This is a genomic window from Halogranum amylolyticum, assembly GCF_900110465.1.
Taxonomy (GTDB): Archaea; Halobacteriota; Halobacteria; order Halobacteriales; family Haloferacaceae; genus Halogranum; species Halogranum amylolyticum.
In genome coordinates this window covers 1-105,822 of the sequence record NZ_FODV01000006.1, presented here as the reverse complement: position 1 = coordinate 105,822, position 105,822 = coordinate 1, and the positions used below count along the sequence as shown (strand labels likewise).

Below are 105,822 nucleotides of genomic sequence, written 5' to 3'. Positions count from 1 at the left end.
CGTCCCAGTGTACGACGTAGAGACCGCCGACGAGGCGGTTCGGATCGCCATCTCGAAGACGGGCGAGATGCTGAACCCGGATCTCAACTACGTCGAGATCGACATGGGTCACCGGCAGACCGAGTCGGGAGAGGAGCTCCCACCAGCGTTCATCGCGGCCGACGAGGCGCTGGTCGCACTCGAACTCGAGATGACCGTGTTCAACGTCGAACGCGAGGAACACGCGAGCCGTATCGCTCGAAAGGAGATCGGAGAGCGTCTCGAGAACATCCCGTTGAAGGTGCTCTCGGTGGACGTGCTACCCGACGAGGAGACCGAGAGCGAGTCAGAAACAGAGACGGAGACAGACAGCGGAGAGACCAGCGTCGAAGCGGACGGCGGCGACGAGTCGGAGTCGTAGCTCGGCGGTCTGGAAGATGTCGCAAGGAGACAGATGTCGCGTTAGTCGGCCTTGGGTGCCAGCGGTTCGACTTCGGTGTCGTCTACCGACTTCGTGATCCCTTTGGCGAGTTTGAAAACAGCAGCTTTGTGGTCGGTCTTCGATTTGTGAATAGATGTCGGTCGGACGCCGAGTTCCTTGTACTCCGTCATCGGGAATTCGTCGCCTTCCCACTTTTCGCATTGGTTCTGTACCTCTGCAAGCAGGCCGTGAAGGTGGATGAGCTCCTGCTTCTTCATGAGCAACGCCAAGTTACCACTGGAGGGTTATATTATTATCTTGAGTCTCGTTAGCACACATTCCCGTCAGAGGGCTGGCAGACGGCAGATCTCGCCGCTTAGACGTCAACGAACCATCAGGCAGAATCTCTTCGCCGGTTGAGTTTCCGCTCACTTGTCTGATACTGAGGATCGAGGTCGGCACTCTTGTCTGCTGTCTGACCTGAAGACGGTACCGGCTCGACTCCCGCTCGTCCACCGGGTCGCTCGCGACGTGCCGTCGGGGTCGTCTCCGTCCGCGCGGCACGCTCGCGAGGCACTCTGCCCACCTTCTGAACGTTTTTGGGCTCCCGCTTCCGTAGTGAGCGTATGGGCTACGAAGACCATCTCGACCGTGCGCTGGAGGAGACGCCCGACATCGAGGACGCCGGCAGCCGCTTCGAAGTCCCCGACCCGGACGTTCGACCGGAAGGCAACGTCACCGTCTACGAGAACTTCCAGTCGACGATCGATCGTCTCGGTCGCGACGACAGCCATCTGCTCCGGTTCCTGCAGTCGGAGCTCGGGACGAGCGCACAGCTCGACGACCGTGGACGCGCCCGGTTCACGGGCGAGTTCAGACAGCGACGCGTCGCCGACGCGCTCGACGCCTACGTCGAGGGGTTCGTGCGCTGCTCGGAGTGTGGACTGCCGGATACGAGACTCGTGGAAGAACAGGGGACGACGGTGCTGAAGTGTGACGCCTGTGGCGCGCTGTCGTCGGTCCCCGACGTCTGAACGACTTCGCGGTCCGTCGACTGCGACCGCTACGCGGCGGTCACTCGAACTGGCGAACGATCTCGAGGTCGCGTTCTGTCCGCATGAACTCGGTCAACCGTCTCGTCGCGTGACAGTTCTGACAGCTGAAGTTCCGACGGGTCTCCGGGAGGTCGGTGGGAGTCGACTCCCACTCCTTTCCACACTCCGGGCACAGAAGACGGACAAACGCTTCGACCATACCCACAGTGTGCCTGCCGACTCAATAAAAGTTTGCGCGCCAACGGACGTTTGTAGAGATTGGGGGAGAACACCCACGCTTCAGTCGTGGGGGCTGTCACATTCGCACGGCTCTGGCTCTCTCTTCCGTAAAAAACACGTCAAAAAACGGTCGTCGACCGCGTCACCCCCATCAGGCGAACAGTCCGAGGTCCCCGGCTTCGAGGAGTTCCTTGTACCGGTTGCGGATGGTGACTTCGCTGATGTTGGCGACGTCCGACACCTGACTCTGGGTGACCTTCTCGTTGGTCAAGAGCGAGGCGGCGTAGACGGCGGCCGCGGCGAGCCCGACCGGCGACTTCCCGCTGTGGATGCCTGCTTCCTTCGCCGTCCGGAGCAGTTCGCGCGCTCGACGCTCTGCCTCGTCGGAGAGACCGAGGTCGCTCGCGAACCGCGGGACGTACTGTTCGGGGTCGGCGGGCTGGATCTCCAGTTTCAGCTCGCGGACGATGTAGCGGTACGTCCGCGTGAGTTCCATCTTGTCGACGCGGGAGACGCTCGCGATCTCGTCGAGCGAGCGGGGCGTCCCCGCCTGTCGGGCCGACGCGTAGAGCGCCGCGGTAGCGACGCCTTCGATCGAGCGGCCGGGGAGGAGGTCCTCGCCCAGTGCGCGGCGGTAGATGACCGACGCCGTCTCGCGGACGGCTTGCGGGAGGCCGAGCGCGGAGGCCATCCGGTCGATCTCGCCGAGCGCCTGCTTGAGGTTGCGCTCCTTGGAGTCGCGGGTGCGGAACCGCTCGTTCCACGTGCGGAGCCGCTGCATCTGCTGGCGCTGGCGGCTCGAGAGGCTCTTACCGTAGGCGTCTTTGTCCTGCCAGCCGATGTTCGTCGACAGCCCTTTGTCGTGCATCATCTTGGTCGTCGGCGCACCGACGCGGGACTTCGAGTCACGCTCGGCGCTGTCGAAGGCGCGCCACTCCGGGCCGCGGTCGACGTTCGCTTCCTCGACGACGAGCCCGCAGTCGCTGCAGACCAGTTCGCCGTGCTCCTTGTCGGTGACGAGTCGGCCCTCGCACTCGGGGCAGGTCTGAACGGACTCGTCCTGCGTTCGCTCCGTCTCGGAGGTGCTGGTGCTCGTGTATCGCTTGATGTTCGTTTCGCTCATGGTGGGGTGGGCGGACGGCGACCTCTCGGGGGAGGAAAGAAGACAGAAGTCCCTCGGGGGCGGCGTCCTTACTCATAGTAAGGGCGAAGACTATATAAATCTGTCGCCGACGTACAGACGCGAAAAACGAACGACAGGCGCCTATATACGGGCGTTTCGCTCCGATATGGGAAGCAAAAAGACGGTAACGAACGATGTTAAAGGTTCCGCAGAATCGAACCATCACCTCATATAACGCTTTCTTTCGGTGACGGCCGTCTCATAGGGGGGTCGTCGTAGACGTTCGTCGCCGGTGAGAATCGAACACGCGGCGAATCGAGAATCGGTGGGTCTCCGGTCCGCTCCGAGACCCCGCTCAGGCCGGGTGGATCGCGGCCGACATCATCGACAGCACGTTCTCCTGTTCGTTCAGTTGCGTCGGGGAGACGCCGAAGCAGACGACGAAGTCCGCGCCGTCGCGAACCTTCGAGACGTGGATGTCGACGTCGATCTGCTGGCCGCTGAACGCCGCTTTCCCGATGTACTTGGTCACCGTCGTATCGGTGCCGAGCACCGCGACGGTCTGAGAGGAGTCCTCTCGGACGTCGCTGATCCCCTCGTAGTTGCTCTGGAGCATCCCCACGAGTCGGTCGTTGTCGTAGTCGCCGACCGGGTTGAACGTCTTTCCTGCGAGTTCGATCGCCGGCGTCGAGATGGCCGCGAACACGCCGAGTCTCGCCGACCCGACGAGGGGGATCGACAGCGACTTCTCGTAGGTCGCTACCTTGTTGACGACCCGGACCGTCTGGGAGGCGAACTCCCGCTCGACGGTCCTGTCTTCGACACCGTTGAACTCGTAACCGGCGTCCGAGGCGACGCTCGCTTCGGTCTCTACCGGCTTCGCCTCGAACGTCTTCGCTTCCCCGAGTAGCTCCGTACACCCGCTCGTCAGCGCCAGTACGCCCGGAACTGCCGCGAGGACACGTCTGCGTGTGGTCATACGTGCCGTACGTTTCGTCTCCGTGATAAACGGTCCGGGTGTGTGACCGTCAGACGGAGTGTTCGACAGACGGCGATTCGATGTCTTTACCGTCCGCGCCACTCGGGGTCGCGGTCCTCGAAGAAGGCGTCGATGCCCTCGTCTTTGTCTTCGGTCGCGAAGAGACCGACGAACAGTTCCTTCTCGTAGTCGAGGCCGGCGTCGAGGTCGAGCCGCGAGGCCGCCTGTACCGCCTCCTTCGCGCGCTGGAGCGCCAGCGGACTCTTCGACGCCATTTTTCCGACCAAGTCGTCGACTCGTTCGTCGAGCACGTCCGGCGCGACCGCCTCCTCGACGAGCCCGATCTCCGCGGCCTCCGTCGCGTCGACGAGTTCGCCCGAGAGCACCAGTCGCATCGCCTGTCCCGGTCCGACGAGTCTCGTCAACCGCTGGGTACCGCCCCCGCCGGGGATGAGCCCTAGACCGATCTCGGGTTGGCCGAGTTTGGCGTCCTCGCGGGCGACGCGTACGTCACAGGCCTGTGCGAGTTCACAGCCGCCGCCGAGTGCGTGGCCGTTGATCCGGGCGACGACCGGTTTGGGGCAGTCGGCGACGACCTCGTACACTCGCGGTCGTTCGCTGGCCTCGCGCTGTTCGACGACCCCGCGCTCGCGGAGTTCTCCCACGTCGGCGCCGGCGACGAACGCCTTCGCCTCGTCCGCCCCTGTGAGCACGACCACGCGTACCGAGTCGTCGTCGGCGACGGCTCCGAAGACGGCCTTCAACTCCTCGCGAACCTGCCCGTTCAACGCGTTTCTGGCGTCCGGCCGGTCGATAGTGACGGTCGCGACGTAGTCACCGCGCTCGCCCACTTCGACGCGGACGAGCTCGCAGTCGGCGGCGACGTCGCGGACGCTCTCCGCGTCACTCATCGGTCCCCTCTTCCCCCGAGACGCCGACGATCTCGCCGTCCTCCCAGACGTAGAACCCCTCGCCGGACTTCTTGCCCAACTTGCCGGCGCGGACCTTCTTCCGGAGCACCGTCGGCGGTCGGAACCGCTCGCCCAACTCCTCGCGGAGCTGTTCGAGGATGTCGAGTCTGACGTCGAGTCCGACGACGTCGCCGAGTTCGACGGGCCCCATCGGGTGGTTGTAGCCGAGTTCCATCGCGGCGTCGATGTCCCGCGGGCTGGCGACTCCCTCCTGGACCATCCGCATCGCCTCCACGCCGAGCGCGACGCCGAGTCGCGAGGAGGCGAACCCCGGCGAGTCCTCGACGACGACGGCCGTCTTGTCGATCCCCTCGACGAACTCCTCGGCGAACTCGCGCGTCGCGTCGCTCGTCTGCTCGGCGGCGACCACCTCGACGAGTCCCATGATGTGGACCGGGTTGAAGAAGTGGAGTCCGACGGCCCGCGACGGATCAGCGAGCGCGCTCGCGATGCCCGTCACCGGGATGGAGGAGGTGTTGCTCGCGAGGACGCAGTCGTCGTCGACGTGTCCTTCGACCTCCGAGAGGACGCTCCGCTTCAACTCCTCGTCCTCCGGGACGGCCTCCACCACGAGGTCGGCGTCGGCGACGGCGGCGAGGTCGGTCGCCCCCTCGATGCGGTCGAATGCGGCGTCGCGCTCGGCTTCGGTGACCTTCCCGCGGTCGATGCCGCCCTGGAGGTTCTCGCGGACGTGTTCGAGCCCCGACTCGACGATCGCCTCGTCGACGTCGCGGAGGACGACGTCGTGGCCGCCCATCGCGCTCACCTGCGCGATACCGTGGCCCATCGTCCCCGCACCAAGTACACAGACGTTCATGAAAGAATCGCCGCCCGCCGTCCGATTAAATCATTCTCTTCGGGAGGCCACAGGGTGTGGTTGTAACTGTCACGGCCACAACGTTATCCCGCTCTCGCCCCATCCTCTCTCACATGGGGGATACGAAACGTGGGCGGGAGAAACAGGCACGGCAGGAGAAGCGTCGCCAACGGCGGAGAGAGATGGAAGCAGAACTCGACCGGGGCGACGAACCCGAACCCGAGCCGACGGACGACGAGAGGGTCGACGTCGAGTCGGATTCCTCGGAGGGTCCTCCCGAGTGTCACCGACGCGGCTGTCACGACCCGGCGGCGTTCGTCGTGCTCGAACGCTATCTCGAGGAGACGAGCCACAGCCCCGTCGAAGCGACGGCGATGCTCTGTGTGGCCCACACCGAAGAGGAGGGGCCGACCAGACTGGAGGCGGCGTACGACGACTACGTCTTCCGCATCGAACCGCTGCCGGAACGCGAGTCGTAGCCACGGAGGTCGAACCGTGCGAATCGACCGCACGGCCGGTAGAATGAATGGTTCCCGCGGAAACACTTTGCTATGTCCGGAGAGATGCCGAACGAGCGGCGGCGACGGATCGTACAACTCGCGGGACTCACGGTGGGCGGTGGGCTCGTCGGGGCGACCGGGAGCGCGAGTGCCGACGACGCCACGACCGAGAGAGACGACGCGACGGGGAGGGACGGAAGTGGCGAGGACGAGTCGGCCGACGAGGACGGTCTGGTCACCGTCCGAAGCGACCGCGACTTCGAGACGACGCTCGAGACGATCCGCGCGCGCATCGAGTCGAGTCCGCTCACACTCATCGACACCGTCGACCACGCCGCGAACGCCGAGTCCGTCGGTCGGGAGCTCCCGCCGACGATGCTGTTCGTCTTCGGCAACCCGAACGTCGGGACGCAGTTGATGCAGGAGCGCCGAACGGTCGGCATCGACCTCCCGCAGAAGCTGCTCGTCTGGTGTGAGGACGGCGACGTCAACGTCACCTACAACGACCCGCAGTATCTCGCCGACAGACACGGTATCGAGGGGAACGAGGAACTGCTCGAGACGATCTCGAACGCGCTCTCGACGCTCGCGACCGGTGACACGTCGGACGCCACCGACGACTGAGTGACGCCACCACGCGAACCGGTGGGCTACATACCTATCGCGTCCGTACCGGTCTCCATGCGGTTCGAACTACTGGACGCGGAGATGCGCCTCGACGAGTCGTATCTCGACGTCGACGAGGCGACGCTCCGACCGCAACTCGTCGCGTACGGCCGCGGCGACCGCCGCGAGTTCGACGTCTCGATCTCCTACCCGGAGGGGCTCGTCGGCGACGTGATGCAACTGATGGCCGCTATCCCGTACGGGGAGACGCGGACTTACGGCGACCTCGCCGTCGACCTCGAGACGTCGGCACAGGCGGTCGGACAGGCCTGCGGCTCGAACCCCGTCCCCGTCGTCGTCCCCTGTCACCGGGTCGTCGCCGCCGACGGTCTCGGCGGCTTCTCGGCCGCGGGCGGGACCGCCCTCAAGCGACGACTGCTGGGGCTGGAACGCGGCGAGTCGCTCGCGCGGTTCGGGTGAGTGCTCGCTGTTCTCTCGGTTCCGTCTCCACCCGCCGCTTAGCGACCCGAAAGCCGCCGTATCGAACTCACTCTGACTCGACGCGTCCGTCGGCGCTCTCGGCGGCGTCGCGTCGCTCGACCGCCTCGCCGTCGCCGGTGTTCCGACGCTCGTTCTCCGCCGCGATGCGTCGACCGCTGTAGACGTAGTAGGCGAGGGCGACCAACGGGAGGACGAACGCCGCAGCGAACCACAGATGGCGGGTGAACCCCCACTCGAGACCCTGTCGCCGGAGCGCCCTGATGTCCCCGTGGACGAGTCCGGCGAAGAAGAGATGGAGGACGAAGACGACGGCGACGACGGCGTCCCAGCCGAACGGGAGGACGAGAAACGCGAGTACGGTTCCGATCGTCCAGATGACCGGCAGGATGGGCCGATACCGCGATCGCACTCGCGGACGCGTCTGGTCGCGCTCGACCTGTTTGCCACGGCGATAGCTGTCCATACTCGTCTCCAGCAGTCGTCACCTGAAAAGCGGTTCGACGCGAGTCCGGACGGTCGCAGAGCGAGCCGTCGTCAGCGGAGGGGAGTCGGCGTCGCTCGACGACGATCGGAGTCAGTCGGCGGCGGTCTCGACCGTCTCCGTCGGCGACGTCCGGTCGAGCAGCGCGCTTCCGGCCGCCAGCGACGCCCCGAACAGGAACCCGACGGCGTGGGCGAACACGTTCGTCAACCGCCCCTCGACGACGAGTGTCGTCGGGAACAGCCCGTAGACGAGTACGGCGATCAGTGCGACGAGCGACGCGACGAACAGCGCGTCGACGAGCAGTTGTCGTCGCGGCCGTTCGACCGGGACGCGACCGCGACGGACTTCGAGGCGGATCCCCAACCCGGCGGTTCCGAGGCCCAGAAGGACCAACCCTACCGAGAGCGGTGGGAGACTGCCGGCGTAGACGACCGTCACCTCCGCGAGCAACAGAAGGACGACGGCCTCGCCCACGTAGATCGCGACCGGTCGGCCGTAGTCGTTCGCGACGAGTACCACGACCGTCACGAGCAGAAAGCCGCCGAAGCCAGCGACGACGCCGGAGAACCCCCGGTTTGTCGGCGTCATCCACGGGAACCACGTCGTCAACGTGAGGTAGTTCACGAGGTTGACGAGCACCGGGAGCACGACGAGCAAGAGCGCCGTCGTCGACCAGAACCACCGCTCGCGGTCGAGCTGTCGACAGACGAGGTAGGTGACGACCGCGACGACGACGTAGCCGACGAGGTTGCCGAAGAGGTGTGCGTCGTCGACGTGGACGTAGGCTGCCGTCAACAGCGTGTGCGGAGCGGGCGACCCGTGGTCGAACGCCAGTCGCGCCTGAGTCGCCGCCGGGAGGAGCTCGTGGACGACGACGAGGAGTGTGGCGACGCTGGCGAGGATGCCGACACCGACTCCCGCGTTCGGCCGACCCGGTCGACTCCGCGGCGACGTCATAGCTGGGTGTACGGTGGAGAACAGATAATGTTCCGGGTCGGTCTGCCGTTTCGAACCGAACCCACAGGTATATAAGGACGACTGACGGAATAGGAGGTGGAGTAATTGCGAATGGCAAAAGGTACTGTCGCTTTCTTCAACGACACTGGCGGATACGGTTTCATCGAGACTGAGGACGCGGACGAAGACGTGTTCTTCCACATGGAAGACGTCGGCGGCCCTGACCTCGAAGAGGGTCAGGAAGTCGAGTTCGACATCGAGCAGGCCGACAAGGGCCCGCGCGCGACGAACCTTCAGCGGCTGTAAGGCCGGACCCTGTAGTATCGGCACTAGACGGACTTTTCACGTTTTTCACCCGCCGAGCGACGGCCCCATCAGTCGGCCCCGACGATAGCTATCCGAGTCGCTTGACCTGTATCTCGTGTGTTCCGTCCGGTGTCTCGACGGTGAGACCGTCGACGAGGTGGTCTCGGACGGCCGTTCGCCACTCCTCGACGGCTTCTGCGTACGCCTCTCGATGGCTCTCGACGTCGTACTCGCCGGCCTCGCGGAGTCGGTCTTCCGTCTCGTCGACGTCGGGGTAGGCGGGAGCGTCGTCGGCGAGGAACCGCTCGGGGGCGAGATGGATCGGGTCGACGTCGTCGTAGCTCCCCTCTCCGCCCTCGCGGTGGATGCGAGCGCGCATCCGCCCGTAGAACGGAGGGGTGATGCGGAGCACGAGTCGCTGTCGCCCTCGCGCCGCCGCTTCGATGGCTGCCACCACGTCGTCGACGGTGACCGCCACTGACCGGATCGCGGTCGGGTCGGGACCGCCGACGTCGCGTCGTCGCTCGTCTTTCATCGGTCTGACTCCTCGTAGGAATCGAGCGAACAAGACCGCTCCGAACCCAGCAGACGCTCGGTCGCGACGACCCGACCGCCGTGTCGACAGCCACCTGACGGGTCGGTGGGTCAGCCGTTCACTCGCGTCGGTTTGAGCCCCCCGCCGCACTCCGGACAACACGACCGGTAGGCCATCGAACTCACACGCTGGTTACACTCTCGACACATGAACGGTCGCCGTTCTGGCATCGTGTGACTATTTGTCATGGTCTGTGTTAAATGTTGTCGCTCACGAACCTGCTCCGGTACGTGCATAAATTTTTATCATCGTTGTGGAAAGTGGGGGCATGGCCTACAGTTACGAGCCACACCACTTCGAGGACTTCGAGGTCGGGACCGAGTTCGAGACCGTCGGGCGCACCGTCACCGAGGCGGACTTCGTGATGCACTCTGCGCTCTCGGGCGACTGGACCGAACTGCACACGAACAAGGAGTACGCCGAGGACACGCAGTTCGGTCAGCGCATCGCCCACGGTCCGATGACGTTCGTGCAGGCGACGGGGTTCGTCTACCGCTCCGGCATCGTCGAGCGCACGGCCGTCGCCTTCCTCGGGATGAACTACATGGACCTGCCGAATCCGGTGTTCATCGGCGACACGCTCACGCAGGAGATGGTCGTCAGCGACCGCAAAGACCTGGGTAGCCGCGACGACGCCGGCCTCGTCGTCCTCGAGTGTACCACGACGAAACAGGACGGGACGGTCGTCTTCGAGGGCGACATGAAGTTCCTCATCAAGACCCGCGCGGCCGACGAGTAGCTCGGCATCGCCGCCGCCGACCGGTTACGCTTTTCACGTCGTCGGTCTATCACGGTCGTATGTCGAAGATACCAATTCTCGCCGAGGAGGACGAACCCCGCGCCATCGACACCCACGCCCACCAGCCGACCGCGGAGTTTCTAGAGGACGCCGGCGGCGAGATGATGCAGGACGCCGCCAGGAAGTTCGGCACCGACATCCACACCTGGGACTACGAGGCGATGGTCGAGGAGTACCACGAGGTCGGCATCGGACGCACAGTGATGCTCGGGTGGGACGCCGAGACGAACACCGGCAACCCGCCCGTTCCCAACGACTACGTCGCCGAGGTTCGCGACGACTACCCCGACTTTTTCGTCGCCTTCGGCAGCGTCGACCCGCTGAAAGACGACTGTATCGAGGAGGCCGAACGCTGTGTGAACGACCTCGACCTCTCGGGGTTCAAGTTCCAGCAGATCGCCCAGGGGTTCGACCCCAGCGACCCCGAACACGACGAGCTGTGGTCGACAATCGAGGACCTCGGCGTTCCCGTCGTCTTCCACGGCGGCAACTCGACGCTCGGCGCGGGGAGTCCGGGCGGTAGAGGGCTGAAGATCAAGTATGGGAATCCGATGCTCATCGACGACGTGGCGGCCGAACATCCAGACCTCCAGATTCTCATCGCGCATCCGGCTTTCCCGTGGGAGAAACAGCAACTCGCCATCTGCCAGCAGAAGGGGAACGTCTACATGGATCTCTCGGGATGGCTGCCGAAGTACATCGACGAGCAGGTGCTGCACTACGCTGGCACCGTCCTGCAGGACAAGGTGATGTTCGGCACCGACTACCCGATGATCCGCCCCGAGAAGTGGCTCGATCAGTTCGCGGAGTACACCGACTTCGGCGAGGACGTCCAGCGGAAGATCCTCTGGGAGAACGCCGAGTCGTTCCTCGGACTGTAGGCTGTCCGCTCTCGCGTCTTCCGTATCCGCTCATAGGGGTTATCGTCGCCGGCCGGAAGACCAGTGATCCGCAGCGAGCCACAGGGTGCAATTCTCACGGAGAGAATCTACGACCGTCTACGATAACCCCTATCAGAACTCCGGCTCTCGTTTCTCCAAGAACGCGCTGACGCCCTCCTCGTGTTCGGGCGTGTCGTAGGCGCGGGCCTGCAGCATCGCCTCGCGGTCGAGCGCGTCTTGCCAACCGCGTCCGGCGTTGCCGTGGATTCCTTCTTTGATGAGTCCGATCGTCCGCGTCGGACGCTTCTGTAGCGTCTCGACGAGGTCGTCGACGGCGGCGTCGAGCTCCTCGGCGGCGACGGTCCGGTTGACGATGTCCATCTTCGCGGCCTCGTCGGCGTCGACGAGGCGGCCCGTGATGGCGAGGTCTTTCGCGGTTCGCAGTCCCAGAAGTTGCGGGAGGAGGAACGTCCCGCCGGTGTCGGGGACGAGGCCGACCTTGACGAACGCGGCGCCGAACCGGGCGGAGTCGACGGCGACGGCGAAGTCGGAGACGGCGACGACCGCCATCCCCGCGCCGACGGCGTCGCCGTTGACCTTCGCGACGATGGGCACCGACGACTCGATGGCGGCCTCGGCGACGCGGCCGAACGTCGTCGTCATCACCTCGTAGGACTCTTCGGCGTTCCAGTCGCGGTCGGCCATCATCTGGACGTCGCCGCCGGCGGAGAAGGCGTGCCCCTTACCGGTGACGACACAGACGTCGTGTGTGTCGGGGTCGAGCGCTTCGATAGCGTCGGCCAGTTCCGCGGCGACGGTCGTCGTCATCGCGTTCCTCGCGTCGGGACGGTCGAACGTGACTCGGCGAACACCATCTTCGTCAGAGATGCGCATGGTGAGCCATCGGCGGGGGTGGTTGTAAAGTCGTTCCCGGCGGAACGGTGACGACCCGCGAGACGCGAAGACGACGACCGTCTGCCGACTGTCTGACGAAACTCCGCCAAGGGAAACCGTTTTCATTCGGGCGCGAGTCACCCGATTTGCTCGTCGTCGTCTCGTTCGCCGGACGAAACGGCGAGTTCCGTCTCAGGCAAGACGTGACCCGTGTGGTTTCTGGCGAACGCCGACGCGCCGCCACGCGTCGGCGAACCACTGTACGATCTAGCCGACAAGCCGACAGTTCTCTCCGAACTCAATCCCCGAACACCTGTGTCAACAGCCCTGCCTGTCCCCGCCGCAACCGCTCGAGGAACGCCGACTTGCTGATCCCCAACTCCGCGGCGACCTCGCTGGCGGTCGTCTCTCGGGGGACCGAGAAGTAGCCCATCGCCAGCGCCGTCCGGAGCGCCGCCTCCTGTGCAGGCGTCACGTCCCAGCGACCGGTCGCCGCACTCTCTCCCTCGGGGCCGAGCGGGTAGACCCGTTCGAGCGTGACGCCGACGGTCGCTCCCGCGGCTTCGAGGACGCCCTGGAGGACGTCGTAGCCGACGACCGCACCGGTGTAGCGCTCCTCGCCGTCGCGGTAGGTAAGCGTCTCGGCGACGAACCCGACGTCGGTCAGTTCGTGGACGACGCAGGGTACCTTCGAGAGACAGCGATACTCGTCTCGGTCCGTCCGTTCGTTGCCGGACGACCGGTGGAGATAGCGGATCCGGTCGTCGGCGTCGAGCGCCGCCGCGAGCTCGTCGCTCTGGGGAGCCCCGAACCGGAGTAGTGCGTTGCCGTCGGCCCGGAGCTGTGGTGGCCGACACTCGATTGGGACGCCGGCCGTCGCCGACGCGTCGGCGAGGGGGCAGTCGTCGCCGGTGACGCGGAACTCGACGACCAGACACTCGTCGATCATCGCACTCTCGTCTCTACGAGCCGCCACTACATATAAACCCCGTCTATAGACGGCCTAATCGGTATGTGCTCGCATCTGTAATTATTGTCCATGGACCTCGACACCGTCAAGGAGCGTGCTGGCCCCCGCCAGTTCAGCCCCAAAGACGACATGCCCGAAGAGTACCGGAAGGCGGCGACCCGGATGCTCCAGTTCCACGCGAACTCGGAGGTGATGGGCGGCTATCTCGAGAAGCCGTTCATCCGGCAGGCCCCCAGTCTCGACCGAAAGCTCGCGTTCTCGGCGAAGGTGCAGGACGAGATCGGTCACGCGCAGTTGCTCTACCGTGCGGCGGAGTCGCTGGGTGTGAAGACCCGCGACGAGATGCTCGACGAGTTGGCCGAGGGGGAGGGGAAGTTCCTCAACTGCTTCCACTACCCGATGGAGACGTGGTACGAGGTGCCGATGATCGGCTTCTTCGTCGACGGTGCGGCGATGCGGCGGCAGGCGACGCTGAAGAGCACCTCGTGGGAACCCTACGCGCACGCGATGGACAAAGTGTGCTTCGAGGAGGGGTTCCACGTCAAACACGGCGAAGACATGCTCCGCGAGCTGATGACCTCCTCGAAAGCCAACCAGGAGCGCACGCAGGAGGCGTTCGAGGAGTGGTGGCCCCGCGTCATCCAGTTCTTCGGCCCGGTCAACTCCCAGAGCACCCACCACGGCTTCGCGGCCGAGGTCGGCCTGAAGACCAAGAGCAACGACGAACTCCGGCAAGCGTTCCTCAACACCTACATCCCGAAGGCCGAGCGCTACGGGCTGGAGATTCCGGACACGCCGGAGATCATCTACCACGAGGACGAGGGTCGTTACGAGGTCGTCGAGGAGGACCTCGACTGGGACCAGTTCTGGACCATCGCGAAGAACGACTACGACGGCAGCTACGAACAGATCGGCTCCCGGGCCGACCGTCAGGAGGCCGTCGAGTGGGTTCGCGAACAGATGGACAGCTACGAGACCGCACACACCGGCACCGCCCCGCAGGCGGCCGACTGAGTTAGAACCATGATTTGGGAAGTCTTCAGACAGGAGAAAGCGGGCGACTACCACCGACACGTGGGGAACGTCCACGCACCGGACCGCGAGATGGCCAAACTGTTCGCGCAGATCCAGCACGGCCGGCGGATGCAGACCCACAGCATCTGGGTCGCCCCGCAAGAGGAGATCTCGGAGGTCGACGACGAGGACACCGACTTCGGCGGGTCGACCGACAAGGCGTACCGTTGGGCGATGACGTACAACCGCGTCGACGCCAGCGGTATCCAGGAGGTCGTCGAGTCCGAGGCCGAACAGCGTGCGGCGGCGAAGAAGCGCGAGGCCGCCGAGGAGGCCGACTCGTGAGCCTCGACGACGCCGACTCGCTGACCGACGAGGAGCGCGCCGCCGTAGAGGAACTGCTGTTCCGGATGGCCGACGACGAGTACGTCGCCGGCGAGCGCTACATCGAGTGGCAGATCTACGCGCCGACGCTCGAATCGGATCTCGCGCTCTCGAACATCGCACAGGACGAGTTCGGTCACGCTCGCCTCTGGTACGATCTCCTGCAGGACATGGGCTACACCGAACAGGAGTGCATCTGGGAGCGCGACCCGGCGACGTGGACCCACTCGACACTGGTCGAACTCCCCTTCGAGGAGGGCGACTGGGCGGACGCCATCGTCCGGAGCTACCTCTACGACGTCGCCGAGAACCTCCGAATGGAGGCGCTCGTCGACTCGTCGTACCCGCCGGTCGCCGACCGCGTCGCGAAGGTGCTCTCCGAGGAGCGGTACCACCGGGAGCACGCCCAGAGCTGGCTCGAACGGCTCACCGGCGGCGAGGAACACGACCGCGTACAGGCCGCCGTCGAGCGCCTGTTCCCCTACGCGCTGACGCTCTTTGCGGCCGGGCAGCACGAGGACGACATCGTCGACCTCGGGCTCCGAACGGAGAGCCTCGACGACCTCCGCGAGGAGTGGCTCGACGTCGTCGTCCCGTTCCTCGAGTCGCTCGACCTGACGGTACCGGAACCGGACGAGGTCGACCTCCCCGAGGAGACGGGTCGCGACGGCAGCCACACCGACGCGTGGTTCGACCTCTACGACGAGTTCACGCACACCTACGACGAACTCGACTTGGACGAACCCATCCGGATCCGGGGTGAAGGATGAGCATGGAGTCGGGCGCGCCGGTCGGGTCGGACGCGTGCGCCTACACCGACTACGCGCCGGGCGAGAAACCCGAGGCGTTCCCGAAGACCGGTGAGGGTGCCACGGGCGTCGAGGCCGACATCTGGGAGGCGCTGTACGAGGTGCAGGACCCCGAGATGCCCGTCAGCGTCGTCGACCTCGGGCTGATCTACAACGTGGACGTAGAGAGCGAGCCGCCGGAGGGGTCTCGTGAAGACGGTGAAGCCGCCGGAACGAAGGCGACCGTCGAGATGACCCTGACGTACACCGGCTGTCCGGCGCGGGACATGATCCTCAACGACGTCCGGTGTGCGGCGATGACCGCTCCCGGCGTCGACGAGGCCGAGGTGAAACTGCGCTACAACCCGCCGTGGAACGTCAACATGGTGACCGAACAGGGGAGAGAACAGCTGCGCGAGTTCGGGCTGAGCGTGTGAGATGGTGAAACTATGAGACGTTCGTTCGACCCGTCGACTTCGACCAGCGGGGACACGGAGGGTGCGGAGTGCCCCTACTGTGGGTCGACGGAGACGGTTCGCGAGCATCCGAAGGGCCCCGGGCTCTGCCGGTCGATGCACTACTGCAACGACTGTGAACAGCCGTTCGAGAAGTTCGGCTAGAGAGTCGAGGTTCTCGAGGTCCACTTTTCGACGCGGCTCGTCTGTTTCGATGGGCGGTGCTCACTTCCTTCTGTAGTTAGTCAGCACGAGAGTCTCTCGAAAGCCCACGCGCTGTCGACTCGCGCGCCTCGCTGCGCTCCTCGCTCTCCGCAGCCGCTGCGGTGCTTGCGTCGTCATCAGAAATCAAAGATTTCTGATCGGCTCACGAGACGCGATGCGTCTCGTGATCGTCGTGCCTCGTCGACAGCGCGTCCCCTTCCAGTCCCGCCCGCCGCACAGCCACGTGCCGGAACGAAACTCAGTCCTCGCGACCGACTACAGGTCGAACAGTTCTGCGGCCTGCTCCATGTCTTTGTCGCCACGTCCCGAGAGGTTCACCACGATGGTCTCGTGTTCGCCCTCCTCGGCCAACTGCTTCGCCAGCGCGAGACCGTGACTCGACTCCAGGGCGGGGATGATCCCCTCCGTCTCGCTGAGCGTCCGGAACGCCTCCAGCGCCTCGTCGTCGGTGATGCCACGGTACTCACAGCGACCGACGGCGCGGAACATCGCGTGTTCGGGGCCGACGCCGGGGTAGTCGAGGCCGGCAGAGACCGAGTGCACTTCCACGTCGTCGTCGATCACTCTCGTGTGCATCCCGTGGATGACGTCGTCTTTCCCCTTCGCCAGCGGCGCGGCGTGGCGCTTCGAGTCCGTGCCCTCCCCACCGCCTTCGCCGCCGTAGAAGGCCACGTCGTCCTCGCGGAAGGCGTGGAAGAGGCCGATGGCGTTCGACCCCCCGCCGACGCAGGCGACGGCGGCGTCCGGCAACCCCCCGGTCTGCTCCTGAATCTGTTTGCGGGCCTCCTCGCCGATAACGGATTGAAACTCCCGGACCATCCGCGGGAACGGGTCCGGGCCGACGACCGACCCGACGAGGTAGTGGGTGTCGTCGACGTTGTGCGCGAAGTCCTCGAGCGCGGCGTCGACGGCGTCGGCCAGCCCCTTCCCTCCGCGGGTGACCTCGTTGACCTCCGCCCCCATCAGGCGCATCCGGAAGACGTTCATCCGCTGGCGCTCGGCGTCCTTCTCGCCCATGTAGATCTCGGTGTCGAGGCCGAACAGCGCGCCGACCATCGCCGTCGCCGTCCCGTGTTGGCCTGCGCCCGTCTCCGCGATGAGGCGTTCCTTCCCGGCCTTCTTCGCGAGCAGGGCTTGTCCGACGGCGTTGTTTATCTTGTGTGCGCCGCCGTGCAGCAGGTCCTCGCGCTTGAGGAAGACGTCCGCGCCGTACTCCTCGGAGAGATTCCCGGCGTAGTAGAGCGGCGTCGGCCGCCCGGCGTACTGTTCGAGTATCTCCCGGAACTCGGCGTGAAACTCGGGCGTCTGGGCGATCGCCTCGAACGCCTCGGTCAACTGGTCGAGCGGTTCCTCCATCACCTCGGGGACGTGCCGTCCGCCGAACTCGCCGAACTCGCCGCCCTCGTCGTCTCCTGACGACTCGTGTTCACTCATGACACAACTGCCGTCGCTGCTCTACAAATGTGTTCTGGTGACGACAGCGTCCCCCCCGTAGGCGACGCTACTCTCGCGTTCGTCCCACCATCCGTATCCACGCGACCGTCCAACGACGACCACGCGCGCGTCCAACGTTCGAGTCCTCGGGGAGCGACACCGTCGACACGCGAGGTCGACCCTGCTGTGACGGCCGACGACGCCGGGTCGACGTCAACCACCGGACGTCGCTGGACCAGTTCGTCACAGGCCGGACAGCAGTAGGTCACGGCGTCGTCCGTCTCGCTGATCTCCCAGTCGCCGTCGAAGCGGTCGGCGTACCCACAGGTAGGGCAGAACAGGACCGCCTTACTGTGAGGCGGGCGTGACGACCGCGGGGACAGTGACCCCGATCGAGTCATAACCGGAGGTCGCCGCTCGGGTGCAATAAACGCCGTCCTTAGTGAGTGGGGCCGAGTTAATATGTCTCCTCACAGTTGGGGTGGCGTCGTCGACCGGAGCGACCGAACGAGGCACGTTTAATCCCGGGGGCGAGAACTCCTACCCATGACGACCGACGCGTGGTTCGCCGGCCTCTCTTCCGGCGACCCCGACGAGACCGACGAAGCGGCGACGCGCATCCGAGAGGGAAGCGCCGACGCCCCGGCCGACTGGCCGACGCTGGCCGTCGAGGCAGGCTTCGTGCCCGACGAGGAGGCGTACTACGCGACGCTCCGCGAGGCGACGATCGCTGCCGCCCGCGCGGCCGTCGTCGAACGCGAACGCGCCGACGACAAACAGCTCGTCCACGCCGTCCGCGCGATGGACGACGCCGAACGGACGGCCAACGAACTCGCCGAGCGCCTCGCGGAGTGGGCGGGGACGCTGTTCGACGACGCCGGAACGGGCGTCGACTACGCACGTGAGCTAGCGACGCGAAACCCCGAGTCGCCGGCCGAGGAGCCGGTCGTCTCCTTCGCTGGTCGCGTCGCCGACCTCGCCGACGAGGCCGACGACCTCCGAGAGTTCATCGAGCGCCGCGCGCCCGACGTCGCGCCGAACCTCGCGGAGATGGCCGGTCCGGTGCTCGCCGCCCGACTCATGTCGCTGGCCGGCGGTCTCGACGAACTGGCGAAGAAACCCAGCGGGACGGTGCAGGTGCTCGGGGCCGAAGACGCCCTGTTCGCCCACCTCGCAGGACGTGCGACGTCGCCGAAACACGGTGTCATCTTCACTCACGAGTACGTCCGCGGGACGCGGAGTGAGGACCGCGGGTCCGCCGCCCGCGCGTTCGCCGGGAAACTCACGCTCGCCGCCCGCGTCGACCACTACGGCGGCGAGTTCAAGGGGGAGCTTCACGACGACCTGCGGGAACGTATCGAGACGATCCGCGCCCGCGGCGAAGGGGGTGACGACGAATGAGCGACGAACGGCCCGACGATCTTCCCGCAGGCGTCGAACGCCGAAGCTTCGACGGGCGAGACCGACTCGCGACGCGAGGACTCCCGGTCTACGGCGAACCGACCGACGGCGACTGGCGTGTCTGGGACGCAGGGCGGTCGAAGCTCGGCGCAATGCTCGAACTCGGGATGGATACCGGTCTCGGCGGTGGCGAGACGGTGCTCTACCTCGGCGCGGCGAGCGGGACGACCGTCTCGCACGTCGCAGACCTCGCCGGCCCGACCTACGCCGTCGAGTTCGCCCCCCGACCCGTCCGCGACCTCGTCGCCGTCGCCGAGGACCGCGAGAACCTCTTTCCGCTCCTGAAGGACGCTCGCAAACCCGAGAGCTACGCACACGTCGTCGAGGCCGACGTCGACGTCGTCGTCCAGGACGTCGCCACTCGCGGGCAGGCACAGGTCGCCGCCCGCAACGCGCAGTTCCTCCGCGAGGACGGCCGACTGCTCGCGGCGATCAAGGCCCGCAGTGAGGACGTGACCGCCGACCCCGCGGACGTCTTCGACGACGTTCTCGACGAACTCGCAGAGCACTTCGAGATACTGGAGACCGCTCGGTTGGACCGGTTCCACGACGACCACCTCAGCGTCGTCGCCCGCCCCCGGTAGCGCCGCTCGCTTTTTCCCTCCCTCTCGCACTGGTATTCTATAGTTGTACTATCCGGTGGTACTTTGGTCGTCGGCGCGAACGCTCGGCTATGGCGTTCACCGACAGCCTCCGCGACGACGCCGACGAGATCTGGACGGCCATCTACGACCACCCGATGGTCGAAGGCATCGGCGACGGGACGCTCGACGAAGAGCGGTTCCGATACTGGCTGCGACAGGACTACGTCTACCTCGTCGACTACTGTCGTCTGTTCGCGCTCGGAGCGGCACAGGCACCGACGCTGGACCGGATGGAGACGTTCGCGACGCTGCTCTCGGAGACGCTCCACACCGAGATGGAGCTCCACCGGGAGTACGCCGCCGACTTCGGCATCACCGAGACGGACCTAGAGGAGACGGCGGCGTCGCCGACCACGCGAGGCTACACCGACTTTCTGGTCCGGACCGCCGCGCTGGGGACGTTCGGCGACCTCGTCGCCGCGCTCCTCCCCTGTATGTGGGGGTTCAACGACACCGGGCTCCGACTCCGCGAGGACGGCCTCCCCGACGAGGAGCGGTACGCCGAGTGGGTGCGAACCTACAGCAGCGACGAGTTCACCGAACTCACCGAGTGGTGCAAGGAACTGATGGACGACGTGGCGGCGTCGTCGACCCCCGAGGACCGCGAGCGCTACCGGGAGCTGTTTCTCACGTCGGCGCGCTACGAGTACGAGTTCTGGGACGCCGCCTGGCAGTTAGAGGGGTGGTCGGTGTGACCGTCTCCGGGTTCACCGACTTCGACGAGAGCGACGAGACGCGGTTCACCGAGTGGCTCCGCGCCCGGTCGGAACCGGCGTGGACGGAGGCGACGACGCATCCGTTCACCCGCGATCTCGCCGACGGGTCGCTCGACCCCGACGCCTACGCCGACTACCTCGTCCAGGACTACGCTTTCGTCGACACGCTCGTCAGCCTCGTCGGCTACGGTGTCGGACAAGCACCGACGATGAGACAGAAACGCCGACTCGTCGAGTTCCTCGACACGGTCACCGACGAGGAGGACGATTACTTCGAGCGGTCGTTCGAGGCGCTGGGCGTCGTCCCCGACCGCTACGAGAACCCGCCGCTGGCTGAACCGACCGCGGCGCTGCGGGACCTGCTCTGTCGTGCGGCGACGACCGGCGACTACGCCGAGACGCTCGCGGTGTTGCTCCCGGTCGAGTGGGTGTATCTCACCTGGGCGGAGTCGGTCGACGCGCCCGACGAACCGTTCTACTACCGGGAGTGGGTGACGCTCCACGACGACCCGGCGTTCGCGGCCTTCGTCTCGTGGCTCCGCGACGAACTCGACGCGCTGGGTCCGACGCTCGCCCCGCGTCGACAGCGACGCGTCGCCTCGCTTTTCACGCGGGCCGTCCACCTCGAGGTGGCGTTCTTCGACGCCACGTACAGGTGACGCGAGCGGGGCTACACGCCGTGCTCGCGATGCCAAGACCTATTTAATGGGCCGACTCGAAGGAGCGGGCAATGGAGTTAGGGTCGCCGGAGTCGTTCACGCGGCTCGGAACGCTCGGAGTCGAAGAGGAGTTCTACATTGTCGACGACACGGGACGGCCGACCTCGGGGATCGACGATCTTGTGTACGGGGACGACGACCCCCCGGAACCGCTCGTGGGACGCCTCGACCACGAACTGTTCCAGTTCACCATCGAGACGCAGACGCCGCTCATCGAACGCCTCGACGACGCTTCCGAGGCGATCTCGTCTGTCAGAGACGCACTCGTCGAACACGCCGAGAACCACGGCTACCGGATCGCGGGCGCGGGGCTGCATCCGATGGCCAAGTGGCGCGAACTCGACCACGCACAGAAGGACCGCTACCGCGCACAGCTCGACCGGATCCAGTACCCGCAGCACCGGAACACGACGGCCGGCTTCCACGTCCACGTCGGCGTCGACGACGCCGACAAGGCGACGTGGATCGCCAACGAACTCCGGTGGTATCTCCCGCCGATGCTGGCACTGTCGGCGAACTCGCCGTACTGGAACGGGTTCGACACCGGTCTCCAGTCGGCGCGGGCGAAGATCTTCGAGGGACTCCCCAACACGGGGATGCCGACGGCGTTCGAGGATTTCGAGGCGTTCCAGCGGTTCGAACGCCGGATGGTCGAACTCGGCTCGATCAACGACCGCGGCGAACTCTGGTACGACGTCCGCCCGCACACCGGCCATGGGACGGTCGAGGTCCGGACGCCGGACGGACAGTCGGACCCCGAGGTCGTCTTCGCGTTCGTCGAGTACGTCCACGCGCTCGTGATGGACCTCGCCGAACGGTACGAGGACGGCGAATCGGGCACCGATATCCGCCGCGAGCTGCTCGACGAGAACAAGTGGCGGGCGATGCGCTACGGTCGTGAGGCCAGTTTCGTCGACCAATCCTCGGAGGAGACGGTCGACCTCGCGACGTTCGTCGACGACGAGTGCGACCGACTCGGCGTCTCGGGGCTCCGTGATCTCTTCGACCGGGAGAGCGGTGCCGAACGACAGCGTCGCATCCACGACGACGAGGGCGTCGACGCGCTCTGCAGGTCCGTTCTACTCTGAAACCCGGTGCTCACGACAAGCAAACGTTTTTCCCGGCGTAGTTCTGACCTGCGGTGCAGAACACATGGCTGCAGATGACGCTCCTGACGACCCCCGCGACGAGACCGACTCCGGAGACGAGACCGCGACCGACGAGGTCCGCACGGCACGCGAGCGGATCGAGGAGAGCGCCGACCGGGCCGTCGAGGAGTTCGACCAGAGCGTGGTCGACCTGCTGGCGTGGCTACTCGACACCGAGACGCGGGCCCGTATCTACGTCTACCTCCGGAAACACCCCGAGAGCACGAGCGAGGAGATCGCCGACGGGACCGGGCTCTACCCGTCGACCGTCCGGGAGGCGCTCGCGGAGCTCCACGACGAGGAGATCGTCTCGCGGCAGAAACGCCAGAGCGCCGGCGCGGGCAACAACCCCTACGAGTACGAGGCGATCGCCCCGAGCGACCTCGTCCGCGGTGCGGTCGGTCAGGTCCAAGAGCAGCTGAACACGGTGTTTAACCTCGATCGGCGACTCGACGACGAGGACCGAGACGGCGAGGACGGACCGGTGACGATCACCGTCCGCGGCGACGAGACGGAACAATAGACGGCCCCACTCGGAGCGAGGAGTCGGCATCGGTCACCCGACCGGTTTAAGTTCTACCGCATCTACGCCGAGATATGAACGTCGCGCTCGGCGGGACTTTCGACCCGATCCACGACGGTCACCGCGCGCTGTTCGACCGGGCGTTCGCACTCGGCGACGTGACGGTCGGACTCACGTCCGACGAACTCGCCCCGAAGACGAGACACGTCGACCGGTTCGTCCGTCCCTACGACGAGCGAGAGCGCGACCTGCGGGCCGAACTCGCCACGTTCGCCGACCGCCACGACCGCGAGTTCTCGGTTCGGAGACTCGAGGAACCGACCGGCATCGCCACCGAGGCGGGGTTCGACGCCCTCATCGTCTCACCGGAGACGGTGGGCGGCGGCGAACGTGTCAACGAGATTCGCGAAGAAAAGGGGTTGCCGCCGCTCCGACTCGAGATCGTCGAACACGTCCCCGCCGAGGACGGCGACCGCATCTCCTCGACCCGCATCGTCATGGGCGAGATCGACGAACACGGCAACCTGACGCCGCACTCCGACGGTCGCGAGAAGACGCGGATGGACTGACGTCGCTCACCAACTCGGGTCGTCACCAACTCGGGGGTCGAAAGCCGGCGTCGTCGAGGATACCTTTCCACCGTTGCTGGACGCTGAGTCGCGTCACGCCCATCGCGTCGGCGACGGCGGTCTGGGAGCGTTCCTCGCCGGCGATGAGCGCGCCGGCGTAGATGCTCGCGGCGGCCGTGGCCGGTTTCGACCGGTCGGCGTCGGGGACGTGCGTCAAGAAGAGATCGGTGGCGTTCGAGCGCGCCTCCGACCCGAGTTCGAGGCTGTCGCTCGCGCGGTCGATGGCGGCCAGCCACTCCTCGTTGTCCACCTGGTCACGAGCGCGATACATACCTCTGCGTTCGGCGCGATGGCATATAAACCGTCGGCGACGGCTCGAACGATAGCTTCTTACTCGTGTTTCCTGTAGCACGGAACGCGCGTGGGTAGCCAAGCCAGGAAACGGCGCAGCGCTTAGGACGCTGTCTCGTAGGAGTCCGCCGGTTCAAATCCGGTCCCACGCATACTGTCCCGAACGCCAGTGAGAGACGTGTATGCGCAACGAGCGGATTTGTGCTGGGGAACGAACGCAGTGAGTGACCGTGGTTCACGATCCGCTCGCACGCATCTCCGAACGCTCATTTCCGTCCCCGACTCGCCAGATGGTACGTCAACACCATCTTCATCCCCTCGACGAACGACCCGAGGTCGACGGACGTCGCCTCCAGCCGACCGCTCTTGAGACTGCTGTACCGGGTCTCCCACTCGGTCAGGAAGTACTCCTCGACTTGATGGTCGCGGATCCGCTCGGCGAGTTCGGCTTTCGTCTCGGGGTCGTCGCTCCGGAGTTCCTCGACGGTGACGATGCCGTGTCGGAGCGCGTAGACGATGACGCCCGAGGAGAAGTCGCCCTCCTCGCCGCACGCGACGTTCGTCGTCGACGACGTTCTCGACGTCTACGCCGCGGCCAACTCGGCGCTCGCGAAGGCGTTCGAAGCGGTCCTCGAGAACGCCGTCGAGCACAACGACGCCGAGGCGCCGCGGGTCGAGGTGTCGATGGCCGCCGACGAACGGAACGTCGAGGCGGTCGTCGCCGACAACGGGCCGGGGATCGCCGAGGGCGAACTCGATCTGGTGCTCGGACTCGAAGAACCCGACCAGGTCCGTCACGGTCAGGGGATCGACCTCTTCTTCGTCTCCGAACTGATGGCCGAGTACAGCGGTCGGATCACCGTCGAACCGAACGATCCCCGTGGGACGGCGTTCACCTTCCATCTGCGACGGCAGTCGGCGCCCTGACGTCACCGACGCTCGCCCCCGAGCGACGCGTTGTAAGAGATAAATTCACACACCGGAGTCGACTCGTTTTTTGTGACGCTCGTCTGCACGTATCGCCGACGAGCGACGGCGAAACCACTGGCCGGCTCACGGGTCGGCGGGACGAGACGGGTCGTCAGCGCCGTCGACAGTCGCTCGCAAAGCTTTTTCCCCGTCCCCTGAAAGGTACGTGACAATGGCGACGTTGAGCGAACTTCTCGCAGACCTCGTGGCGGACGTCGACGGCGTGTTTCTCTTCTCCCCGAGCGGCTCGTACTACGAACAGTTCACCGATCTCGAGGAGGATCTCGTCGTCGTCGCACCGGAGAACACTGTCGGCGCGGAGACGTTCGTCGAGCTCCCGCTCGAGTTCGACAACGTCCGCGACCGCGTGAAGTTCTCGATCGAGGGGTCGATGGACCGCGGGCTGTTCGAGGAGGGCGACGTCGTCGCCTGCGTCGTCTCGACGTTCGGCGGCGACATCGACACCGTCGTCCGGGTCCGCGTCGGCGAGTCGATGCGCTCGGGCGTCTACGACCTCTTCGTCAACTCCCGGGCAGACCCCGGCGTCATCCGTGACGTCTTCGAGGTCGCCATCGAACTCGGAAAGAAGGGACAGAAGGGGAAACCCGTCGGCGCGCTGTTCGTCGTCGGCGACGCGGGGAAGGTGATGAACAAGTCCCGACCGCTGTCGTACAACCCCTTCGAGAAGTCCCACGTCCACGTCGGCGACCCCATCGTCAACGTGATGCTCAAGGAGTTCTCGCGGCTCGACGGCGCGTTCGTCGTCAGCGACTCGGGAAAGATCGTCTCGGCGTACCGCTACCTCGAACCGTCCGCCGAGGGCGTCGACATCCCGAAGGGACTCGGTGCACGGCACATGGCCGGCGGTGCCATCACCCGCGACACCAACGCGACGGCTATCGTTCTCTCGGAGTCGGACGGTCTCGTCCGGGCGTTCAAGGGCGGAAAGCTCGTCCTCGAGATCGACCCGGAGGAGTACTGAGATGCAAGTCGAGCAGGTCCTCACCGACATCCCCCCGCGGTGGTGGCTCGCGCTCGTCGTCCTCTTCATCGGCATCCTCCTGAGCTACGTCGTCACCGTCGTCAACCGCCGGCTCCTCGAACGGGCGGGCGTCCCTCGTGCCATCGAGGGGACCGCTTTCGAGCGGATGGCCCACGAACTCGGTACGTCGACGGTCTCCATCGTCGCGAAGTTGAGCGGCTACTTCGTCTTCCTGCTCACGCTGTTCGTCGCACTCACGGTGGCGCAGATCGAGTACACGACGCTGTTCTGGAGCGGCGTCGTCGGCTTCCTCCCCGGGTTGTTCCTCGCCGTCCTCATCCTCATCGTCGGCATCGTCGTCGGCGACAAGGTCGAACTGCTCGTCCAGGAGCGACTGCGCAGCATCAAGGTCCCCGAGGTGAACTTCCTCCCCCGACTCGCGAAGTACAGCGTCTTCTACGTCGCGGCGCTCATCGCACTGAGTCAGGTCGGGGTCGCTACGCTCGCACTCATCGTCCTGCTCGCCGTCTACGCGCTGGCGGTCGTCCTGTTCAGCCTCGTCGCGTTCCGCCCGATGCTCCAGTCGGGGGCTGCAGGTACCTACCTGCTTCTCACGCAGACCTACGGCATCGGCGACGAGATCCGCATCGGCGAGCGCAACGGAATCGTCCAAGAGGTGGACGTGTTCGTCACACGGATCGAGACCGACGGCGAGGAGTACATCATCCCGAACCAGAAGGTGTTCGACGAGGGCGTCGTCCGCATCCGGTAGTCGGCGGCCGTCCCGGCGTTCTCGTTCTCACTCGTCGACGAGATCGACGTCGGCCTCCTCGCCCATCTCCTCGGCCGGCACGCCGGCGACCGTCGCACCCGGCGGGACGTCCTTCGTCACGAGCGAGTTGGCGGCGACCTGCGCGCCCGCGCCGACAGTGACGCCCGGGAGGACGACGGCACCTGCGCCGATCATCGCGCGCTCGCCGACGACGACCTCGCCGGTTCGGTACTCGTCTTGGAGGAACTCGTGACACAGCAGCGTCGCGTCGTAGCCGACGATGGCGTGGTCCTCGAGCGTGACGAGGTTCGGCCAGAAGACGTCCGGCGTGGCCTCGAGCCCCCACGAGACGCCGGTCCCGACGGTGACCCCCATCGCTCGCAGCAGGTGGTTCTTGAGTCGGAGGCTCGGCGAGATGCGGACGAGCCACACGAGCAGGTAGTTGCGGGCGACGACGAGCGGCGAGCGGGCCGTCGTCCACGACTGCAGCGAGTTGCGCGGGCCGGGCGTCGGATGGCGGGTGACTCGGTCGTGACGGGAGTCGGTTGCGTCGGTCACGCCCCGTCGTTCGGTTGGGAGCTATAAAACTACAGGCGGCGCTCCGTATCGGTAGACACGAGAGCCCGGGCGGGGGTGGGCGGCCTACAGTTCGCCCTTCGTACTCGGCGTGTCGTCGGCGCGACGCTCGTCGATGCGGGTGGCGTCGTCGAGACTCCGGGCGAGCGCCTTGAACGTCGCCTCCACCTCGTGGTGAGCGTTGTCGCCCTCGACAGCGACGTGGAGCGTCAGTCCCGCGTTCATCGCCAGCGACATCGCGAAGTGTTCGGCCATGTGACTGGTGAACTCGCCGATCGATTCCTGGGAGAACTCACCCTCGAAGTCGAAGAAGGGGCGGCCGGAGACGTCGACGACGACCGAGGCGACGGCCTCGTCGAGCGGCACTTTTCGGTCGGCGTAGCGGACGATCCCCCGCTTCTCGCCGAGTGCCGCCTCGAACGCTTCCCCGAGGACGATAGCGACGTCCTCGACGGTGTGGTGGTCGTCGATGTGGAGGTCGCCGTCGCAGGCCACCGTCAGGTCGAACAGGCCGTGTTTGGCGAACGCTTCGAGCATGTGGTCGAAGAAGCCGACGCCGGTGTCGACGTCGCTCTCGCCCGACCCGTCGACGGCGAGCGTCACGTCGATGGTCGTCTCGGCGGTCTCGCGGGACACCGAGGCGGTTCGGTCGGTCATATCCGACGGTTGGTCGCCGGCGATATAGGGGTTGTCGTCGACGGCGACGGGGTCGGAAACGTCAATGAAGCGTATAGTCAAATACAGAGAAGAGTAAAGAATAGGAACATGACGGGTCGGCGTTCTGGACGGCGCGTCCGTGCCAACGACCGCCTCAGGTCGATCGTCTGACGGGCGTCTGCTCTAGATTGATATATCAGGAGTTCTAAACGACGGTCGATGAAACGGCTCGTGTTGACAGCAGTGACGTTCTTCGTCGGCGTCCTCCTCGTGAGTTCGCTCACGGTCGAAGGGGTCGTGTTCGGACTGCCGCTCGTCTTGCTGTCACTCGTCGCGGGCGTCAAGGGCCTCTCACAGACGCTCTGGAGAGCGGTGTGGCGAACGGCGTAGACCGCCGGACCCGCTCGGACGCGCCTCGATCGCTCAGACTGCCAGCGCTTCGCGGAGGGTGAACCGACCCTCGTAGAGCGCCGTCCCGACGACGACGGCCGCCGCGCCCGCCTCGCGGAGTGCGGCGACGTCGTCGAGCGTCGCGACCCCGCCCGAGGCGACGACCGGGATGTCGACGGCGTCGACGACGCGCCGGACCGTCTCGGTCTGGACGCCATCCAACTGTCCTTCCACGTCGACGTCGGTGAACAGGATCGCCCCCGCGCCGAGCTCCTCGTAGCGGGTCGCCGCCTCGGCGGGGTCGAGCCCCGTCCCTTCGGTCCACCCGGAGACGACCACCTCGCCCTCCTTCGCGTCGAGACTCACCATCACACTCTCGGAATGGCTCTCCGAGATCTCCTCGACGATCTCCGGCCGCTCGATCGCCGCAGTCCCCAGGATCACGCGGTCGACGCCGCGGTCGAGCAGGTCGACAGCGTCGTCGGCCGTGCGGATGCCGCCACCCAGCTGGACGTCGACGTCGACGGCGTCGAGGATGGCGTCGACGGCGGGGGCGTTCTTCCGTTCGCCCTCGAAGGCGCCGTCGAGGTCGACGAGGTGGAGCGTCCGTGCGCCCTCGTCGACCCAGCGTTCGGCTGCCTCGACGGGGTCGCCGTACGTCTTCTCGGTGCCGCGCTCTCCTTGGACGAGTTGGACCACCTCGCCGTCCTGCATGTCGACGGCGGGGACGACCTCGAACTCGGGGAACTGGCTCATGGTCGTGTCTGTGTGAGAGTGCGAGTAAAGGCAACCGGTTGCGGCAGGGAGCTATCCCGAGAAGAGACTCGTGTGGACGGGTGCGAACTCCGGGTCGTCCCCGCCGTCGGCGGCGACAGTGTCCGTGACCGCCTGGCCGCGGACGCCGTTGTGAAGGAAGTCACGCAGCGGCGGGCCGACGTTCTCGGGCTCGACGAGGAACGCGTCGTGGCCGTGGTCGCTCTCGACGACGTGGTGGGCCACCGGGACGTCGTCGGCGCGGAACGCCTCGGCGACGGTCTCGGACTGTTCGGTCGTGAAGTGCCAGTCACCGGTGAACGACATGAGCAGCGCCTCGCCCTCGAAGGCGGCGAGCGCGGCGGCGTCGGACTCGTACCCCTCCGAGAGGTCGTAGTCGTCCATCGCCCGCGTCAGGTAGAGATACGAGTTGGCGTCGAAGCGGTCGACGAACTTCTCGGCCTGATAGTCGAGATACGACTCGATGTCCCGGTAGGGAAAGAAGTCCGCCGCGGGGTCGCTCGGGAAGGTGTCACGGACCATGTCGCGACCGGCGGCCCGGCGGCCGAACTTCTGGTCCATCGACGACTTCGAGAGGTACATCACGTGACCGATCTGCCGCGCGAGCGCGAGCCCGTCTGTCGGCCCCGTTTCGGCGTCGTAGTAGTCGCCGCCGTGCCAGTTCGGGTCGGTCGTGATGGCGCGGCGGGCGATGCCGTCGAGCGCGAGACACTGCGGGTCGAGGCGGGCTGCCGCGGCGACGGCGACGACGCACTGGACGTCGTCGGGGTAGCGGACCGCCCAGTCGAGGGCGTTCATCCCGCCGACGCTACCGCCGACGACGGCGTGCAGTCGCCCAACGCCGAGGTGATCGAGCAGGCGGCGCTGTGCGCGCGTCCAGTCGCCGATGGAGACCGGTGGAAACCGCGTTCCGTACGGCTCTCCGTCCGGTGCCTCGTTGGCCGGCCCCGACGTCCCGTAACAGGAACCGGGGACGTTCGCACAGACGACGTAGTACTCCGTGGTGTCGATGGCCTTCCCGGACCCGACGATGTCAGACCACCACGCCCGGGCCTGTCCGGCGCTGTTGGGCGGCCCGGAACTGCCGCCCGACTGGCGGTCCCACTGCGTTCGGTGACTCGCGACGTTCTGACTCCCGGTGAGTGCGTGACAGATGAGTATCGCGTTGTCGCCGGTGAACTCGCCGTACGCCTCGTAGGCGACTTCGAGGTTCTCGATGGACTCGCCGCACTCGAACCGGAACTCGCCGAGGTCGGCGACGGCGGCGTCGGTGTCGACCGGCATGGTCAGCGGGTCGCCCGCTCGATACCCTGTTCGAGGTCGGCGACGATGTCTGCGGCGTCCTCGATGCCGACCGAGAGACGGAGCATGTCGGGGCGAACGCCGCCGGCGCGCTGTTCTTCCTCCGACAACTGGGCGTGCGTCGTCGACGCCGGGTGGATGATGAGCGTCTTCGCGTCGCCGATGTTCGCGAGGAAGGAGGCGAGGTCGACCTCCTCACAGAGCCGTTTGGAGGCCTCGAACCCGTCTGCGAGGCCGAACGTGATCATGCCGCCGTACCCACCCTCCAGGTACTTCGAGGCGTTCTCGTGGGTCTGGTGGTCGTCGAACCCGGGGTAGAGCACCCAGCCGACCGCCTCGTGGTCCCGGAGGAACTCGGCCACTTCTCTCGCATTTTCGCAGTGTTTCTCCATCCGCAGCGGGAGCGTTTCGAGACCTTGGAGCGTCACCCACGCGTCGAACGGCGACTGCTGGTTTCCGAGCGAGCGAACCGCCCGCTGGCGGGCGGCCGTCGCCAAGGCACGCTCGCCGAACCGTTCGGTGAAGTCGACCCCGAACGCGGGGTTCTCGCCGGAGAGTTCGGGATAGTCGGCGTCGGCGTGGTCCCACGGGAAGGTGCCGCCGTCGACGAGGATGCCTCCCACCGTCGTCCCCGACCCGTGGATCCACTTCGTCGTCGACTCCCAGACGACGTCCGCGCCGTGCTCGATGGGGCGACAGAGCGCCGGCGTGCCGAAGGTGTTGTCGACGACGAGCGGGACGGCGTGGTCGTGTGCGATCTCGGCGACTCGCTCGAAGTCGGGCGTCACGAGCGAGGGGTTGGCGACCGTCTCGACGTGGACGAAGGCGGTGTCGTCGTCGATGGCCTCCTCGTACTGGTCGTAGTCGAGTGTCTCCACGACGCGTGTCTCGATGCCGCGCCGAGAGGCCATCTTCGTGAGGTAGGTCGAGGTGCCGCCGTACATGTCGGCGGAGGCGACGACGTTGTCGCCGACAGAGGCGAGGACGCTCGTTACGGCGTCGAACGCGCCCATCCCCGCGGCGGTGGCGACGGCGTCGACGCCGCCTTCCAGCGAGGCGAGTCGCCGTTCGAGGGTTCTGACGGTGGGGTTCGAGATGCGCGAGTAGACGTCACCCTCGCGGTCGAGCGCGTAGAGGTCTGCGGCGTGGTCGGCGTCGTCGAACACGTAGGACGTCGTCTGATAGATGGGTGGAGCGCGCGCCCCCGTCGTAGGGTCCGGTTCCTGTCCGGCGTGGAGGCTCCGGGTGTGGAAACCACGAGTCATGTATGTGGCGCATATTACTCCATGTTCTTATAACCCGCAGTTACGGCAAGCATCTCCGTCCCTCGAATCGACGGGAGGGTGTCAGAACCCCGAGAGCGACCAGAAGAGGGCGGCCATCCACAACGAGGCACCGACGAGGGTGTAGCCGTGTCGCGCCACCACGTCGTCGCTCAAGCGGACGCCGCCGGCCGCGATCAGTCCGACCGCGAACAGGAGCGTCAGCCGGTGGAGGACGACTTCGATGGGGAGTGCCGTCAGTTGGAGGAACGAGTAGTCGAGGAGGAACCCGAGCCCCAACCCGAGGGCGGCGACGACGAACCCGTCGTCAGCGCGGAGGTGCTCTCCGAGTATGCCCGCGACGATGGGGATGCCGAACGCGATGACGGGGAAGAACAGCGCCGCGATGACCTTGGGAGAACTGGCGAGCGGCGTCTCCTGTTCGAGCGTGATGCTCGCGAGTCGGACCGCCAGCGGGAGGCCGGCCATCGTGACGAACAGCCCGACGTGGTGCCCGGTGAGTCGTTCGGTCACCACCGACTCACGGACCGTCTCGCGGACGGTGTCCCACCGGTCGGAGACCGCCGCGAGGAGACCGAGCGCCGCTGGCGCGAGCGCGAACTGGGGGCCGCCGAACGTCCAGTCGACGAGGTCGATTATCGTCACCCAGCCGTCGGCGTCCATGATGCCGCCGTTCGCGTACCGCTCCCGCTCGATGTCACCTAGATACCGCGTCCCGTAGAAATCCTGCTCGACGTGTTGCTGGGCTCTCGCGAGACTCCCGACCGTGTGTCTGAGTCTGAACCAGTCCCAGTGTTCGTGGTGGGCCTGCACAGCAGTCCACGGCCTGTTCTTTGATCCCCCGTCGTAGAGTCGGAGATGGTACCGCGTCCCGAAGTACGTCCCGTCGTGGAGCTGGTACGTCTCGTCGAGCCAGCGTCCGCCCGACTCGGTGTGGACGTACGTGTATCGACGCGCACCGTCGGAGTCGGCCCACCTGGTCCGCGTCCCGTTCAGGACGACCGTCTCGTTGTCCGGCGTCGTCGTCCGCCACTGCGAGTCGGAGTCGGCCGTGCTCGCGGCCAGCAGCCGACGGACGGTCCCGGCGTCCTCCCGGAACACCACGTTGATCGGGAGGGTCAACGTCTCGAAGTCCTGGCCGCGACTCGTGTACGGCCAGAGCCTCGTGCTACCGTTGACGTACACCCGGACGAACTTGACGTTCGGCTCCGCACGACCCCGCTCGTCGGCCGCTGCCGGAACCATCTGCTCGTCGGCCGCCGGCGTCGGCGGCGCCGCCGACGCCCCAACGTCGGCGAGCGGGCCGAGGAGTGCGACGACCACGAGCAGATAACAGCAGAGACCGACTGCGAGGAGTCGGTGTCGGGTGTTGCCATCCATCGTCTTCTCGGTAGTACTTCGCAAGGAAAGGGGATTACTGCATGGGTATCAATGTACGGATTCTTTTACGACGCCACCCATCGCCGCGGTGTGGGACGAGGGTTCTTTAGGACCGCCACCACCAACTCCACTCGATGACCGAGCAGGCGACGAGCGACAACCCCTACCTACACGATCCGCCGACGGCGTTCGACCCACTCGAGGAGTTGAACAAGGAGACGGCGCGGGACGAAGCCGAACTGCTCCGCGAGGCCATCCGCGAACACGACCACCGCTACTACGTGGAGAACGACCCGATCGTCGCCGACCGGACCTACGACGCCCTCTTCGCACGACTCCAGGAACTGGAAGACGTCTTCGGCCTCCAGACCGAGGACAGTCCGACCCGTCGCGTCGGCGGCGAACCGATCGACGAACTCGACACGGTCGAACACGTCGCGCCGATGCTCTCGATCGACCAGAGCGGCGAGGCCGACGACGTCCGCGCGTTCGACGAACGCGTGCGGCGACGGGTCGGCGACGCGGGCGACGTCGAGTACGTCTGCGAGCCGAAGTTCGACGGTCTCTCCGTGGAGATCGTCTACGAGGACGGCCAGTACACCCGCGCCGCCACCCGTGGAAACGGAGAGGAGGGCGACGAGGTCACCGCACAGGTACGGACGATCCGCTCGATCCCACAGCGACTCCGTGGCGATCACCCAGACTTTCTCGCCGTCCGCGGGGAGATCTACATGCCGCGGGACGCGTTCCAGGCGTACAACCGCGAGCGCATCGAGCACGGCGACGACCCCTTCGCCAACCCGCGGAACGCGGCGGCGGGGAGTCTGCGCCAACTCGACCCGTCGGTCGTCGCCGACAGACCGCTGGAGTGTTTCTTCTACGACGTGATGGACGCGACGGAGCGCCCCGACACCAACTGGGTCGAGTACGAGAGACTCGACGACTGGGGGCTTCGGACCACCGACGACGTCGAACTCGTCGAGGACGTCGAGGACGCCATCGACTACCGCGACCGGATGCAGCAGCGCCGCGAGGACCTGAACTACGAGATCGACGGGACGGTGATCAAGGTCAACGACCGCGCGCAGTGCGAACAGTTGGGGGCGACGTCGCGGTCGATCCGCTGGGCGTTCGCCTACAAGTTCCCCGCTCGTGCGGAGGTGACGACGGTGCAGGACGTCGTGGTACAGGTCGGGCGGACCGGACGACTGACGCCCGTCGCGCTGCTCGACCCCGTCGACGTCGGCGGCGTGACGGTGTCGCGGGCGACGCTCCACAACCCCGACGAGATCGAGAGTCTGAACGTGAACGTCGGCGACACGGTCCGCGTGAAGCGCGCCGGTGACGTCATCCCGCAGGTCGCGGAGGTCGTCGAGAAGCGAAGCGAGGGTCACTACCAGTTCCCCGAGACGTGTCCGGTCTGCGGCAGCGACGTCGAGCGCGACGGACCTATCGCGTTCTGCACCGGCGGGTTAGCCTGTGAGGCGCAGTTGGAGCGCGCCATCGACCACTACGCCAGTCGCGGCGGGTTGGACATCGAAGGACTCGGCGGCGAGCGTGTCGAACAGCTCCGCGAGGCCGGGCTGATCGAGACACTACCGGACCTCTACCGGCTTGACCGCGACGAACTGGCCGAGTTGGAGGGGTGGGGCGAGACGAGCGCGGCGAACCTGGTGAGCGAGATCGAGGCCGCCCGCGAACCCGAACTGGCGAACTTCCTCGCCGCGCTGGGCATCCCGGACGTCGGCGGGGCGACCGCCCGCAGCCTCGCGCGGACGTTCGGGACGTTCGAGGCCGTCAGGGCGGCGAGCGAGGCGGAGCTACAGGACGTGCCGGACGTCGGTCCGACGGTCGCCGAGAAGATCCGGGAGTTCTTCGACAACGAGGAGAACGCGGCGGTCGTCGACGACCTCCTCCAGTTCGTCACGCCGCAGGCGGTCGACGTCGCGGACGACGACCTCGACGAACTCGACGGCCTCACCTTCGTCTTCACCGGGTCGCTCTCGGTCACTCGCGGCGAGGCACAGGACCTCGTCGAACGGTACGGCGCGAACGCGACGGGGAGCGTCTCGGGGAACACGGACTACCTCGTCGTCGGCGACGACCCCGGTCGGTCGAAGCGCGACGACGCCGAGGCGAACGACGTTCCCGTCCTGACTGAAGACGAGTTCCGGGAGCTCCTCGCGGAGTACGGCATCGAGTATCCGCCGGTCGAGGAGTGACATCGGCGAGCGTGAGACCGACCGAGGTCGTCGACGGCTTTATTTGACGAGGTTTGCTAACAGTACCCATAGAACATCGAGGACCGCCTCGAGGAGTAGCTATGACGTACGACGAGAACGGACCAGACGAGGACCGGGAAGACGACGGTCGTCCGCGTGGAATCCGACTGGGGCTCGGGCTCCAACCGCTCGTGGACCTCCTCGACGCACTGATGGAACTCGACGTGAGCAGACCCCCGGCGTCCGAACGGGTCGCTCTCGAAACGGATGCGCCTGGCGGGGAGCGAGAGGAGACACGGCGCGTCGAGGGGAACGATCCGACGACGCGAGACGACGGATCGCTGTCCGAGGAGTGTCGGATCGACACGCGACGCGACGACCGGGTGTTCACCGTCGTCGCCGATCTCCCCGGTGCGACCATCGACGACGTCTCGGTCGGAATCGACCCACGGGCGAACGAGCTCGTCGTCCAGCGAGAGGGAACCGTCGTCGGACGGATCGTGATCCCGTGGGAGTCGCCGGTCGTCTCGCGCGTGTGGTTCAACAACGGGATTCTCGAAGTCCGCTTGGAACCGCAGTAGGCGACTCAATCGGACTCCACCCCTCCACCGTGCCGACGCCATCGAGAGTTCCTCGCGAAAACTCTCGAACGCTGGAGAGTCCCGGCCGACAGTCTCTCTGTGACAACAAAGTGAAACGCACGACAACCGACCTACCGCTTTATCGGCTGTCGCCGACACGGCACGTACGGACCGATGAGCACACCGTCCTCTCCAGTAGCAGAGAACCTAGAGACGTCGATGGACCGTTCGTTGGAACGGGACGAACTGTTTCACCTCCTCCAGAACGGACGTCGGCGCGGCGTGTTGCGGTACATACACGACAACGCCGACGAATCGGTGTTCGAGATGCGAGATATCGCAGAGCAGGTGGCCGCCTGGGAGAACGGCAAGTCCGTCGCACAGTTGACGTCGGACGAACGACAGCGCGTCTACATCGCGCTCTACCAGGGCCACCTCCCGAAGCTCGACGAAGCGGGGATCGTCGAGTACGACCAGAGTCGGGGGCGGGTCGAGCCGACGCCGCTCGCCGGACGGGTCGAACGGTATCTGACGGTCGAGTCGGCGACCGACGACTCGACTCCCGAGAGAAGAGACGACCTCTCGACGCCGGTCTGGTACTACGGCGGTGCGACCCTCGTGAGCACCGCTCTCCTCGCGACGGTCGCCCTCGGCGTCGCCCCCGCGCTCGTCGCCGGGTCGCTCGCGACCATCGTCACGGGACTCTTCGTCGCCATCACTCTCGGCGTGAAATACCGACTCCTGTCGTGACGCTGTCGGCCGGCCAGAGCGGCGACTCCCGCCCCCGACTTCGAGGACCGGCAGTCTTGAGTCGCTCTCGACCCGTGACTACGTGGCCATCGCCTGCACCTCGTCCCCACCACAGTGGGGACAGCCGACCGTCCCCGTCGGTGGGTGAGACGAGGCGAACGTCGAGTGACAGACCAGACATCTGTACGTGTACTCCTCACCCGACCGTCGGACGAACATCCGTCTAAGCGCCTGTACGATGGACATCGTTGATCACCGACCCTAGGGTTCGGGCGACGAGACCAAGAGAGACACCGATCGTCGCTCACCGTTTCGAACGTTGTGGTTCGGTAACTTCCCTCACGACCGCGGTAAACGGTTCGTTGACGTCGACTGTGGTCGACTTCCTACTCTCTCCGTCGTGGGGTCGATGACCCGCTCCCACAGCGGTGCGTCCGTTGAAACTTCACTCTCGGAGTTCGTTCATGTGGTCGATACGCTGTTGGACCAGTTCCGCCTTTCCGATGTCGTGACGGATGTGGAACCCCTCGCCTGCCGATCCGAGCGCGTTCTCGGCCTGCGCTTCCGCCTCGCTGATGCTGTCGGCGACACCGACGACGGCGAACGACCGGGACGTCGTCGTGTAGAGCCCGTCTTCGCGTTCGTCGACGCTGGCGTAGAACAGCAGCGCCCCGCCCGCAGTCTCCTCGTCGACCTCGATCCTCGTGCCGGCGTCGGGGTCGGTCGGATAGCCCTCGGGGACGGCGTACTTACAGACGGTGGCCTGCTCGGCGAACTCCAGGTCCGGGATCGGTGCGCCGTCGCGGGCGGCGGCGAGCACGTCGAGGAACGGCGTCTCGAGCACGGGGAGGGTGTTCATCGCCTCGGGGTCGCCGAAGCGGGCGTTGAACTCGATCACCTTCGGCCCCTCGCTCGTGAGCATGAACTGGCCGTAGAGGATGCCCTTGTAGCCGTCGAGCGCGTCGACGACGGCCTCCAGCACGGAGACGGCGTCGGCGTAGTCCTCCTCAGTCATGAACGGGAGTTCGAAGGTGGTGTCGCTGTAACTCCCCATCCCGCCGGTGTTCGGTCCCTCGTCGCCTTCGTAGGCGCGCTTGTGGTCCTGGACGGCGGGCGTCGTCACGAGGTCGCCGTTGGCGACGAACGCTTGTACGGTGAACTCCTCGCCGACGAGACGCTCTTCGAGAACGACACGGTCGTACTGCTCCTCGCGGAGGTACTCCTTCGCACCCTCCTCGTCGACCTGGTCGCCGATGACCTTCACGCCCTTCCCGCCCGTGAGACCGGCGGGCTTCACCGCGAGGTCGCCGTCGTAGTCGTCGATGTAGTCGCAGGCGTCCTCGGTGTCGTCGAACGTCTCGAAGTCCGGATTTCCCGGCACGTCGTTGTCGCGCATGAACCGCCGCTGGAACGCCTTGTCCGTCTCGATGCGCGCCTGCTCGGCCTGCGGGCCGAAGGTGTAGACGCCGGCGTCGTCGAGGGCGTCGGCGACGCCCGCCGCGAGCGCGGACTCGGGACCGACGACGGCGAGCGTCGCCCCTACGTCCTCGGCGTAGGCGACGATGTCGTCGCTCGCCGTCTCGTCGATAGACTCGAACCCGGTCGCGAGCGAGGCGATGCCGGGGTTGCGGTTGCTGGCGCAGGCGTAGAGGTCACAGTCGTCGGCGAGTGCGCGGGCGATGGCGTGCTCGCGTCCACCGCCGCCGACGAGGAGTACGGTCTCCGTCATACTCGGAGGTGGGTGCGCACATCGGTGTAAAGGTTGCCCTTGGTGCAGACGAGAGTATGCACGAACGAGCGTATTCCCGCGGGTCGGTCGTCGACCGCGCTCCCGTGCCTACAGGCTTTACAACCCGGCGGGCGTAGGGACGGTATGACCAACCCTACGGGCCGTAACCGACTCGACGACGAGCAAAGCCCGTATCTCCGTCAGCACGCGGACAACCCCGTCAACTGGCAGCCGTGGGACGAGACCGCGCTCGACGAGGCCGAGGAACGCGACGTCCCCATCTTCCTCTCTATCGGCTACTCGGCGTGCCACTGGTGTCACGTGATGGCCGACGAGAGTTTCGAGGACGAGACGGTCGCCGAGGTGCTGAACGAGGAGTTCGTCCCGATCAAGGTCGACAGAGAAGAGCGCCCCGACCTCGACCGGGTCTATCAGACCATCTGTCAACTCGTCTCCGGCCGCGGCGGGTGGCCGCTCTCGGTGTGGCTGACGCCCGAGGGGAAGCCGTTCTACGTCGGCACCTACTTCCCGCCGGAGGCGCGGCAGGGTGCGCCGGGCTTTCTCGACCTGTTGCGGAACATCGCCGACTCCTGGCAGGACGAGGAGGACCGCGCGGAGATGGAGAACCGCGCCGACCAGTGGACGACGGCGCTGACCGACCAGTTGGAGGACACGCCGACGCCGGCCGACGAGACGCCAGACGTCGACGTGCTCGGAACCGCTGCGCAGGCGGCGATTCGCGGCGCGGATCGCGAGTTCGGTGGCTTCGGCGGCGACGGACCGAAGTTCCCCCACCCGGGTCGCATCGACCTCCTGCTTCGAACCTACGACCGGAGCGGCCGTGGCGAGGCGCTGAACGTCGCGACCGAGACGCTCGACGCGATGGCCAACGGTGGCATCTACGACCACGTCGGCGGCGGCTTCCACCGGTACGCCGTCGACCGCAAGTGGACCGTCCCGCACTTCGAGAAGATGCTCTACGACAACGCCGAGTTGCCCAAGAGCTACCTCGCGGGCTATCAGGTGACGGGCGAACCGCGCTACGCCTGGATCGCCCAGGAGACGTTCGCCTTCGTCGAGCGCGAACTCACCCACCCCGACGGCGGCTTCTTCAGCACGCTCGACGCCCAGAGCGAGACGTTCGACGACGACCCGGGCGCCGACGACGTGGACGACACGAACGACACGAACGGTACGGACGCCGCCGACCACGAGCGAGAGGAAGGCGCGTTCTACGTCTGGACGCCCGAGCAGGTGCAGGAGGTGCTCGACGAGGTGGACGCCGACCTGGTCTGTGACCGCTACGGAATCACGAAGCGCGGCAACTTCGAGCGCGGGACGACCGTCCTCAACGTCTCGACGCCGATCGGCGAACTCGCCGAGGAGTACGACCTCGACCGCTCGGAGATACACGAACGGCTGATGAACGCCCGGGTGACGCTGTTCGACGCCCGCGAGGAACGCCCGCGACCCCTGCGAGACGAGAAGGTACTCGCCGGCTGGAACGGGCTGATGATCTCGACGTTCGCCATGGGTGCGCGCGTCCTCGACCCCGCACTCGCCGGTCCGGCCGAGCGCGCCCTCTCGTTCGTCCGCGAGCGGCTCTGGGACGCCGACGCCCAGCGCCTCCACCGACGGTTCAAGGACGGTGACGTGAAGGGGGACGGCTACCTCGAAGACTACGCCTTCCTCGCTCGCGGGGCGTTCGACCTCTATCAGGCGACTGGCGACGTCGACCACCTGGCGTTCGCACTCGACCTCGCACGCGTCATCGAAGAGGAGTTCTGGGACGAGGAGCGCGGTACGCTCTACTTCACCCCCGAGAGCGGCGAACAGCTCGTCACCCGCCCGCAGGAGCTGCACGACTCCTCGACGCCGTCGAGTCTCGGCGTCGCCACCGACCTGCTGCTCGACCTCGACCACTTCGATTCGGACGCCGACTTCGGCGACGTCGCCGAACAGGTGCTCAAGACGCACGCCGACCGCATCCGCGGGAGCCCCCTCGAACACGTCTCGCTCGCGCTCGCCGCCGAGAAGTTCGCCCGCGGCGGCCTCGAACTGACGCTCGCCGTCGACGACCTCCCCGACGACTGGTGGGAGGTGCTCGCCGGCCGGTATCTCCCTGGCGCGGTCGTCTCACAGCGACCGCCGTCCGACGAGGCGCTCGACGCGTGGCTCGACACGCTCGGACTCGACGAGCTTCCGCCCATCTGGGCCGGTCGCGACAGCAAGAACGACGAGCCGACCGTGTACGCCTGCGAGTCGTTCACCTGCTCGCCGCCGCAGACCGACATCCGGCAGGCGCTCGACTGGGCGACGAAGAACTGATCGCGACTCGCTCGATGAGCAGCGACCGTTCGACCGTCCTCGCCGTCGTCGTCAGCACGTTCTTCGTCGGTTTCGGCGGTGGCGTCGTCTTCCCGATCCTCCCGAACCTCGGAACCGTCCTCGGCATCTCGCCGTTCCTCGTCGGCATCATCCTGAGCGCCAACCGGTTCACCCGCATCGTCGCCAACGCGCCCGCCGGGTCGCTCGTCGACCGCGTCGGCACCCGCACGCCGCTGATCGCTGGACTGTTCGTCGAAGCCGTCGCGACACTCGGCTACGTCGTCGCGCTGGGGTCGTCGCTCCCGGAGGCGTGGTTCCTCGCCGCGCGCGTGATCTGGGGCGTCGGGAGCGCGCTGGTGTTCGCGACGGCCTACACCATCGCCGCCGACGTGAGCGACCGAGGGTCTCGCGGGACGAGCATGGGCGTCGTCCGCGGGGGTATCACGCTCGGGTTCCCGGCCGGACTCGTGTTGGGCGGCGTCGTCAGCGACCTCTACAGCATCTCGACGGCGTTCGTCGTCGCCGCCGGGTTCGCGCTCGTGGCGAGTCTCGTCGCCTACTTGATGGTGCCGGAGACGCACGTCTCCGACAGTCGCACGGCCGTCGGCCCGTGGGAGCTCGACACCTCCCTCCCGACGCTGACCGTCGGGTTCGTCAACGCCGGGCTGTTCTTCGCGTACCTCGGCGCGCTGTTCGCGACGCTCGTGTTGTTCGTCGAGGCCAACGACTTCGCGATCTGGGGGTACGGCCCGCAGGGGATGTCTGGGCTCCTGATGGCGCTGACCGTGCTCTCGGCGTCCGGGTTCATGCTGGTCGGCGGACGGGTGAGCGACGTCACCGGCGCTCGCGTCCCGACGCTGTTCGTCTTCCTCGGCGTCTCGTTCGTCGGCTTCCTCGTGTTGGCGACGGCCGACTCGCTGACGCTGCTCGTCGTCGCCTGTCTGTTCATCGGGGCCGGACAGGGCGGCACGAGCGGTCCGCTGATGGCGCTACTGGCCGACCTCACGCCGGACGAACGGATGGGTCGGGCGATGGGGACGAACAACGTTCTCGGAGACCTCGGCGGTGGACTCGGTCCGATGGTGACGCTTCCGCTCGTCGACACGCTCGGCTTCGCGGCGCTCTACGCCGCCTGTGCGGTCGTCCCGCTCGTCGCGGGGGCGACGCTTCTCGGCGGTCTCTACCGGCAGACGGGGTCGATCTCCCCGCAGACCGAACGGTTGACCGAAGAGTGAGACGGTGGCAAAAAACGAGCTTCGAACCGTCCGTGGGACGGTGTGAGCTACTCTAACTGCTCTGCGAGATAGACCGCAATCGGCACGTCTTCCTCCTCGACGAACCGTGCGACCTCCTCGCCGTCGGACTCGACGACGACGGTCGGGATGAGCTCGACGCCGTACTCCTCGACGCCGGGGCCCGTCTTCGACCCGTCGTCTTCCTTCTCGACGGGGTAGTGTTCGACGTTCGTGTCGGGGACGCCGGCGGCCTCGAGGGCGGCGGCGAACTCCGGCAGTTGCGACTGGCAGTCCGTACACCAGTCGCCACCCCAGACTTTGAACACGTACTCCTCCTCGCCGAGCGTCGCGACGGCGCCTTCGTACGCGACGGGGTCCCACGACGAGTTCGGCTCCATCGTCTCGAGTTTCATTGCTCGCCCCTTTGGGGTCCCCGAAGTTAAGCGAACCGCTGGCGGCGACGTTCGTCACGGTCGACCCGGCCGTTCCCCGTGACGACCCCGCAAACGTGTCGGAGGTCGCTATCGCTTTCAGTGTCGACGGTGTAGCCGCCGGTAATGGACGAGAGCATCCTCGACACCATCGGATCGCCGCTGGTGCAGGTGGACGCACCCGAGGGGACGACGGTCGCAGCCAAGATCGAGTCGAAGAACCCCGGTGGCTCCGCGAAGGACCGCCCGGCGCTGCGGATGATCGAGGCCGCCGAGCGCGACGGGACGCTCGACCTGGGCGACACCATCGTCGAACCGACGAGCGGCAACACGGGCATCGGCATCGCCGTCGTCGGCGCGGCGAAGGGGTACGACGTGAAGATCGTCATGCCCGCCTCGAAGTCGCCCGAGCGGCGACAGATAATGAAAGCGTACGGCGCCGACCTGGTGCTCGTCGACGGCGACATCTCCGACGCGAAAGACCGCGCCGACGAGATCGAATCGGAGGAGGACGCGGTCCAACTCCGGCAGTTCGAGAACCCCGCCAACCCCGAGGCGCACTACCGGACGACGGGCGAAGAGATCGTCGAGCAGGTCGGCGACCGCACCGTTGATGCGCTCGTCGCCGGCGTCGGTACCGGGGGGACGATCTCGGGCATCGGTCGTCGCCTCCGCGAAGAGTTCCCCGAGATGGAGATCGTCGCCGTCGAACCCGACGACAGCGCGGTGCTCTCCGGCCGAGAACCCGAGGGCGACAGCTTCCAGGGGATGGGGCCGGGGTTCGTCAGCCCGAACCTCGACCGCGACCTCTTGGACGACGTGATCACCGTCTCGCTCGACGAGGCCGAGGAGGAGTGTCGCCGCCTCGCCCGCGAGGAGGGCATCCTCGTCGGTCAGTCCAGCGGCGCGTCGAACCTCGCGGCCAAGCAGGTCGCCGAGCGTCTCGTCGACGCCGGGGTCGGCGCGGAACGGAGGGGAGACGACGGGGAACCGCTCGTCGTCACCGTCTACTGGGACTCCGGCGAACGCTACATGTCGACCGGGCTGTTCGACTGAGCGGCCGAGGCGAGAAAGCCCCCCACGAGTTCCGTGAACCGGTCCGGTCGCTCCCGCGGCGGCCAGTGCCCACACTGGGGGAGGATCCGGACCTCGGCGTCGGGAATCAGCGTCCCGGCGCGAACGGTCCAGTCGGCCGGAACGAGTGCGTCCTGTTCTCCGTGGACCAGCAACGTCGGCACCGAGAGGTCCGGCAGTCGATCCACGTAGTTCGTCCGCAGCCCGCCGAAACCGACCTCGTTGCGCTGGAACGCCCGCCACGCGCGGCCGTCGTGGTCGCGGGCGACGGCCCACACGTCGTCGACGAGCTCCGGTGTCAGGTTCACCGGGTGGACGATACCGCGGACGCCAAGCGCCGTCAGTCGCCGGTGACGGGCGAGCAGCCCCTCTATCGCCTCCGCCATCCGAGGAATTCGGACGAACAACGCTCCGAGCGACCCGCCCGGGACCGTCCCGCCGAGCCCGTAACTGTCCACGAGGACGAGTCGCGAGACGCGCTCGGGACGTGAGAGCGCGACGTCGAGGGCGACACTGCCGCCGAGCGAGAGGCCGACCAGCGCCGCGGCGTCGACGCCGATCGCGTCGAGAAAGTCGACGACGAACGCGCCGTACGAACTGGTTGTCGGCGTCTCGCCGAGGGGGTCGCTGCCACCGTATCCCGGCAAATCCGGCGCGTAGACGGTGTGTGTCTCCGCGAGTGCGGGAACCGTCTCGCGCCACGAGAGCGCCGCTGCGTCCCAGCCGCCGCCGTGGAGCAACACGACCGGCGGGCCGTCGCCGGCGACGTGGTAGAACACGTCGTGGTCGCCGACGAACACGCGGCGCGTCGTCGCACCGGAGAGATCACGATGAGAGCCGTGTCGACTCATGTTGGGTCGACGCTCGCCAGTGAGAAAAAGTCAGCCGCCGAACTCGGCTTCGGTCACGCGGACGACGACGGTGTCGTCGACGTCGCGGAGGTCGTACTCCGGCATCTCGCCGTCGACGCGCGTGAGGAACATCGGTTCGACCAGTTCGCCGTCGTCGACGCCGTACACCTTCAGTAGATCGCCCGTGTCGGCGGGGTCGACCGCGCTCTCGCGGATCGCCGTCGCGAGCTCCCGCGAGAGCCACTCGTCGGGACTGATGCTCGGCTCCCGGACGAGTGCGGCGTCGACGTAGCGGACGAGATACCAGTTGAGGTCGTTCAGGAGCGACACCGCGGCGCCGACGCTGACGGTGTCGAGTGCGAGCGCGTTCTCGAACGGTTCCTCCAACTGGTAGGTCGAGAGGGCTGCCCGGGCGGTCTCTCGGGAGAGCAACTCGTAGCCGAGATCGACGTCGGCGGCGCCGACGAGACAGACCCGCGTCACGGCCGAACTGTCGGCACGTCCGGTAAAAGGGGTTGCGTTCCGTCCGTCTCGACTCGGCCCGACGCTACCGCCCCAGCCACGCGTCGGCGCAGTCCGCCCTACAGAAGACGAGCTGTTCGTGTTCCGAGCGGAGTCGACGACCCGTCAACTCCACGTCTCGTGCGACGTCGACCCGGTAGTGGCGTTCTCCGAGATCGACCGACGCGCCACACTGCGTGCACGTATCGGTGCCGCCGCTGTTGAACGACCGTTCGACGACCTGCTGAACCGTCCATCCGGGACCGAGCGACACTGCGGGCGAACCGCGGCTCGATTTCGACATAGATATGTTAACGCTTACCACGATAGTAGAAATAGCTTTCGGGCAGCTGATGTGAATAGCTCGTCTCACTCGTCCGGGGAGACGAGTTCAGCCCGGTCGACTGCGGCCCCGACACGGTCGAACAGCCCGTCCGGTTCGGCCGCCTCGACCGCCTCGGCCGTCGCGTTGGTCTCGGGGTGCGAGGGAGCGACCTGTTCACAGCCGACCGAGACGGTCGAGTCGTCGAACGTCCCGATGGCTCGCGCCTGTTCGACGATGTCGGTCTTGTCCCGCGTGAGCAGCGGTCGGTGGACGGGTATCGAGACGGCGGCGTCGGTGGCGGCGAGGTTGCCCCCCGTCTGACTCGACTTCTGTCCGAGCGACTCGCCGGTGACGACCGAGTGGGCGCCGACGTCGCGGGCGACCGCCTCGGCGATACGGAGCATCACGCGCCGAAGCGAGAGCATCCGGGTCGCGCCGACCTCCGCCATCAACGTCTCGACGATCTCGCCGGCGGGGACGATACGGAGCGCGAGGTCGCCGTCGGGGACGTAGCGGGCGAGTTCGCCGACCGTCGACAGCGCCCGCGCCTGGTGGTCGACGCCGCCATAGGGGCCGAGATCGACGTAGACCGGGACGACCGTACAGCCGCGTTTCATCAGCTCCCACGCGGCGACGGGCGAGTCCAGCCCGCCGCTCAGCAGCACGACGGCCGTCCCCTGCGTCCCGAGCGGGAGGCCGCCGGGACCGGACCGCTTCTCGGTGAAGACGAACGCTTCCTGCTCCCGACACTCCACGTAGTAGGTCCGGTCGGGGTCGTCGAGGTCGACGGTCGCACCCGTCTCGGCCTCGACGGTACTGCCACCCTCGACTTCGAGGTCGGGGCTGCTGAACGGGTGAGCGTCGCGGTCGCCGGTACGCGTGGCGTCGACGCCGAACGTCGCCCCCGCCGGGTGATCGCTTGCGGCCGCGCCGAGCGCCTCGCGGATGGCGTCCATCGTGGGGTCGACGCTCCGGGCGGGACTCGCGGAGACGACGCCGAACGTGTCGCAGGCAGCGTCGGTCGCCGCCTCGGGGTCGTCGGTGCGGACGAAGATGCGGGACCACTCGCGGTCCACGGTCGCCACGACGTCGCGGGCCGCGAGCGTCGCCTCGAGGTTCTCTCGGAGCAACCGCTCCATGTCGGTTCGGACCTTCGAACTCTTGGTGCCGATCTCGCCGTAACGGACGAGAACGGCGCCCGGACCGCCTTCCATATCCGGACAGAGTCGCTCGAAGCTATTTAGAAGGTGGAGATGTCGCCCTCGATGACCTGCCGGGTGACGTCGGTGACGTTCGCGAGTTTCTCGTCGACGACAGCGCGGACGTCGGCCTCGATGTCGGAGACGGCGACGCCCTCTTCGGTGACGACCTGCGCGTCGGCGACGTGCGGTTCGTCGATGGGGCGGCCGATCTGGCTCAGTAGGCGGATCTGGAGGTCGCGGATGCCGTCAACCTCGGCGACGACGGTCTCGGCGATGTCCGTCGAGAGGATGTTGTAGATCTTCCCGATGTGGTTGACGGGGTTCTTCCCGGACGTCGCCTCCATGCTCATCGGCCGGTTCGGCGTGATGAGCCCGTTGGCGCGGTTGCCGCGGCCGACGGAGCCGTCGTCGCCCTGCTCCGCGCTCGTCCCCGTGTGGGTGAGGTAGATCGACCCTTCCTCGACGTCGTCGGCGGTGTTCACGTCGACGTGGACCTCGCGGTCGGTGAACTCCCGTGCCAGTTCGGTGACGAACTCTCGGACGGCCTCGACCGTCTCGGTGTAGTCGGTGATGGTCTCGACGTGCTGGTCGACCAGCGCGGCGGCGACCGTGATGTCGATCTGGTCGCCCTCGCGCTTGCCCATGATCTTCACGTCCTGTCCGAGCTCGGGGTGTTTCTCGTGGAACGTCGTGTTGAGTTCGCGCTCGGCGGTGTGGACGATCGTCTCGGTCTCGGTCAGCGGCGCGTGGCCGACGCCGAAACTCGTGTCGTTGGCCATCGGGATCTGCGTGCCCTCCTCGCCGAACACCGTCTGGAGGTCGCCGCTCCCCTCGCCGAGTTTGACGTCGACGATGACGTCGGTCTCGAGGTCGAGCGCGGGGAAGTTCTTGCGGAGGTAGTCGCGGGCGGCCTTCAGGGCGATCGAGTCGACGGGGATGTGCGTCCCCTGGTACTGCTTCGTCGCCCGGCCGACGACGAGGATGTAGATCGGTTCGACGACCTCGCCACCCTTCTCGCCCTCGGGCTGTTCGGCGTTGGCGAAGCGCGGGGCGGCCGTCCCGGCGGCCAGTTGAGTCTCGTCGGTGTTGTAGTGGAGGACCTTTCCGACGCGGTCGAGATACGCCTGCGCGAGCGCCTGCGAGACGCTCTCGGCGATCCCGTCGCAGATGGAGTCGGGATGGCCGATCCCCTTTCGTTCGACGATCTCGACCTCTTGGTCTTCGACGGCGCGGCGGTCGAGTTCCGCAACCTGGATGTTCCGCTCGGTCATTAGACGGGCTTGGCCGGGGGAGATGCTATAACTTGCGGAAACCTCCGACAGTGGAGTAATTACTCACAGGAATTTTCCAACAGCAGCCCGAGATACGACGTCCGGATCTGTTCGTCGGGGTCGAGCCCGAGTTCGCGGAGGAGGGTGACCGCCCCCTCGCGGACGTCCTCGATCTCCGACTTCTCGGTCTCGCGTTCGACCTCGACGAACTCGCCGAGGTCGGCGACGGCGTCGAGCGTGACCGTGTAGCCGTCGACGGCGTAGAACTCGCGGTCCTTCTCGACGACTGCGGCGGGGTCGAACCCGAGTCCGTCGAGGACGCCGGCCATCGACTCGTCGTCGTCGACGGCGGTTTCGAACTCCTCGCGCGTCTTCGACGCCGACTCGACCAGCGGCCCCTTGTAGGTGACTTTCGTCGTCGTCTCCCCGGTCTCGCGGTCGGTCTCCCGTCGCAGTCGGAGCGCCTCGTCGGTCTCGGCGAAGTCCCGGTGGGGGGCGTCGTAGTAGGTGTCCACCTGTTCGACGCTGCCGAGGTGGTCCGCAGCGAGCGTCGACAACCGCTCCCGGACGGCGTCGTGTGTCGCCTCGACCTTCAGTTCGACCTCGTACATGGTTGCTCCGAGGGACCACCCCGGCAAAAGACTGGTCTCTCCGTTCTCTCTCGTCGGTCGCGACGACCCCGAGGCTCCGCTCGCCGAACGCCGACTCGACGCGATCACGTTCTCCGGGACGTACACGTACGCCCGCCAATGGGGCGACTATCGGGCCGTCCGACCTCTGAGGCCCGAAACGTGATTCTTAAGGGTAGCACGGGAGACATTCGAACCATGAGTGACGAACAGCAGGCGGAGACGGCGGACGCCGCCGATGACGTCGAGGAAGAGGTCGAAGAGACAGAAGCGGGTATCCAGGACGGCGACTTCGTCAAGCTGGACTACACGGTCCGTACGAAAGAAGACGAGACGGTCGTCGACACGACGAAACAGGACGTCGCCGAGGAGGCAGGCATCGACGACGACGACTACGAGTTCGCCCCCCGCGTCATCGTCGTGGGCGCCGGTCACGTCTTCCAGAGCGTCGACGACGACCTACAGGGTAAGGACGCTGGCGACACCGGGACGGTCGACATCCCCGCCGACGAGGCGTTCGGCGCGTTCGACCCCGACGACGTGAAGACTGTCGCCGCCGACAAGATCCCGGAGGACGACCGCTACCCCGGTGCGCAGGTCCAGATCGACGGCGATCAGGGCCGACTGGAGACCATCATCGGCGGTCGTGCACGCGTCGACTTCAACCACCCGCTCGCGGGTGAGGATCTCGAGTACGACTACGAGATCGTCGAGATCGTCGACGACCGCGAGGAGCAGGCCCAGGGGCTGCTCGGCATGTACCTCCAGCAGTCGCCGGAGGTCTGGATCGAGACCGACGAGGTCGAAGAGGAGACCGTCGTCGAACCTGACGAAGACGCAGACGAGGACGCCGAACCCGAGACGACGGTCGAAACCGTCGAGAAGGAGACGCTGTACATCGAGGCGACGCCGCAGATGACGATGAACCAGCAGTGGATGTTCTCGAAGCAGCAGATCGCTCAGGACATGATGCAGCGACTCGGCATCGACCGCGTCATCGTCCAGGAGACCATCGACGGCTCCGGCGGCATGATGGGCGGCATGGGCGGTATGATGGGCGGCGCCGGCGGTGCCGGCGGCGAAGCGGACATCGAGGACGCCCTCGAAGACGTCGACGTCGACGCCGACGAGATCGTCGACGAACTCGAAGCCTCCGACGAGACCGAGGAGTAACGCGACACCCTCGCGACTCGGCACCGACTCCCAACCACCGTTTTCTTTAGCGCCTCACCACCAGTCTCTCCTATGGACACCTCGGAGGACACACAGCTCCCGGTACCGGACGACCTGGTGGTCGCCGCCGTCGCTGCCGGCTGTACGGTCGCACTCGCACTCGTACTCCGGTTCGTGCTCGGCGAGTCTCCCAGTTACCTCGTCCGTCTCGCCCCGCTTTGGTTCTACTTCGTCTACCTGTTCGTCGGAAAGAACGCCGAGAGCGGGCCGCTGGCCGCGGTCAGGACGTGGGTTCTGCTCGTCGTCGCCACGACGCTGGGCGTGCTCGGCTATGTCGTGCTCTGAACCCGCTCTCGACTCCGGAGACGCCGCCGACTCTCGACGTCGACGACTGTTCGGATCAGAGAAACGTCTTGTGTGTTTTAACGAGTTGTAGATATTTTTAACCACAACGTTTTAAAAAGAATTCTCCTTCGATACCCCTGTCGGCATCGTCCCCGCTGATCGCTCGGTCTTTCCTCGTACGCGTTCGATTCTCTCGCTCCGCCGCGGCGACTCCGCTCAGGCGATGTCGCGGCTGGTGTCGACGGCCACCTGTTCGGCCAGTTTCAGTTTGATCGTCTCGTCCATCGCCGCGCTGCCGCGGAACTTCGGCACCGCGAGTCGGTTGACGATCTCCTGGCCTTTCACGTCGGTCTGGAGGTCGAAGACGACGTCAGCCATATGTTCCGTCACGTCGCGGTTGGCCGGAATCGAACGGCCCTTCATCGCGTGGAGGACGGCGATACCGCCGGTGTTGACGATCTGCGTCTGGAGTTCGTTCAGGAAACTTCGGTACCGTGCCGAGTCCGACTGCTCGAGCACGTCGACGACGTCGACGATGAGGTTCGCCTCCTCCGGGAGCGCGCCGACGAGTCGGTTGGCGTGGTCCAGCGGTGCGTCGCTGCCGATGTCGCGGATGGTCGGGTTGCCGACGCGGGTGTTCACGCGGTCGAAGGCGTCGGCCACGGCCGCTTCCGAGCGGACGGTCGACAGATACAGCGTCCCCCGCGTCGCGGTGAACTCGTAGAGGAACAGCTCCGACTGGCTGGCGGGCGGCGCTTCGAGGAGGACGATGCTACCTGCGGGGATGCCGCCGCCGAGGCGCCGGTCGAGCACCGTGATTCCGGTCGGAAGGCGGCGAGACATGCGTTCACTTTCCCCCTCCACGCATATTACGTTTCCTCCCCCAGCGTCGTCGCGAGTCGCCCGTACGCCGTTCGTACGGCGTCACGTTCGAGCACGGGCGGGCGAACCTCGGGGACGGACCCCACCACCGGACAGTCGAGCAGGTCGCCGACGCCCGGTGGCCGAAGTCGCGTCCGGGTGAGCACCGCGCCGACGACAGGCGTGCCGAGCGTTCGGGCCATGGCGGCCGTCTTGGCCGCGTCGCGGAGCGCGGCCGCACACAACGGCGAGACGACGAGCACCCTATCGACGACGCGGAGCGGAGCGACCGCGTCCGGCCCGGCACCGGCCGGACAGTCGACGAGCGTTCGGTGTCCGGACTCCTCGTCGAACGAGCGGAGTCGGCGGAGCAGTCGCTGCAGGTCGGCGTCTCCCCCTTCCGTGTCGGCCGTGTCGTCCGGACGCCCGACGGGAGCGGGCAACACGGAGACGTCCGGGTCCTCGGGGTGGCCCTGTGCGACGCGCTCCGGACGGCGCTCGCCGTCGACGGCGGCGAGCGTCGGCCTCCGGTCGACTGCGGCCAGCGCGTGGAGGTTCGGCATGTCGCCGTCGGCGTCGACGACGAGCGTCCGCCCGTCGAACGCTCTCGCGAGGCCGAGCGTGGTGGTCGTCTTCCCGCTACCGCCTTTCCCACCCGCGATTGCGAGCATAGAGGCGGTGGCCGCCTCCTGGGATATGAACGCTCGCACGGCGCTCGTTCGACGCTTTCGGCGGCCATCGGTCCCCGTTCGACGCTCAACCCGTCGTCCGGACGACGCTCACTCCAAGACGGTAACGTCGTAGACGTCGCGCCACCGATACCGACGGCCGCCCCACTCGAACTCGGGGACGAGGAGGCCGTAGCCGACGGCGAGCGGCGCGAGGAGGAGCCCGGGAGCGGTGAGGAGGAACGTCGAACGACGGACGCCGAAGAACGAGTACGTCCCGGCGGTAAGCGCCGTCGTCGCGGCTCCCACCGGCAGCGGCCACAGGAGCGTCGCGAGGGCGAGTAGGAGGAAACTGCCGACCAACGCCGCTGTACTCGACGTCTCCTCGAACCGCACCGTCTGCGTGAACCGGACCAGTCGCTGACGGACGGCGTCGACGTCGCCGTCGACGCGGATCTGCTCGGTCAACGCTCGCACCGCGGTGACGTCGTCGAGTCGGGCGGAGAGTAGCCCGTCGTCGCTGACCGTCCGTCGGAGGTCCGCGACGAGTCGCTCGACGTCGACGTCGTCGCGAGTGAAGGTGACGCAGCCACCCCACACCTGCCCGCCGAGGTACAACCCGAGCGACCCGGAGACGGCGACGAGCGGTTCGGCGAGTCGCCACCACCCCTCGCCGACGAAGACGGGGACGCCGGTGACGACGCCGTGTTCGCCCGCGAGGCGCTTCACCTGCTGGAGCCAGCCCTCGCCGTGGTCGAAGTCGTCGTCGGTCCAGAGAAACCGGTCGCAGGTCGCCCGCTCCATCCCGTAGGCGAGCGCGTTCGCCTTCCCGGAACAGCCCTCCGGTTCGCCCGCGACGAGGACGCGGACCCCGTCGGGCGGGTCGGAGTCGGCGACGGGGTCCGACTCGGTGTCGCAGACGACGAGCAACTCGTCGTCGCCGTCGAGTTGGGCCGTCAGTTGCTCGCAGACTGGACCCCACTCGACGGTCGGGAGGAGGACGCTGACCATGGCCGCGGTACTCGTGGCACCGTAGAAAACGTCCCGGCCCTACGGGGCGGGGTGACGGTGTCTCAGTCCTGACAACAGCCGCCGGCCTCGCCGCCGAAGTCGACGGCGAGCGGTTCGGAGATCGCCTCGTTGACCGCTTCGAGTCGGTCCTGCAGTTCCGACTGTGCCTCGAGGTAGTCCGCCATCACCGGGAGGCGGTGGAGCTGCTCCTGTGCGCGCTGGACCTCCTTGACGTCCTCTTGACTCGCCTGTCCGGTCTGGCGGGCCATCATGAACTCCTGTCGGAGCTGTTCGAACTCTTGGATCTGTGCTTGGGCCTCGTCGTCGTCCTCGACGGCCTGTCGGGCCTCCTCGAACCGCTCGTACTCGGGCGACTCCGCGATGGCGTTCCCGAGTTCACGTCCCAGCGACTCCAGCGAGGTGGTCTCGACGCTCATAGCCGGGCTTGGAACTCGACTCGTTTAGGGTTGCCGAATGTGGGTCGCGTTCACAGCCCTCACGTAAGGTCGGAGCAGCGACCGAGCGACCCGACCAGGATCTGCCTCAGACCTGCTCCTCGACGAACGCGACGAGGTCTTCGAGCTCCTGCCGGCCGACACCGTGTGGGGCCTGATAGACGTCGAAGCGGACGTCGGCACCGAGTTCCCGCAGGCGGTCGGCGGCGCGTTCGACGCGGTCGGCCGGGATGATCTGGTCGGCCGCGCCCGCCCCGAGGAAGACCGGTTTCCCCTCGATGCCGTCGGGGTCGAACTCGGCGTGCGACTCCGCGAGGTAGCCGTGGAGGCCGACGATCCAGTCGAAGCGGTCCGGTCCCTCCAAGAGGAGGCCGAGACTGGTGATACAGCCCTGACTGAACCCCAGCAGGCCGATTCGGTCGGCGTCGAGGCCGTACGCTTCGACGGCCGACTCGACGGTCTCGGAGACGAGGTCGAGACTCCGACGGAACTCCTCGGCGTGCGGCTGACTCTCGTGGAGGCCGCCCGCCGAGGTGTCGAGTTCGTACCAGGTGTAGCCGTTCATCAGGCGGTCCGGCGCGCGGAGGCTGAGCACGTGTAGTTCGTCCGGGAGCTGCTGGGCGACGGGGAGGAGATCCTCCTCGTCGGCACCGCGTCCGTGCAACACGACGACGGCCGGTGCGGGACCGTCGGTCGGTTCGGCCGGTTCGACGTGGACGTGCGAGAGCGGCAGAGCTGCACTCATCACCGGCCTCTACTGACTCCAGTCGTTTGAATACCCGAGTGACGTCGGTGTAACCGGGCCGTAGCGCGTGTCTCGGAAGGGACGTACGGACGAGTCTGTGGTATGTCAACGGTTAATCTCGTGGCGCGCGACTAGTGGCTATGGCTCCGACAGATGGCTCCAGTGGACTGCGCGGTCGACTCGCCGACGGCGACGTCCTCCTGGGCGTCCTCGACAACACCTACGACCCCTCGCTCGTCGAGTTCTACGGCGAACTCGGACTCGACTTCGTCTGGCTCGATCTCGAACACGCCGGTCCGAGTCCGTGGGACGCTCCCGCGATAGAGGCACTGCTTCGCGCCGCGGAGCGGACCGGAATCGAGCCGCTCGTCCGCCTGCCGAGCGCCGACCCGAGCGCCGTCCGGAAGCTCCGCGACGCCGGCGTCCGGTCGCTGTTCCTCCCGCGAGTCGAGTCCGCCGACGCGGTCCGACGAGCGATACGCGCAGCGTACTTCGAGTACGACGGCGAACCGGGCGACAGAGGGTTGGCGAGTCCGCGCGCGCGACGCTGGGGGCTGGCCGACGACTACGTCACCAGGGAGGACGAGGAGGCGCTCGTCGGCGTCACCGTCGAGACGCGGGCGGCAGTCGAGGAACTCGACGCCATCCTCGACGTTCCTGGCCTCGGATTCGTGTTTATCGGGCCACTCGACCTCTCGGTGTCGCTCGGCCACCCGAACGAACTCGACCATCCGGACGTTGCGGAGGCGGTCGAGACGATCCGCCGGAAGGCGACCGACGCGGGCGTCCCGGTCGGCGGCCTCGGCTTCGGAATGGACGACGTCAACGAGAAGGCGAAAGCGGGCTACCAACTGTTGAATCTCGGCAGTACGACAGGTGCGCTCGACGGCGTCGTCAGCGGCTGGCTCGACGAGTTCGAGGCGCCGTGAACCGCACGCGATCGCGCTCGCGGAAACGCCGAGGTTAAACCTCCTGACCGGTTAGGCCAGTTCAATGAGTCAGGACGCCTCCTCCGAAGGGGATCTCCGAAACACCGGAATGTCACTCCGACACGACCGCGAGTGGGACTACGAACTCGAACGCATCGTCGAGGAGGTGGAGGAACGCGACGCGAAGAAGGTGGGCCTCCAGTTCCCCGAGGGGCTGAAGCGCCGCGGCCCGGCCGTCGCCGACGACCTCCGCGAACTGTGCGACGACGACGTCACCTTCCTCCTCTCGGGACAGCCCTGCTACGGCGCCTGCGACCTCGACACCTACCTGATGCGGCGGACGGACGTCTTCGTCCACTTCGGCCACTCGCCGATGAAGGAGTCGGACAAGATCATCTACGTGCCGCTGTTCTCCAACGTCGACCCCTACTCCATCATGGAGGAGTCCTTGGAGGAGTTTGCCGACCCCGACGACGACCCGAACGTCGGTCTCGTCACGACGGCCCAGCATATGAACCTCTTCGGCGACATGGTCGACTGGCTCGAAGAGCGCGGCTACGACGTCCACACCCGCAAGGGCGACGACCGCCTCACCTACGAGGGGCAGGTGCTCGGCTGTAACTACGCCTCCGCCGACATCGACGCCGACCAGATCATGTACGTCGGCGGCGGGAAGTTCCACCCGCTCGGCCTCGCGATGGAACACCCCGACAAGAAGGTCGTCATCGCCGACCCCGTCAACAACGTCGTGAAGGTCGCCGACACGGAGAAGTTCATGAAGCAGCGCTACGGTGCGGTCCACCGCGCGATGGACGCCGAGAAGTGGGGCGTCATCTTCTGTACGAAGATCGGGCAGGGCCGCTGGGAGATCGCCGAGGAGATCGTCGAGAACAACGAGAACGCCTACCTCATCACGATGGACGAGGTCACCCCGGATCGGCTCCGGAACTTCGACATGGACGCCTTCGTCAACACGGGCTGCCCGCGCATCACGACCGACGACGGGCCGCGATTCCACAAGCCGATGCTGACGCCCCAGGAGTACAAGATCGCCATCGGCGAGGAGCCGCTGGAGAACCTCCAGTTCGACACGTTCCACGGCACCTGGTAGCGCCGCTCGGACCGACGACGCTCACTCTCTCCGTCTCTCTCTCTGCCGTACACTCGAACGACTTCGAGTCGGAACTGAACACTGTGGACTGTTGCAGTGCTCGATCTGTGTGGTCTACTAGCACCCTAGGGCAGATGAATGAATACATGGAACAATTCTAAGTTCGAGCGTGTGGTTGTCAACTACGGGCCGATGATAGAGACACGAGTCGAAACCCTACTGACGGCTTCTCCACCGACGATCTCGCAGACCGCCTCGGCGACTTCGGCCGCCGAGCGACTCCGAGACCCCGACACGGACGCGCTCGTCGTCGTCGACGCCACGGACGAGGTAGTGGGGATCGTGACCGGGTCGGACATCGTCGCCCTCGTCGCCGAGGAGAGTACCCACCTCCCGGTGTCGGCGTTCATGTCCGGTCCGCCGGTCACGACGACGCCCGAGACGACCGTGTTCGCGGCGGCCGACCGGATGCGGGAGGCAGGGGTGAGACAGCTCCCGGTTGTCGAGGACGGCGAGTGCCGTGGACTGCTCAGCGCGTCGACGCTCGCCCGCTACGTCTCTCGGCGACGACTCGACATCACCTGGCAGGGAGACCCGTTCACCCCACCCGAGGACCCTGGACCCCGTACCGCAGACTGAGTCCGCGCTCGTGCGTGACACCCGCTCTCACAACTCCTCGGCACTGAGTCGATACCGGACCCCGTCGTACGCTATCGTCCGCGGTTCTCTCACGCCGAAGACGGGCCACACGGAGTTCTGTTCCTGGAGTCGTACGGTCTCGACTCCCGCCTCGAAGAACGACAGCGTGTTTCGGAGCTTCCGGTCCCGTAGCGCCTGCTCGGTGACGAGTCTGCGAACGTCGTCGTCCGCCGACTCGCTGACGCTACTTTCGACTCGCTCGACCACGAACGCGGCCAGTCGCGACTCTCCGCCCGTCTCGCGGTCGGTCTCGACGACCACCGCGTCGCCGTCGCGGGTCGTCGCCGTCACCTCGTCTGTCGGCGTCAGTTCGACCGGGTCGCCGTCGAGGTCGAACCGGGCGACGAAGCCGACGCCGTCGCGGTAGCCCTCGCCGGCGAACCAGCCGTCGACGGTGAAGGCGTACGTCCCACCGCCGAGACCGGCGAGCGAGAGCTCCTCGGTGCCGCCCGCTCGTGGGAGCGGCTCGTCGTCGAGTCGCGTGTTGTCGACGGTGAGCGTCCACGCGTGCGACTCGTCGGGGGCGAGCGACATCAGCGGTTGGTTCCACGCGCGGGGGGCGACGTGGAACCACTCGCCGTCGACGCGCTTCCACACCCGCCACGCGTAGAAGTTGGTGTCGAACCGGACGTCGGTGTCGTTCGTCAGCGTAAACTCGACCGTCGCCGTCGGCAGCGACCCACGCTGTGTCGCCGGGGTCAACGCGACGGGCGTCTCGTCGGTCACGTCGGGCCACGCGACGACGCGTTTCACGTCGTCGTCCCACGGCGGACCCGCTGCCTCGGTGGGGACGACGCCGACGTCGGGCGGGGTGGCCGTCGCGGTCTCGGTCTCGGAAGTCTGCGTGGTCGCGTCCGTCACGTCCGTCGCGTTCGGCGTCGACGGCTCGGCGCTGTCGCCGGTCGGACTCGGTGCGTCGTCGGCGAGACAGCCGGCGAACGCGGCCGCACCGACCGTCGAGAGGAGGGCACGTCGTTGCATCGCCCGACCGTTCCGGACGAACTGACAAATACTTCGTGGTGTCAGCCACCCGAAAGCACTTACCGTCGCATTCGCGAGTCGAGGACGTCATGCCCTCCACACGGCTGTCGGTAGTGCTTGCCTCGTTCCTGACGCTCCTCTCCGTGGCCGGCGTCGCCGCCGCACAGTCGACGACGACCGCCCCGCAACTGTCGCCGTTGCTCCGCCTCACCATCGCGCTGGCGGTCAACGGCGTCGTCGGACTGCTCGTCGTCGCCGTCGCGCCCGACTACACCGAGAGCGCCGCCGCCGACGTCCGCGAGTTCCCCGCCGAGACGTTCCTCTGGGGGCTGCTCGCCGGTGTCGGTGGACTGATCGCACTGTTCGTCCTCGCGGTCACGGTCGTCGGCCTGCTCGTGGCGATTCCGGGCGCCTTCGCCTACCTCCTGGTCGCCGTCGTCGGCGGCGTCGTCGGAACCGTCGCACTCGGCGCGGTCGTCGCCGACGCCGTGACGGAGTCGACGCTGTTCGTCGCACTCGCCGTCGGCGTCGTCGCTTCCTCGCTTCTGAGTCTCGTCCCGTTCGTCGGCGACGTCGTCAACCTCCTCCTCGGAACGGTCGGGATGGGCGCCGTCGCTCGCCGATACTGGAGACAGCGGGGAGAGGGGAAGCGCGACGACGAGAGTCGATCCAGCGGGTCGCAGCCGCCGGTCGTCTCGACGCGGCCCTGACCGGTTCACTCGCTCGCCGACTCGACCGTCGACTCGACGTAGTTCACCGCTTCTTCGGGCGTCTCACACGCTTCGACGCCCTCGACGTCGTGCGTCCCCAGCCCGGCGATCGGTCTCCGGTAGACGAACGAGAAGCCGATCTCCGAGAGCGTCCCGCCGCCGCCGTCGACGGCGACGACGGCGTCGCCGTTCATCACGACGAGCGCGTTGCGTGCGTGACTCAGTCCCGTCGCGACGGCGACGTCGACGTACTCGTTGGCCGCGGCGGGGTCCTCGCCGGGGAGGACGCCGACCGTCGTCCCCGACGCCTCCTTCGCCCCGCGGCAGGCGGCCTCCATGACGCCGCCGAGACCGCCGCAGACGACGCTGTGACCGCGTTGGGCGAGCAGTTTCCCGACCGCCTCGGCCGTCGCCTCCTCTTCGGGCCCGATACGACTCCCGCCGACGACGCTGACGCGCATGGTCGTCGCTCGTGGTCGACGCAGTCAACGGTTTCGGTGGACGAGTCTCACTACTGCCCGTCGACTCGTTCGACGATCCGCGGGAGCACCTCCGTGACGTCCGCTCTGAGGTCGACCGCCGCTCGACTGCTGTAGGGCGTCTCCTCGAAGTTGACGAGGGCGAGCGTCCCGTCGCCGGCGGCGAGTCCGGGCAACGACGCCGCGGGCTCGACCGTCAGCGACGACCCGACGGCGAGGAAGACGTCGCTCTCGCGAGCGAGTCGCTTCGCTTCCTGGAGCGTCTCGCCGGGGAGCATCTCGCCGAACAGGACGACGTCGGGTTTGAGCACGCCGTCGCACTCGACGCAGCGAGGGGGACACTCGCCCTCGCGGACACGTCGGCGAGCGTCGGCGGCGTCGCTCCGGCGGCCACAGCCGCGACAGACGACTCGCTGGGCGTTGCCGTGGAGTTCGAGTAGGCGTTCGGTGCCGGCGGCTGCGTGCAACCCGTCGGTGTTCTGCGTGACGACCGCGTCGAGCAGGTCCCGTCGCTCCAACTCCGCGAGTGCCTCGTGGGCGGCGTTGGGTTCGGGGTCCGCGGCGAACATCGCCTCGTGGAGGTCGAGTCGGTCGCGCCAGAACCCGGCGGGGTCGGCGTCGAGTCGGCCGACTCGGAAGTCATCGGGATCGAACCGCGTCCGCCAGACGCCGTCGTCGCCGCGGAACGAGGGGATCCCCGACGCCGTGCTCACACCCGCACCCGTGAACGCGACTGCGGTGTCGGCGGCCAGCAACGCGTCTCCGAGGGCTTCGATCTCGTCTTCGACCTCGACCATGTGTGTCCGTAGTCGTGAAGGGACGTCAGTCCGGCGGTCACCGTCGCTGACACGACGCGCGCTGTCAGTACACTCGGGAGTCGGGCGTCAGTCGACCTTTCGGCGAGGGCGTCGACTGCTGGATCGCACGAACCATCTCCGCGTACGTCAGCGTCCGTTCGGTCGATATTGGAGGTGTCATGCTAACAACACACACTCCGAGAACGGGAATAGTTTCCGGCTAGAACTGCGAAAAACAATTACTTCCACTTCGGCAGGCGACGCCGAGTCCACAACGCTTAGCCTCCCGGCCCACACAGTCCCGTCCATGACCGTGAGTGACTGGGGCGATTGGCTCCCACGCGCCGTCGAGGACGCAGAACCCGAGACCGTCGCCGTCTGGTATCTCGGCTGTAACGGCTTCGTCGTCAAAGGTAACGAGGGGACGACCCTCTACATCGACCCCTACGTCGGCCTCGGTGACCCGCCGCGGACCGTCCGGATGATCCCCGTCCCGTTCGATCCGGAGGACGTCGAGGAGGTCGACGCCGTCCTCGCGACGCACGAACACACCGACCACACTCACGGACCGAGTCAGGCACCCATCCTCGCGAACACGGGCTGTGACTTCTACGCCCCCGACGACAGCCTCTCGGTCGCGTTCGACGACGAGGAGTGGACCGACGAGTGGGACGTGAGCGACGACCAGTTCCACGAGGTCGCCGAGGGCGACACGCTCGAACTCGGCGAGTTCACCGTCCACGTCGAGTTCTCCAACGACCCCGACTCGACGCATCCGGTGTGCTACGTCCTCGAACACGAATCGGGCACCGTCTTCCACGGCGGCGACACGAAACCCCACGAGGAGTTCCCCGAACTGGCAGAGGAGTACGACATCGACCTCGGCATCCTCGCGTTCGGTGCCGTCGGCAACATCCCAGACAAGGAGAGCCGCGACCCGGTCCGCACGAAGTGGTACTCGACGGAGAACGAGGTCGTGAAGGCCGCCAGCGACCTCCAGTTCGACCGTCTGCTCCCCAGCCACTGGGACATGTGGAAGGGGATGACTGCGGACCCGAAGGTGCTCCACCACCACACTCGGAGCTACGAGCACCCCCGGTCGCTCGAAGTCGCCGAGATCGGCGACCGTATCGACCTGTAGACGCCACTTCCGTCTCCCGCTGTCCTCTCTCCACGATCTGTTTCCCGCGGCCCACGACGGGACGTTCTTCTACATCTTAAATTTCGGATTTATATAATTTCTTATCATCTTATTGATACTTGATTGATTTATGTAGTGGGTAGGGTTTGTGTTCCTCATGATTCACGACCCCGACCTCGCCGACCACCTCCGTGTTTCGGCCGGTGACGTCACTGTCGAGGAGACGTTCGTCGCCGACGAGTTCCCCGTCCCCGCGATCAAGTTCGTCCTCGAGTCGACGTCCGCTTGACCGACGACGTCCCCGAGTCGTTTCCGATGGACTGCGTCGGCTTCCACCCCGACTACGAGAACGACAACTGGACGGCGTACCAAGACCACCACGTCGAGTTCGTCCGAACGCTCGCCCCCGAGGAGTCGGTGACGACGGTGTACGGGATCCGTCTCGAGGAGGCCGACGTGGAAGCGTCCGCGTTCCTCGCCGAACCGACCGTCGACCTCGTCTCGACGGCCGAGAGCGGCGGCCCCGAGGCCGAGGGCGTCGAGGACATCGTCGGCGACGACACCACCGACGTCGTCCGCGACGTGCTGGCCGGCGACAGCGACACGGTTCCCGGGATGGACGCACCTGAGGCTCTCGACTTCGAGGATCCCCTGGCCGACGACGCGGACGACTCGCTCGCCGCGGACGCGGAAGACCCGTTGGCCGACGACGGCGCAGACCCGCTCGCCGCAGACGGCGTAGACAAGACGGACGACGTGGAGCCGCTGGCGCTCGACGACCCCGGGACCGATGCCGACGACGAGGAACGTGACGTCTCGGCCGACGACGCCGTCGACCCCCGGTCGGTCGACGACGACACCGTCTCCGCCGTCGTCGAGCGGGGCGACGACACCTCCGCCACCGCGGCCCCGATCGCCGTCGACGCGAGCCAGCAAGAGGACGTCGAGGTCGAGGACGCCAGCCGCCAGACGGTCGACGACGACGGAGACGAAACCGACACTGACACCGGAGACGCCGACGCCGGTACGACCGACCCCGTCGCGACCGAGGCTGCCCCGGCCGGTGCGACGGCGGTCGCCTCGGGTGGTATCGCGGCGACACTCGCCACGGAGATCCGTGAGGGCCGCGTCGACGACGACGATCTGGCGCTGCTGAAGCGCGAACTCGACGTCGGCGTCCCCACCAGCGTCGACGTCCGGATCGGACGACTGCAGTCGCAGATGGACGACCTCGAAGCCTACAGCGACGCGCTGGCGGAGTTCATCGACGAGGTGGGCACCGGCGAACAGCTCATCACCGAGTTCCGCGCGGAGATCGAGTCGGTGTCGTCGTCGCTGACCACGCTCGAGACGGCGCTCACCGCCGCCGAATCCGACCGCGTCGACCTTCGAGACGAACTGGACGACGTCGCGACGACTGTGAACACCGTCGAGAGCCGTGCGGAGGCGAACGCTGACGACCTTTCGTCGCTCGCCGACGACGTCGGCGAACTGGCCGCCGTCGCCGACGACGTCGAGGAGTTGGCGACGACCGTCGACTCGCTGGATACGGAGATGGGTGACGTCCGAGCCGACGTGGCCGACCTCGACGCTAACCTCGCCGAGAGTCGTGCACGCCTTGAGGAAGAACTGGACGCGATGCGCGAAGAGCTGTCCGCAGAGATCGACGAACTCCGCGAGGAACTCGGCGACGTCGCGGCGTTGGAGGCGGAGCTCGACGACGTTCAGGCGGAGCTCGTCGAACTGAAACAGTTCCGCGACCGCCTCGAGAGTGCCTTCGGTGGCGAGTGAGCGGCGGCGGATCCGACTCAGAGGGGTTCTCGTAGGCGTTCAGCGGTACTCTCAGTGAGGATCGAACCCCGTAGTTAGCCGAGGTCATCGGGTCTCCGGCGGACGCCGATACTCCCTCTCAGTCTTCGTTTCGCGTCGAGTCGCCGAACGACCCCGGGAAGTCGTCGGGAGTGATGCCGAACCCGTCGCCGTCGCCGAACCCGTCGTAGTCGGGTGAGTCTTTCGAGGTGGCGATTCCGCTCGTGATGATGCTTCGTACGCCCTGTTCGACGGTCATGTCGACGTCGATGATCCGACCCTGGGGGATATGTGTCAGAAATCCGCCCATGACCGGGTTCGGGGCGAGCGGGATGAACATCGTGACCATGTTGTCGTCGCCGTTCCCGATGGTCTCTTGAACCGACGACGGCGACTCTGCGGTCTCGAAGCCGATGACGTAAGTGTCGTCGTGCGGGAACTCGACGAGCTTCACCGACCGGAAGTGGTCCATATCGCTCTCGAGCATCGCATCACCCATCCGTCGAAAGCTCTTGTAGATGGCTCCGATGCCGGGAATCGCCATGATCACGTAGTCGAAGTAGTCGAGGAGGCGATCCCCGGACTGCGAGCGTGCGACGACGCCGATACCGACGACGAGCATCGCCAGCAGCGTGACGGCGACGATTTCGGAGATGACCGAGACGACGTCTCTGTACATCCCGAGTTCGATGAGCACGTCGGCGACGACGAACGTCTGTCGGACGTCGCGGATGACGCCGAAATGTTCGAGGATGACGACGATCGGTCGTAACGCGCTCGCGAGGATGTCGAGTGTTGCCTTCAGTACGTAGATCGTAACGACGACAGGAAGGATAACTGCGATACCGGTTAACACCACGTCGAGTGCGGCACGGTACGCCGACTGTCCTGCCTCTTTGGCGGTTTCGGTGTGCTCGTCGCGCGGCCGCGGTACCATATACGGCGACACACGTATACCTCGCGGTTAGGGGTTACGGCACGTCGTGGAACGCTGCCGAAAACGCAATCGGTTTAGTTCGCGACCACAACCGTCCGACAATGACAGAAACGGTCTGTGTCGCTGTGCCCCGGAAAGGGCGGCCCCTCGAAGCAGTGCTCGAACGCCTCGCGGCCGGCGCGGGCGTTCACGCACTCGCCGACGAGGTCTCCTCGACGCTACGGTACGAAAAAGCCGTCACTAAGGGGCGACAGCATCCGGACCGCAACGTCTACGAGCGACTCACCGACTACAGCGACCTCTCGGACCCGACGTCGCCGGAGTACACACTGCTCCGCGACGACCGCGACGGGAAACCTCGGCGGATCGTCTTCGACAGCGTCACCATCGAGACCGACGACGTGGACGTCCGCCTTGTCGGCCGCGAAGAGCCGTTCCGGTCGCTCCGAACCCACGAGTTCGCCCTCGGGTTCGACAGCGCCGACCTCGTCCTCGAAGAGGTCGTCTCGCTCCGACCGGACGGTCTCGACAGCCTCGCGGACGTCAACGCCCGTATCGACCCTCGCGAGTCGGACGTCCGCGTCGTCACCGGACTCGGCGATACGGTCTATCACACGCTGATGGCGAAACCGGAGGTACTCCCGCCGGGTGCCGACCTCGACCGCACGTTCGTCGCCGACCACGCGGGTGACCTCTGTATCTCGCCGCGCTACGAACGACTGGTCGAGGCGGTGCTCGGAACCGACGCACTGACCGACGTCGAGTTCGCGTACCCCGCTCCAGACGCCGACGAAGAGGAAGCGGCTATCGCGGAAACGGGACTCGGTGTCTACCTGACGGTCACCGGGTCGACGGCGCGCGACCACGGACTCGTTCTCGGTGAACATCTCTTCCCGAGTGAGACGGTCCTAATGGAGAACCCGACGGAAGCCAGCGACGCCACCGAGAGCGTCAAATCGCTGCTCACCGAACAGAAACTAGAGACGGCGATCGGGACTTGAGACGGGCCGTCGTCGCCGGTCGTACCTACTCTGCCGTGCTGAACGGCCCGAAGTCGTCGACCGGCATCACCGAGTAGTCGATACTGAGCGTGTCTTTCGTCGCACGGAGTTTGCCGACGAACGTGGAGATCTCCTCGAGTGACCCCTCCAAGACGAACAGCTCCATACAGTAGTGGTGGCCGACGTGACTGTGGAAGTTCGAGGCGACGAGATCCTCGTGTTCGTGACGGAGACGCATCATCCGCTCTTCGACGCTCGTCGTCTCGAAGTCGAAGAGCACCGTGACGATACCCATCAGCTCGCGGTCCTCCAACCGCTTGTCCTCGAACTCACCGAGGAGGTTCCGACTCGCCTCCCGGAGCACCTCGCTTCGACCGGTGTACCCGTGCTCGTCTGCGAACTCGTCGATTCGGTTGAGCAACTCTTCGGGCATGGAGACGCTGACGACAGTCATGTATTAACTCACGGCGGAGATCTTGTTAAACCCTCTGTATCGGGGAGTCGAGGGGTAGGAGGGTCTGTGCTGCGGAGGTGCTCCGTCGTGGCTCCCCCCCCCCCGGTTCTGTATATCGACATTTGGTTTACTCGTCGCACTGCCAACGCTCTTCGACTGTCGCGTGCTACCATTTCACGACCGACTTCTCGAACAGATCTCGTGGACGCGGTCGGCTCGACACGGTACTCACGGAGTCGCTGAGAGGAACCTTCCGGGAGTCCGGTGACCGACAGAACGGCCGACACTTCTACTCCGGTAACCCGGCGTCATCCGGTTCGGAATCCGCGACTCGATGACGGCCGGACGCGTGACGAACCGGTTCTGGAGGAGAGAGGCACCTCCGACCGATCAACTATTTAGATGAGAATCTAAACGGCGAACTAAATTTTTGGTTAGATTTTTATTCAACAACTAGACGTTCTTTATCGAACGTTACTAGTTACTATGTCACGTTATCTCGTCTTCCGTTCGGATCGATCTTTTCCAGGAAAGCGGCATCGCTCTGTCCTCTGTCCGTCTGACGTGTTTTTATTAACGACTCTCACGCAGAGTGATCTATGCCGAACGCAGTCACGTTTTGGACCGAGGCCGGCGGAACGGGAAAGACGACGTTCACCGTCAACACCGCCGCTGCGCTCGCTCGTCGGGGAAACGACGTCCTCGCGATCGATTTCGACCCGCAGAACGCGGGGATGACGGATCACATGGGGTACGGCGAGTGGGCCGGTCGCGACGACTACGAGAACATCGCCGATCTCCTTGTCGACGACGACCAGCGACTGCAGGAGATCGTCATCGAGACCCCCGAGTTCGACCTGATCCCCACACACAACGATCTGGCGAACATCGAATCGAAGATCGAGTCTACCGACGGCGTCGACTCGGGGAGCAAACACTGGCTGCTCCATCACGAGATGGAGCAGTTGACGGAGCTGTACGATTACGTCCTCGTCGATCCGCCGGCGACGACGGGGACGCTCGTCTCCAACGCGATGGTCGCGACCCAGAACGTCGTCGCCCCCGCCGAGATGACGGACAAGGGGATCGCAGCGATCGGCGGACTCGAAGAGGAGCTCGCCGCGATGGAACGTGGGTTCAACCGGATCCCGGGGGTCGACGTCTCCTTCTCTATTCTCGGCGTCGTTCCGAACCGGGTCCGGAAGCGACAGACCAACAAACAGCAGGAGGTGTTCGCCGAACTCGAGGCGAGCGATCGACTCGTCACGCCGTTCGTCGTCTACAAACGGAGCAAGATCAGTGACGCATGGGGTGAGGGGATGAGCGTGTTCCGCTACCACGACGAACACGAACTGCGCGACTACCAACTCGACATTCTCGACTCCTTCGAGAACGTCGCCGACGTCGTCGAGGGGACGGCGACAGAGACGGACGACCTCGAGGCGGAGGTGGCGAACTGATGGCTCGCGACGACAAATACTCCTCGACCGGAAGCGACGCCGACTACTCCAGTAGTCCGTTCAAGAACGCAGACTCGCCAGCGGTCTCGGAAAGGACGAAAGAGAGCGACGAGGTTCCAGACCAACAGCCCTCGACGACGGAAGGCGACTCGACGGAACCCCCCACGGACAGCGATCTCGCTGGTGAGGACTCGAACACGGAAACGGCCGACGCTTCCTCGCTGGACGTCATCACTCGGGACGGGCTGCCCTACGCGATGGCTCGTTCGAAGGTCACCGACGACCGCCAGCAGAAGCAGTTCCAGCTGTTGAAGGAGACGCGGTTCGAACTCCAGGACGCCGTCGCCGACCTCGTCAAGCAGTACGACGAGGAGAACCTCTCGGAGACGGACGCACTCGAGATCATCCTCCGAACCGGTCTCGCCCACGCGGAAGATTACGACGAGGCAGCGAAGTCGCTCGGGTTCGGTCTCGAGAACGTTCAGTTCACGTTCTCCGAGTGAGACGGACTCGCTGTCTCGAACCACGGATCGAGGTCGCTCCGATTCGGGACTTTCCTGCGTTTCCGACGAGAGTCCGACTCCGCTCCCGACAGTAGTCGTGACGTCCGTCTCGGATGGCCATCGAAGTCGTGCTTGGACGCGCCCGTTTTCTTTTCGTCACTTCTCGTCGAAGGTATCGGCCGTACCCGAAGCGACGGTCAGTTTCTTCCGCTCGCTCCGATCTGTTTTGGGGAGAGGAACTTGTGGACTGCCTCGTAGATATATCCCGAATTCTGTCACGGCGATGTCGCGGCTCACACTTATCCCGATCAGTGTGTCACAGACCGATCTTATCCTGATTTCTGGGACTACAAGTCCTGGGGTGAGAGAGCACAGCTGTATGGATAAGTGACTTTATCCGAGTGTGTAGGGACACGCTGAAGTGGGCGGCCTCCGAGACTCGACCATGAGCGACGATCCGGAGACGAGTCGGACCGCCGTCAGAACGTACGTGCCTGCGTATCAGAAAGAGCGGTGGCAGAAACACGCGGAGGAGCTCGACATGAGTCAAAGCGAGTTCGTCCGGACGATGGTACAGGCCGGCAGAAAGGGGTTCGAACTCGACCCCGAGGACACCGGTTCTGGGCACGAAACCCCTGGGGTAGATGGACTCGAAACACGGGTCCTCTCGACGCTCGAGTCCACCGACTTCATGTCGTGGGACCAACTTGTCGAGGCACTGGCTGGCGACTTGGAAGACCGACTCGACGACGCGCTCGGCGAGCTCCAGGGATCGAACCGGATCCGGTACAGCGGTCGACACGGCGGCTACACTCTCGTGAGCGATGGGGACTGAGGCGACGGACGACGACCCCGACGACCCGATCGGATACTTCCTGCAGGATCTCGTCTTCCACGGGAAGACCGAACGTACGCGCGACTCGTACCAGCGAGTGCTCCGGCGGTTCGAGTCGTTTCTCGCGACTCCCGAAGCGAACCCGTTCGACGAGTCGATCGCCCCCGCCGACGCGACGCACCGACACTGCATGGCGTGGGTCCACACGCTCCGCGGCACCGTCGAACCGAGTACGGTCGCGACCTACGCGGCCTACCTCCATCGGTTCTACGCGTACATGACGCAGGTCGGCGTGTTCGAATCGAACCCGATGACGCTCGTGATGGAGGAGATGGACGAGACGATCGACAAAGATCCGACTCGCCGCGAGATCGACGTCCCCGCCATGCGACGGTTCGTCGCAGCGGTGACTCATCCACTCCACCGAGCGGTCGTCGTCACGCTCCTCAAGACGGGGATGCGTGTCGGCGAACTCTGTAACCTCGATCTACGTGACGTCTCACTCACTCACCCCGACGCGCGGGCGACCTACGATCTCGGGACGCGAGCGGAACTCGACGGACGGTCCGACTCGTTTTTCGTCTCGTCGAAGCCCTCGTTCGGCGAGTCGACGAACGGGGAGGAACGCACCGCCTCCAACAAGCGGAAGCGAGCGACGATCGTCCCGATCGACGCAGAGCTCCAGCGGGTGCTCGTCCGGTGGCTCGCCGTTCGACCCGACGTTCGTTCTTCGGCCGACCCCTTGTTCGTCGGTACGTCCGAGGGGTGGGGAGAGCGGCTGGAGCCGGAATCGGTCCGTCACGTCGTCGAGACTCACGCCCGCAATCGGGGCTGGTACCGAACCGGCGGCGGCGCCAGCGAGAACGTCACTCCGCACTACTTCCGACACTTCTTCACGACGCACCTCCGCGACAGAACCGGCGACCGCGGCATCGTCAAGTATCTCCGTGGCGACGTCGCCGACGACATCATCGACACCTACACCCACAACTGGGGCGACAAGGTACGAGACACCTACGAGGCGAACATCTACTCCCTTCTGGAGTAACCCTTTGGAGTACGTGATTCAGCCCCTCGACCCCGCCGTGTGTCGAAATCGGTCGCCGACTCGACCGTCACGTCCGGATTCCGTGGGATCGCTTCGTTTACCCGCGAACGCCGTGTCCGAGCCGGCGGTCTGCAATCCACGACGTCTCGAGTGAACCACCGATACGTATCGACTAGGCCGGCGCTGCATCGACCGTTTCGAGTGCGTGCTCGAACGGTTCGATCTACGGCCTCGGTTCAGTGTCGTGTCTCGTGAAGACGCAGCCGTCGGAGCGGTCGCCGATGTCGAGTGAGTTGAGGTCTGGGTCCTGCGTCTCCGAAAGGTGTCTGTCACGACTGCGGTTCGAGTCTCCTCGGTCGACGTCGCCAACACCCACTCACGAACGGTGTCGACCTCGTCGTATCGTCCGACGTAGTCACCACTCGTCGAAGTAGCCGGTGATCGCGAACGAGGGGGTCGTCGCCCCCCCCCCCCGACTCGAACGCTATCCGGAGGACCTGTCCGTCTGAACGTCGGCTCTCACAAGGCGTTCCCGCCGAGTCGGACGACACCACCTCGAACGCTGCTGGCTCACACGCCCCGTAGGCGGTTCCGTGTCCTAACGTAACCGCTCCAGTTCGGTGTTTCCGCGTGAACTGTTCGAGGCCAACGACCTCGATTCGCTACTCAGTGTAACACTGCGCCATTTCGCTCTCCAACGCCCGTCCGAGGAGAAACGTGTAAATCGTATACTGCTATACAGAAACGGCTGGTGAACAGTCGACGCTAGAGACAGACCACATCCGTAGAAACTCCGCTCACAGCAAGCTACGCGCCCGATTCGACCTCTTCGACGAGTTCCGGGCCGTCGTTGGCCGGACTGTTGACCTGCGTCGAGACGGGGTAGGCCTCCATCGTGTCGGCCGGATACGGATCGAGCAGTCGTTCAGCCTCGTCACCGTCGCCGTTCAACCACGTCTTCTCTTCGCTCTCGTCGAGGACGACGGCCATCCGGTGGTGGAGCGTCGAGACGAGGTCGTTCGGCTCCGTCGTGATCACGGTGAACGTCTCGATCGGGTCCGGCTCCGTGTTCGGAGCGACGCCGCCACCGAAGTCACCCAGCCCGGTCTGGGTCTGCGGCGGCGTCCACCGTTCCCACAACCCGGCCATCGCGAACGGGCGATCGTCGGCGAACGCGACGCGATAAGGCTGTTTCTTCTCTCCGCTGTTCACCCACTCGTAGAACCCATCTGCGAGGACGAGACACCGGCGCTGCTCGTACGCCTCGGTGAAGCTCCGTTTCTCGCGGACGGTCTCCGCGCGGGCGTTGATGAGGTCGTTACCGACCGACTCGTCGTCGGCCCACTGCGGGACGAGCCCCCACTTCAGCGTCCGGATCGTGTTGGGCTCTTCGTTCGTGACGACGGGCAGCGACTGACCGGGTGCGCAGTTGTATCGCGGCTCTAACGGCGCTTCGGCGTCCGCGTCGAACCGCGCTTCCAAGGTCGGTTGGGGGGTGAACAGGGTGTAACGTCCGCACATAGGGGGAGAGAGGAGTGGAGACGGGATAACCACTGGGCTCTCGGAGTCCCGGGTCGAGAGGTTTACGTCGTCGGAGCGGTGCAGTGGGGACGTGCGAATCGAGAACAGTTTCATCCCGGTCCGCGGCGTGGGCGCGAAGACGGAGCGCCGCCTCTGGGAACACGGCATCACGCACTGGGACGAGTTCGACGGCTCGGTCGTCGGCGAAACGACGGCGGGCCGCATCTACGACTTCCTCGACGAGGCGGCCCCGCGGCTCGACGACGGTGACGCTCGCTACTTCGACAGCGCGTTTCCGAGCAAGGAGCGGTGGCGGCTGTACGAGAACTTCCGCGAGTCGACCTGTTTCTTCGACATCGAGACGACCGGGCTCGATGCGACCCACAACGACGTCACGACCGTGACGTTCCACCGCGGCGACGAGACGACCACACTCGTTCAGGGTGACAACCTCACCGCAGGTGCGCTCCGCGAGCAGTTCGACTCCGCGGATCTCGTCGTCACGTTCAACGGTAAGCGCTTCGACGTCCCCTTCCTCGAGCAGTCGTTCGACCTCTCTGTCGACGTTCCGCACGTCGACCTCATGTATCCCTGCAAGCGACTCGGCCTTACGGGCGGGTTGAAACAGGTCGAGAAGGACGTCGGCATCGACCGCGACCGACCGGACCTCTCGGGTCGCGACGCGGTCCGACTGTGGCGGCAGTACGAACGCGGCGACGACGCTGCCCTCGAGACGCTCGTCTCCTACAACCGCGACGACACTGAGAACCTGCGGACCCTGATGGATCTCGTCACCGGATCGCTGCACGACGAGACGTTCGTCGAGTCGTCGTGAGGCTTATCCGGGTCGGTGGCGACTACGGCCTATGACCGACGAGTCGAAGCAGCTCTCCGACGGCGAGGGCGACGTCGCAGCCGACGAATCCGACGACGAGCACGCCGAGGCCACGGACCCGACGGTTCCACAGGTCGAACTCTCCCTGTATCAGTTGAACGTCAGAGTCAGCGGTCGGGCGACCGACGACCTCGACGACGTAGAGGACTCGGCCGTCCGTCTCATAGACTATCTCATCGAACGGGCCGAGACGCTCGAAGACCAACCCGACGGACGCGGACTCGGGTGAGAACGCGTCTCCTCACGTCGGGCGGTCGTTTTTGGCGAACCTAAAAGCTCAAATACCGTTGCCGGAAACGGAGGGTATGGGGTACACGTTCGACGACGTCGCCGTCGTCATGGGAACGTACAACGAGGAGGAAGCCGTCGCGACGGTCGTCTCGGACATCGAGGAAGTGACCGACGGTCGGGCCGAGGTGATCTGCGTCGACGGGTCGTCCGACTGCACGCCCGACATCGCCCGCGAACACGGCGCGACGGTCGTCCGGCAACGACCGCAGGGGTACGGGGTCGCCGTCCGGGAGGCCGTCCTCACGCCCGACCGCCCGGTCGTCGTCACGACCGACTGCGACGACACGTATCCGATGGAGCAGCTTCCGGCGTTCCTCGACGCGATCAACGAGGGGTACGACGTCGTCAGCGGTGATCGTCTCTACCACGGGGCGGAGGCGATGCCGGCGTTCAACCGCTTCGGCAACGCAGCGTTCGCCGCCCTCGCGAGCATCCTGATGGGGACGCGCGTCCACGACACGACGACGGGGATGCGCGCCTACCGGCGAGAGCTCCTGCACGACATCGAGTGGACGGAGAACACCGGTCTCTCGGCGGAGCTGTTGATCCGACCGCTGATGCGCGACTACCGAGTGAGAGAACTTCCCATCGCCTACCGCGAGCGGGCGGGCGAGACGAAACTCGATCCTATCGAGGGTGGCGCGGCCATCGCGAAATCCATCGTGAAGGTCTGTCTCGAGGAACGGACCGGACTTCGGTAACTGCTCGCGAGAGACGACAGAAACGACGACGTGGGAGGGAGGTGGTTCTGTCGACGAGTTACTGTTCGAGTACCGTCCCGCCTGCCCCGACCACGACGACGCGGTCTCCGACACTGACACCGGTCAAGTTCTCTCCACTCGGGGTCTGTTCGCGACTCCACTGGCCACCCGTCGCGTCGAAGACGGCACCGCCGCCACCGACCGTGTAGCCGTCGCCGTCGTCGAACGTCACGTCGCGAAGCGACTTGTCACCGAGGTCAGTCGGTGTCCACTGTGCGCCGTCGTGGCGGAACACCATCCCGCCGCCGCCGACGACAGTGACGTCGTCTGCAGCGTCGCTGTCGACCCCGTAGAGGTTGACGTTGGCGTCGCCGATGCCGATAGCCTCCCACGTCCCGCCGTCGTCGGTGGCGAAGACCGTCCCGTTGGTATCGACGGCGTGTCCCGAGCGGACACCGTGGAAGTCGATAGCCGGGAGTGCCGCACCGCTCCCAGGTGTGACGTCGTCCCAGGTACCCGTCTCCCCGTTCTCGAAACTGTAGTAGATCTTCCCGGAGTCGCCGGCGACGTAGACGTTCGCGTCGCCGGCCGTACCGGTCACAGCAACGCTGTTGAAGTTGTTGGTGACGTCCATCGGCGCGGAGTGGTCGTCGAGGTTCCCCGTCTCGACGTCGTACTCGCCGATGGCGCCGCTCGAACCGACGAACCAGAGTCGCTTCCCACCGTCAGTGACGGCCGTGCCGTAGAGATCGTTTCCGTTACCGGTCGGACCGCCGTCGAGTACCTTCGTCCATCCCTCCGCACCACGTTCGAGGACGACGCCGCCGCCACCGACAGCGTAGGCACCGGCCACAGCGTGTTCGACGCCGTGGAGCGTGCTGTCGGTCGGCGTCTCGGCCGTGTGCCACTCTTCGTCCGTACTGGCACCGCCGAGACCGGCGATCCCGGCCGTCGCTGCGGCGGTACCGATCCCCTTCAATATCGCCCGACGACTGCTCGTTGTACGGTCGCTCATCGTGTTTCGGGACGTACTAACAGTTTTTCTAACGTAGTAGTAATGGCTAATTATTAGGTATTTGAACTGTGTTCTCAGGGTCGAACACCAGTCTCGCCGGCCCCGGTGGCGGTCTCGCGAGTCGAGAGACCCGAACGGCTCACTGGGGGCGTATCGCGACGGTGGTTCGGTTGTGATTGACACACACTATACTCCAGCGCGATTTTGCTTCGTCCGCGCGACTAGTAGGGTATGAATCGTCGCCATTTCCTGACCACTGCTGGGTTCGTCGGTATCGCCGCCTGCACTGGCTGTCTCGACGCACTACGGCAGCAGTTGGGACCCTCGTCTGCGGGCAGTACGCAACCGGGGACGCCGAGTGCGACGATCTACGCGAACGTGTCGCTCCCGGTCCCGCGGTCGGAGTTCCGTCGAGGGGCGGCGAAGGACGCGATTCCTGCCATCACCGCTCCCGTCTTCGCCGCCGACTGGTCGTCGGTCGACGGGGTGCTCGACGACGACGAGTTGGTCATCGGCGTCGAAGTCGGTGACGGGACGCGAGCGTATCCGCTCGCCGTGTTGAACTGGCACGAAGTCGTCAACGACGACTTCGGCGGTCCGCTACTCGTCACCTACTGCCCGCTCTGTGGGGGTGGTGTCGTCGCCGACCGGACGGTCGACGGACAGGTGTACACGTTCGGCGTCTCGGGGCTACTCTGGCAGTCGGACCTCGTGATGTACGACGTCGAGTCGGAGTCGCTCTGGAGCCAACTGCTGGCGACGGCCATCCACGGCCCGTCGACCGAGACCGAACTCACCCTCCGGCCGTCGACGGTGACGACCTGGGGTGAGTGGCGTCGCGAACACCCGAAGACGCAGGTGCTCCTCCCACCACCGAAGTCGGAGACTATCAAAGGTTGGCAGTCCCGCGACTACGACCACGACCCCTACCCCGGGTACGACGGCTCGGAGCGTGTCGGCGTCGGCTTCAATCAGGCGGTCGACGACCGCCTCCACCCCAAGACGACGGTCGTCGGCGTCACCGCTGACGGCGTCGCCCGCGCCTACCCGCTGGACGCAGTCGAGGATGCGGGCGTCGTCAACGACACCGTCGGCGACCTCCCGATCGTCGTCGCGACCACGAACGCCGGGTCGCTGGTCGCCTACGTACGCCGGGTCGGCGGGAAGACGCTGAACTTCGAGCGTGACGGTGACGTCCTCGTCGGTGATGGTTCGCGGTGGAACCTCGTCACCGGAACGGCCGTCGACGGCCCGCACAGAGGAACCCGGCTTGCCCATGCCAACGACCGGTCGCCGTCGTTCTGGTTCGCGTGGGCGGATTTCCACCCGGAGACCGACCTGTTCAGATAGCTATCTGGATAGCTATCCAGATAGCTATTCGGATATCTTTCTAATACATCGACGGGCAGTCCGCCGTCTGGTCGCTTGGAGACGCTGTCGCAATCGAATACCGACAGAGTGCAGCGTGCGACTACTTCAGGATATCCTGAACGCGACGCGGTTCGCCGGTCAACTCGGGGTTCTTCTCGACCATCTTCAGCACGTCGTGGTCGGTGACGTCCGGGTAGGACTTCTGGGTCGCCTCCTCGATGAGCGCTTTCTCCAGTCGGAACTCGGTTCCTTCGTAGACTACGTCGACGCCATCGTCGTCGAACGAGAGAGCAGTCATAGTCGCTCGTAGCACAGCCTGCTATAAAAGGACATCACCAGCGAGACGCGGTTTCGGCGCTCGTCTGACGAGCGTCTTGCGCGCCGTTTATTAGGTGTCACGTACAGGTTCGGCCTGTGTCACTCGGTCAGGACCCACTCGACGAACTCCGCATCCCCGACGGGACGACCGTCGAGGAGCACGACCTCGTCACGGACGGCGACGTCATCGTCGGCGGGCAGGGGACGGTCGAGTTCGGCGTCCGCGGCCGGAACGTCATCGCCGGCGAACGCGTCCAGTTCGGCGGCGGGATCGAGGCCGAGGGCGACTGCCGACTCGACGTCTGGTGTTCCGTCGACGGCAACGTGCTCGTCGGCGAGGACGCCTACCTCGGCGAACGCGTCTCCATCGACGGCCGCCTGATGGTCTCGGGCGATCTGGACATCGGCGACGACGTCGACATCGACGAGGGTTTCGAGGCCAACGGCTGGATCGTCATCCGCAACCCGGTGCCGACGCTCGTGTTCTACTTCATCGTCCTCTCGCAACTGCTCCGCATCGGCGAAGAGGACGCCGCCGACGAACTCGCCACCGCACTCTCCGACGACGAGGACGACGACGTCTCGCCGCTGGTGATCCCCCGCGGGGCCAGCGTCTCCGACGACGCCTGGCGCGTCTCGACGCCGGCGACCATCGGCGACGGCTGTCGTCTCCACGGCAACATCCGCGCCTCCGAGATCACGGTCGGCGAGGACAACAACATCTTCGGCAGTCTCCGCGCCCGCGGTGACATCACCGTCGGCTCCGGCACGCGCGTCCACGGTGACGTGACGACCCGGAGCGGGTCGGTCACCGTCGAAGAGGGCGCGCGCGTCCTTGGCGACGTCTCCTGTGGCGACCTCCGACTGTACGACGGCGGCACCGTCGACGGCACCGTTCGCGCCAGTGGTGACATGAAACTCGTCCGCAAGAAGTCCGCCCAGGACGCCGAGCGAGAAACTTAATCTAAACCGACCGTCTTTATATCCGACCGCTCGAACGCTGTCGCGTACTGTATGCGAACGGCTAGCAGGGAGTGGAGACGGTGAGTCGTTCGGCGCGGTGGCCGATCGTGGCGCGACTCGTCGAACGGACACAGCGTGAGTGTGCGTCGTTCGACCCCGCCCGCGACGACCCACGGCAGTGTCTCACGGCTGGCGTCGAACCGATCGTCTCACTGTACATCGAGGTTCGCCGAGCGAGCGACGACGCGCTCTCGCCGGTCGAACAGTCGTTACTCGACCGCGCGCTCGACGACTGGCTCTCGCAGTACGCCGCGAGCCAGGGCGTTCACCACTCCGGGCGGTTCACCGTCCACGAGCTCGCCGTCGCCTACGCCGCCGACGGCGACCTCCGGTCGACCGTCGACGACCTGCTCGACCTCTGAGGATCGGCAGAAGTCCCTATACGTTCGACTGTCGTCCTTCTCTGGGACTGACGAGTAGCTCGTGCTGAATAGAGAGCGCAAGTCGGTCACCGGGTCAGCACGCGATGCGAGCGAATTGAACCGCTCAGTACAGAGTAGGCAGATAGCGTCAGCTCGGGCGTGTAACCGTCTGAAAAATCGATATCGTTGTCTTGTCGCTATGAACGACAGTTGTGACTCAGTATTACTGCCGAACGACGTTCGCTGCGCGAGGCCCCTTGGGCGAGGACTCGATGTCGAACTCGACCTCAGTACCTTCCGTGAGGTCTTCGCCGCCGACATCTTCCATGTGGAAGAACACGTCTTCGTCGTCGTCGAGGTCGCCGTCGTCAGTCGAAATGAAACCGTAGCCGCCTGTGTCGTTGAAGAAATCAACCTTACCGTTTGCCATTACAAACAAACAGTGGGTTGGATGAGGGATAACCTTTCCGAGGGTCAAGGTACCACGGCTCTTCACACTACATTTGCACATCCTACTTCGCAGTTAGTTCAGTGCCGATGTGACGGAACCGACGGTGCCGCTGTGAAAGATACACCCTCTCTATCGGCCACACCGATTTCGTCGGACGATAGATCTGTCACGTTAGAAAATACGAAGACTTTCGCTACTCCCTAGCGCTGTCGGGTTCGAGCGCGACCCGCTCGATGAACGGATCGAACTTCTGGTCCGAGGAGATCATCGCGTCACCGGCGAGCGCACAGTCTGGCGATACACCGGAAACGACTTACAACCGACCCGATGAACTGAGGGGTATGTTGTCTATCGCGCTCGCCGGGAAACCGAACGCGGGCAAGTCGACGTTCTACAAGGCGGCGACGATGGCCGACGTCGACGTCGGCAACTACCCCTTCACCACGATCGACCCGAACCGCGGGGTGACGCACGTCCGTACCGACTGTCCCTGTCTCGCTCGCGAGGAACGTTGCGGCAACGAGAACTGCCACGACGGAAAGCGCTACGTTCCGGTCGAACTGCTCGACGTCGCCGGTCTCGTCCCCGGCGCACACGAGGGGCGCGGTCTCGGCAACCAGTTCCTCGACGCGCTGACGAACGCGGACGTCATCATCAACGTCGTCGACGCCTCCGGCGGGACGAACGAAGAGGGCGAACCGGTCGAGGTCGGCACCTACGACCCCGTCGAGGAGGTCGACTTCGTCGAGGAGGAGATGGACCAGTGGCTCGCGGGCATAATCGACCGCAACTGGGAATCCGTCGAACGCAAGTCCCGGTCGCCGGAGTTCGACATGGACGACGCGCTGACCGAACTGCTCACCGGGTTCGGCGCGACCGAGGCCGAGGTGGCCGCCAGCCTCCGGGACCTCGACTATCCCGAGAGCCCCCTGCAGTGGTCCGACGAGGACCGCGAGCGACTCGCCCGCGACGTCCGCGCCCGGACCAAACCGATCATCCTCGTCGCCAACAAGGCCGACGTCGCCCCCGAGGAGAACGTCGAGCGCCTGCGCGAGACGGGAAAACCGGTCATCCCGGCGACGGCCGACGGCGAACTCGCCCTCCGGAAAGCCGTCGAGGCGGGCGTCGTCGACTACGACCCCGGCGACCCCGACTTCGAGATCGCGGGCGATCTCAGCGACGCGCAGGAGAAGGGACTCGAACAGATCCGCGAGGTGATGGCCGAGTACGGCGGCACCGGCGTCCAGGAGGCGCTCGACACGGCGGTCTACGACCTGTTGGACCACGTCACCGCCTACCCCGTCCAGAACGAGTCGAAGTGGACCGACGGGACCGGAAACGTCCTCCCCGACGCCTTCCTCCTCCCACGGGGGTCGACGCCGAAGGACCTCGCCTTCGCCGTCCACTCCGACATCGGCGAGGGCTACTTGCATGCGGTCGACGCGAGATCGAACCGTCGTATCTCCGACGACCACGTCCTCGCGGAGGGCGACGTCGTCAAGATCGTGAGCACGGCGAGCTGAACCATCGTGGCGTGTCACCGAGCACCACATTCATGCAGTTCGACTGTCTATACGATACCATGTTCCGCGCGCACTTCCCGGACGGGGATATCGAGTGTGACCACTACGAACTGACCGAACACGGCGCAGATCTCTACGACGAGGACGACGTGTTCCTCGCGTTCGTCCCCTACACCAGTCTCATCGCGCTGATGAACGAGGAGATCGACCGCGACCCGGAGCCCTCTATCGCGGACTGAGCGTCGTCTCCCGAACCGAACGCGGGACTCGTCGTCGACTCGACCGTTCGACCGCGTGTCGACCGACCGCTCGCCAACCAGAGGCGGTCTGCGACGAACCTGAACGATCAGGATATTTCAGCGGAAACGAGGTGTGCTCCGGCGGCTCGCTACGTGGCCACGTTGCGATAGCACGCGACGCCGAAGATCAGTGGTTACCCGACGAGGGGGACTCGGTGGAGTGAAATAGAGGGGAGCGGGAAGGGACTCACAGCTGTCAGTCCGACGTCGTCTCCGGACGTCGTTCCGTCTCGACGGACCGCCCTACCGCACCGCTTCGGTCGCCTCGCGCATGATCGCCAGCGCCTCCTCTAACTCTTCGGTGCTCGTGGCGTAGGAGAGGCGTGCGTACCCCTCGCCGTGTTCGCCGAACGCCTCGCCGGGGACGACGATGACGCCGCGGGAGAGACACTCGTCGACCCACCCCTCGGGCACCTTCGGCATCACGTAGAACGCCCCCTTCGGCGTCGGCACGTCGAGACCCATCTCCTCCAGCCCGTCGACCACGAGGTCGCGGCGCTCCTCGAACGTGTCGCTCATCTCTTGGACGACGTCCTGCGGGCCGGAAAGCGCGGCCTCGGCGGCGAACTGGGCGGGCGCGGAGGTACACGCCTGGATGTACTGGTGGACGCGAAGCATCCGCTCGATGCGGCGAGTGGAACCGGTGACCCAGCCGAGTCGCCACCCAGTCATCGAGTACGCCTTCGAACAGCCGTTGACGACGACGACGTTGTCCGAGTCGGCGAACTGCATCGGCGAGTAGTGTGCGCCGTCGAAGACGAAGTGCTGGTAGACCTCGTCGGAGATGCAGAGCACGTCGTGTTCGTCGGCGATGCGGGCGAACGCCTCGACGTCCTCGCGGGGTGACACCGCACCCGTCGGATTGCCGGGGCTGTTGACGACGAACGCCGCGGTGTCTTCGGTGATCGCCTCCTCGATGGCCGCGGGATCGATTGTAAGGTCCTCCCGCAGCGGCACCGGCACCGGCTTCCCGCCCGCGAGTTTGGTCAGGGCATCGTAGGCGACGAACCCGGGGTCGGGGAAGATGACTTCTTGCCCCTCGTCGACGTGCGCCTCCATCGCGAGGTGGAGCGCCTCGCTCCCACCCGCCGTGGTGATGACGTCGTGGGGTGAGATTTCGAGGTCCAGATCCTCGCTGTAGCGTCGGGAGATGGCCTCGCGGAGCTCGACCGTCCCCTTGTTCTCGGTGTAGGCGTCCGCTTTCCCCGCCTCGATGGCGTCGACGGCAGCCTCACGGGCGTGTTCCGGCGCGGGGAAGTCCGGTTGGCCGAGGCCGAGGTTGATGGCGTCGTCGCCCGCTGCCTCGAACACTTCGCGGATGCCACTGATGGAGATCTGCTCGACGCGATTGGAGAACGTCGTCATACGCTACCCCGCGTCCGCCGCCGAGATAGTTCTTGCCACCTGTGGGACGGTGACACGGAGTATCTCTCAGAATGGTTACCAATGTTGCCGGTTATGGGGATAGTGTTGCCTATAGCTATGACGGTCGCAACAGTCGATTGTCCGCTAATCAGTGCTTCGATGGGCTAACGAGCGCGAAAACTCGACTTCCCCGATACAACAGTTTTGCAATGACAGTTACCGGAGGCGAGTACGGATTAAGTACCGAGCGTCTACTCCGGACAATGACGACGCGAGGCAACGGTAGTGCGACACGTTCTCGACGACACTTCTTACGATCGGCTGGTGCGGTCAGCATCGCCGGCGGTCTCGCCGGCTGCACCGGCGCACTCGGTAGTGGCAGTAGCGGCGGGCTGGACGAACTCAACGTCGCGTACATGCCCATCTACCCGGACATGCAGTACTTCGTGATGCAGGAGGAGGGGTACTTCGACGAACTCTCCGTCGACGTCTCGGGGAAACTGTTCTCCGACGGTCCGAGCATCGTACAGGCCTCGGCGAAGGGCGACTTCGACGTGATGATGTTCGGTATCGTCCCGGCGATGATCGTGATGGACAAGGGGATCCCCTCGAAGATCGCCGCCGCTAACATCCGGGACGCCATGCAGATTCTCGCCTCCGACGAGTTTGCCGGTATGTGGGAAGAGTACGGGACGGAGGCGTTCGCGAAGTTCGAAGAACAGAAGGGACGGAAGTTCACGTTCGGCACCTTCCCGCCGGGGTCGGTGCCGGACATTCTGCTGCGATACTGGCTCGAGGAGACGGTCGGGATCGACCCCGACAACGACGTCGACATCACGGCGCTCGGCGGGGCCGGGCCGGTTCGGCAGGCGCTGCTCTCGGGAAAGATCGACGGGACGAGCATCATGGAACCCGTCCCGACGGTGATCGAGTCGCGGGGTGCGCCGTTCCAGTCGATCGCGTGGGCGGGTGACTTCATGCCCGGCCAGCCTGCGGCCGTGACGCTGATGCACGACCGACTCCGGAAGGACAACCCCGAGATCGCCAAGACGTTCGTCGAGCAACACCAGCGCGCGACCGCGTTCACGCAGGACAGCCCCGATACGGCCGCCAAACACGCCTCGACGGTCATCGGCGAGGAGGCGCTCCCGGCCGAGACGGCGCGGAAGGCGATGGAGTCGCCGGCCTCGGCGTTCATCACCGACCCCCACGAGATCGAGGAGGGGGCGACGATCTTCAGCGAGTACGCCGCCCGCGCCGGGAAGATAGACGAGAAACTGTCCGTCGACCAGCTGTTCGACTACAGCGTCTACGACTCGCTATGAGCAAGGAGAGTAGCACTGCCGGCGTGGGAGGAATAACCGCCGGCACCGACACCGACGACTCGCTCGGCGCACGCTTCCTGGGCAACGAGTTCGACGGTCGCCGGGCCGGGCTGGGCGCGCTCGGGACGCTCGCGTTCCTCGCCGTCTGGCAACTCGGCGCGATGGCCGTCGGCGGGATCCTCCTCCCGACGCCGCTGGCCGTCGTCGAGGCGTTCGCGACGGAACTCACCGCCCCGGCGACGTTCACGCTCCCGCTCCTCGGACTGGAGATTCCGGCGACTCGACTGCCCGTAAAACTCGTCGAGAGCCTCTATCACTACGTCCCCGGGCTGTTCGTCGGGAGCGTCCTCGGCGTCGCCGCGGGCGTCGCGATGGGGTGGAGTCGAACGCTCGACGCGGCGTTCACGCCCGTGACGCGCGTCTTGCGGCCGATCCCGCCGCTGGCGTGGATCGCCTTCGCCATCATCTGGCTCGGCGTCAACCACAACGGCGCGGCGTTCATCGTCGGCATCGGGGCGTTCTGGATCAACTTCTACAACGCCTCCTCGGGTGTCGAGGGCGTCTCCACGGAGTTGAAAGAGGTCGCCGCCAGCCTCGGCGTCGACGACGATCTCACGATGATCCGGAAGGTCGTCCTGCCGGCCGCCTCGCCGTCGATCATGACCGGCATCCGCACCAGCATCGGGCAGTGTTGGATGATCGTCGTCGCCGCCGAACTGTTCGGCGCGCCGGGCGTCGGATTCCAGATCATCAACGCCGCACAGAACCTCTCGATGGACGTCTCGGTCGCCTACATGCTCGTCATCAGCGCGGTGTTCCTCGTCAGCGACGGCGTGTTCCGACGCGTCGAGCGGAACGTTCTGGAGTGGAGAGCATGAGTCTCGAAGATCGACAGACCGACCGGAACGGACGGCCGACCCGCAAAGTCGACGTCGACGGCCTCGGAAAACGCTACGAGTCGGAGCGCCAGACCGTCCAGGCGCTGGCGGACGTGAACTTCGACGTCGGGGACGGCGAGTTCGTCTGCATCGTCGGCCCCTCCGGCTGTGGGAAGACGACGCTGTTCCGCCTCATCGCCGGTCTGGAGATGCCGACGTCGGGCGCGGTCCGACTCGACGGCACCCCCGTCGAGGGGCCGGGGACGGACAGAGGGATGGTCTTCCAGGAGTACGGGCTGTTCCCGTGGCGGACGGTCCGAGAGAACGTCGCTTTCGGCCTCGAAGAGCAGGGCGTCGAGAAGACCGAGCGCAAGCGACGAATCCGCGAGATGCTCGATCTCGTCGGCCTGAGCGACTTCGCCGACGCCTATCCGAAGGAGCTCTCCGGCGGGATGAAACAGCGCGTCGGCATCGCCCGCGCGCTCGCCGTCGACCCGGAACTGCTGCTCATGGACGAACCGTTCGGCGCGGTCGACGCCCAGACGCGCGACATGCTCCACGCGGAACTGCTGAGCATCTGGTCGGAGACGCAGAAGACGGTGCTGTTCGTCACCCACGACGTCGAAGAGGCGGTGACGCTCTCGGATCGTGTCGTCGTCATGGCCGCCGACCCGGGTCGCGTCCGCGAAGTCGTCAACGTCGACCTCGCTCGGCCGCGCGAGCGAACCGACGCCGCGTTCGCCGAGTACGTCGAGCATATCCGCGGTCTCATCGGGGAGTAGCGTTCCAGCGCTTACACGCTGTCGAGGAGAAATCCCACGAAGTCGTGGGAGGAAGTCAGTCTTCGTAACTGTCCCGGAGTTCGGTGATGTGGTCGCCGAGCACTGACAGCGCGGCGTCGGGGTCGATGTACCCCTCGTCGTACTCGTCGTAGACCGATTCTGCGTTCTGGAGAAACGTCGCAACCGGTTGTGGCATCTCGTCGCTCATACGTCTTCAATCGCGGGCGAACGGTTTGAGAGTTCGGGAACTTCGGGATTTTACGACGGAGTGGACGATCGCCTCGCGGTGTGATCCGACTACCACCGCGACGTCTTCTCTGACGTGCCGCCCACCACATCGCGCGTCATCTCTCCATCCGTCTCCACACCGACTGGTGTCGGAACGCACAAATCTCCGTGTGTCCAACGACCCGCCAGTGACAGTGAGGCTCTCGTTCGAGAACGGCACGCTCAGACTCGACGCCGTCGACCGCGACGTCGAGTCGCTCGCAGACCTCCCTGGCGTCGAGATCGACGCCCGGAGCGGGACGGCCCGTGCGCCGGCCTACCGGTACGCCTTCCTCCGGGCCGTCCTCGGCGAGCGCGGCGCCGACGTCGACGACCGCGTGCTCCCCGCGGCGTCGCTCTCGCTGTCGACGTCGTACGACCTCCGGGAGTACCAGCGCGACGCGCTGGACGCCTGGCGCGACGCGGGCGAACGTGGAGTGCTCGAACTGCCGACCGGCAGCGGCAAGACGGTGATCGCCGTCGCCGCCATCGTGGCGCTGTCGGTGCCGACGCTCGTCGTCGTCCCGACCGTCGACCTGCTCGAACAGTGGCGACGCGAACTGGAAGCCGAGTTCGACGTCCCGATCGGCCAGTTCGGCGGCGGCGAGCAGGTCCAGGAGCCGATCACCGTCTCGACGTACGACTCGGCGTACCTCCGCGCCGACGAAGTCGGCGGCGACTTCGGCTTCGTCGTCTTCGACGAGGTCCACCATCTCGGCGGTGAGGGGTATCGGGACATCGGGCGGCTGCTCGCTGCCCCAGCCCGGTTGGGGCTGACGGCGACGTTCGAACGCCCAGACGGTGCCCACGAGACCGTCTCGGACCTCGTCGGCCCGAAGGTGTACGACGTCGACGTCGACGACCTGGCAGGGGAGCATCTCGCCCCGTACGACATCAAGCGCGTCGAGGTCGAACTCACCTCCGCGGAGCGCGAACGCTACGAGGAGGCACAGGGGACGTTCGTCGACTATCTCCGTACCTCGGGACTCTCGCTGCAGAGCGGCAGCGACTACCAGAAACTCGTGATGCGCTCGGGCAACGACCCGCGTGCTCGCGAGGCGTTGCTGGCGAAGCAACGCGCCCGCGACATCATGCTCAACGCCGACGAGAAGGTGCGTGAACTCGGTGCGATTCTCGACCGTCACCGCGAGGACCGCGTCATCGTCTTCACGGCGCACACCGAACTGGTCTACCGACTCTCCGAGCGGTTCCTGATCCCGGCGATCACCAACGAGACGGGTGCGAAGGAGCGCCGCGAGATCCTCGAACGGTTCCGAGAGGGTCGGTACAGCCGGGTCGTGGCGGCGAACGTCCTCGACGAGGGGGTCGACGTCCCCGACGCCAACGTCGCCGTCGTCCTCTCGGGCAGCGGGAGCGAACGCGAGTTCACCCAGCGACTCGGGCGGGTGCTCCGCCCGAAAGCCGACGGCGGGCGGGCGCTGCTGTACGAGTTGGTGAGTTCCGAGACGGCCGAAGAGAACATAGCGAGTCGCCGTCGGTGACGTCGGTCACCGACACCGGAGTCGGTATGTTCAGTATCGAAGACTGTCGGCACTGACGACGGTCAGCGCATCGGTCTGAGGTTCGAGAAGAGCAAGCCGTCGTCGGTGACGACTCTCGCTCTCGACGTTCCGCCGTCACCCCGCTTTCGACGCCCGTCTACTCCATCCCGTGTTCTCTCGCCCCCTCCCGAATCTTTGTCGCTCGCTTCTCGACGCGGTTGATGTACCGCTGGATCTTCTCCGGTTTCTCGCCGTAGAAGGAGGCCAGCCAGTAGACGTCCGTGTGCGGTTGGGTGAACAGGTACGCGACGAGCGTGTCGCGGCCCGCCTGGATGATCGTCGGCGGGACGCCGCGGTCGCCGGTTCCGGCCTCCTCGAAGCCGTTGACGTCGAAGTAGACGTCGGCGTACAGTTCGGCCACCTCGGGGTCGTCGAAGCTGCATCCCTCGTGGTGAGGTGCCTCGAACCGGTACTGCACGTCGCCGTCGGTCTGCGACCGGTGTTCGACGATCCGAACGTCGAGGATGTAGTCGCGGTACACTGTCTCGTCTTCCGGTGTGGTCGGTGGGGTCTCTGATCTCGACATCTGCTCTGTGTTTGCCATCTGGATGTGCCCTCGTCTGCGTGTCGCTGGGGTGGTCCCGGTCGTGCCGGTGATTCGCGCTGCGGTGCCTGGTCGGGGTGACGGACGCGGAGGCCGACGCCGCGGTCGGCTCAGTCGGCCGAGACGACGTCTCCTCCCGTCGTCCGACTCGACGCCTCAGTCGACCTCGCCGAACAGCGTCGTCAGGTCGTCGTAGTCGAGTTTGCCGTTCTCGTTGAAGTCGAAGGCTGGACCGTTCTGCTGGACGGCGTCGGAGTCGAACTCCTCGAACAGCAGTTCGATGTCGTCGTAGTCGACGCGGCCGTCGCCGTCGACGTCCTCGTAGCGACCGTCGCCGTCGGGGTCGGTCGGTTGCTCACCGTCGCCGACGGCCGGCGGCCCCTGCGGACCGACGACGGCGACGCCGCTGCGGGCATTCGCGTCGATGGCGTCGCCGCCCTCGTCGTCCATCTTCTTGATCTCCACGTCGAGGTCGGCGCTCCCGACGCTCTCTGCTTCCAGTTCGAGCGTCGCGAGCGTGGCGCGACTCGCGCCGGGCTGGACGTTCCCCTCGGCGTCGGCGAACCGCAGTATCGCTCGCGACCCGTCGCCGGTGATGGTACAGTTCGTCGGCGACAGGCCGTCGGCGAAGGAGACGCCGGTGATAGTCGTGACCGCCGGGTCCGAGACGGTGACGTCGACTCGGCCACCGGAGACGCCCTGCGGCAGCGACGAGGCGTACAGGTCGGTGGTTCCGGTCGCTCCCTTCCTGACGGCGAGAGACCCGACGTCGACCTGGACGTTCGGCTGGTAGACGTACATACAGTCGTTGGGGTACGAACGGGCAGGTCCACCGAACCCGTCCTCACAGCAGAGGACGCGTCCGTCGTCCATCACGTAGACGTTGTCGACGTTGCGGAGCGCGTCGTCGGCGTCCTCCGGCGGGTCGGTGAAGTCAGGGCCGACGATGACCGGTTCGAGCGTCGAGACGTTGTAGTCGGGTTCGAGTTCGGCCCGGTAGACGACGCCGCCGTCGACGCGGTCCATCTGGACGTCGCCGACGTCGTTGGCGAGGTCGTCGTTGAACTCGGAGATGCCGAAGTAGACGAAGTCGCCCGGCCCCGCGCCGTCGACGCTGTCGACGCCCTCGGCCTTGTTGAACTCGATCGACGCACCGATCTCCTTGGCGGCCGCCCGGGTCTCGAGGAACGGAATCTTTCGGAGCTCCTCGTCGACGCCGTCGGGGCCGTCCTCGGCGTACTGCTCGGCCCACTCGACGATCTCCGCGTCTGTGATGTAGTTCTGATTGCCGTTTTCGACGACCTCCTTGTCGGCCTCTTCGAGCGCCGCCGCGCGGTCCTCCTCCCAGTCGGTCTCGGCGTGCGCTTCGAGGTAGTCGACCTGCGTGACGTCGTCGTACTCGGCGATCCACTCCTCGGCCTCCGCGTTGCTCGCGTGGCCCAGTTCGATCCACTCGACGTCGAGGGCGACGTTCGCGGGGGAGAGTCGCTGCTTGGCCTCCGGACTGGTGATCTTGGGGGCGTAGAGCGTCCCGGCGACGTCCATCGGGTCGTCGTAGCTCGGGATCGGTTCGTCGGCGACGAACTTGTAGATGCCCTTGCTGTCGCCGTCCGAACAGCCGTAGACCGTCTTCTCGTCGCTCTGGACGTCCGGCGCCTCCCAGGCGGCCCGACCCATCACGTAGTACTTCACCGGCTGGGGCTCGTCGGCCGCGGCGTCGCGGAAGTCGACGTGGTAGCCGTAGCGATAGGGGTTCGGATAGACGTCGCCGATGGGGTACGTGGTGGTCTCCGACCCTTCCTCGGGCTGGTCGACCCGTTCGGCCCCGAGGTAGTACGCGAGGAACTCGACGCCGTCGAGTGCCCAGTACCCCTGGATGGACCACGACTCGTCGCCGTAGTAGTCGTCGACGGCGTCTTGAATCTCCGACGGGTTCGGCCGGTTCCAGAACTGTGCGGCCCCGGCGATGCCTTTCCCGGACCCCGCCTCGACGACGTCCCCCACCGTCGCAGTCAGCGACACCCGTGGATGTGCGTAGTTCTCCTCGGAGGAGATCATCGTGTTCCACGGGCTGAGGTTGCCGTAGCAGTTGATCCGCGTCCCGCCGAGTTCGCGGAGCGCGTCCGTGTTCGCGAGGTTGATCGCGTTCTCGAGGTCGGCGCTCCACTCGCCGTTGTCGTCCTGGCTGAGCGGGATCCGCGAGACGTTGCCGGGGCTGTTCTCCCAGTTCGTGAAGAGGTAGCCCTCGGTCCCCTCGTCGTCGGTCGCGACGAACTGGTTGCAGTCGGGGTTGTACGCGGCGTCACCGTACTGGGTGCCGACGAAGTTGTCCTGCGTGATGTCGGTCCCGTCGGGGGTCTGCGCGACGCCGAGTCGCTCCGCCCCGCCGTTGATCTCGTCTTCCTCCTGTGCGAGCAGGACGTAGTCGCCGTTGCCGGAACGGACCTGCCGCTGTTCGTCCTCCGTCTGTGGCGTCGGCAGTTCGTCGAAGTCGTCGTTGTTGCCGTCGAGGTCGAACTGGAACCCGCTGAAGTAGCCGATTCCGGCCTTGTCGAAGGGTGCCTCGTTCTCCCGACTCGGATGCTGGAGACTGTACAGTGGCGTCCCGTCGGCGAACACGAACGGCCCCGTCATCTCGGCGCCGAACGCGGTCGTCGAGAACCGCTTGAGCGACCCCTTGACGCTCGGCGCACGGGGTGTGTCTGACTCCTCTACCTCCGCCGCACTCGCTGTCCCGACCACACTGGCGCCGAGTGAGGCCGCCAGCGACGTCGCCATCAGATTTCGTCTGGTGAACTCCATGGTGCAATTCTCCACTCGTATTGATAATTGAAATGTTTTTGTATGTGGTATATAGTGTGGAACTGAGAGATATGTACACAGGCGAAATCACTATATTTCGCGTCTTATTTCAATAGATGATAATGAAGAATATCGCTCCGTACCGTAACTCTTTCTTCTAGCAACTTGTAAAACAATCGACGTTCGCTCGAACGCGTCGTTTCGGGGGTCGGCGACGGCGGCCTCGTCCTTACTCGATGGTCGCGCTGAAGTCGAACGAGTCGGCGTCTCTGAACGCCTCGAAGCCGACTTCGTCGTAGACCAGTTCCGTCTCGACCGTCTCGTCGCCGCCGACGGTGACCTCGTTCGTCCGCTCGTAGGTCTCGCCCTTGAGAGTCAGCGTGCCGGTGAGGGTGCCGGTCTGCTTCGTGTCGGTCCGGTTCGTCACCGTGAGAACGACGCGGAGCGTCTCGTCGTCGGTCCGTTTGAACCGGAAGTCGCCGGCGACGAGCGGTTTCTGTTCCGCCTCCGCTCTGGGGTCGTCTTCCGGTTCGGTGGGAGGGTTTCGAGGACCGTCCGGGCCGGGGAGCGAGGAGAGACAGCCGGACAGGGCGAAGGGGAGCGTGCCGAGGAGTACCCGTCGCTTCATATCGGAGGCTCACTCGCCCCGCGTATGAGCCTTGTCCTCCACGGACGGTCCCACGTCTCTTATAAAGAGCCGGCGACTACCGACGGTCGTGCTCACGAAGGACCTCCTGCGCGTCTCCCGCGCCGGCGGCGGCTACCACCCGCAGTTCGTCGACGGCGAGGACCGACCGCTCGCAGCCCGCGTCGTCGACACCTACGGGACACACGTCGGCGAGCGACGCGGCGCGCTGGAGGACGCCCTCTCGGAACTCGAACGCGACGCCGACGAGTTCAAGCTCGTCCGCGGCTTCGCCGCGCTCTGTGAGCGCGAGGCGACGTTCGAGACGCAGGCCGCGGTGCCGCCGGAACGCGTCCGGCGCGTCGCCTTCGAGGCTGCCGAGTCCGTCGGCGTCGCGAGCGACGACGAGCGAACGGAGGCGCTGGCGACCGCCGCAGACCGTCTCGGCGTCGACGTCGCCGACGTCGAACAGTCGCTCTACGCCGACCGGGACGTGAACCAGATCCTCGTCGAGTTCGACCCCCGGTGGACGTCCGAGGAGCTGCTCGTCCAGTACAACCTCTCTTTGGCCCAGACCGCGCTGTTCGACGCCATCGAGGTCCGTATCCGGAGCGCCGACCCGAAGATGCTCGTCTCGGCGGTCAAGCGACTCCGACTCATGTACGAGGTCCGGCAGACGCCCGAGGGGCGGGAGCTGGTCGTCACCGGTCCGGACGCGCTCTTCCGTCGCACGCGACGCTACGGCACCGGGTTCGCCCGCCTGCTCAGAACCGTCGCGAAGACCGACGACTGGCGACTGACGGCGACCGTCGACGACCGGGGCACCGACCGCGAGCTGGTGCTCACCGACGCCGACGTCTCCGTGCCGGGCGTCGACCCCGTCGCGGAACCGGCCTTCGACAGCGGCGTCGAGGCCGACTTCGCCGCCCGCTTCCGATCGCTCGACCTCGACTGGGAGCTCGTCCGCGAACCGGAGCCGCTCGCCGTCGATGACGGTACGCGTGTGATGATCCCGGACTTCGCGTTCGACTACGCGCCCGCCGGTGCGGCGACGGTTGGTGACGACGGGTTCAGAGTCTACTTCGAGATCATGGGCTTCTGGACCCCCGACTACGTCGAGAAGAAACTCGGCCAACTGAGCGGCGTCGAGGACGTCGACCTCCTCGTCGCCGTCGACGAGTCGCTGGCCGTCAGCGACGAGGTAGCGGCCCGCGACCACCGTGCGATTCCGTACACCGGCTCGGTCCGCGTGAAGGACGTGGTCGACGTCCTCCGGGAGTACGAGACCGAGTTGGTCGCCGACGCGGCCGGGTCGCTCCCCGATGCGCTGGAACCTGACGCGGACGTCGTCACGCTGGCCGACCTCGCGGCGGAGTTCGGGGTGAGCGTCGACGCGCTCGAGACGAAGTCGTTCCCCGAACACCGCCGAGTGGGTCGGACGCTCGTTCGTCCCCCGATGTTGGCGGAGCTCGGAGACACGGTCGAACCGGGGATGAGCCTCGACGAGGCCGAGGCGGTCTTCGAAGCGTACGGCATCGACGACGCGAGTGCCGTGCTCTCGGCGCTCGGCTACCGGGTCGCCTGGGAAGGGCTCTCCGGTGGCACTGTCCGCGAAAAGTGAGTATGGCCCATCAACTTTTCCGGGTCCGACCCGAAACCCGTCGCACGATGCTTAGCAAACTTCTCGGAATTCTCGGGTCGAAGCGCTCGCGGCAGCTCAGCGTCGTCTCGACGCTGGCACAGGCAGTGTTGTCGTTCAAGCGCGGCCAGAAGAAGGCCGCCGCGCTTTTCCTCGGTGCCGCCGCGCTCTCGTACAAACGGAGTGAACTCGGCTACATCGCACAGATCGCGGCGAAACTCCTCAAGAAGAAGGCGTAGACTGGCCGTCAGATCTCGTCTAGATTCTCGCGCCGACCTTTCGGCACCGTCGAACGCAGCTCTCCGTAGACGAACAACCCGACACCGATCGGTTCGCCCTCGCCGGCGAGGTCGTGTGCGGCGACGAGGTAGCCCCAGTCACCCTCCCAGTCGAGCTCTTGGTCTTCGCCGGCGGCGAACGCCGCAGCCTGCTCGCCGTCGAGTTCGACGACGTTCTTGGTCGCCTCGCGGCCGAACCGCTGGACGGCGTTCGTCGTCGGCTTCCAGTGTTCCTGTCGCGTCCGGAGGAACGTCATCCCGAGCCCCTCGACCGAGATGGGGTCTGCGGTGTCGCCGTGGAGGATCCAGATCTTTCCGGCCCCCTTCTCCCAGAAGGTGTAGCCGTCGAACGTCTCCGGCGGGACGCCGAACCGCTCGTCCCACCACTCGAGCACCTCCTCGCGGGTCGCACGGCCGTCGACCTCGCGCTCCGTGGCGGTCGCCGGGAGGCGGTCGAACCGCTGGCCGTCGTTCGTCGGTGCGGCATCGTCGCCGCCGGACTGCGAGCCCTCGTCGCTCATGCCTCGACCTCCGTCTCGTCTCCGCTTCCACCCACTCGCAGCTTCGCACAGAAGAACCCGCCCGTGTCGTTCTGGTGGGGGTAGACACGGTGGGTCTTCTCGACGCTCGGGTGGTACTCCTCGCCTTCCCACTCGGTGATACCGGGCGACGTCTCCAGCGGCGCGTCGAACGCGACGACCTCGCAGTCCTCGGTCTCGAGCGCGTGGTTCACGACGGCCTCGTTCTCCTCGGGGGCGAACGTACAGGTGGAGTAGACGACGATACCACCGGGTCTCGTCGCCTGGACCGCACGACGGACGATCCCCTTCTGGATGCCGACGACGCTCCGGACGTGGTCCATCGTCCACTTCTCCAGCGCGTCGGGGTTCTTCCGGCAGGTCCCCTCACAGGAACAGGGGGCGTCGACGAGGGTGCGGTCGAACTCGTCGAAGTTGGCGGGTCCGACGGAGCCGTCGCCGTCGGACTGGAACGGCTTCAGCGAGAAGTTCCGAGCGTCTTGGTTCGTGACGGCGACGTTGGTGACGCCGAGGCGTTCGGCGTTGTGCCGGAGCGCCGACAGTCGGCCGAGACTGTTGTCGTTGGCGACGACGAACCCCTCGTCGTCCATCAGCGCCGAGATCTGCGTCGACTTGCTGCCCGGCGCGGCACAGGTGTCCCACACTCTCTCGCCCGGTCGAGGGTCGAGCGCGATCGCGGGGAGCGCAGAGACCTCTTCCTGGCCGTGGAGCCAGCCGTGGAAGTACGGCCACGTCGTGCCCGCTTTGCCCTCGGTCAACCGGAGGATCTCGGGGTTCCAGTCGGTCTGTTCGTAGCCGACGCCCTCGGCGTCGAGCGCCGCCGTCGCCCGGTCGACGGTCGTCTTGATGGTGTTGACCCGGACGACGTAGGGGAGCGGTCGGTCGCAGGCGTCGAGGAACGCCTCCTCGTCGTCGACGAGCGGGAGGTACCGCTGTAAGGGGTTCATTGCCCTCTCTTTCCAGCGGGGTCGTTTGTCGGTTTCGGAGTCGGGGTCGTCGCTCCGGATGCGCCTCTCGTGCACACGGCCCACCCTTTTAGTACGCTGCCACTCCTTCTCACTGCCATGGCTCACATCAACGTACTCGCGGACGACGTCTCGCTCGACGAACCGTTGCTGGTCGAAGGACTGCCGGGCGTCGGACTCGTGGGGAAGATCACCGCAGACCACCTCGTCGACGAGTTCGAGATGGTCCACTACGCGAACGTTCACTGTGAGGGCATCCCCCGCGTCGCCGTCTACGCCGACGACGACGTGGAGCTCCGGACGCCGGTCCGACTCTACGCCGACGAGGAGCGGGACCTGCTCGTCCTCCAGAGCGACGTCCCGATCCACCCGCAGGCGGCGACGGAGTTCGCGGGCTGTATCCGCGGCTGGTTCGAGGACGACGGCGTCGTCCCCATCTTCCTGAGCGGTATCGGTGAGGAGAAGACCGACGAGGTTCCCCGACTCTACGGCGTCGCGACCGGCGACGGCGGGTCGCTCCTGGAAGCGGCCGACGTCGGTCGGCCGACCGAGATGGGGATCGTCACCGGACCGACGGGCGCGCTGATGAACGACGTACTCGAACACGGCCTGACGAGCGTCGGTCTCGTCGTCCAGTCGGACCCGAAGTTCCCGGACCCGGAGGCCGCACGCGTCGTCATCAAACAGGGGATCGAACCGCTCACCGGCGTCGAAGTGCCCGTCGACGACCTCGTCGACCACGCCGAGGAGATCCGCGAGGCCAAACAGCAACTCGCACAGCGGATGCAGGAGGTCGACGACGAGAGCACGCAGGCCCAGCCGATCCGGATGTACCAGTGACGGTCGGCGGGCGAGCGAGTTAACGAGCGGTCAGCAACCGCCGCCGAACCCGCTCAGTCCGGGGTAGTCGGCGATGAGCCCGTCGACGCCGGCCTTCGTCAACTCCTGTGCCTGATACCACGTGCCGATAGTCCAGACGTTGACTTCTCGACCCTCGTCGTGAGCGACCTCGACGAGGTCGACGTCGGCGTACGGACCGCTCGTGTAGTATTCGTCGCCGAAGAACGGCGTCCCCTTCACGAGATTGTACGGCGGGTGGAGCGCCTCACAATCGTACGTCCGCGTGATGTCGAGTCCCGCCTCGATATCGTCCCAGAAGAGGAAGGCGACCGGGATCGAGGGGTCGGCCTCGCGGACCGTCGCGAGCGCCGCCTCGTAGAACGACGAGACGAGCACGTCGTTGTCGTAGTCGTCGACGACGGCGAGCACGTCCTCGGTGAACGGTCGCCACACGTCCTTCTGTGTCTCCAGCGCGTCGCCCGAGAGGTTCTCCGCGAACCGCACGTCGAACGACCCGGGGTTCTTGAATTCGACGTTGACGCCGACCGAACTCGGCAGTGCGTCCAGCAGTTCTGACAGCAGCGGTACCGTCTCCCCGCTGTCGAGCACCTCCGCGCTCGTGACGACGTCGGTCGACGTCTCCCAGACGACGCCTTCCGTGTCGGTCAGTCCCCGCTCGCCGCCGTCGCGACTGCGCAGTCGATCGTCGTGGAAGACGACTACGTCGCCATCGGCGGTCGGCACGACGTCGATCTCGACCATCTCCGCACCGCCCTGCGGTCCCTGCTTCGCCGCCATCTCGACCGCGCCGACCGTGTTCTCGGGGTACATCCCGGCGAATCCGCGGTGGGCGATCGTGGTCGGCCGAGTTCTGTCGCTCATCGTCTCGTCCGTCTCATCGCGGTCCTCGCGCTTGTCGCTTTCCACCCCGTCGTCCGCGAGACCCGTCTGGCTACTCAGCGCAGTCCCGGTGACTGCGACACCCGTCCCCTGCAGGAACCGCCGCCGGTTCACGTCGTGGCTGTTTTCGGACATAGCGAATCAGTTCTCGATAGCAAAACAATTAAAATTTCCTTCGGAGCAATTAATATAATAAGGGTGACAATAGACCCCACAGATAGCCCTCCGTAGCCGCCGCCAGCGTCGCGGGTTCCAGACGTGCGAGGGGGACTCCGCGTACCACATCTACAACCTTATACCCCGTCGGGCGTTTCTTCCGACCATGACAGACGAGGCTCCCGACGCAGACCAGGTCGAAGAGGTGCCTGTCGACGACGTCGAAACGGAGGAGTCGGCCGACGCCGACGAGGCCGAACAGGTCGACATCGCCGCCCGCGTCGCCGAGTACGACGACGGACTCGCCGCCGAGGTTCGCGAGCTCCAGTCGCGCGTCACTCATCTCGAGTCGGAGGTCGAGAGCCGCGACGAGCGGGTCGAGGAGTTGGAGGGGAAACTCAAGCGCAAGCAGGCGGACTTCCAGAACTACAAGAAACGCACCAAGAAGAAGCAGGACCAGATCCGCGAGCGTGCCACCGAGGACTTCGTCGAGCGGGTCGTCTCCGTCCGTGACAACCTCGTGCGCGCGCTCGACCAGGACGAGGGTGCCGACATTCGGCCGGGCGTCGAGTCGACGCTCGAGGAGTTCGACCGCATCCTCACGAGCGAGAACGTCGAGATCATCCATCCCGAACCCGGTGTGGAGGTCGACCCGCAGCGACACGAGGTGATGATGCGCGTCGACAGCGACCAACCCGAGGGCACCGTCGCCGACGTCTTCCAACCCGGCTACGAGATGGCCGACAAGGTCATCCGCGCGGCGCAGATCACCGTCAGCGACGGCGAGTAGGCGACACGACACGCTTCTCCGACACCGTTCGACGACCCGTGTTCACGACTCCGGTCGGCGCCGCGAGGGTCCCGGAGCGGCGAACGATCAGATGGCTGATAGCGACGGCTCCCGGACTCGCGGTTCGATATAAAGCTCCCGGACGGTCTGTCTCGACGGAGTCCGAAACCGCATGACTGCGGCGAGTTGTCGTCTGCGCCAATCTCGTCTCATCTAGTAACCTTTAACCGCGGCAAGCCGGTATCTGGAAGCAACATGGCGAGCAACAAGATTCTCGGTATCGACCTTGGTACCACGAACAGCGCGTTCGCCGTGATGGAGGGAGGCGACCCCGAAATCATCGTGAACGCGGAGGGTGACCGAACCACCCCATCCGTCGTCGCCTTCACGGACGACGACGAACGTCTGGTCGGCAAGCCGGCGAAGAACCAGGCCATCCAGAACCCCGACCAGACGTTCCGCTCCATCAAACGGCACATGGGCGAGGAGGACTACACCGTCGACGTCGAGGGTGAGGAGTACACCCCCGAGCAGATCTCGGCGATGATCCTCCAGAAGATCAAGCGCGACGCCGAGGACTATCTCGGCGACGACGTCGAGAAGGCCGTCATCACGGTTCCCGCGTACTTCAACGACAAGCAGCGGCAGGCCACGAAGGACGCCGGCGAGATCGCCGGCTTCGAGGTCGAACGCATCGTCAACGAGCCGACGGCCGCGTCGATGGCGTACGGTCTCGACGACGACTCCGACCAGACCGTGCTCGTCTTCGACCTCGGTGGCGGGACGTTCGACGTCTCGGTGCTGGATCTCGGCGGCGGCGTCTACGAAGTCGTCGCGACGAACGGGGACAACAGCCTCGGCGGCGACGATTGGGACGAGGCCATCATCGACCACCTCGCCGAGGAGTTCGAGAACAACCACGGCATCGACCTCCGCGAGGACCGCCAGGCGCTCCAGCGACTGAAGGACGCCGCCGAGGAGGCGAAGATCGAACTCAGCTCCCGGAAGGAGACGGACATCAACCTGCCGTTCATCACGGCGACCGACTCCGGCCCGGTCCACCTCGAACAGTCGCTCACACGCGCGAAGTTCGAGTCGCTGACGTCGGACCTCATCGAGCGCACCGTCGGTCCGACGGAGCAGGCGCTCGAAGACGCCGGCTACGACAAAGACGACATCGACGAGGTCATCCTCGTCGGCGGATCGACCCGGATGCCGCAGGTCCAGGAGAAGGTCGAGGAGCTGCTCGACAAGGAGCCGAAGAAGAACGTCAACCCCGACGAGGCGGTCGCGCTCGGCGCGGCCATCCAGGGTGGCGTCCTCGGCGGCGAGGTCGACGACATTGTCCTGCTCGACGTGACGCCGCTCTCGCTCGGTATCGAGGTGAAGGGTGGGCTGTTCGAGCGACTCATCGAGAAGAACACCACTATCCCGACCGAGGAGTCGAAGATCTTCACCACGGCCGCCGACAACCAGACCTCCGTGCAGGTCCGCGTCTTCCAGGGTGAACGCGAGATCGCCGAGGAGAACGAACTGCTCGGCGAGTTCCAGCTGACCGGCATCCCGCCGTCCCCGGCGGGCACGCCGCAGATCGAGGTCGGCTTCAACATCGACGAGAACGGGATCGTCAACGTCGAAGCCGAGGACAAGGGCTCCGGCAACGCCGAGTCGATCACCATCGAAGGCGGTGCGGGCCTCTCCGACGAGCAGATCGACCGGATGCAGGAGGAGGCCGAACAGCACGCCGAGGAGGACAAGGAACGTCGCGAGCGCATCGAGGCGCGGAACAACGCCGAGAGCGCCGTCCAGCGCGCCAACTCGCTGCTCGAGGAGAACGAAGAGCAGGTCGACGACGACCTCCGCGCGGACATCGAGGCCGCCATCGAGGACGTCGAGGAGACCCTCGAGGACGACGACGCGACGACCGAGGAGCTCGAGGAGGCGACCGAATCGCTCTCGACGGAACTGCAGGAGATCGGCAAGCAGATGTACCAGCAGCAGGCCCAGCAGGCACAGGCCGGTGCCGGCGGTGCCGGCGGTATGGGCGGCGGCGCTGGCATGGGTGACATGGGCGGCGCAGGCGGTCCGGGCGGCCCGGGCGATGCCGACGACGACGAGTACGTCGACGCCGACTTCGAAGACGTAGACGAAAGCGACGAATAGTCGCTTTCGTCTGCCCGTCAGACGTAGTCTGACGAACGTTGATGAAGACGACTCGTAGAGTCGTCTCGTCTGCTCACGAGAGCAACGCTCTCGTGAACGTTGACGAAGACGAGCAGTAACCCACGTCGACGCGACGTCTGCTGACTGCGGTCTCTCTTTACGCCGATCACCTTTCGACAGTCCCGACTGTCGGCCCTCCGAACATCGATCTGATACAGCAAGCGCGCTTTTCAAGTAGTTCGACCGATAACGGATGGAACAACTGATGAGCGAGGACTTCTACGACGTGCTCGGGGTCTCCCGGGATGCCGACGAGGACGAGATCAAGAAGGCCTACCGGAAGAAGGCGACCGAGTACCATCCGGACGTCAGCGACGACCCCAACGCCGAGGAGAAGTTCAAGAAGGTGAAAAAGGCCAAGGAGGTGCTCACCGACGAGGAGAAACGCTCGGCGTACGACCGTATGGGCCACGACCGCTTCGAGCAGGCCGAGAAGCGCGGAGGGTTCGACGGCGGTGGCGGCGGCCAGCGCGGCAACCCGTTCGGCGGCGGTGGCGGGATGGGTGGCGGGATGGGCGGCTTCGAGGACATCTTCAACAACCTGTTCAACGGTGGTGGCGGCGGTCAGCGCGGCAACCGCCCACAGAAGGGTGCAGACCTCCGGACGCGCCTGACGCTCGACCTCGAAGACGCCTACGAGGGCGTCGAGAAACAGGTGACCGTCACCCGCCCGGAGGCGTGTCCCGACTGCGACGGCAAGGGACATCCCGCGGACGCCGACGTCGAGACGTGTCCGGAGTGTAACGGACAGGGTCAGACGACGACGGTCCAGCAGACGCCGTTCGGTCGGATGCAACAGACCCAGACCTGTCGCCGCTGTGGCGGCGACGGCGAGCTCTACAGCGAGACCTGTAGCACCTGCGGCGGCGACGGACAGGTCCGAAACGAGGCGACGCTCTCGGTCGACATCCCGGCCGGCATCCGCGACGGACAGAGCCTCCGGATGGAACGGGAGGGCGCACCCGGCGAGAACGGGGGTCCGAACGGCGATCTCCTCATCGAGATCCAGATCACCGACCACGAGACACTCCGTCGCGAGGGCGACGACCTCTACGTCCAACTTCCCATCTCCTTCCCGCAGGCTGCGTTCGGCGCGACGGTCGACGTCGAGACGCTCGACGGCACCGTCGAGATGGACGTCCCCGAGGGGACCCAGAGCGGCGAGACGTTCCGACTCAAGGGGAAAGGGATGCCCCGCCTCCAGCGGCGCGGACAGGGAGATCTCTACGTGCAGGTGCAGGTCGTCACGCCCGAGAGCCTCAACAAAGAACAGAAGGCGGCGCTCGAACAGTTCGCCGAGGCTGGCGGTGACGAGGTCGAGGTGAAAGAGGGCTTCTTCGAGAAGATCAAAAACTCCTTCTGAGGGTCAGACCGGGTCGTTGTCCGTCTCTCCGACCGTTGCCACGCTCTCTCTGTTCGTCGCCAACGGTGCACGGTCGAGGAGGCGAGCGACGTCGCCGTGCAGCCGGTACGTAGTAAGACCGGCGGCGAGCAGTCCCGCGTTGACGGTCGGGTCGCTCGCGCGGACCAGGCTCAGCGTGTAGTGAGCGTCGAAGAGGGGAGCGAACGGACGGATGCCCATCGGAGTGACGACGTCGCCGAGAAGGTGTGTACCGATGCCGACCGCACCCACCAGAGACGTGAAGAAGAAGTCGTAACGTCGTCGCCGGAACCCCGGTGCGCGGGTGAGCGCTCCGACGACACCGAACAGGACACCGACGGCGACGGCGGCGGTCGCCGTGTGCGTGACTCCCCGGTGGGGGACGGCGGCGAGATAGAGGTCGACGTCGGGTGCCGACGCCGTCAGCAGAAAGCCCACCGTCCCCACTCGAACTGCTCGGCGCAACCCGTAACGGTGAAGCAGTATCGCGACGGGGGTGAAACAAAGCAGCGCGATTCCGACGTGCCCTGGGAAGTACATACCTCTACCGAGCGATTCTTCCCCTTAATTCTCGGACAACCACCCGGTAACCACCCCCGCTCACACCGTGGTAACCGCCCGCACGACACTCCCTGTCAACACCCCGACGGTACCGGCGGCGCTCGGTGCAAGCTATTTGCTACCACGACTCCAATTCGGAGGGGATGACGCACACGAAAGTCAACTACCACGACGTCGAACCGATCAGCGAGTCGATGTACTTCCTCCGCGACGCGCTCGACTGTGAGAACCTCGGCGTCACCGTCGTTGAGGCCGAACCGGGGTGGAGCGGGAAAGAACACGACCACGTCGAGTCCGAACACGAGGAGGTGTACGTCCTCGTCGACGGTGACGCCACCCTCACCGTCGGCGACGAGACACTGACGCTCGCGGTGGGCGACGCCGTTCGGGTCTCACCCGACGAAGTTCGTCAGTTACACGTCGGCGACGTCGCGAGTACGCTCCTCGTCGTCGGCGCACCGTGAGCAGTGCCGTGCGCATCCGACCCGCCGCACCGACAGGGATAACTGCCTTTCGTGTCAACCCACACCGAGAGAATGAATAGCACACGTTCCGACGGGACAATCCCCGTTACGGTCGTCAGCGGCTACCTCGGTTCAGGGAAGACGACGCTCGTCAACCACCTACTGAACGACCCGCAGGGCCACGAGATCGCCGTCGTCGTCAACGACATGGGCGAGGTCAACATCGACGCCGAACTCATCGCTGACAGTGATGCCGACGCCGACGACGGCGTGATCGACCTCTCGAACGGCTGTATCTGCTGTCGACTCCAGTCGGATCTCCTCACCGAGGTGAAGCGGTTGGCCGAGACGCGATCGTTCGACTATCTCCTCGTCGAGGCGTCCGGCATCAGCGAACCGATACCGATCGCCCAGACGTTCACCGTCGGATCCGAGGAGAGCGACGTCGACCCCACCGACTACTACCGTCTCGACACGACCGTCTCGGTCGTCGACGCCTACGGCTTCTGGAAGGAGTTCGACGTCGAGGAGGGGCTTCCCGACCGGATGCGCACACCTGACCGGCCGTTCGCGAACGTTCTCGTCGACAGCATCGAGTTCTGTGACGTGCTGCTGTTGAACAAGTGTGACATGGTTCCGGACGAGGAACTCGACCGGATCGAGGCCATCGTCGAGGAGCTCCAACCGCGCGCCGACATCGTCCGAACCGAGTACTCGGCGGTCGACCCCGCACGCGTCCTCGGCACCGGTCGGTTCGACTTCGAGCGGGCCCAGCGGGAGGTCGGCTGGAAGCAGCAGTTGGCCGGCGATCACGGTCACGATCACGGTGACGACGGCAACGACCACGACCACCGCTCGACCGCCGAACGCCACGGCGTCGCCTCGACCGTCTACCGTCGCCGCGAACCGTTCCATCCGGGGCGACTGGACGCGTGGCTCGACGACTGGGACGGCAACGTCGTCCGCGCGAAGGGGTTCTTCCGTCTCGCCGGTCGACCCGACGCTGTCATGGGGTTGAGTCAGGCGGGACCGTCGATACAGGCCGGGCCGATCGGGACGTGGGACGAGGCGGACGACCCGGAGACGCGACTGGTGTTCATCGGCACCGACCTCGACGCCGACGCGCTCGCGGCGTCGCTCGACGACTGTCTCGCGACCGCCGAGGAGATCGCGGTGGGGGAGTTCGACGATCCGTTCCCTACGACATGAGGTCGGCTTTGAGGTCGTCCCACGACTCGTGGAAGCCGTACGTCGACTCGCTCTCGGCCAGCCCGGCGATCGCCTCCTGGTAGACGTCGTCGTACTGGAGGAGCTGTGTCCAGCCCTCGGCGTTGTACATGCAGTACTGACACATCGGTAGTAAGTAGTGGGCGACGAGAGGCATTAATCCGTCGGGCACGTAGAGGAGCTGTCGACGCTCTCGGTGCACCGGACGTACCCGGGCGGGGGTAGGACGTACGATGACAATGACCGGAACGTGTCCCCACTGCGACTGGCAGGTCGTCGCGGGGTCGTACGCGGAGATCGTGGAGCTGTACCAGCGACATCTCAGGAACGAACATCCCGAGGCGTGGATGCGCTCCTAAGGTTCGAGGAGCACCTTCGTCACACCCTCTTCGCGCTTGTCGAACTTCTCGTACATCTCCGGGGCCTCGTCGAGGCCGACGCGGTGGGAGACGACGAAACTCGGGTCTGCCCGTCCCTCGATGATGAGGTCGCGCAGTTCGCGGTTGTACTGCTTGACGTTACACTGACCGGTGCCGAGCTTCAGCCCCTTCTCGAATAGTTTTCCGAAGTCGATACCGAGACGGCCCTGTGCGGCCATCTCGTCCGGTGCACCGGGGTCCGAGGGGACGTACAGACCGGGGATACCGAGTTCGCCGGTCGGGCGGACGACCTGGATCAGCTGGTTGAGGACGACCGCCGGGTTCTCCCGGGCGGGGTCGTAGGCGTCGTCGCTGGGGTCGGTCTCGGGGTCGATCGCCTGATAGCCGACCGCGTCGACGCCCTTGTCGACCATATCACCGTGTTCCTGTTTGATCTGTTCGACCGGGTCCGAATCCTCGAAGTTGATCGCCGTCGCGTCGCAGTGTTCCTCCGCGAGGTCGAGACGGCTCTCCACGCGGTCGACCACGTAGATCTCCGCCGCACCCTTGATCTTCGCGCTGTAGGCGGCCATAAGACCGACCGGTCCGGCACCGAAGATGGCGACGGACTCGCCCGGACTCAGATTCGCCAGTTCGGTGCCGTGCCACCCCGTCGGGAAGATGTCGGCCAGAAGCGAGAACGAGTCCTCGTGTTCGTCACCCTCCGGGAGTTTGAGGGCGTTGAAGTCCGCGTACGGGACGCGGAGTTTCTCCGCCTGTCCCCCTTGATACGGTCCCATGGCTACGTAGCCGTAGGCACCCCCGGCGAACCCGGGGTTGACGTTGGTACAGAAGCCGGTGTAGCCGTTCTCACAGTTCCGACAGAACCCGCAGGCGACGTTGAACGGCATCACCACACGGTCGCCCTCCTCGAGTGTCGACACGCCGTCGCCGACCTCCTCAACGATCCCCATGTTCTCGTGTCCGAACACGATCCCCTCCTCGGCGGCGGTCCGGCCCTCGTACATGTGGAGGTCCGAGCCGCAGATGGCGGTCGTCGTGATGTCGATGACGATGTCGTTCGGATGCTGGAGCTCCGGTTCGTCGACGTCTTCGATCGCTACTTCCTTGGGTCCCTGATAGACAACTGCTCTCATTGGTTTGTGTGCACACCCATCAACTGTGTTGCGGAGTGGATGTAAATGATTGACTGTTAACTATTCACTCTGGTTTGTGAATCCCTAGCAATGCGACGAACGCACGAGAGACCGGTCTCGAAGACTGTTCCGTTCTGCGAGGGATCGTGCGGTGCGCCGGTCTCCGTCCGAGTTCGGCGGTCTTTTGCGTCGCTCTCCCGTAGTGTGCTCTGTGAACACCCTCGGTGACCTCGTCGCCCGCGACCGTCGGTCGTCGGCGCTCGCACTCCGCGTCCCGTCGCTCGAGCGAGACTACAGTTACCACGACTTCTGTACCACGGCGTGGAAGGCGGGCAACTTCCTGAGTTTCCTCGGCGTCCGCGGCGGCGGACGCGTCGCCATCGAACCGGACCCGCTGCCCGAGCCGCTCCTGACGTTCTTCGGGGCCGCACTCCACGGTGCGACGACCGCGTTCGACCCCAGCGACGGGGACGTCCGGGCAGTCGTCGTCCCCCAGCGACGCGAGAGCGAGTTCGCCGACGTCCCCGGCACGAAGCGCGTCGTCTACGGCGGCCCGCCGACCGACCCCGGCGTCTCGCACTGGGAGAAAGAGGTCTGGAGCGAGAACCCCGCGTTTCCGCCGACCGACGTCGACCCTGCGACGGCCGCACTCGCCGCCGGCGACGACGAGTACAGCCATCGAGAGCTTCTGCGTGCTGCCGACCACGTCGTCGACGACCTCGACCTGACGGCGGACGACGAGGTGGTCGTCCGCTCGTCGCTGGCGGAACCGGGCGTCGTCGCCGCCGGCGTGCTCGCACCGCTCTCTGTCGGGTCGACCGTCGTGTTCCCCGACCTCGAGACGGACGATTCGCAGGGGTCCGTCGCCGTCGCCGACGCCGACGCCGACGTTCCGGAACGCCGTCGCTTCCTCTCGACGGACGTGCTGTGATACCACTTCTCAACGAACTATATCACGGCGCTGTCCGTCTGCGGTGGCATGCCCGGTGCGACGTTCCTCCGCGGTGACCGTCTAACTCTCCGAGCGATCGACCGCGACGACGCGTCGTTCTTCGAGCGGTGGCACAACGACCCTCGGGTCCGCGTCCCGCTCGGGATGGACGCCCCCAGAAACGAGACACAGGTCGAGGAGAGTTTCGAGAACTGGTTCGAGAGCGACGAGAGCGTCAACCTGCTCGTCTGCCTCGCCGACGAAGACAGTGGTAGTGACGACCCCGAACCGATCGGGGCGGTCAGCGCGAAGCAGATCCAGTACACCCGGCCCGAACTCTCGTACTGGGTCGCCCCCGACTCCCAGGGCCAGGGGTACGCCGCCGAGGCACTGGAACTACTCGTCGGCTACGTCTTCGAGACGTACGCCGTCAACGGGCTCTGGGCACAGGCGTTCGAGTACAACGACGCCTCGTGGGAACTGCTCGAGTCGCTCGGCTTCAGTCGCGAGGGGACGATGCGCGGTCACCGGTTCGTCCGTGGCGACTACGAGGACGTCGTCGTCTACGGACTGCTCCGCGAGGAGTGGGAGCGTCGCGAATGAGTGAAGTCGGCGACGTCGACACGACCGTCGTCGCGGGCGACCGCGTCTCGCTTCGCCCCGTCGAACGTGACGACGCGGCCTTCCTGCAGCGCTCGACGACGGACCCGGAGATCCGCATCCCGCTCGGCTCGACGTCGCCGAGCAACGAACACGAGACCGAGTCGTTCATCGAGGAGGTGATCGAGAGCGACGACGGCGTCTCGCTGCTCGTCGAAGCGGACGAGAAACGCATCGGACTCGTCGCGACGAAGAGTCTCGACCCCGCGCGCCCGGAGCTCGTCTACTGGTTCGCCCCCGAGTATCACGGTGACGGGTACGGGACGGAGGCAGTCGGCCTGTTCGTCGACTACCTCTTTCGGACCGTCGACTGTCACGGCCTCCACGCTCGCGTCTTCGCGTTCAACGGTGGCTCTCGCGGCGTACTGGAACGACTCGGCTTCGCCGAGGAGGGCCGGTTCCGGGAGGCACGGTTCGTCGACGGCGCGTACGTCGACGTGGTCCACTTCGGACTGTTGCGACGGGACTGGGAGAGTTCCTGAACGGGGCTCTCCTTTCCGGAAACCGGCACGCTGTGTCACGGCTGTCGTTCGGAGCTCTGTATCAAAATTTATGAGAAGGTTTGTCAAACTGTACGATAGATCGTCTTATGGCATCTAATCGCATTGTCTCGACGTGGAGGACGTACCGGTCTGTCGGTATCGTCTACCGCATCGGAATCGCGTTCGTACTCGGATCACTTCTCGGACTCGCTGTCGGCGAGACGGCGACCGTCCTGCAACCGATCGGCGACCTGTTCGTCCGACTGCTGACGATGCTCATCGTCCCCATCGTCGTGTTCACGCTGTTGATGGGAGTCAGACAGCTGACGCCATCGACGCTGGGGAAGCTCGGTGGGCAGGTCGTCGCGCTGTACGCGGTCACCTCCGCCGTCGCCGTCGCGGTCGGCCTCGCCGTCTCCAACGCGATCCAGCCGGGGTCGCGGGGGCTGGAGAGCCTGCTCGCCGAGGCGGAGCCACAGAGCGCGGAGGCGCCGTCGGCCACGGAGGTCGTCCTGAACATCGTCCCGACGAACCCGCTCGGCGCGATGGCCGAGGGGTCGGTGTTGCCGACCATCTTCTTCGTCGTCGTCTTCGGCCTCGCCTTGGCACTCGTCCAGGAGGAGACCGACGACCCGGCGATCTCCAGCGGTATCGAGACGTTCTTCGATCTCGCGGAGGCGGGCGCCGAGGCGATGTTCAAGGTCGTCTGGGGCGTGATGGAGTTCGGTGTCCTCGGCGTCTTCGCCCTCATGGCGAGCGTCTTCGGGGCGGCCGGCGTCGACGCCATCGTCCCGTTCGCGCTGCTCATCGTGACGATGCTCGTCGCCGCCGTCGTCCACATCGGCGTCGTCTATCTCGGCGGGTTCGTCGTCGGCATCCTCGGCCAGTCGCCGTTCTCGTTCCTCTCGGGGGCCCGCGAGGCGATGGTCACCGCACTCAGCATCCGCTCGTCGAGCGGGACGCTCCCGGTGACGATGTCGGACGCCGACGAGAACCTCGGCGTCGCAGAGCGCGTCTACGGGTTCACGCTTCCGCTCGGCGCGACGATCAACATGGACGGGACGGCGATGTATCAGGGGGTCGCGGCGATCTTCGCGGCCAACGTCGTCGGCGTCAACCTCACGCTGGCCGACCAGTTCGCCGTCGTCTCCGTCGCCGTCCTTGCGAGTATCGGCACCGCAGGCGTCCCCGGGTCGGGGCTCATCATGCTGACGCTCGTGCTCACGCAACTGGGACTGCCGCTGGAGATCGTCGGCGTCGTCGCCGGCGTCGACCCCATCCTCGACCGTATCCGTACGATGGTCAACGTCACCGGCGACCTCGCAGTGACGACCGCCGTCGCGAAGTGGAACGGCGCGGTCGACTTCACGACCGGCGTCTGGTCCGACGGCGTGCGGTCGTCGTTGGCCGACTGAACGGTCGTCACTGACCGACCGACTGTTCGTCACTGATCGACCGAACGGTCGATCTCATCGACCTCGCTCGGGTTCTACTTCGCCGCCTCGATCTCCTCTAACGCCTCGGGGTTCTCGATGCTGCTCATGTCGCCGAGTTCTTCGCCCTGATAGAGCGCGGAGATGGCCCGGCGGATGATCTTCCCGGACTGCGTCTTGGGGAACTCGTCGACGAACAGCACCTCGCGCGGGCGGAACGGCTTGCCCAACTCTTCGCCGACGAGCGCCCGGAGCTCCTCGCGCAGCGCGTCGCTCACGTCGACGCCGTCTTCGAGGACGACGTAGGCGACGACGGCGGTGCCAGTGGTGTCGTCGGGGACGCCGACGGCGGCCGCCTGGTTGACGCCCTCGTGTTCGATGAGCGCGCCCTCGACCTCGGCGGGGCCGACCTTCCGTCCCGCGACGTTGAGCGCGTCGTCGGCGCGGCCGTGCAAGAACCAGAAGCCGTCTTCGTCTTTCTGTGCCCAGTCGCCGTGGTCCCACATCGGCGGGTCTTTGAAGGTCGACCAGTAGGTGTTCAGATAGCGTTCATCGCCCTCCCACAGCGATTTGGTCATCGACGGACAGGAGTCACGGGCGACGAGGAAGCCGCGTTCGTGGTCGTCGGCGACTGACTCGCCCTGTGAGTTCACGACGTCGATGTTCATTCCCAACCCTGGTCCGCCGAGTGAGCAGGGTTTCAGCGGCTGGGTCGGCATCGGCATGAGGAAGCAGCCGCAGATCTCGGTGCCGCCGGAGATGTTGATGATCGGCGCTTCGCTTCGTCCCACTTTCTCGTAGAACCACATCCACGACTCGGGGTCCCATGGTTCGCCAGTCGAGCCTAAGAGGCGTAAACTGGAGAGGTCGTGTTTCTCGACCCACTCGTCGTCGTACTTGCGGAGGGCGCGAATCGCCGTCGGCGAGATGCCGAAGGTGGTGAGCTTGTGGCGGTCGATCATCGACCAGAAGCGATCGGGTTCGGGGTAGTCGGGCGCACCCTCGTACATGAAGATGGTACCGCCGAAGGTGTGGTTGCCGATGAGCGTCCACGGACCCATCA

Annotated in this window: 126 protein-coding genes and 1 tRNA gene (1 of these 127 only partly in view); 71 read left to right on the top strand and 56 right to left on the bottom strand. The window is 65.9% G+C overall.

Annotation, left to right across the window (positions count from 1 at the left end; translation table 11 throughout):
- Positions 1–400, top strand: the 3' portion of a protein-coding gene (locus BSG17_RS13500) for a DUF555 domain-containing protein (protein ID WP_089824943.1). Its footprint begins 29 nt before the window's first position; 400 of the gene's 429 nt are visible here — the last part of the coding sequence; its start codon lies beyond the left edge, outside the window; it ends in the stop codon at positions 398–400.
- A 41-nt stretch (positions 401–441) separates the two neighbouring features.
- On the opposite strand, the gene BSG17_RS13495 is transcribed toward BSG17_RS13500, so the two are convergent.
- Complete coding sequence (locus BSG17_RS13495; protein ID WP_089825083.1) at positions 442–678, bottom strand: UPF0058 family protein; 237 nt, start codon at positions 676–678, stop codon at positions 442–444.
- A gap of 348 nt (positions 679–1,026) precedes the next feature.
- Between BSG17_RS13495 and BSG17_RS13490 the strand changes: the two genes are divergently transcribed.
- The gene (locus BSG17_RS13490) at positions 1,027–1,434 is read left to right on the top strand and encodes a translation initiation factor IF-2 subunit beta (RefSeq protein ID WP_089824941.1); all 408 of its coding nucleotides are present in this window, start codon (positions 1,027–1,029) and stop codon (positions 1,432–1,434) included.
- Positions 1,435–1,474: 40 nt separating this feature from the next.
- Here the strand turns inward: BSG17_RS13490 and BSG17_RS13485 are convergent, their stop codons facing one another.
- The 5 genes from BSG17_RS13485 to BSG17_RS13465 form a co-directional block, all read right to left on the bottom strand.
- On the bottom strand, positions 1,475–1,654 hold the full coding sequence (locus tag BSG17_RS13485) for a DUF7836 family putative zinc-binding protein (protein WP_089824939.1): 180 nt from the start codon (positions 1,652–1,654) through the stop codon (positions 1,475–1,477).
- 171 nt (positions 1,655–1,825) lie between these two features.
- On the bottom strand, positions 1,826–2,797 hold the full coding sequence (locus tag BSG17_RS13480; protein ID WP_089824937.1) for a transcription initiation factor IIB: 972 nt from the start codon (positions 2,795–2,797) through the stop codon (positions 1,826–1,828).
- Positions 2,798–3,152: 355 nt separating this feature from the next.
- Positions 3,153–3,776 (bottom strand): DUF6517 family protein, encoded by a 624-nt coding sequence (locus tag BSG17_RS13475; RefSeq protein WP_089824934.1) that lies wholly within the window; start codon positions 3,774–3,776, stop codon positions 3,153–3,155.
- Between the two features lie 86 nt (positions 3,777–3,862).
- Positions 3,863–4,687 carry an enoyl-CoA hydratase/isomerase family protein gene (locus tag BSG17_RS13470; protein ID WP_089824932.1) on the bottom strand — a complete coding sequence of 275 codons (825 nt, stop codon included), beginning with the start codon at positions 4,685–4,687 and terminating at the stop codon, positions 3,863–3,865.
- A complete protein-coding gene (locus tag BSG17_RS13465) occupies positions 4,680–5,564 on the bottom strand; it encodes a 3-hydroxyacyl-CoA dehydrogenase family protein (protein WP_089824931.1) in 885 nt (294 codons plus the stop codon). The genes BSG17_RS13470 and BSG17_RS13465 overlap by 8 nt, the downstream gene beginning before the upstream one ends.
- Before the next feature lie 113 nt (positions 5,565–5,677).
- Between BSG17_RS13465 and BSG17_RS13460 the strand changes: the two genes are divergently transcribed.
- The 3 genes from BSG17_RS13460 (at position 5,678) to BSG17_RS13450 (ending at position 7,150) form a co-directional block, all read left to right on the top strand.
- The gene (locus BSG17_RS13460; protein WP_089824929.1) at positions 5,678–6,043 is read left to right on the top strand and encodes a hypothetical protein; all 366 of its coding nucleotides are present in this window, start codon (positions 5,678–5,680) and stop codon (positions 6,041–6,043) included.
- A 72-nt stretch (positions 6,044–6,115) separates the two neighbouring features.
- The gene (locus tag BSG17_RS13455) at positions 6,116–6,688 is read left to right on the top strand and encodes a DUF302 domain-containing protein (protein WP_089824927.1); all 573 of its coding nucleotides are present in this window, start codon (positions 6,116–6,118) and stop codon (positions 6,686–6,688) included.
- 57 nt (positions 6,689–6,745) lie between these two features.
- On the top strand, positions 6,746–7,150 hold the full coding sequence (locus BSG17_RS13450) for a methylated-DNA--[protein]-cysteine S-methyltransferase (protein WP_089824924.1): 405 nt from the start codon (positions 6,746–6,748) through the stop codon (positions 7,148–7,150).
- Positions 7,151–7,217: 67 nt separating this feature from the next.
- Here the strand turns inward: BSG17_RS13450 and BSG17_RS13445 are convergent, their stop codons facing one another.
- Together BSG17_RS13445 and BSG17_RS13440 are read right to left on the bottom strand one after the other, a co-directional pair.
- Entirely contained in the window at positions 7,218–7,634 is a 417-nt protein-coding gene (locus tag BSG17_RS13445; RefSeq protein WP_089824922.1) for a hypothetical protein, read from the bottom strand.
- A gap of 111 nt (positions 7,635–7,745) precedes the next feature.
- On the bottom strand, positions 7,746–8,612 hold the full coding sequence (locus BSG17_RS13440; RefSeq protein WP_089824920.1) for a hypothetical protein: 867 nt from the start codon (positions 8,610–8,612) through the stop codon (positions 7,746–7,748).
- A gap of 111 nt (positions 8,613–8,723) precedes the next feature.
- Between BSG17_RS13440 and BSG17_RS13435 the strand changes: the two genes are divergently transcribed.
- The gene (locus tag BSG17_RS13435) at positions 8,724–8,918 is read left to right on the top strand and encodes a cold-shock protein (RefSeq protein ID WP_009365432.1); all 195 of its coding nucleotides are present in this window, start codon (positions 8,724–8,726) and stop codon (positions 8,916–8,918) included.
- 88 nt (positions 8,919–9,006) lie between these two features.
- Here the strand turns inward: BSG17_RS13435 and BSG17_RS13430 are convergent, their stop codons facing one another.
- On the bottom strand, positions 9,007–9,453 hold the full coding sequence (locus tag BSG17_RS13430; RefSeq protein WP_089824918.1) for a DUF8009 family protein: 447 nt from the start codon (positions 9,451–9,453) through the stop codon (positions 9,007–9,009).
- Between the two features lie 110 nt (positions 9,454–9,563).
- The gene (locus BSG17_RS27795; protein WP_244531533.1) at positions 9,564–9,683 is read right to left on the bottom strand and encodes a hydrogenase maturation nickel metallochaperone HypA; all 120 of its coding nucleotides are present in this window, start codon (positions 9,681–9,683) and stop codon (positions 9,564–9,566) included.
- A gap of 98 nt (positions 9,684–9,781) precedes the next feature.
- Between BSG17_RS27795 and BSG17_RS13425 the strand changes: the two genes are divergently transcribed.
- Both BSG17_RS13425 and BSG17_RS13420 read left to right on the top strand, forming a co-directional pair.
- Entirely contained in the window at positions 9,782–10,252 is a 471-nt protein-coding gene (locus tag BSG17_RS13425) for a MaoC/PaaZ C-terminal domain-containing protein (RefSeq protein WP_089824916.1), read from the top strand.
- A 59-nt stretch (positions 10,253–10,311) separates the two neighbouring features.
- A complete protein-coding gene (locus tag BSG17_RS13420) occupies positions 10,312–11,193 on the top strand; it encodes an amidohydrolase family protein (RefSeq protein WP_089824914.1) in 882 nt (293 codons plus the stop codon).
- Positions 11,194–11,325: 132 nt separating this feature from the next.
- Here BSG17_RS13420 and BSG17_RS13415 read toward each other — a convergent pair whose 3' ends face one another.
- Both BSG17_RS13415 and BSG17_RS13410 read right to left on the bottom strand, forming a co-directional pair.
- Complete coding sequence (locus BSG17_RS13415) at positions 11,326–12,087, bottom strand: enoyl-CoA hydratase/isomerase family protein (RefSeq protein ID WP_089824912.1); 762 nt, start codon at positions 12,085–12,087, stop codon at positions 11,326–11,328.
- Between the two features lie 298 nt (positions 12,088–12,385).
- Positions 12,386–13,036 (bottom strand): helix-turn-helix domain-containing protein, encoded by a 651-nt coding sequence (locus BSG17_RS13410; RefSeq protein ID WP_089824910.1) that lies wholly within the window; start codon positions 13,034–13,036, stop codon positions 12,386–12,388.
- 90 nt (positions 13,037–13,126) lie between these two features.
- Between BSG17_RS13410 and paaA the strand changes: the two genes are divergently transcribed.
- The 5 genes from paaA to paaE are packed head-to-tail and all read left to right on the top strand — an operon-like array spanning position 13,127 to position 15,863.
- Positions 13,127–14,071 (top strand): 1,2-phenylacetyl-CoA epoxidase subunit PaaA, encoded by a 945-nt coding sequence (gene paaA, locus BSG17_RS13405; RefSeq protein ID WP_089824908.1) that lies wholly within the window; start codon positions 13,127–13,129, stop codon positions 14,069–14,071.
- Between the two features lie 9 nt (positions 14,072–14,080).
- Positions 14,081–14,416, top strand: coding sequence for a 1,2-phenylacetyl-CoA epoxidase subunit PaaB (gene paaB / locus BSG17_RS13400; RefSeq protein WP_089824907.1), 336 nt, complete (start codon positions 14,081–14,083; stop codon positions 14,414–14,416).
- Entirely contained in the window at positions 14,413–15,225 is an 813-nt protein-coding gene (gene paaC, locus BSG17_RS13395; protein WP_089824906.1) for a 1,2-phenylacetyl-CoA epoxidase subunit PaaC, read from the top strand. Before paaB ends, paaC begins: the two co-directional genes overlap by 4 nt.
- Before the next feature lie 2 nt (positions 15,226–15,227).
- Complete coding sequence (gene paaD, locus BSG17_RS13390; RefSeq protein WP_170864809.1) at positions 15,228–15,680, top strand: 1,2-phenylacetyl-CoA epoxidase subunit PaaD; 453 nt, start codon at positions 15,228–15,230, stop codon at positions 15,678–15,680.
- Positions 15,681–15,692: 12 nt separating this feature from the next.
- Entirely contained in the window at positions 15,693–15,863 is a 171-nt protein-coding gene (gene paaE / locus BSG17_RS27055; protein ID WP_170864805.1) for a 1,2-phenylacetyl-CoA epoxidase subunit PaaE, read from the top strand.
- Positions 15,864–16,178: 315 nt separating this feature from the next.
- On the opposite strand, the gene trpB is transcribed toward paaE, so the two are convergent.
- Together trpB and BSG17_RS26025 are read right to left on the bottom strand one after the other, a co-directional pair.
- Positions 16,179–17,357, bottom strand: coding sequence for a tryptophan synthase subunit beta (trpB, locus tag BSG17_RS13385; RefSeq protein WP_089824901.1), 1,179 nt, complete (start codon positions 17,355–17,357; stop codon positions 16,179–16,181).
- The gene (locus BSG17_RS26025; RefSeq protein WP_139246609.1) at positions 17,354–17,758 is read right to left on the bottom strand and encodes a DUF8106 domain-containing protein; all 405 of its coding nucleotides are present in this window, start codon (positions 17,756–17,758) and stop codon (positions 17,354–17,356) included. Before BSG17_RS26025 ends, trpB begins: the two co-directional genes overlap by 4 nt.
- Before the next feature lie 145 nt (positions 17,759–17,903).
- Between BSG17_RS26025 and BSG17_RS13380 the strand changes: the two genes are divergently transcribed.
- From BSG17_RS13380 to BSG17_RS13350, 7 genes are all read left to right on the top strand, one after another.
- Positions 17,904–18,758, top strand: a complete 855-nt coding sequence (locus BSG17_RS13380) for an NOP5/NOP56 family protein (RefSeq protein ID WP_089824900.1) — start codon at positions 17,904–17,906, stop codon at positions 18,756–18,758.
- Positions 18,755–19,402, top strand: a complete 648-nt coding sequence (locus BSG17_RS13375; RefSeq protein WP_089824898.1) for a fibrillarin-like rRNA/tRNA 2'-O-methyltransferase — start codon at positions 18,755–18,757, stop codon at positions 19,400–19,402. The genes BSG17_RS13380 and BSG17_RS13375 overlap by 4 nt, the downstream gene beginning before the upstream one ends.
- A gap of 89 nt (positions 19,403–19,491) precedes the next feature.
- Positions 19,492–20,157, top strand: a complete 666-nt coding sequence (tenA, locus tag BSG17_RS13370; RefSeq protein ID WP_089824896.1) for a thiaminase II — start codon at positions 19,492–19,494, stop codon at positions 20,155–20,157.
- Positions 20,154–20,837, top strand: a complete 684-nt coding sequence (locus BSG17_RS13365) for a TenA family protein (RefSeq protein WP_170864804.1) — start codon at positions 20,154–20,156, stop codon at positions 20,835–20,837. The genes tenA and BSG17_RS13365 overlap by 4 nt, the downstream gene beginning before the upstream one ends.
- 71 nt (positions 20,838–20,908) lie before the next feature.
- Positions 20,909–21,985 (top strand): glutamate--cysteine ligase, encoded by a 1,077-nt coding sequence (locus tag BSG17_RS13360; RefSeq protein WP_089824892.1) that lies wholly within the window; start codon positions 20,909–20,911, stop codon positions 21,983–21,985.
- A gap of 64 nt (positions 21,986–22,049) precedes the next feature.
- Complete coding sequence (locus tag BSG17_RS13355) at positions 22,050–22,568, top strand: winged helix-turn-helix domain-containing protein (RefSeq protein ID WP_089824890.1); 519 nt, start codon at positions 22,050–22,052, stop codon at positions 22,566–22,568.
- A gap of 74 nt (positions 22,569–22,642) precedes the next feature.
- On the top strand, positions 22,643–23,137 hold the full coding sequence (locus BSG17_RS13350) for a phosphopantetheine adenylyltransferase (RefSeq protein WP_089824888.1): 495 nt from the start codon (positions 22,643–22,645) through the stop codon (positions 23,135–23,137).
- A 22-nt stretch (positions 23,138–23,159) separates the two neighbouring features.
- Here BSG17_RS13350 and BSG17_RS13345 read toward each other — a convergent pair whose 3' ends face one another.
- A complete protein-coding gene (locus BSG17_RS13345; RefSeq protein ID WP_089824887.1) occupies positions 23,160–23,468 on the bottom strand; it encodes a cyclin family protein in 309 nt (102 codons plus the stop codon).
- An 88-nt stretch (positions 23,469–23,556) separates the two neighbouring features.
- On the opposite strand from BSG17_RS13345, the gene BSG17_RS13340 reads away from it, so the two are divergent.
- The 4 genes from BSG17_RS13340 to BSG17_RS13325 all read left to right on the top strand — a co-directional run bounded on the left by BSG17_RS13340 (position 23,557) and on the right by BSG17_RS13325 (position 26,211).
- Positions 23,557–23,640, top strand: a tRNA-Leu gene (locus BSG17_RS13340).
- Between the two features lie 364 nt (positions 23,641–24,004).
- Positions 24,005–24,415 (top strand): ATP-binding protein, encoded by a 411-nt coding sequence (locus tag BSG17_RS13335; protein WP_089824885.1) that lies wholly within the window; start codon positions 24,005–24,007, stop codon positions 24,413–24,415.
- Between the two features lie 214 nt (positions 24,416–24,629).
- On the top strand, positions 24,630–25,439 hold the full coding sequence (gene dacZ, locus BSG17_RS13330) for a diadenylate cyclase (RefSeq protein WP_089824883.1): 810 nt from the start codon (positions 24,630–24,632) through the stop codon (positions 25,437–25,439).
- 1 nt (position 25,440) lies between these two features.
- A complete protein-coding gene (locus BSG17_RS13325) occupies positions 25,441–26,211 on the top strand; it encodes a mechanosensitive ion channel domain-containing protein (RefSeq protein WP_089824881.1) in 771 nt (256 codons plus the stop codon).
- Between the two features lie 27 nt (positions 26,212–26,238).
- Here BSG17_RS13325 and BSG17_RS13320 read toward each other — a convergent pair whose 3' ends face one another.
- Both BSG17_RS13320 and hisB read right to left on the bottom strand, forming a co-directional pair.
- The gene (locus BSG17_RS13320; protein ID WP_089824880.1) at positions 26,239–26,769 is read right to left on the bottom strand and encodes an acyltransferase; all 531 of its coding nucleotides are present in this window, start codon (positions 26,767–26,769) and stop codon (positions 26,239–26,241) included.
- Positions 26,770–26,853: 84 nt separating this feature from the next.
- A complete protein-coding gene (gene hisB, locus BSG17_RS13315; RefSeq protein WP_089825081.1) occupies positions 26,854–27,444 on the bottom strand; it encodes an imidazoleglycerol-phosphate dehydratase HisB in 591 nt (196 codons plus the stop codon).
- Between the two features lie 219 nt (positions 27,445–27,663).
- Between hisB and BSG17_RS27050 the strand changes: the two genes are divergently transcribed.
- On the top strand, positions 27,664–27,834 hold the full coding sequence (locus tag BSG17_RS27050) for a hypothetical protein (protein ID WP_170864803.1): 171 nt from the start codon (positions 27,664–27,666) through the stop codon (positions 27,832–27,834).
- 33 nt (positions 27,835–27,867) lie between these two features.
- Here the strand turns inward: BSG17_RS27050 and hisA are convergent, their stop codons facing one another.
- The 4 genes from hisA to BSG17_RS13295 all read right to left on the bottom strand — a co-directional run bounded on the left by hisA (position 27,868) and on the right by BSG17_RS13295 (position 32,573).
- Positions 27,868–28,590, bottom strand: a complete 723-nt coding sequence (gene hisA, locus BSG17_RS13310; RefSeq protein WP_089824878.1) for a 1-(5-phosphoribosyl)-5-[(5-phosphoribosylamino)methylideneamino]imidazole-4-carboxamide isomerase — start codon at positions 28,588–28,590, stop codon at positions 27,868–27,870.
- Between the two features lie 51 nt (positions 28,591–28,641).
- Positions 28,642–29,892: a homoserine O-acetyltransferase MetX gene (gene metX, locus BSG17_RS13305; protein WP_089824876.1), complete on the bottom strand. Its 1,251-nt coding sequence runs from the start codon at positions 29,890–29,892 to the stop codon at positions 28,642–28,644.
- Between the two features lie 2 nt (positions 29,893–29,894).
- Positions 29,895–31,175 (bottom strand): O-acetylhomoserine aminocarboxypropyltransferase/cysteine synthase family protein, encoded by a 1,281-nt coding sequence (locus tag BSG17_RS13300; RefSeq protein WP_089824874.1) that lies wholly within the window; start codon positions 31,173–31,175, stop codon positions 29,895–29,897.
- An 81-nt stretch (positions 31,176–31,256) separates the two neighbouring features.
- Complete coding sequence (locus BSG17_RS13295) at positions 31,257–32,573, bottom strand: hypothetical protein (RefSeq protein ID WP_089824872.1); 1,317 nt, start codon at positions 32,571–32,573, stop codon at positions 31,257–31,259.
- 134 nt (positions 32,574–32,707) lie between these two features.
- Between BSG17_RS13295 and ligA the strand changes: the two genes are divergently transcribed.
- The 3 genes from ligA (at position 32,708) to BSG17_RS13280 (ending at position 36,126) form a co-directional block, all read left to right on the top strand.
- The gene (gene ligA, locus BSG17_RS13290; protein ID WP_089824870.1) at positions 32,708–34,795 is read left to right on the top strand and encodes an NAD-dependent DNA ligase LigA; all 2,088 of its coding nucleotides are present in this window, start codon (positions 32,708–32,710) and stop codon (positions 34,793–34,795) included.
- Between the two features lie 101 nt (positions 34,796–34,896).
- A complete protein-coding gene (gene gvpH, locus BSG17_RS13285; protein WP_211609136.1) occupies positions 34,897–35,376 on the top strand; it encodes a gas vesicle protein GvpH in 480 nt (159 codons plus the stop codon).
- A gap of 174 nt (positions 35,377–35,550) precedes the next feature.
- Positions 35,551–36,126 (top strand): DUF7344 domain-containing protein, encoded by a 576-nt coding sequence (locus BSG17_RS13280; RefSeq protein WP_089824868.1) that lies wholly within the window; start codon positions 35,551–35,553, stop codon positions 36,124–36,126.
- A 78-nt stretch (positions 36,127–36,204) separates the two neighbouring features.
- On the opposite strand, the gene BSG17_RS27045 is transcribed toward BSG17_RS13280, so the two are convergent.
- Together BSG17_RS27045 and purD are read right to left on the bottom strand one after the other, a co-directional pair.
- The gene (locus BSG17_RS27045) at positions 36,205–36,372 is read right to left on the bottom strand and encodes a hypothetical protein (protein WP_170864802.1); all 168 of its coding nucleotides are present in this window, start codon (positions 36,370–36,372) and stop codon (positions 36,205–36,207) included.
- Between the two features lie 199 nt (positions 36,373–36,571).
- Entirely contained in the window at positions 36,572–37,855 is a 1,284-nt protein-coding gene (purD, locus tag BSG17_RS13275) for a phosphoribosylamine--glycine ligase (protein ID WP_089824866.1), read from the bottom strand.
- A 144-nt stretch (positions 37,856–37,999) separates the two neighbouring features.
- Here purD and BSG17_RS13270 point away from each other — a divergent pair, with 144 nt between their 5' ends.
- Together BSG17_RS13270 and BSG17_RS13265 are read left to right on the top strand one after the other, a co-directional pair.
- Complete coding sequence (locus BSG17_RS13270; RefSeq protein WP_089824864.1) at positions 38,000–40,183, top strand: thioredoxin domain-containing protein; 2,184 nt, start codon at positions 38,000–38,002, stop codon at positions 40,181–40,183.
- A gap of 14 nt (positions 40,184–40,197) precedes the next feature.
- Positions 40,198–41,418, top strand: coding sequence for an MFS transporter (locus BSG17_RS13265; RefSeq protein WP_089824862.1), 1,221 nt, complete (start codon positions 40,198–40,200; stop codon positions 41,416–41,418).
- A 47-nt stretch (positions 41,419–41,465) separates the two neighbouring features.
- Here BSG17_RS13265 and BSG17_RS13260 read toward each other — a convergent pair whose 3' ends face one another.
- Positions 41,466–41,831 carry a thioredoxin family protein gene (locus tag BSG17_RS13260; RefSeq protein WP_089824860.1) on the bottom strand — a complete coding sequence of 122 codons (366 nt, stop codon included), beginning with the start codon at positions 41,829–41,831 and terminating at the stop codon, positions 41,466–41,468.
- A 144-nt stretch (positions 41,832–41,975) separates the two neighbouring features.
- Here BSG17_RS13260 and BSG17_RS13255 point away from each other — a divergent pair, with 144 nt between their 5' ends.
- Positions 41,976–42,905 carry a PLP-dependent cysteine synthase family protein gene (locus tag BSG17_RS13255; protein WP_089824858.1) on the top strand — a complete coding sequence of 310 codons (930 nt, stop codon included), beginning with the start codon at positions 41,976–41,978 and terminating at the stop codon, positions 42,903–42,905.
- Here BSG17_RS13255 and BSG17_RS13250 read toward each other — a convergent pair.
- From BSG17_RS13250 to cyaB, 6 genes are all read right to left on the bottom strand, one after another.
- On the bottom strand, positions 42,878–43,774 hold the full coding sequence (locus tag BSG17_RS13250) for an alpha/beta fold hydrolase (RefSeq protein ID WP_089824856.1): 897 nt from the start codon (positions 43,772–43,774) through the stop codon (positions 42,878–42,880). The genes BSG17_RS13255 and BSG17_RS13250 overlap by 28 nt on opposite strands.
- Before the next feature lie 30 nt (positions 43,775–43,804).
- The gene (locus BSG17_RS13245; protein ID WP_089824854.1) at positions 43,805–44,257 is read right to left on the bottom strand and encodes a DUF5804 family protein; all 453 of its coding nucleotides are present in this window, start codon (positions 44,255–44,257) and stop codon (positions 43,805–43,807) included.
- A gap of 64 nt (positions 44,258–44,321) precedes the next feature.
- Entirely contained in the window at positions 44,322–44,579 is a 258-nt protein-coding gene (locus tag BSG17_RS13240) for a hypothetical protein (protein WP_089824852.1), read from the bottom strand.
- A gap of 65 nt (positions 44,580–44,644) precedes the next feature.
- The gene (locus BSG17_RS13235; RefSeq protein WP_089824849.1) at positions 44,645–45,814 is read right to left on the bottom strand and encodes a tRNA sulfurtransferase; all 1,170 of its coding nucleotides are present in this window, start codon (positions 45,812–45,814) and stop codon (positions 44,645–44,647) included.
- A gap of 26 nt (positions 45,815–45,840) precedes the next feature.
- Positions 45,841–47,073 (bottom strand): methionine adenosyltransferase, encoded by a 1,233-nt coding sequence (locus BSG17_RS13230; RefSeq protein ID WP_089824847.1) that lies wholly within the window; start codon positions 47,071–47,073, stop codon positions 45,841–45,843.
- Positions 47,074–47,132: 59 nt separating this feature from the next.
- Positions 47,133–47,684 carry a class IV adenylate cyclase gene (gene cyaB, locus BSG17_RS13225; protein WP_089824845.1) on the bottom strand — a complete coding sequence of 184 codons (552 nt, stop codon included), beginning with the start codon at positions 47,682–47,684 and terminating at the stop codon, positions 47,133–47,135.
- On the opposite strand from cyaB, the gene BSG17_RS13220 reads away from it, so the two are divergent.
- From BSG17_RS13220 to BSG17_RS13210, 3 genes are all read left to right on the top strand, one after another.
- The gene (locus BSG17_RS13220; protein ID WP_089824843.1) at positions 47,683–47,868 is read left to right on the top strand and encodes a hypothetical protein; all 186 of its coding nucleotides are present in this window, start codon (positions 47,683–47,685) and stop codon (positions 47,866–47,868) included. The genes cyaB and BSG17_RS13220 overlap by 2 nt on opposite strands.
- A 32-nt stretch (positions 47,869–47,900) precedes the next feature.
- Positions 47,901–48,875, top strand: a complete 975-nt coding sequence (locus tag BSG17_RS13215; protein ID WP_089824841.1) for an FKBP-type peptidyl-prolyl cis-trans isomerase — start codon at positions 47,901–47,903, stop codon at positions 48,873–48,875.
- Positions 48,876–48,947: 72 nt separating this feature from the next.
- A complete protein-coding gene (locus tag BSG17_RS13210) occupies positions 48,948–49,220 on the top strand; it encodes a DUF8049 family protein (protein WP_089824839.1) in 273 nt (90 codons plus the stop codon).
- Between the two features lie 216 nt (positions 49,221–49,436).
- Here BSG17_RS13210 and BSG17_RS13205 read toward each other — a convergent pair whose 3' ends face one another.
- The 5 genes from BSG17_RS13205 to BSG17_RS13185 all read right to left on the bottom strand — a co-directional run bounded on the left by BSG17_RS13205 (position 49,437) and on the right by BSG17_RS13185 (position 52,960).
- Positions 49,437–50,063: an RAD55 family ATPase gene (locus tag BSG17_RS13205; protein ID WP_089824836.1), complete on the bottom strand. Its 627-nt coding sequence runs from the start codon at positions 50,061–50,063 to the stop codon at positions 49,437–49,439.
- Between the two features lie 26 nt (positions 50,064–50,089).
- Positions 50,090–50,752 carry a MinD/ParA family ATP-binding protein gene (locus BSG17_RS13200; RefSeq protein WP_089824835.1) on the bottom strand — a complete coding sequence of 221 codons (663 nt, stop codon included), beginning with the start codon at positions 50,750–50,752 and terminating at the stop codon, positions 50,090–50,092.
- A 108-nt stretch (positions 50,753–50,860) separates the two neighbouring features.
- The gene (locus tag BSG17_RS13195) at positions 50,861–51,760 is read right to left on the bottom strand and encodes a glycosyltransferase (protein ID WP_089824833.1); all 900 of its coding nucleotides are present in this window, start codon (positions 51,758–51,760) and stop codon (positions 50,861–50,863) included.
- Between the two features lie 62 nt (positions 51,761–51,822).
- A complete protein-coding gene (locus BSG17_RS13190) occupies positions 51,823–52,197 on the bottom strand; it encodes a YlbF/YmcA family competence regulator (protein WP_089824831.1) in 375 nt (124 codons plus the stop codon).
- A 106-nt stretch (positions 52,198–52,303) separates the two neighbouring features.
- On the bottom strand, positions 52,304–52,960 hold the full coding sequence (locus tag BSG17_RS13185) for an alpha/beta hydrolase (RefSeq protein ID WP_089824829.1): 657 nt from the start codon (positions 52,958–52,960) through the stop codon (positions 52,304–52,306).
- 140 nt (positions 52,961–53,100) lie between these two features.
- Between BSG17_RS13185 and BSG17_RS13180 the strand changes: the two genes are divergently transcribed.
- The 3 genes from BSG17_RS13180 (at position 53,101) to BSG17_RS13170 (ending at position 55,639) form a co-directional block, all read left to right on the top strand.
- Positions 53,101–53,889: an HpcH/HpaI aldolase family protein gene (locus BSG17_RS13180; protein ID WP_089824826.1), complete on the top strand. Its 789-nt coding sequence runs from the start codon at positions 53,101–53,103 to the stop codon at positions 53,887–53,889.
- Positions 53,890–53,953: 64 nt separating this feature from the next.
- Positions 53,954–55,000 carry a diphthamide biosynthesis enzyme Dph2 gene (dph2, locus tag BSG17_RS13175; RefSeq protein ID WP_089824824.1) on the top strand — a complete coding sequence of 349 codons (1,047 nt, stop codon included), beginning with the start codon at positions 53,954–53,956 and terminating at the stop codon, positions 54,998–55,000.
- A gap of 192 nt (positions 55,001–55,192) precedes the next feature.
- The gene (locus BSG17_RS13170) at positions 55,193–55,639 is read left to right on the top strand and encodes a CBS domain-containing protein (protein ID WP_089824822.1); all 447 of its coding nucleotides are present in this window, start codon (positions 55,193–55,195) and stop codon (positions 55,637–55,639) included.
- Between the two features lie 27 nt (positions 55,640–55,666).
- On the opposite strand, the gene BSG17_RS13165 is transcribed toward BSG17_RS13170, so the two are convergent.
- Positions 55,667–56,680, bottom strand: a complete 1,014-nt coding sequence (locus BSG17_RS13165) for a hypothetical protein (protein WP_089824820.1) — start codon at positions 56,678–56,680, stop codon at positions 55,667–55,669.
- An 89-nt stretch (positions 56,681–56,769) separates the two neighbouring features.
- Here BSG17_RS13165 and BSG17_RS27500 point away from each other — a divergent pair, with 89 nt between their 5' ends.
- On the top strand, positions 56,770–57,390 hold the full coding sequence (locus BSG17_RS27500; RefSeq protein WP_211609135.1) for a DUF8173 domain-containing protein: 621 nt from the start codon (positions 56,770–56,772) through the stop codon (positions 57,388–57,390).
- Positions 57,391–57,395: 5 nt separating this feature from the next.
- On the opposite strand, the gene BSG17_RS13155 is transcribed toward BSG17_RS27500, so the two are convergent.
- Together BSG17_RS13155 and BSG17_RS13150 are read right to left on the bottom strand one after the other, a co-directional pair.
- Positions 57,396–57,851 carry a TIGR00725 family protein gene (locus BSG17_RS13155; RefSeq protein WP_089824818.1) on the bottom strand — a complete coding sequence of 152 codons (456 nt, stop codon included), beginning with the start codon at positions 57,849–57,851 and terminating at the stop codon, positions 57,396–57,398.
- A 50-nt stretch (positions 57,852–57,901) separates the two neighbouring features.
- The gene (locus tag BSG17_RS13150; RefSeq protein WP_089824816.1) at positions 57,902–58,666 is read right to left on the bottom strand and encodes an NAD-dependent protein deacylase; all 765 of its coding nucleotides are present in this window, start codon (positions 58,664–58,666) and stop codon (positions 57,902–57,904) included.
- A 307-nt stretch (positions 58,667–58,973) separates the two neighbouring features.
- Between BSG17_RS13150 and BSG17_RS13145 the strand changes: the two genes are divergently transcribed.
- From BSG17_RS13145 to BSG17_RS13140, 3 genes are all read left to right on the top strand, one after another.
- Positions 58,974–59,807, top strand: a complete 834-nt coding sequence (locus BSG17_RS13145) for an MBL fold metallo-hydrolase (RefSeq protein WP_089824814.1) — start codon at positions 58,974–58,976, stop codon at positions 59,805–59,807.
- Between the two features lie 157 nt (positions 59,808–59,964).
- Entirely contained in the window at positions 59,965–60,096 is a 132-nt protein-coding gene (locus tag BSG17_RS28265; RefSeq protein WP_280141173.1) for a hypothetical protein, read from the top strand.
- Positions 60,093–61,598, top strand: a complete 1,506-nt coding sequence (locus tag BSG17_RS13140) for a hypothetical protein (protein WP_089824812.1) — start codon at positions 60,093–60,095, stop codon at positions 61,596–61,598. The genes BSG17_RS28265 and BSG17_RS13140 overlap by 4 nt, the downstream gene beginning before the upstream one ends.
- A gap of 118 nt (positions 61,599–61,716) precedes the next feature.
- Here the strand turns inward: BSG17_RS13140 and BSG17_RS13135 are convergent, their stop codons facing one another.
- Entirely contained in the window at positions 61,717–62,553 is an 837-nt protein-coding gene (locus tag BSG17_RS13135; protein ID WP_089824810.1) for a DUF502 domain-containing protein, read from the bottom strand.
- Between the two features lie 101 nt (positions 62,554–62,654).
- Here BSG17_RS13135 and BSG17_RS13130 point away from each other — a divergent pair, with 101 nt between their 5' ends.
- Positions 62,655–63,554, top strand: a complete 900-nt coding sequence (locus BSG17_RS13130; protein WP_089824808.1) for a phosphoribosyltransferase HisG-related protein — start codon at positions 62,655–62,657, stop codon at positions 63,552–63,554.
- A 25-nt stretch (positions 63,555–63,579) separates the two neighbouring features.
- Here the strand turns inward: BSG17_RS13130 and BSG17_RS13125 are convergent, their stop codons facing one another.
- Positions 63,580–64,008, bottom strand: coding sequence for a CopG family ribbon-helix-helix protein (locus BSG17_RS13125; protein ID WP_089824806.1), 429 nt, complete (start codon positions 64,006–64,008; stop codon positions 63,580–63,582).
- Positions 64,009–64,607: 599 nt separating this feature from the next.
- On the opposite strand from BSG17_RS13125, the gene BSG17_RS13120 reads away from it, so the two are divergent.
- From BSG17_RS13120 to BSG17_RS13105, 4 genes are all read left to right on the top strand, one after another.
- On the top strand, positions 64,608–65,468 hold the full coding sequence (locus tag BSG17_RS13120) for a ParA family protein (RefSeq protein WP_089824804.1): 861 nt from the start codon (positions 64,608–64,610) through the stop codon (positions 65,466–65,468).
- Positions 65,468–65,971 carry a DUF7970 domain-containing protein gene (locus BSG17_RS13115; RefSeq protein ID WP_089824802.1) on the top strand — a complete coding sequence of 168 codons (504 nt, stop codon included), beginning with the start codon at positions 65,468–65,470 and terminating at the stop codon, positions 65,969–65,971. The genes BSG17_RS13120 and BSG17_RS13115 overlap by 1 nt, the downstream gene beginning before the upstream one ends.
- A gap of 445 nt (positions 65,972–66,416) precedes the next feature.
- Complete coding sequence (locus BSG17_RS13110) at positions 66,417–66,806, top strand: DUF5805 domain-containing protein (protein WP_089825077.1); 390 nt, start codon at positions 66,417–66,419, stop codon at positions 66,804–66,806.
- Entirely contained in the window at positions 66,796–67,854 is a 1,059-nt protein-coding gene (locus BSG17_RS13105) for a tyrosine-type recombinase/integrase (RefSeq protein WP_089824800.1), read from the top strand. The genes BSG17_RS13110 and BSG17_RS13105 overlap by 11 nt, the downstream gene beginning before the upstream one ends.
- An 807-nt stretch (positions 67,855–68,661) precedes the next feature.
- Here the strand turns inward: BSG17_RS13105 and BSG17_RS13100 are convergent.
- On the bottom strand, positions 68,662–69,375 hold the full coding sequence (locus BSG17_RS13100) for an SOS response-associated peptidase (protein ID WP_089824798.1): 714 nt from the start codon (positions 69,373–69,375) through the stop codon (positions 68,662–68,664).
- A 91-nt stretch (positions 69,376–69,466) separates the two neighbouring features.
- On the opposite strand from BSG17_RS13100, the gene BSG17_RS13095 reads away from it, so the two are divergent.
- The 3 genes from BSG17_RS13095 (at position 69,467) to BSG17_RS13085 (ending at position 71,262) form a co-directional block, all read left to right on the top strand.
- Positions 69,467–70,210, top strand: coding sequence for a ribonuclease H-like domain-containing protein (locus BSG17_RS13095; RefSeq protein WP_089824796.1), 744 nt, complete (start codon positions 69,467–69,469; stop codon positions 70,208–70,210).
- 31 nt (positions 70,211–70,241) lie between these two features.
- Positions 70,242–70,499, top strand: a complete 258-nt coding sequence (locus tag BSG17_RS13090) for a DUF8002 family protein (protein ID WP_089824794.1) — start codon at positions 70,242–70,244, stop codon at positions 70,497–70,499.
- 76 nt (positions 70,500–70,575) lie between these two features.
- Positions 70,576–71,262, top strand: coding sequence for a dolichyl-phosphate hexose transferase (locus BSG17_RS13085; protein ID WP_089824792.1), 687 nt, complete (start codon positions 70,576–70,578; stop codon positions 71,260–71,262).
- A gap of 58 nt (positions 71,263–71,320) precedes the next feature.
- Here BSG17_RS13085 and BSG17_RS13080 read toward each other — a convergent pair whose 3' ends face one another.
- A complete protein-coding gene (locus tag BSG17_RS13080; protein ID WP_089824789.1) occupies positions 71,321–72,277 on the bottom strand; it encodes a beta propeller repeat protein in 957 nt (318 codons plus the stop codon).
- Between the two features lie 231 nt (positions 72,278–72,508).
- Between BSG17_RS13080 and BSG17_RS13075 the strand changes: the two genes are divergently transcribed.
- Positions 72,509–73,627, top strand: coding sequence for a DUF3179 domain-containing protein (locus BSG17_RS13075; protein ID WP_089824787.1), 1,119 nt, complete (start codon positions 72,509–72,511; stop codon positions 73,625–73,627).
- Positions 73,628–73,748: 121 nt separating this feature from the next.
- Here BSG17_RS13075 and BSG17_RS13070 read toward each other — a convergent pair whose 3' ends face one another.
- Complete coding sequence (locus tag BSG17_RS13070; protein ID WP_089824785.1) at positions 73,749–73,946, bottom strand: DUF5800 family protein; 198 nt, start codon at positions 73,944–73,946, stop codon at positions 73,749–73,751.
- 116 nt (positions 73,947–74,062) lie between these two features.
- Between BSG17_RS13070 and BSG17_RS13065 the strand changes: the two genes are divergently transcribed.
- Both BSG17_RS13065 and BSG17_RS13060 read left to right on the top strand, forming a co-directional pair.
- Positions 74,063–74,929, top strand: a complete 867-nt coding sequence (locus BSG17_RS13065) for a polymer-forming cytoskeletal protein (RefSeq protein WP_089824783.1) — start codon at positions 74,063–74,065, stop codon at positions 74,927–74,929.
- 80 nt (positions 74,930–75,009) lie between these two features.
- Positions 75,010–75,351: a DUF8055 family protein gene (locus tag BSG17_RS13060; protein WP_139246608.1), complete on the top strand. Its 342-nt coding sequence runs from the start codon at positions 75,010–75,012 to the stop codon at positions 75,349–75,351.
- A gap of 223 nt (positions 75,352–75,574) precedes the next feature.
- Here BSG17_RS13060 and BSG17_RS13055 read toward each other — a convergent pair whose 3' ends face one another.
- A complete protein-coding gene (locus tag BSG17_RS13055) occupies positions 75,575–75,781 on the bottom strand; it encodes a cold-shock protein (protein WP_008418277.1) in 207 nt (68 codons plus the stop codon).
- A gap of 362 nt (positions 75,782–76,143) precedes the next feature.
- Between BSG17_RS13055 and BSG17_RS13050 the strand changes: the two genes are divergently transcribed.
- Together BSG17_RS13050 and BSG17_RS13045 are read left to right on the top strand one after the other, a co-directional pair.
- Positions 76,144–77,325, top strand: coding sequence for a redox-regulated ATPase YchF (locus BSG17_RS13050; protein WP_089825075.1), 1,182 nt, complete (start codon positions 76,144–76,146; stop codon positions 77,323–77,325).
- A 59-nt stretch (positions 77,326–77,384) separates the two neighbouring features.
- Positions 77,385–77,564 (top strand): hypothetical protein, encoded by a 180-nt coding sequence (locus tag BSG17_RS13045; RefSeq protein WP_089825073.1) that lies wholly within the window; start codon positions 77,385–77,387, stop codon positions 77,562–77,564.
- A gap of 303 nt (positions 77,565–77,867) precedes the next feature.
- Here the strand turns inward: BSG17_RS13045 and BSG17_RS13040 are convergent, their stop codons facing one another.
- Complete coding sequence (locus tag BSG17_RS13040; protein ID WP_089824780.1) at positions 77,868–78,989, bottom strand: pyridoxal phosphate-dependent aminotransferase; 1,122 nt, start codon at positions 78,987–78,989, stop codon at positions 77,868–77,870.
- Positions 78,990–79,252: 263 nt separating this feature from the next.
- Between BSG17_RS13040 and BSG17_RS13035 the strand changes: the two genes are divergently transcribed.
- The 3 genes from BSG17_RS13035 to BSG17_RS13025 are packed head-to-tail and all read left to right on the top strand — an operon-like array spanning position 79,253 to position 81,974.
- Positions 79,253–80,314, top strand: a complete 1,062-nt coding sequence (locus BSG17_RS13035) for an ABC transporter substrate-binding protein (RefSeq protein WP_089824778.1) — start codon at positions 79,253–79,255, stop codon at positions 80,312–80,314.
- Entirely contained in the window at positions 80,311–81,192 is an 882-nt protein-coding gene (locus tag BSG17_RS13030; RefSeq protein ID WP_089824776.1) for an ABC transporter permease, read from the top strand. The genes BSG17_RS13035 and BSG17_RS13030 overlap by 4 nt, the downstream gene beginning before the upstream one ends.
- The gene (locus tag BSG17_RS13025; RefSeq protein ID WP_089824774.1) at positions 81,189–81,974 is read left to right on the top strand and encodes an ABC transporter ATP-binding protein; all 786 of its coding nucleotides are present in this window, start codon (positions 81,189–81,191) and stop codon (positions 81,972–81,974) included. The genes BSG17_RS13030 and BSG17_RS13025 overlap by 4 nt, the downstream gene beginning before the upstream one ends.
- Before the next feature lie 55 nt (positions 81,975–82,029).
- On the opposite strand, the gene BSG17_RS27040 is transcribed toward BSG17_RS13025, so the two are convergent.
- Positions 82,030–82,182, bottom strand: coding sequence for a hypothetical protein (locus tag BSG17_RS27040; RefSeq protein WP_170864801.1), 153 nt, complete (start codon positions 82,180–82,182; stop codon positions 82,030–82,032).
- A 208-nt stretch (positions 82,183–82,390) separates the two neighbouring features.
- Between BSG17_RS27040 and BSG17_RS13020 the strand changes: the two genes are divergently transcribed.
- Complete coding sequence (locus BSG17_RS13020; protein ID WP_089824772.1) at positions 82,391–83,743, top strand: DEAD/DEAH box helicase; 1,353 nt, start codon at positions 82,391–82,393, stop codon at positions 83,741–83,743.
- Between the two features lie 157 nt (positions 83,744–83,900).
- On the opposite strand, the gene BSG17_RS13015 is transcribed toward BSG17_RS13020, so the two are convergent.
- The 3 genes from BSG17_RS13015 to BSG17_RS13005 form a co-directional block, all read right to left on the bottom strand.
- Positions 83,901–84,329: a hypothetical protein gene (locus BSG17_RS13015; RefSeq protein ID WP_089824771.1), complete on the bottom strand. Its 429-nt coding sequence runs from the start codon at positions 84,327–84,329 to the stop codon at positions 83,901–83,903.
- A 174-nt stretch (positions 84,330–84,503) separates the two neighbouring features.
- A complete protein-coding gene (locus BSG17_RS13010) occupies positions 84,504–87,125 on the bottom strand; it encodes an alkaline phosphatase PhoX (protein ID WP_089824769.1) in 2,622 nt (873 codons plus the stop codon).
- Between the two features lie 253 nt (positions 87,126–87,378).
- Positions 87,379–87,777: a hypothetical protein gene (locus BSG17_RS13005; protein ID WP_089824766.1), complete on the bottom strand. Its 399-nt coding sequence runs from the start codon at positions 87,775–87,777 to the stop codon at positions 87,379–87,381.
- Positions 87,778–87,865: 88 nt separating this feature from the next.
- On the opposite strand from BSG17_RS13005, the gene BSG17_RS13000 reads away from it, so the two are divergent.
- Together BSG17_RS13000 and BSG17_RS12995 are read left to right on the top strand one after the other, a co-directional pair.
- Entirely contained in the window at positions 87,866–89,395 is a 1,530-nt protein-coding gene (locus BSG17_RS13000; RefSeq protein ID WP_089824763.1) for a DUF790 family protein, read from the top strand.
- Between the two features lie 47 nt (positions 89,396–89,442).
- Positions 89,443–89,652, top strand: a complete 210-nt coding sequence (locus BSG17_RS12995) for a hypothetical protein (RefSeq protein ID WP_089824761.1) — start codon at positions 89,443–89,445, stop codon at positions 89,650–89,652.
- 8 nt (positions 89,653–89,660) lie between these two features.
- Here BSG17_RS12995 and BSG17_RS12990 read toward each other — a convergent pair whose 3' ends face one another.
- Together BSG17_RS12990 and BSG17_RS12985 are read right to left on the bottom strand one after the other, a co-directional pair.
- Positions 89,661–90,212 (bottom strand): DUF7122 family protein, encoded by a 552-nt coding sequence (locus tag BSG17_RS12990; RefSeq protein ID WP_089824759.1) that lies wholly within the window; start codon positions 90,210–90,212, stop codon positions 89,661–89,663.
- Positions 90,209–91,177 carry an RsmB/NOP family class I SAM-dependent RNA methyltransferase gene (locus BSG17_RS12985; protein ID WP_089824757.1) on the bottom strand — a complete coding sequence of 323 codons (969 nt, stop codon included), beginning with the start codon at positions 91,175–91,177 and terminating at the stop codon, positions 90,209–90,211. The genes BSG17_RS12990 and BSG17_RS12985 overlap by 4 nt, the downstream gene beginning before the upstream one ends.
- Positions 91,178–91,294: 117 nt before the next feature.
- Here BSG17_RS12985 and BSG17_RS12980 point away from each other — a divergent pair, with 117 nt between their 5' ends.
- Positions 91,295–92,035 carry a proteasome assembly chaperone family protein gene (locus BSG17_RS12980; RefSeq protein WP_089824755.1) on the top strand — a complete coding sequence of 247 codons (741 nt, stop codon included), beginning with the start codon at positions 91,295–91,297 and terminating at the stop codon, positions 92,033–92,035.
- 30 nt (positions 92,036–92,065) lie between these two features.
- Here the strand turns inward: BSG17_RS12980 and BSG17_RS12975 are convergent, their stop codons facing one another.
- Positions 92,066–93,070 carry a glycerophosphodiester phosphodiesterase gene (locus BSG17_RS12975; RefSeq protein ID WP_089824753.1) on the bottom strand — a complete coding sequence of 335 codons (1,005 nt, stop codon included), beginning with the start codon at positions 93,068–93,070 and terminating at the stop codon, positions 92,066–92,068.
- Positions 93,071–93,257: 187 nt separating this feature from the next.
- Between BSG17_RS12975 and grpE the strand changes: the two genes are divergently transcribed.
- From grpE to dnaJ, 3 genes are all read left to right on the top strand, one after another.
- Positions 93,258–93,881, top strand: a complete 624-nt coding sequence (grpE, locus tag BSG17_RS12970) for a nucleotide exchange factor GrpE (RefSeq protein WP_089824751.1) — start codon at positions 93,258–93,260, stop codon at positions 93,879–93,881.
- Positions 93,882–94,136: 255 nt separating this feature from the next.
- Positions 94,137–96,044 (top strand): molecular chaperone DnaK, encoded by a 1,908-nt coding sequence (gene dnaK / locus BSG17_RS12965; RefSeq protein WP_089824749.1) that lies wholly within the window; start codon positions 94,137–94,139, stop codon positions 96,042–96,044.
- Positions 96,045–96,309: 265 nt separating this feature from the next.
- Positions 96,310–97,467: a molecular chaperone DnaJ gene (gene dnaJ / locus BSG17_RS12960; protein ID WP_089825071.1), complete on the top strand. Its 1,158-nt coding sequence runs from the start codon at positions 96,310–96,312 to the stop codon at positions 97,465–97,467.
- A 3-nt stretch (positions 97,468–97,470) separates the two neighbouring features.
- Here the strand turns inward: dnaJ and BSG17_RS12955 are convergent, their stop codons facing one another.
- Entirely contained in the window at positions 97,471–98,025 is a 555-nt protein-coding gene (locus tag BSG17_RS12955) for a metal-dependent hydrolase (RefSeq protein ID WP_089824747.1), read from the bottom strand.
- A gap of 164 nt (positions 98,026–98,189) precedes the next feature.
- Here BSG17_RS12955 and BSG17_RS12950 point away from each other — a divergent pair, with 164 nt between their 5' ends.
- Together BSG17_RS12950 and BSG17_RS12945 are read left to right on the top strand one after the other, a co-directional pair.
- Positions 98,190–98,510 carry a cupin domain-containing protein gene (locus tag BSG17_RS12950; protein ID WP_089824745.1) on the top strand — a complete coding sequence of 107 codons (321 nt, stop codon included), beginning with the start codon at positions 98,190–98,192 and terminating at the stop codon, positions 98,508–98,510.
- Positions 98,511–98,582: 72 nt separating this feature from the next.
- Positions 98,583–99,719 (top strand): CobW family GTP-binding protein, encoded by a 1,137-nt coding sequence (locus BSG17_RS12945; RefSeq protein WP_089824743.1) that lies wholly within the window; start codon positions 98,583–98,585, stop codon positions 99,717–99,719.
- Here the strand turns inward: BSG17_RS12945 and BSG17_RS26020 are convergent.
- The gene (locus tag BSG17_RS26020; RefSeq protein ID WP_139246607.1) at positions 99,709–99,894 is read right to left on the bottom strand and encodes a hypothetical protein; all 186 of its coding nucleotides are present in this window, start codon (positions 99,892–99,894) and stop codon (positions 99,709–99,711) included. The two genes, BSG17_RS12945 and BSG17_RS26020, sit on opposite strands and share 11 nt — an antisense overlap.
- A gap of 82 nt (positions 99,895–99,976) precedes the next feature.
- Between BSG17_RS26020 and BSG17_RS26015 the strand changes: the two genes are divergently transcribed.
- Positions 99,977–100,096, top strand: coding sequence for a DUF1059 domain-containing protein (locus BSG17_RS26015; RefSeq protein WP_244531530.1), 120 nt, complete (start codon positions 99,977–99,979; stop codon positions 100,094–100,096).
- Here BSG17_RS26015 and BSG17_RS12940 read toward each other — a convergent pair.
- On the bottom strand, positions 100,093–101,253 hold the full coding sequence (locus BSG17_RS12940) for a glutathione-independent formaldehyde dehydrogenase (protein WP_089824740.1): 1,161 nt from the start codon (positions 101,251–101,253) through the stop codon (positions 100,093–100,095). The genes BSG17_RS26015 and BSG17_RS12940 overlap by 4 nt on opposite strands.
- Positions 101,254–101,464: 211 nt before the next feature.
- Between BSG17_RS12940 and BSG17_RS12935 the strand changes: the two genes are divergently transcribed.
- The 4 genes from BSG17_RS12935 to BSG17_RS12920 all read left to right on the top strand — a co-directional run bounded on the left by BSG17_RS12935 (position 101,465) and on the right by BSG17_RS12920 (position 104,741).
- Positions 101,465–102,184: an acyl-CoA synthetase family protein gene (locus BSG17_RS12935; RefSeq protein ID WP_089824738.1), complete on the top strand. Its 720-nt coding sequence runs from the start codon at positions 101,465–101,467 to the stop codon at positions 102,182–102,184.
- A 48-nt stretch (positions 102,185–102,232) separates the two neighbouring features.
- Entirely contained in the window at positions 102,233–102,787 is a 555-nt protein-coding gene (locus tag BSG17_RS12930) for a GNAT family N-acetyltransferase (protein ID WP_089824736.1), read from the top strand.
- Entirely contained in the window at positions 102,784–103,326 is a 543-nt protein-coding gene (locus tag BSG17_RS12925) for a GNAT family N-acetyltransferase (protein WP_089824734.1), read from the top strand. The genes BSG17_RS12930 and BSG17_RS12925 overlap by 4 nt, the downstream gene beginning before the upstream one ends.
- A 107-nt stretch (positions 103,327–103,433) precedes the next feature.
- Complete coding sequence (locus BSG17_RS12920) at positions 103,434–104,741, top strand: dicarboxylate/amino acid:cation symporter (RefSeq protein ID WP_089824732.1); 1,308 nt, start codon at positions 103,434–103,436, stop codon at positions 104,739–104,741.
- A gap of 74 nt (positions 104,742–104,815) precedes the next feature.
- Here BSG17_RS12920 and BSG17_RS12915 read toward each other — a convergent pair.
- The coding region (locus BSG17_RS12915; RefSeq protein ID WP_139246605.1) for an acetate--CoA ligase at positions 104,816–105,822 on the bottom strand (1,007 nt) is incomplete at its 5' end.

What these genes read in the sequence shown, in the direction of transcription:
- BSG17_RS12975 (WP_089824753.1), bottom strand. Translation starts at nt 93,070, where the DNA reads ATGTCCGAAAACAGCCACGACGTGAACCGGCGGCGGTTCCTGCAGGGG.
- BSG17_RS13425 (WP_089824916.1), top strand. Translation starts at nt 9,782, where the DNA reads ATGGCCTACAGTTACGAGCCACACCACTTCGAGGACTTCGAGGTCGGG.
- BSG17_RS13465 (WP_089824931.1), bottom strand. Translation starts at nt 5,564, where the DNA reads ATGAACGTCTGTGTACTTGGTGCGGGGACGATGGGCCACGGTATCGCG.
- BSG17_RS13355 (WP_089824890.1), top strand. Translation starts at nt 22,050, where the DNA reads ATGGCTGCAGATGACGCTCCTGACGACCCCCGCGACGAGACCGACTCC.
- BSG17_RS13090 (WP_089824794.1), top strand. Translation starts at nt 70,242, where the DNA reads ATGACCGACGAGTCGAAGCAGCTCTCCGACGGCGAGGGCGACGTCGCA.
- BSG17_RS13015 (WP_089824771.1), bottom strand. Translation starts at nt 84,329, where the DNA reads ATGTCGAGATCAGAGACCCCACCGACCACACCGGAAGACGAGACAGTG.
- BSG17_RS13260 (WP_089824860.1), bottom strand. Translation starts at nt 41,831, where the DNA reads ATGAAACTCGAGACGATGGAGCCGAACTCGTCGTGGGACCCCGTCGCG.
- trpB (WP_089824901.1), bottom strand. Translation starts at nt 17,357, where the DNA reads ATGAGTGAACACGAGTCGTCAGGAGACGACGAGGGCGGCGAGTTCGGC.
- tenA (WP_089824896.1), top strand. Translation starts at nt 19,492, where the DNA reads ATGGCGTTCACCGACAGCCTCCGCGACGACGCCGACGAGATCTGGACG.
- BSG17_RS28265 (WP_280141173.1), top strand. Translation starts at nt 59,965, where the DNA reads ATGATTCACGACCCCGACCTCGCCGACCACCTCCGTGTTTCGGCCGGT.
- BSG17_RS13255 (WP_089824858.1), top strand. Translation starts at nt 41,976, where the DNA reads ATGGACGAGAGCATCCTCGACACCATCGGATCGCCGCTGGTGCAGGTG.
- BSG17_RS27040 (WP_170864801.1), bottom strand. Translation starts at nt 82,182, where the DNA reads ATGAGCGACGAGATGCCACAACCGGTTGCGACGTTTCTCCAGAACGCA.
- BSG17_RS13220 (WP_089824843.1), top strand. Translation starts at nt 47,683, where the DNA reads ATGGTTGCTCCGAGGGACCACCCCGGCAAAAGACTGGTCTCTCCGTTC.
- BSG17_RS27050 (WP_170864803.1), top strand. Translation starts at nt 27,664, where the DNA reads ATGAAACGGCTCGTGTTGACAGCAGTGACGTTCTTCGTCGGCGTCCTC.
- BSG17_RS27795 (WP_244531533.1), bottom strand. Translation starts at nt 9,683, where the DNA reads ATGCCAGAACGGCGACCGTTCATGTGTCGAGAGTGTAACCAGCGTGTG.
- BSG17_RS13100 (WP_089824798.1), bottom strand. Translation starts at nt 69,375, where the DNA reads ATGTGCGGACGTTACACCCTGTTCACCCCCCAACCGACCTTGGAAGCG.
- dacZ (WP_089824883.1), top strand. Translation starts at nt 24,630, where the DNA reads ATGGCGACGTTGAGCGAACTTCTCGCAGACCTCGTGGCGGACGTCGAC.
- paaD (WP_170864809.1), top strand. Translation starts at nt 15,228, where the DNA reads ATGGAGTCGGGCGCGCCGGTCGGGTCGGACGCGTGCGCCTACACCGAC.
- BSG17_RS13080 (WP_089824789.1), bottom strand. Translation starts at nt 72,277, where the DNA reads ATGAGCGACCGTACAACGAGCAGTCGTCGGGCGATATTGAAGGGGATC.
- BSG17_RS13445 (WP_089824922.1), bottom strand. Translation starts at nt 7,634, where the DNA reads ATGGACAGCTATCGCCGTGGCAAACAGGTCGAGCGCGACCAGACGCGT.
- BSG17_RS13480 (WP_089824937.1), bottom strand. Translation starts at nt 2,797, where the DNA reads ATGAGCGAAACGAACATCAAGCGATACACGAGCACCAGCACCTCCGAG.
- BSG17_RS13235 (WP_089824849.1), bottom strand. Translation starts at nt 45,814, where the DNA reads ATGGAAGGCGGTCCGGGCGCCGTTCTCGTCCGTTACGGCGAGATCGGC.
- BSG17_RS13240 (WP_089824852.1), bottom strand. Translation starts at nt 44,579, where the DNA reads ATGTCGAAATCGAGCCGCGGTTCGCCCGCAGTGTCGCTCGGTCCCGGA.
- BSG17_RS13470 (WP_089824932.1), bottom strand. Translation starts at nt 4,687, where the DNA reads ATGAGTGACGCGGAGAGCGTCCGCGACGTCGCCGCCGACTGCGAGCTC.
- BSG17_RS13120 (WP_089824804.1), top strand. Translation starts at nt 64,608, where the DNA reads ATGCCGAACGCAGTCACGTTTTGGACCGAGGCCGGCGGAACGGGAAAG.
- BSG17_RS13050 (WP_089825075.1), top strand. Translation starts at nt 76,144, where the DNA reads ATGTTGTCTATCGCGCTCGCCGGGAAACCGAACGCGGGCAAGTCGACG.
- BSG17_RS12930 (WP_089824736.1), top strand. Translation starts at nt 102,233, where the DNA reads ATGCCCGGTGCGACGTTCCTCCGCGGTGACCGTCTAACTCTCCGAGCG.
- dnaJ (WP_089825071.1), top strand. Translation starts at nt 96,310, where the DNA reads ATGAGCGAGGACTTCTACGACGTGCTCGGGGTCTCCCGGGATGCCGAC.
- BSG17_RS13135 (WP_089824810.1), bottom strand. Translation starts at nt 62,553, where the DNA reads ATGGTACCGCGGCCGCGCGACGAGCACACCGAAACCGCCAAAGAGGCA.
- paaB (WP_089824907.1), top strand. Translation starts at nt 14,081, where the DNA reads ATGATTTGGGAAGTCTTCAGACAGGAGAAAGCGGGCGACTACCACCGA.
- BSG17_RS12995 (WP_089824761.1), top strand. Translation starts at nt 89,443, where the DNA reads ATGCTTAGCAAACTTCTCGGAATTCTCGGGTCGAAGCGCTCGCGGCAG.
- BSG17_RS13045 (WP_089825073.1), top strand. Translation starts at nt 77,385, where the DNA reads ATGTTCCGCGCGCACTTCCCGGACGGGGATATCGAGTGTGACCACTAC.
- BSG17_RS13345 (WP_089824887.1), bottom strand. Translation starts at nt 23,468, where the DNA reads ATGTATCGCGCTCGTGACCAGGTGGACAACGAGGAGTGGCTGGCCGCC.
- BSG17_RS13415 (WP_089824912.1), bottom strand. Translation starts at nt 12,087, where the DNA reads ATGCGCATCTCTGACGAAGATGGTGTTCGCCGAGTCACGTTCGACCGT.
- BSG17_RS13450 (WP_089824924.1), top strand. Translation starts at nt 6,746, where the DNA reads ATGCGGTTCGAACTACTGGACGCGGAGATGCGCCTCGACGAGTCGTAT.
- BSG17_RS12950 (WP_089824745.1), top strand. Translation starts at nt 98,190, where the DNA reads ATGACGCACACGAAAGTCAACTACCACGACGTCGAACCGATCAGCGAG.
- BSG17_RS13335 (WP_089824885.1), top strand. Translation starts at nt 24,005, where the DNA reads ATGACGCCCGAGGAGAAGTCGCCCTCCTCGCCGCACGCGACGTTCGTC.
- purD (WP_089824866.1), bottom strand. Translation starts at nt 37,855, where the DNA reads ATGACGGAGACCGTACTCCTCGTCGGCGGCGGTGGACGCGAGCACGCC.
- BSG17_RS13475 (WP_089824934.1), bottom strand. Translation starts at nt 3,776, where the DNA reads ATGACCACACGCAGACGTGTCCTCGCGGCAGTTCCGGGCGTACTGGCG.
- BSG17_RS13210 (WP_089824839.1), top strand. Translation starts at nt 48,948, where the DNA reads ATGGACACCTCGGAGGACACACAGCTCCCGGTACCGGACGACCTGGTG.
- BSG17_RS13300 (WP_089824874.1), bottom strand. Translation starts at nt 31,175, where the DNA reads ATGACTCGTGGTTTCCACACCCGGAGCCTCCACGCCGGACAGGAACCG.
- paaA (WP_089824908.1), top strand. Translation starts at nt 13,127, where the DNA reads ATGGACCTCGACACCGTCAAGGAGCGTGCTGGCCCCCGCCAGTTCAGC.
- BSG17_RS13460 (WP_089824929.1), top strand. Translation starts at nt 5,678, where the DNA reads ATGGGGGATACGAAACGTGGGCGGGAGAAACAGGCACGGCAGGAGAAG.
- grpE (WP_089824751.1), top strand. Translation starts at nt 93,258, where the DNA reads ATGACAGACGAGGCTCCCGACGCAGACCAGGTCGAAGAGGTGCCTGTC.
- BSG17_RS13070 (WP_089824785.1), bottom strand. Translation starts at nt 73,946, where the DNA reads ATGACTGCTCTCTCGTTCGACGACGATGGCGTCGACGTAGTCTACGAA.
- BSG17_RS26015 (WP_244531530.1), top strand. Translation starts at nt 99,977, where the DNA reads ATGACCGGAACGTGTCCCCACTGCGACTGGCAGGTCGTCGCGGGGTCG.
- BSG17_RS13295 (WP_089824872.1), bottom strand. Translation starts at nt 32,573, where the DNA reads ATGGATGGCAACACCCGACACCGACTCCTCGCAGTCGGTCTCTGCTGT.
- BSG17_RS26020 (WP_139246607.1), bottom strand. Translation starts at nt 99,894, where the DNA reads ATGCCTCTCGTCGCCCACTACTTACTACCGATGTGTCAGTACTGCATG.
- BSG17_RS13250 (WP_089824856.1), bottom strand. Translation starts at nt 43,774, where the DNA reads ATGAGTCGACACGGCTCTCATCGTGATCTCTCCGGTGCGACGACGCGC.
- BSG17_RS13040 (WP_089824780.1), bottom strand. Translation starts at nt 78,989, where the DNA reads ATGACGACGTTCTCCAATCGCGTCGAGCAGATCTCCATCAGTGGCATC.
- BSG17_RS27045 (WP_170864802.1), bottom strand. Translation starts at nt 36,372, where the DNA reads ATGTCCATCGTACAGGCGCTTAGACGGATGTTCGTCCGACGGTCGGGT.
- BSG17_RS12955 (WP_089824747.1), bottom strand. Translation starts at nt 98,025, where the DNA reads ATGTACTTCCCAGGGCACGTCGGAATCGCGCTGCTTTGTTTCACCCCC.
- BSG17_RS13350 (WP_089824888.1), top strand. Translation starts at nt 22,643, where the DNA reads ATGAACGTCGCGCTCGGCGGGACTTTCGACCCGATCCACGACGGTCAC.
- BSG17_RS13420 (WP_089824914.1), top strand. Translation starts at nt 10,312, where the DNA reads ATGTCGAAGATACCAATTCTCGCCGAGGAGGACGAACCCCGCGCCATC.
- BSG17_RS13270 (WP_089824864.1), top strand. Translation starts at nt 38,000, where the DNA reads ATGACCAACCCTACGGGCCGTAACCGACTCGACGACGAGCAAAGCCCG.
- BSG17_RS13105 (WP_089824800.1), top strand. Translation starts at nt 66,796, where the DNA reads ATGGGGACTGAGGCGACGGACGACGACCCCGACGACCCGATCGGATAC.
- BSG17_RS13025 (WP_089824774.1), top strand. Translation starts at nt 81,189, where the DNA reads ATGAGTCTCGAAGATCGACAGACCGACCGGAACGGACGGCCGACCCGC.
- BSG17_RS12990 (WP_089824759.1), bottom strand. Translation starts at nt 90,212, where the DNA reads ATGAGCGACGAGGGCTCGCAGTCCGGCGGCGACGATGCCGCACCGACG.
- BSG17_RS13075 (WP_089824787.1), top strand. Translation starts at nt 72,509, where the DNA reads ATGAATCGTCGCCATTTCCTGACCACTGCTGGGTTCGTCGGTATCGCC.
- metX (WP_089824876.1), bottom strand. Translation starts at nt 29,892, where the DNA reads ATGCCGGTCGACACCGACGCCGCCGTCGCCGACCTCGGCGAGTTCCGG.
- BSG17_RS13380 (WP_089824900.1), top strand. Translation starts at nt 17,904, where the DNA reads ATGACGACCGACGCGTGGTTCGCCGGCCTCTCTTCCGGCGACCCCGAC.
- BSG17_RS13170 (WP_089824822.1), top strand. Translation starts at nt 55,193, where the DNA reads ATGATAGAGACACGAGTCGAAACCCTACTGACGGCTTCTCCACCGACG.
- BSG17_RS13360 (WP_089824892.1), top strand. Translation starts at nt 20,909, where the DNA reads ATGGAGTTAGGGTCGCCGGAGTCGTTCACGCGGCTCGGAACGCTCGGA.
- BSG17_RS26025 (WP_139246609.1), bottom strand. Translation starts at nt 17,758, where the DNA reads ATGACTCGATCGGGGTCACTGTCCCCGCGGTCGTCACGCCCGCCTCAC.
- BSG17_RS13265 (WP_089824862.1), top strand. Translation starts at nt 40,198, where the DNA reads ATGAGCAGCGACCGTTCGACCGTCCTCGCCGTCGTCGTCAGCACGTTC.
- gvpH (WP_211609136.1), top strand. Translation starts at nt 34,897, where the DNA reads ATGACGTACGACGAGAACGGACCAGACGAGGACCGGGAAGACGACGGT.
- dnaK (WP_089824749.1), top strand. Translation starts at nt 94,137, where the DNA reads ATGGCGAGCAACAAGATTCTCGGTATCGACCTTGGTACCACGAACAGC.
- BSG17_RS13490 (WP_089824941.1), top strand. Translation starts at nt 1,027, where the DNA reads ATGGGCTACGAAGACCATCTCGACCGTGCGCTGGAGGAGACGCCCGAC.
- BSG17_RS13130 (WP_089824808.1), top strand. Translation starts at nt 62,655, where the DNA reads ATGACAGAAACGGTCTGTGTCGCTGTGCCCCGGAAAGGGCGGCCCCTC.
- BSG17_RS13280 (WP_089824868.1), top strand. Translation starts at nt 35,551, where the DNA reads ATGAGCACACCGTCCTCTCCAGTAGCAGAGAACCTAGAGACGTCGATG.
- BSG17_RS12920 (WP_089824732.1), top strand. Translation starts at nt 103,434, where the DNA reads ATGGCATCTAATCGCATTGTCTCGACGTGGAGGACGTACCGGTCTGTC.
- BSG17_RS13150 (WP_089824816.1), bottom strand. Translation starts at nt 58,666, where the DNA reads ATGGTCGAGGTCGAAGACGAGATCGAAGCCCTCGGAGACGCGTTGCTG.
- BSG17_RS13030 (WP_089824776.1), top strand. Translation starts at nt 80,311, where the DNA reads ATGAGCAAGGAGAGTAGCACTGCCGGCGTGGGAGGAATAACCGCCGGC.
- cyaB (WP_089824845.1), bottom strand. Translation starts at nt 47,684, where the DNA reads ATGTACGAGGTCGAACTGAAGGTCGAGGCGACACACGACGCCGTCCGG.
- BSG17_RS13440 (WP_089824920.1), bottom strand. Translation starts at nt 8,612, where the DNA reads ATGACGTCGCCGCGGAGTCGACCGGGTCGGCCGAACGCGGGAGTCGGT.
- BSG17_RS13010 (WP_089824769.1), bottom strand. Translation starts at nt 87,125, where the DNA reads ATGGCGACGTCGCTGGCGGCCTCACTCGGCGCCAGTGTGGTCGGGACA.
- BSG17_RS13035 (WP_089824778.1), top strand. Translation starts at nt 79,253, where the DNA reads ATGACGACGCGAGGCAACGGTAGTGCGACACGTTCTCGACGACACTTC.
- BSG17_RS13205 (WP_089824836.1), bottom strand. Translation starts at nt 50,063, where the DNA reads ATGTCTCGCCGCCTTCCGACCGGAATCACGGTGCTCGACCGGCGCCTC.
- ligA (WP_089824870.1), top strand. Translation starts at nt 32,708, where the DNA reads ATGACCGAGCAGGCGACGAGCGACAACCCCTACCTACACGATCCGCCG.
- BSG17_RS12980 (WP_089824755.1), top strand. Translation starts at nt 91,295, where the DNA reads ATGGCTCACATCAACGTACTCGCGGACGACGTCTCGCTCGACGAACCG.
- BSG17_RS13325 (WP_089824881.1), top strand. Translation starts at nt 25,441, where the DNA reads ATGCAAGTCGAGCAGGTCCTCACCGACATCCCCCCGCGGTGGTGGCTC.
- BSG17_RS13195 (WP_089824833.1), bottom strand. Translation starts at nt 51,760, where the DNA reads ATGGTCAGCGTCCTCCTCCCGACCGTCGAGTGGGGTCCAGTCTGCGAG.
- BSG17_RS12945 (WP_089824743.1), top strand. Translation starts at nt 98,583, where the DNA reads ATGAATAGCACACGTTCCGACGGGACAATCCCCGTTACGGTCGTCAGC.
- BSG17_RS13230 (WP_089824847.1), bottom strand. Translation starts at nt 47,073, where the DNA reads ATGACCGAGCGGAACATCCAGGTTGCGGAACTCGACCGCCGCGCCGTC.
- BSG17_RS12925 (WP_089824734.1), top strand. Translation starts at nt 102,784, where the DNA reads ATGAGTGAAGTCGGCGACGTCGACACGACCGTCGTCGCGGGCGACCGC.
- BSG17_RS13375 (WP_089824898.1), top strand. Translation starts at nt 18,755, where the DNA reads ATGAGCGACGAACGGCCCGACGATCTTCCCGCAGGCGTCGAACGCCGA.
- BSG17_RS13455 (WP_089824927.1), top strand. Translation starts at nt 6,116, where the DNA reads ATGTCCGGAGAGATGCCGAACGAGCGGCGGCGACGGATCGTACAACTC.
- paaE (WP_170864805.1), top strand. Translation starts at nt 15,693, where the DNA reads ATGAGACGTTCGTTCGACCCGTCGACTTCGACCAGCGGGGACACGGAG.
- BSG17_RS13435 (WP_009365432.1), top strand. Translation starts at nt 8,724, where the DNA reads ATGGCAAAAGGTACTGTCGCTTTCTTCAACGACACTGGCGGATACGGT.
- BSG17_RS13180 (WP_089824826.1), top strand. Translation starts at nt 53,101, where the DNA reads ATGGCTCCGACAGATGGCTCCAGTGGACTGCGCGGTCGACTCGCCGAC.
- dph2 (WP_089824824.1), top strand. Translation starts at nt 53,954, where the DNA reads ATGAGTCAGGACGCCTCCTCCGAAGGGGATCTCCGAAACACCGGAATG.
- BSG17_RS13215 (WP_089824841.1), top strand. Translation starts at nt 47,901, where the DNA reads ATGAGTGACGAACAGCAGGCGGAGACGGCGGACGCCGCCGATGACGTC.
- BSG17_RS13495 (WP_089825083.1), bottom strand. Translation starts at nt 678, where the DNA reads ATGAAGAAGCAGGAGCTCATCCACCTTCACGGCCTGCTTGCAGAGGTA.
- BSG17_RS13125 (WP_089824806.1), bottom strand. Translation starts at nt 64,008, where the DNA reads ATGACTGTCGTCAGCGTCTCCATGCCCGAAGAGTTGCTCAACCGAATC.
- BSG17_RS12940 (WP_089824740.1), bottom strand. Translation starts at nt 101,253, where the DNA reads ATGAGAGCAGTTGTCTATCAGGGACCCAAGGAAGTAGCGATCGAAGAC.
- BSG17_RS13165 (WP_089824820.1), bottom strand. Translation starts at nt 56,680, where the DNA reads ATGCAACGACGTGCCCTCCTCTCGACGGTCGGTGCGGCCGCGTTCGCC.
- hisB (WP_089825081.1), bottom strand. Translation starts at nt 27,444, where the DNA reads ATGACCGACCGAACCGCCTCGGTGTCCCGCGAGACCGCCGAGACGACC.
- hisA (WP_089824878.1), bottom strand. Translation starts at nt 28,590, where the DNA reads ATGAGCCAGTTCCCCGAGTTCGAGGTCGTCCCCGCCGTCGACATGCAG.
- BSG17_RS13200 (WP_089824835.1), bottom strand. Translation starts at nt 50,752, where the DNA reads ATGCTCGCAATCGCGGGTGGGAAAGGCGGTAGCGGGAAGACGACCACC.
- BSG17_RS13155 (WP_089824818.1), bottom strand. Translation starts at nt 57,851, where the DNA reads ATGCGCGTCAGCGTCGTCGGCGGGAGTCGTATCGGGCCCGAAGAGGAG.
- BSG17_RS27500 (WP_211609135.1), top strand. Translation starts at nt 56,770, where the DNA reads ATGCCCTCCACACGGCTGTCGGTAGTGCTTGCCTCGTTCCTGACGCTC.
- BSG17_RS12985 (WP_089824757.1), bottom strand. Translation starts at nt 91,177, where the DNA reads ATGAACCCCTTACAGCGGTACCTCCCGCTCGTCGACGACGAGGAGGCG.
- BSG17_RS13190 (WP_089824831.1), bottom strand. Translation starts at nt 52,197, where the DNA reads ATGAGCGTCGAGACCACCTCGCTGGAGTCGCTGGGACGTGAACTCGGG.
- BSG17_RS13410 (WP_089824910.1), bottom strand. Translation starts at nt 13,036, where the DNA reads ATGATCGACGAGTGTCTGGTCGTCGAGTTCCGCGTCACCGGCGACGAC.
- BSG17_RS13005 (WP_089824766.1), bottom strand. Translation starts at nt 87,777, where the DNA reads ATGAAGCGACGGGTACTCCTCGGCACGCTCCCCTTCGCCCTGTCCGGC.
- BSG17_RS13055 (WP_008418277.1), bottom strand. Translation starts at nt 75,781, where the DNA reads ATGGCAAACGGTAAGGTTGATTTCTTCAACGACACAGGCGGCTACGGT.
- BSG17_RS13485 (WP_089824939.1), bottom strand. Translation starts at nt 1,654, where the DNA reads ATGGTCGAAGCGTTTGTCCGTCTTCTGTGCCCGGAGTGTGGAAAGGAG.
- BSG17_RS13110 (WP_089825077.1), top strand. Translation starts at nt 66,417, where the DNA reads ATGAGCGACGATCCGGAGACGAGTCGGACCGCCGTCAGAACGTACGTG.
- BSG17_RS13430 (WP_089824918.1), bottom strand. Translation starts at nt 9,453, where the DNA reads ATGAAAGACGAGCGACGACGCGACGTCGGCGGTCCCGACCCGACCGCG.
- BSG17_RS13145 (WP_089824814.1), top strand. Translation starts at nt 58,974, where the DNA reads ATGACCGTGAGTGACTGGGGCGATTGGCTCCCACGCGCCGTCGAGGAC.
- BSG17_RS13115 (WP_089824802.1), top strand. Translation starts at nt 65,468, where the DNA reads ATGGCTCGCGACGACAAATACTCCTCGACCGGAAGCGACGCCGACTAC.
- BSG17_RS13085 (WP_089824792.1), top strand. Translation starts at nt 70,576, where the DNA reads ATGGGGTACACGTTCGACGACGTCGCCGTCGTCATGGGAACGTACAAC.
- BSG17_RS13185 (WP_089824829.1), bottom strand. Translation starts at nt 52,960, where the DNA reads ATGAGTGCAGCTCTGCCGCTCTCGCACGTCCACGTCGAACCGGCCGAA.